Origin of the sequence: Anaerocolumna jejuensis DSM 15929 (assembly GCF_900142215.1) — a bacterium.
In the GTDB taxonomy this organism is placed as follows: Bacteria; Bacillota; Clostridia; order Lachnospirales; family Lachnospiraceae; genus Anaerocolumna; species Anaerocolumna jejuensis.
In genome coordinates, this window is record NZ_FRAC01000007.1 from 115,344 (window position 1) to 214,671 (window position 99,328).

The 99,328-nt window shown below is 40.3% G+C and carries 93 protein-coding genes, 1 tRNA gene and 1 other annotated feature (1 of these 95 running past the window's edge); of the genes, 75 read left to right on the forward strand and 19 right to left on the reverse strand.

Annotation, left to right across the window (positions count from 1 at the left end):
- The 3 genes from BUB77_RS03975 to BUB77_RS29760 form a co-directional block, all read left to right on the forward strand.
- Nucleotides 1–468, forward strand: the end of a protein-coding gene (locus tag BUB77_RS03975) for a X2-like carbohydrate binding domain-containing protein (RefSeq protein WP_170866573.1). 1,437 nt of this gene lie to the left of the window's left edge; only the last 468 of its 1,905 coding nucleotides appear in the window; its start codon lies off the left edge, out of view; its stop codon occupies nucleotides 466–468.
- Between the two features lie 324 nt (nucleotides 469–792).
- A complete protein-coding gene (locus BUB77_RS03985; RefSeq protein ID WP_084123907.1) occupies nucleotides 793–2,316 on the forward strand; it encodes a methyl-accepting chemotaxis protein in 1,524 nt (507 codons plus the stop codon).
- A 255-nt stretch (nucleotides 2,317–2,571) separates the two neighbouring features.
- Nucleotides 2,572–2,730 carry a CPC_1213 family protein gene (locus BUB77_RS29760; RefSeq protein ID WP_170866574.1) on the forward strand — a complete coding sequence of 53 codons (159 nt, stop codon included), beginning with the start codon at nucleotides 2,572–2,574 and terminating at the stop codon, nucleotides 2,728–2,730.
- A gap of 142 nt (nucleotides 2,731–2,872) precedes the next feature.
- Here BUB77_RS29760 and BUB77_RS03990 read toward each other — a convergent pair whose 3' ends face one another.
- Nucleotides 2,873–5,035 (reverse strand): helix-turn-helix domain-containing protein, encoded by a 2,163-nt coding sequence (locus BUB77_RS03990; RefSeq protein ID WP_073273190.1) that lies wholly within the window; start codon nucleotides 5,033–5,035, stop codon nucleotides 2,873–2,875.
- A gap of 234 nt (nucleotides 5,036–5,269) precedes the next feature.
- Here BUB77_RS03990 and BUB77_RS03995 point away from each other — a divergent pair, with 234 nt between their 5' ends.
- The 20 genes from BUB77_RS03995 to BUB77_RS04090 all read left to right on the forward strand — a co-directional run bounded on the left by BUB77_RS03995 (nucleotide 5,270) and on the right by BUB77_RS04090 (nucleotide 23,420).
- Nucleotides 5,270–6,481, forward strand: a complete 1,212-nt coding sequence (locus tag BUB77_RS03995; RefSeq protein ID WP_073273191.1) for an EAL and HDOD domain-containing protein — start codon at nucleotides 5,270–5,272, stop codon at nucleotides 6,479–6,481.
- Nucleotides 6,482–6,494: 13 nt separating this feature from the next.
- Nucleotides 6,495–7,472, forward strand: coding sequence for a GGDEF domain-containing protein (locus tag BUB77_RS04000; RefSeq protein ID WP_073273192.1), 978 nt, complete (start codon nucleotides 6,495–6,497; stop codon nucleotides 7,470–7,472).
- 597 nt (nucleotides 7,473–8,069) lie between these two features.
- Nucleotides 8,070–8,486, forward strand: a complete 417-nt coding sequence (locus BUB77_RS04005; protein ID WP_073273194.1) for a hypothetical protein — start codon at nucleotides 8,070–8,072, stop codon at nucleotides 8,484–8,486.
- Nucleotides 8,487–8,581: 95 nt separating this feature from the next.
- A tRNA-Gly gene (locus BUB77_RS04010) sits at nucleotides 8,582–8,653 on the forward strand.
- 144 nt (nucleotides 8,654–8,797) lie between these two features.
- Nucleotides 8,798–9,589, forward strand: coding sequence for a hypothetical protein (locus BUB77_RS04015; RefSeq protein WP_073273196.1), 792 nt, complete (start codon nucleotides 8,798–8,800; stop codon nucleotides 9,587–9,589).
- A 464-nt stretch (nucleotides 9,590–10,053) separates the two neighbouring features.
- On the forward strand, nucleotides 10,054–10,647 hold the full coding sequence (locus tag BUB77_RS04020) for a class I SAM-dependent methyltransferase (RefSeq protein WP_073273198.1): 594 nt from the start codon (nucleotides 10,054–10,056) through the stop codon (nucleotides 10,645–10,647).
- Between the two features lie 100 nt (nucleotides 10,648–10,747).
- Entirely contained in the window at nucleotides 10,748–11,326 is a 579-nt protein-coding gene (locus tag BUB77_RS04025; protein WP_073273200.1) for a GNAT family N-acetyltransferase, read from the forward strand.
- A gap of 89 nt (nucleotides 11,327–11,415) precedes the next feature.
- The gene (locus tag BUB77_RS04030) at nucleotides 11,416–11,973 is read left to right on the forward strand and encodes a flavodoxin family protein (protein ID WP_073273202.1); all 558 of its coding nucleotides are present in this window, start codon (nucleotides 11,416–11,418) and stop codon (nucleotides 11,971–11,973) included.
- A gap of 145 nt (nucleotides 11,974–12,118) precedes the next feature.
- Complete coding sequence (locus BUB77_RS04035) at nucleotides 12,119–13,096, forward strand: GNAT family N-acetyltransferase (protein ID WP_073273204.1); 978 nt, start codon at nucleotides 12,119–12,121, stop codon at nucleotides 13,094–13,096.
- Nucleotides 13,097–13,356: 260 nt separating this feature from the next.
- Nucleotides 13,357–14,016, forward strand: coding sequence for a DUF4241 domain-containing protein (locus tag BUB77_RS04040; protein WP_073273206.1), 660 nt, complete (start codon nucleotides 13,357–13,359; stop codon nucleotides 14,014–14,016).
- Nucleotides 14,013–14,498 (forward strand): GNAT family N-acetyltransferase, encoded by a 486-nt coding sequence (locus tag BUB77_RS04045; RefSeq protein WP_073273207.1) that lies wholly within the window; start codon nucleotides 14,013–14,015, stop codon nucleotides 14,496–14,498. The genes BUB77_RS04040 and BUB77_RS04045 overlap by 4 nt, the downstream gene beginning before the upstream one ends.
- Nucleotides 14,499–14,521: 23 nt before the next feature.
- The gene (locus tag BUB77_RS30255; RefSeq protein WP_073273209.1) at nucleotides 14,522–14,701 is read left to right on the forward strand and encodes a hypothetical protein; all 180 of its coding nucleotides are present in this window, start codon (nucleotides 14,522–14,524) and stop codon (nucleotides 14,699–14,701) included.
- An 84-nt stretch (nucleotides 14,702–14,785) separates the two neighbouring features.
- Entirely contained in the window at nucleotides 14,786–15,856 is a 1,071-nt protein-coding gene (locus BUB77_RS04055) for a helix-turn-helix domain-containing protein (protein WP_073273211.1), read from the forward strand.
- A gap of 138 nt (nucleotides 15,857–15,994) precedes the next feature.
- Nucleotides 15,995–16,417, forward strand: coding sequence for a histidine phosphatase family protein (locus BUB77_RS04060; RefSeq protein WP_242962367.1), 423 nt, complete (start codon nucleotides 15,995–15,997; stop codon nucleotides 16,415–16,417).
- A gap of 173 nt (nucleotides 16,418–16,590) precedes the next feature.
- Nucleotides 16,591–18,189 carry a hypothetical protein gene (locus BUB77_RS04065; RefSeq protein ID WP_073273213.1) on the forward strand — a complete coding sequence of 533 codons (1,599 nt, stop codon included), beginning with the start codon at nucleotides 16,591–16,593 and terminating at the stop codon, nucleotides 18,187–18,189.
- Between the two features lie 419 nt (nucleotides 18,190–18,608).
- On the forward strand, nucleotides 18,609–19,307 hold the full coding sequence (locus BUB77_RS04070) for a response regulator transcription factor (RefSeq protein ID WP_073273215.1): 699 nt from the start codon (nucleotides 18,609–18,611) through the stop codon (nucleotides 19,305–19,307).
- Between the two features lie 4 nt (nucleotides 19,308–19,311).
- Nucleotides 19,312–20,238 (forward strand): sensor histidine kinase, encoded by a 927-nt coding sequence (locus BUB77_RS04075; protein WP_073273217.1) that lies wholly within the window; start codon nucleotides 19,312–19,314, stop codon nucleotides 20,236–20,238.
- Nucleotides 20,239–20,422: 184 nt separating this feature from the next.
- Nucleotides 20,423–21,337 carry an ABC transporter ATP-binding protein gene (locus BUB77_RS04080; protein ID WP_073273219.1) on the forward strand — a complete coding sequence of 305 codons (915 nt, stop codon included), beginning with the start codon at nucleotides 20,423–20,425 and terminating at the stop codon, nucleotides 21,335–21,337.
- Complete coding sequence (locus tag BUB77_RS04085) at nucleotides 21,338–22,045, forward strand: ABC transporter permease subunit (RefSeq protein WP_073273221.1); 708 nt, start codon at nucleotides 21,338–21,340, stop codon at nucleotides 22,043–22,045.
- A 157-nt stretch (nucleotides 22,046–22,202) separates the two neighbouring features.
- Nucleotides 22,203–23,420: a CD3324 family protein gene (locus BUB77_RS04090; protein WP_073273222.1), complete on the forward strand. Its 1,218-nt coding sequence runs from the start codon at nucleotides 22,203–22,205 to the stop codon at nucleotides 23,418–23,420.
- Nucleotides 23,421–23,999: 579 nt separating this feature from the next.
- Here BUB77_RS04090 and BUB77_RS04095 read toward each other — a convergent pair.
- Nucleotides 24,000–26,048 carry an oxidoreductase gene (locus BUB77_RS04095; protein WP_073273224.1) on the reverse strand — a complete coding sequence of 683 codons (2,049 nt, stop codon included), beginning with the start codon at nucleotides 26,046–26,048 and terminating at the stop codon, nucleotides 24,000–24,002.
- Nucleotides 26,049–26,267: 219 nt separating this feature from the next.
- Here BUB77_RS04095 and BUB77_RS04100 point away from each other — a divergent pair, with 219 nt between their 5' ends.
- Genes BUB77_RS04100 through BUB77_RS04115 form a run of 4 tightly spaced genes read left to right on the forward strand, consistent with a single transcriptional unit; the run spans nucleotide 26,268 to nucleotide 28,446 of the window.
- Nucleotides 26,268–26,879 carry a TetR/AcrR family transcriptional regulator gene (locus tag BUB77_RS04100; RefSeq protein WP_073273226.1) on the forward strand — a complete coding sequence of 204 codons (612 nt, stop codon included), beginning with the start codon at nucleotides 26,268–26,270 and terminating at the stop codon, nucleotides 26,877–26,879.
- A 40-nt stretch (nucleotides 26,880–26,919) separates the two neighbouring features.
- Nucleotides 26,920–27,354: a hypothetical protein gene (locus BUB77_RS04105; protein ID WP_139241105.1), complete on the forward strand. Its 435-nt coding sequence runs from the start codon at nucleotides 26,920–26,922 to the stop codon at nucleotides 27,352–27,354.
- A 48-nt stretch (nucleotides 27,355–27,402) separates the two neighbouring features.
- The gene (locus BUB77_RS04110; protein WP_073273230.1) at nucleotides 27,403–27,798 is read left to right on the forward strand and encodes a DUF6483 family protein; all 396 of its coding nucleotides are present in this window, start codon (nucleotides 27,403–27,405) and stop codon (nucleotides 27,796–27,798) included.
- 39 nt (nucleotides 27,799–27,837) lie between these two features.
- Nucleotides 27,838–28,446 (forward strand): HD domain-containing protein, encoded by a 609-nt coding sequence (locus BUB77_RS04115; protein ID WP_073273232.1) that lies wholly within the window; start codon nucleotides 27,838–27,840, stop codon nucleotides 28,444–28,446.
- A 445-nt stretch (nucleotides 28,447–28,891) separates the two neighbouring features.
- Here BUB77_RS04115 and BUB77_RS04120 read toward each other — a convergent pair whose 3' ends face one another.
- The 3 genes from BUB77_RS04120 to BUB77_RS04130 all read right to left on the reverse strand — a co-directional run bounded on the left by BUB77_RS04120 (nucleotide 28,892) and on the right by BUB77_RS04130 (nucleotide 33,270).
- Entirely contained in the window at nucleotides 28,892–30,181 is a 1,290-nt protein-coding gene (locus BUB77_RS04120; protein WP_073273234.1) for an esterase/lipase family protein, read from the reverse strand.
- A gap of 368 nt (nucleotides 30,182–30,549) precedes the next feature.
- On the reverse strand, nucleotides 30,550–32,346 hold the full coding sequence (locus BUB77_RS04125) for a glycosyltransferase family 2 protein (RefSeq protein ID WP_073273235.1): 1,797 nt from the start codon (nucleotides 32,344–32,346) through the stop codon (nucleotides 30,550–30,552).
- 78 nt (nucleotides 32,347–32,424) lie between these two features.
- Nucleotides 32,425–33,270 (reverse strand): helix-turn-helix domain-containing protein, encoded by an 846-nt coding sequence (locus BUB77_RS04130; RefSeq protein WP_073273237.1) that lies wholly within the window; start codon nucleotides 33,268–33,270, stop codon nucleotides 32,425–32,427.
- Between the two features lie 157 nt (nucleotides 33,271–33,427).
- Between BUB77_RS04130 and BUB77_RS04135 the strand changes: the two genes are divergently transcribed.
- The gene (locus tag BUB77_RS04135) at nucleotides 33,428–34,186 is read left to right on the forward strand and encodes a sugar phosphate isomerase/epimerase family protein (protein ID WP_073273239.1); all 759 of its coding nucleotides are present in this window, start codon (nucleotides 33,428–33,430) and stop codon (nucleotides 34,184–34,186) included.
- A 169-nt stretch (nucleotides 34,187–34,355) separates the two neighbouring features.
- Here the strand turns inward: BUB77_RS04135 and BUB77_RS04140 are convergent, their stop codons facing one another.
- Nucleotides 34,356–34,559, reverse strand: coding sequence for a cold-shock protein (locus BUB77_RS04140; protein WP_073273241.1), 204 nt, complete (start codon nucleotides 34,557–34,559; stop codon nucleotides 34,356–34,358).
- 368 nt (nucleotides 34,560–34,927) lie between these two features.
- Here BUB77_RS04140 and BUB77_RS04145 point away from each other — a divergent pair, with 368 nt between their 5' ends.
- The 4 genes from BUB77_RS04145 to BUB77_RS04160 are packed head-to-tail and all read left to right on the forward strand — an operon-like array spanning nucleotide 34,928 to nucleotide 38,838.
- Nucleotides 34,928–36,103, forward strand: coding sequence for a Gfo/Idh/MocA family protein (locus BUB77_RS04145; RefSeq protein WP_073273243.1), 1,176 nt, complete (start codon nucleotides 34,928–34,930; stop codon nucleotides 36,101–36,103).
- Nucleotides 36,063–37,151 carry a Gfo/Idh/MocA family protein gene (locus BUB77_RS04150; protein ID WP_242962368.1) on the forward strand — a complete coding sequence of 363 codons (1,089 nt, stop codon included), beginning with the start codon at nucleotides 36,063–36,065 and terminating at the stop codon, nucleotides 37,149–37,151. The genes BUB77_RS04145 and BUB77_RS04150 overlap by 41 nt, the downstream gene beginning before the upstream one ends.
- 2 nt (nucleotides 37,152–37,153) lie before the next feature.
- Entirely contained in the window at nucleotides 37,154–38,119 is a 966-nt protein-coding gene (locus BUB77_RS04155; RefSeq protein WP_242962370.1) for a sugar phosphate isomerase/epimerase family protein, read from the forward strand.
- Between the two features lie 38 nt (nucleotides 38,120–38,157).
- Entirely contained in the window at nucleotides 38,158–38,838 is a 681-nt protein-coding gene (locus tag BUB77_RS04160) for a DUF3298 and DUF4163 domain-containing protein (protein ID WP_084123909.1), read from the forward strand.
- A 963-nt stretch (nucleotides 38,839–39,801) separates the two neighbouring features.
- Here the strand turns inward: BUB77_RS04160 and BUB77_RS04170 are convergent.
- Nucleotides 39,802–40,002, reverse strand: a complete 201-nt coding sequence (locus BUB77_RS04170) for a hypothetical protein (protein WP_073273248.1) — start codon at nucleotides 40,000–40,002, stop codon at nucleotides 39,802–39,804.
- Between the two features lie 264 nt (nucleotides 40,003–40,266).
- Here BUB77_RS04170 and BUB77_RS04175 point away from each other — a divergent pair, with 264 nt between their 5' ends.
- The 4 genes from BUB77_RS04175 to BUB77_RS04190 all read left to right on the forward strand — a co-directional run bounded on the left by BUB77_RS04175 (nucleotide 40,267) and on the right by BUB77_RS04190 (nucleotide 44,067).
- Nucleotides 40,267–40,662, forward strand: coding sequence for an NUDIX domain-containing protein (locus BUB77_RS04175; protein ID WP_073273250.1), 396 nt, complete (start codon nucleotides 40,267–40,269; stop codon nucleotides 40,660–40,662).
- A gap of 200 nt (nucleotides 40,663–40,862) precedes the next feature.
- The gene (locus BUB77_RS04180) at nucleotides 40,863–42,137 is read left to right on the forward strand and encodes a dihydroorotase (RefSeq protein ID WP_073273251.1); all 1,275 of its coding nucleotides are present in this window, start codon (nucleotides 40,863–40,865) and stop codon (nucleotides 42,135–42,137) included.
- A gap of 48 nt (nucleotides 42,138–42,185) precedes the next feature.
- Entirely contained in the window at nucleotides 42,186–43,121 is a 936-nt protein-coding gene (gene pyrF / locus BUB77_RS04185) for an orotidine-5'-phosphate decarboxylase (RefSeq protein ID WP_073273252.1), read from the forward strand.
- Between the two features lie 406 nt (nucleotides 43,122–43,527).
- Nucleotides 43,528–44,067 (forward strand): ankyrin repeat domain-containing protein, encoded by a 540-nt coding sequence (locus tag BUB77_RS04190; protein WP_073273254.1) that lies wholly within the window; start codon nucleotides 43,528–43,530, stop codon nucleotides 44,065–44,067.
- Between the two features lie 324 nt (nucleotides 44,068–44,391).
- Here the strand turns inward: BUB77_RS04190 and BUB77_RS04195 are convergent, their stop codons facing one another.
- Together BUB77_RS04195 and BUB77_RS04200 are read right to left on the reverse strand one after the other, a co-directional pair.
- The gene (locus BUB77_RS04195; RefSeq protein WP_073273256.1) at nucleotides 44,392–45,570 is read right to left on the reverse strand and encodes a MalY/PatB family protein; all 1,179 of its coding nucleotides are present in this window, start codon (nucleotides 45,568–45,570) and stop codon (nucleotides 44,392–44,394) included.
- A 285-nt stretch (nucleotides 45,571–45,855) separates the two neighbouring features.
- Nucleotides 45,856–46,989: a trans-sulfuration enzyme family protein gene (locus BUB77_RS04200; protein WP_073273258.1), complete on the reverse strand. Its 1,134-nt coding sequence runs from the start codon at nucleotides 46,987–46,989 to the stop codon at nucleotides 45,856–45,858.
- Between the two features lie 157 nt (nucleotides 46,990–47,146).
- Nucleotides 47,147–47,403 (reverse strand) — a binding site (T-box leader).
- Between the two features lie 275 nt (nucleotides 47,404–47,678).
- On the opposite strand from BUB77_RS04200, the gene BUB77_RS04205 reads away from it, so the two are divergent.
- On the forward strand, nucleotides 47,679–48,284 hold the full coding sequence (locus BUB77_RS04205) for a hypothetical protein (protein ID WP_073273260.1): 606 nt from the start codon (nucleotides 47,679–47,681) through the stop codon (nucleotides 48,282–48,284).
- Between the two features lie 34 nt (nucleotides 48,285–48,318).
- Nucleotides 48,319–49,107: a hypothetical protein gene (locus BUB77_RS04210; RefSeq protein WP_073273262.1), complete on the forward strand. Its 789-nt coding sequence runs from the start codon at nucleotides 48,319–48,321 to the stop codon at nucleotides 49,105–49,107.
- A 38-nt stretch (nucleotides 49,108–49,145) separates the two neighbouring features.
- Here BUB77_RS04210 and BUB77_RS04215 read toward each other — a convergent pair whose 3' ends face one another.
- On the reverse strand, nucleotides 49,146–49,901 hold the full coding sequence (locus BUB77_RS04215) for an IclR family transcriptional regulator (protein ID WP_073273263.1): 756 nt from the start codon (nucleotides 49,899–49,901) through the stop codon (nucleotides 49,146–49,148).
- 329 nt (nucleotides 49,902–50,230) lie between these two features.
- Between BUB77_RS04215 and BUB77_RS04220 the strand changes: the two genes are divergently transcribed.
- The 5 genes from BUB77_RS04220 (at nucleotide 50,231) to BUB77_RS04240 (ending at nucleotide 56,308) form a co-directional block, all read left to right on the forward strand.
- Nucleotides 50,231–51,148, forward strand: coding sequence for a dihydrodipicolinate synthase family protein (locus tag BUB77_RS04220; RefSeq protein ID WP_073273265.1), 918 nt, complete (start codon nucleotides 50,231–50,233; stop codon nucleotides 51,146–51,148).
- A 35-nt stretch (nucleotides 51,149–51,183) separates the two neighbouring features.
- A complete protein-coding gene (locus BUB77_RS04225; RefSeq protein ID WP_073273267.1) occupies nucleotides 51,184–52,833 on the forward strand; it encodes a type 2 periplasmic-binding domain-containing protein in 1,650 nt (549 codons plus the stop codon).
- Nucleotides 52,834–52,986: 153 nt separating this feature from the next.
- Nucleotides 52,987–53,940, forward strand: coding sequence for an ABC transporter permease (locus BUB77_RS04230; RefSeq protein ID WP_073273269.1), 954 nt, complete (start codon nucleotides 52,987–52,989; stop codon nucleotides 53,938–53,940).
- 11 nt (nucleotides 53,941–53,951) lie between these two features.
- Entirely contained in the window at nucleotides 53,952–54,854 is a 903-nt protein-coding gene (locus tag BUB77_RS04235; protein WP_207650828.1) for a carbohydrate ABC transporter permease, read from the forward strand.
- Between the two features lie 47 nt (nucleotides 54,855–54,901).
- Nucleotides 54,902–56,308, forward strand: a complete 1,407-nt coding sequence (locus BUB77_RS04240; RefSeq protein ID WP_073273273.1) for a sialidase family protein — start codon at nucleotides 54,902–54,904, stop codon at nucleotides 56,306–56,308.
- Nucleotides 56,309–56,315: 7 nt separating this feature from the next.
- On the opposite strand, the gene BUB77_RS30785 is transcribed toward BUB77_RS04240, so the two are convergent.
- Nucleotides 56,316–56,444 (reverse strand): hypothetical protein, encoded by a 129-nt coding sequence (locus BUB77_RS30785; protein WP_330392487.1) that lies wholly within the window; start codon nucleotides 56,442–56,444, stop codon nucleotides 56,316–56,318.
- A gap of 81 nt (nucleotides 56,445–56,525) precedes the next feature.
- Nucleotides 56,526–56,816 (reverse strand): nitroreductase family protein, encoded by a 291-nt coding sequence (locus BUB77_RS30790; protein ID WP_330392488.1) that lies wholly within the window; start codon nucleotides 56,814–56,816, stop codon nucleotides 56,526–56,528.
- Nucleotides 56,817–56,925: 109 nt separating this feature from the next.
- On the opposite strand from BUB77_RS30790, the gene BUB77_RS04250 reads away from it, so the two are divergent.
- Both BUB77_RS04250 and BUB77_RS04255 read left to right on the forward strand, forming a co-directional pair.
- Nucleotides 56,926–57,258: a winged helix-turn-helix transcriptional regulator gene (locus BUB77_RS04250; protein WP_073273275.1), complete on the forward strand. Its 333-nt coding sequence runs from the start codon at nucleotides 56,926–56,928 to the stop codon at nucleotides 57,256–57,258.
- Nucleotides 57,259–57,307: 49 nt separating this feature from the next.
- Nucleotides 57,308–58,144, forward strand: coding sequence for a sugar phosphate isomerase/epimerase family protein (locus BUB77_RS04255; RefSeq protein ID WP_073273277.1), 837 nt, complete (start codon nucleotides 57,308–57,310; stop codon nucleotides 58,142–58,144).
- 87 nt (nucleotides 58,145–58,231) lie between these two features.
- Here BUB77_RS04255 and BUB77_RS04260 read toward each other — a convergent pair whose 3' ends face one another.
- Together BUB77_RS04260 and BUB77_RS04265 are read right to left on the reverse strand one after the other, a co-directional pair.
- A complete protein-coding gene (locus BUB77_RS04260; RefSeq protein WP_073273279.1) occupies nucleotides 58,232–60,025 on the reverse strand; it encodes an aminopeptidase P family protein in 1,794 nt (597 codons plus the stop codon).
- Nucleotides 60,026–60,042: 17 nt separating this feature from the next.
- The gene (locus BUB77_RS04265) at nucleotides 60,043–60,567 is read right to left on the reverse strand and encodes a peptidylprolyl isomerase (protein ID WP_073273280.1); all 525 of its coding nucleotides are present in this window, start codon (nucleotides 60,565–60,567) and stop codon (nucleotides 60,043–60,045) included.
- A gap of 311 nt (nucleotides 60,568–60,878) precedes the next feature.
- Between BUB77_RS04265 and BUB77_RS04275 the strand changes: the two genes are divergently transcribed.
- The 14 genes from BUB77_RS04275 to BUB77_RS04335 all read left to right on the forward strand — a co-directional run bounded on the left by BUB77_RS04275 (nucleotide 60,879) and on the right by BUB77_RS04335 (nucleotide 74,312).
- Complete coding sequence (locus BUB77_RS04275) at nucleotides 60,879–61,640, forward strand: dihydroorotate dehydrogenase electron transfer subunit (protein WP_073273284.1); 762 nt, start codon at nucleotides 60,879–60,881, stop codon at nucleotides 61,638–61,640.
- 59 nt (nucleotides 61,641–61,699) lie between these two features.
- Nucleotides 61,700–62,605 carry a dihydroorotate dehydrogenase gene (locus BUB77_RS04280; protein ID WP_170866594.1) on the forward strand — a complete coding sequence of 302 codons (906 nt, stop codon included), beginning with the start codon at nucleotides 61,700–61,702 and terminating at the stop codon, nucleotides 62,603–62,605.
- A gap of 66 nt (nucleotides 62,606–62,671) precedes the next feature.
- Nucleotides 62,672–63,349: an orotate phosphoribosyltransferase gene (gene pyrE, locus BUB77_RS04285; protein ID WP_073273286.1), complete on the forward strand. Its 678-nt coding sequence runs from the start codon at nucleotides 62,672–62,674 to the stop codon at nucleotides 63,347–63,349.
- 59 nt (nucleotides 63,350–63,408) lie between these two features.
- Nucleotides 63,409–63,561 (forward strand): hypothetical protein, encoded by a 153-nt coding sequence (locus tag BUB77_RS29765; protein ID WP_170866575.1) that lies wholly within the window; start codon nucleotides 63,409–63,411, stop codon nucleotides 63,559–63,561.
- A 329-nt stretch (nucleotides 63,562–63,890) separates the two neighbouring features.
- Nucleotides 63,891–64,811, forward strand: a complete 921-nt coding sequence (locus BUB77_RS04290) for a hypothetical protein (RefSeq protein WP_073273288.1) — start codon at nucleotides 63,891–63,893, stop codon at nucleotides 64,809–64,811.
- Nucleotides 64,804–65,838, forward strand: coding sequence for an SAF domain-containing protein (locus BUB77_RS04295; protein ID WP_073273289.1), 1,035 nt, complete (start codon nucleotides 64,804–64,806; stop codon nucleotides 65,836–65,838). Before BUB77_RS04290 ends, BUB77_RS04295 begins: the two co-directional genes overlap by 8 nt.
- Nucleotides 65,828–66,676 (forward strand): hypothetical protein, encoded by an 849-nt coding sequence (locus BUB77_RS04300; RefSeq protein ID WP_073273290.1) that lies wholly within the window; start codon nucleotides 65,828–65,830, stop codon nucleotides 66,674–66,676. The genes BUB77_RS04295 and BUB77_RS04300 overlap by 11 nt, the downstream gene beginning before the upstream one ends.
- Before the next feature lies 1 nt (nucleotide 66,677).
- Nucleotides 66,678–67,499 carry a hypothetical protein gene (locus tag BUB77_RS04305; protein WP_073273291.1) on the forward strand — a complete coding sequence of 274 codons (822 nt, stop codon included), beginning with the start codon at nucleotides 66,678–66,680 and terminating at the stop codon, nucleotides 67,497–67,499.
- Nucleotides 67,489–69,315, forward strand: a complete 1,827-nt coding sequence (locus BUB77_RS04310; protein WP_084123910.1) for an ATPase, T2SS/T4P/T4SS family — start codon at nucleotides 67,489–67,491, stop codon at nucleotides 69,313–69,315. The genes BUB77_RS04305 and BUB77_RS04310 overlap by 11 nt, the downstream gene beginning before the upstream one ends.
- Nucleotides 69,308–71,332 carry a hypothetical protein gene (locus tag BUB77_RS04315; protein WP_073273293.1) on the forward strand — a complete coding sequence of 675 codons (2,025 nt, stop codon included), beginning with the start codon at nucleotides 69,308–69,310 and terminating at the stop codon, nucleotides 71,330–71,332. Before BUB77_RS04310 ends, BUB77_RS04315 begins: the two co-directional genes overlap by 8 nt.
- Before the next feature lie 465 nt (nucleotides 71,333–71,797).
- Complete coding sequence (locus tag BUB77_RS04320; RefSeq protein WP_073273295.1) at nucleotides 71,798–72,247, forward strand: hypothetical protein; 450 nt, start codon at nucleotides 71,798–71,800, stop codon at nucleotides 72,245–72,247.
- A 191-nt stretch (nucleotides 72,248–72,438) separates the two neighbouring features.
- Nucleotides 72,439–72,831, forward strand: coding sequence for a hypothetical protein (locus BUB77_RS04325; RefSeq protein WP_139241106.1), 393 nt, complete (start codon nucleotides 72,439–72,441; stop codon nucleotides 72,829–72,831).
- A 22-nt stretch (nucleotides 72,832–72,853) separates the two neighbouring features.
- Nucleotides 72,854–73,369, forward strand: coding sequence for a hypothetical protein (locus BUB77_RS04330; RefSeq protein WP_073273298.1), 516 nt, complete (start codon nucleotides 72,854–72,856; stop codon nucleotides 73,367–73,369).
- A complete protein-coding gene (locus tag BUB77_RS04335; RefSeq protein WP_073273300.1) occupies nucleotides 73,356–74,312 on the forward strand; it encodes a hypothetical protein in 957 nt (318 codons plus the stop codon). Before BUB77_RS04330 ends, BUB77_RS04335 begins: the two co-directional genes overlap by 14 nt.
- A gap of 12 nt (nucleotides 74,313–74,324) precedes the next feature.
- On the opposite strand, the gene BUB77_RS04340 is transcribed toward BUB77_RS04335, so the two are convergent.
- Nucleotides 74,325–75,725 (reverse strand): hemolysin family protein, encoded by a 1,401-nt coding sequence (locus BUB77_RS04340; protein ID WP_084123911.1) that lies wholly within the window; start codon nucleotides 75,723–75,725, stop codon nucleotides 74,325–74,327.
- A gap of 999 nt (nucleotides 75,726–76,724) precedes the next feature.
- Here BUB77_RS04340 and BUB77_RS04345 point away from each other — a divergent pair.
- Nucleotides 76,725–77,321: a zinc dependent phospholipase C family protein gene (locus BUB77_RS04345; protein ID WP_073273303.1), complete on the forward strand. Its 597-nt coding sequence runs from the start codon at nucleotides 76,725–76,727 to the stop codon at nucleotides 77,319–77,321.
- Between the two features lie 102 nt (nucleotides 77,322–77,423).
- Here BUB77_RS04345 and BUB77_RS04350 read toward each other — a convergent pair whose 3' ends face one another.
- Entirely contained in the window at nucleotides 77,424–78,542 is a 1,119-nt protein-coding gene (locus tag BUB77_RS04350; RefSeq protein WP_073273305.1) for a PucR family transcriptional regulator, read from the reverse strand.
- A 100-nt stretch (nucleotides 78,543–78,642) separates the two neighbouring features.
- Here BUB77_RS04350 and BUB77_RS30965 point away from each other — a divergent pair, with 100 nt between their 5' ends.
- The 9 genes from BUB77_RS30965 (at nucleotide 78,643) to BUB77_RS04395 (ending at nucleotide 87,896) form a co-directional block, all read left to right on the forward strand.
- Nucleotides 78,643–78,939 carry a GNAT family N-acetyltransferase gene (locus BUB77_RS30965; RefSeq protein ID WP_408606379.1) on the forward strand — a complete coding sequence of 99 codons (297 nt, stop codon included), beginning with the start codon at nucleotides 78,643–78,645 and terminating at the stop codon, nucleotides 78,937–78,939.
- Between the two features lie 410 nt (nucleotides 78,940–79,349).
- Nucleotides 79,350–79,958 (forward strand): cytidylate kinase-like family protein, encoded by a 609-nt coding sequence (locus BUB77_RS04360; RefSeq protein ID WP_073273307.1) that lies wholly within the window; start codon nucleotides 79,350–79,352, stop codon nucleotides 79,956–79,958.
- A 328-nt stretch (nucleotides 79,959–80,286) separates the two neighbouring features.
- On the forward strand, nucleotides 80,287–81,009 hold the full coding sequence (locus BUB77_RS04365; protein WP_073273901.1) for an amino acid ABC transporter ATP-binding protein: 723 nt from the start codon (nucleotides 80,287–80,289) through the stop codon (nucleotides 81,007–81,009).
- Between the two features lie 16 nt (nucleotides 81,010–81,025).
- Nucleotides 81,026–81,718 (forward strand): amino acid ABC transporter permease, encoded by a 693-nt coding sequence (locus tag BUB77_RS04370; RefSeq protein WP_073273309.1) that lies wholly within the window; start codon nucleotides 81,026–81,028, stop codon nucleotides 81,716–81,718.
- Between the two features lie 51 nt (nucleotides 81,719–81,769).
- A complete protein-coding gene (locus tag BUB77_RS04375) occupies nucleotides 81,770–82,807 on the forward strand; it encodes a substrate-binding periplasmic protein (protein ID WP_242962372.1) in 1,038 nt (345 codons plus the stop codon).
- A 194-nt stretch (nucleotides 82,808–83,001) separates the two neighbouring features.
- Entirely contained in the window at nucleotides 83,002–84,132 is a 1,131-nt protein-coding gene (locus BUB77_RS04380; protein WP_073273311.1) for an iron-containing alcohol dehydrogenase, read from the forward strand.
- A 191-nt stretch (nucleotides 84,133–84,323) separates the two neighbouring features.
- Nucleotides 84,324–85,673, forward strand: coding sequence for an aspartate aminotransferase family protein (locus BUB77_RS04385; protein WP_073273313.1), 1,350 nt, complete (start codon nucleotides 84,324–84,326; stop codon nucleotides 85,671–85,673).
- A 263-nt stretch (nucleotides 85,674–85,936) separates the two neighbouring features.
- Nucleotides 85,937–86,629: a response regulator transcription factor gene (locus tag BUB77_RS04390; protein WP_073273315.1), complete on the forward strand. Its 693-nt coding sequence runs from the start codon at nucleotides 85,937–85,939 to the stop codon at nucleotides 86,627–86,629.
- Nucleotides 86,630–86,636: 7 nt separating this feature from the next.
- A complete protein-coding gene (locus BUB77_RS04395; protein WP_073273316.1) occupies nucleotides 86,637–87,896 on the forward strand; it encodes a HAMP domain-containing sensor histidine kinase in 1,260 nt (419 codons plus the stop codon).
- A 239-nt stretch (nucleotides 87,897–88,135) separates the two neighbouring features.
- On the opposite strand, the gene BUB77_RS04400 is transcribed toward BUB77_RS04395, so the two are convergent.
- From BUB77_RS04400 to BUB77_RS04410, 3 genes are read right to left on the reverse strand one after another with little or no spacing between them, the layout of a single operon-like run.
- Nucleotides 88,136–90,103, reverse strand: coding sequence for a serine hydrolase domain-containing protein (locus BUB77_RS04400; protein ID WP_073273318.1), 1,968 nt, complete (start codon nucleotides 90,101–90,103; stop codon nucleotides 88,136–88,138).
- Nucleotides 90,104–90,119: 16 nt separating this feature from the next.
- Complete coding sequence (locus BUB77_RS04405; RefSeq protein ID WP_073273320.1) at nucleotides 90,120–92,627, reverse strand: FtsX-like permease family protein; 2,508 nt, start codon at nucleotides 92,625–92,627, stop codon at nucleotides 90,120–90,122.
- 12 nt (nucleotides 92,628–92,639) lie between these two features.
- Nucleotides 92,640–93,401, reverse strand: coding sequence for an ABC transporter ATP-binding protein (locus tag BUB77_RS04410; protein ID WP_073273322.1), 762 nt, complete (start codon nucleotides 93,399–93,401; stop codon nucleotides 92,640–92,642).
- Nucleotides 93,402–93,648: 247 nt separating this feature from the next.
- Here BUB77_RS04410 and BUB77_RS04415 point away from each other — a divergent pair, with 247 nt between their 5' ends.
- The 6 genes from BUB77_RS04415 to phnE (BUB77_RS04440) all read left to right on the forward strand — a co-directional run bounded on the left by BUB77_RS04415 (nucleotide 93,649) and on the right by phnE (BUB77_RS04440) (nucleotide 99,197).
- The gene (locus BUB77_RS04415; RefSeq protein WP_073273324.1) at nucleotides 93,649–94,623 is read left to right on the forward strand and encodes a LacI family DNA-binding transcriptional regulator; all 975 of its coding nucleotides are present in this window, start codon (nucleotides 93,649–93,651) and stop codon (nucleotides 94,621–94,623) included.
- A 52-nt stretch (nucleotides 94,624–94,675) separates the two neighbouring features.
- Nucleotides 94,676–95,488: a metallophosphoesterase family protein gene (locus tag BUB77_RS04420; protein ID WP_073273326.1), complete on the forward strand. Its 813-nt coding sequence runs from the start codon at nucleotides 94,676–94,678 to the stop codon at nucleotides 95,486–95,488.
- Nucleotides 95,489–95,504: 16 nt separating this feature from the next.
- Nucleotides 95,505–96,569, forward strand: a complete 1,065-nt coding sequence (locus tag BUB77_RS04425; protein ID WP_073273328.1) for a phosphate/phosphite/phosphonate ABC transporter substrate-binding protein — start codon at nucleotides 95,505–95,507, stop codon at nucleotides 96,567–96,569.
- A 152-nt stretch (nucleotides 96,570–96,721) separates the two neighbouring features.
- Complete coding sequence (gene phnC, locus BUB77_RS04430; RefSeq protein WP_073273905.1) at nucleotides 96,722–97,474, forward strand: phosphonate ABC transporter ATP-binding protein; 753 nt, start codon at nucleotides 96,722–96,724, stop codon at nucleotides 97,472–97,474.
- Nucleotides 97,471–98,265 carry a phosphonate ABC transporter, permease protein PhnE gene (phnE, locus tag BUB77_RS04435; RefSeq protein ID WP_073273329.1) on the forward strand — a complete coding sequence of 265 codons (795 nt, stop codon included), beginning with the start codon at nucleotides 97,471–97,473 and terminating at the stop codon, nucleotides 98,263–98,265. Before phnC ends, phnE (BUB77_RS04435) begins: the two co-directional genes overlap by 4 nt.
- A gap of 179 nt (nucleotides 98,266–98,444) precedes the next feature.
- Nucleotides 98,445–99,197: a phosphonate ABC transporter, permease protein PhnE gene (gene phnE, locus BUB77_RS04440; protein ID WP_408606380.1), complete on the forward strand. Its 753-nt coding sequence runs from the start codon at nucleotides 98,445–98,447 to the stop codon at nucleotides 99,195–99,197.
- Nucleotides 99,198–99,328: the final 131 nt, after the last annotated feature.

Genomic DNA, 99,328 nt, shown 5'->3' on the forward strand with positions numbered 1-99,328 from the left:
TCTATTACCATAACAGTTGTAGATTCCGGCGCATTAAGTGCTGAAATAAATCCGAAGGAAGCAGGCTTTGATAAAAAAGCTGCAAAGCAAAAGGATATTACTGTAACAATGAATCTTAACGGAAATACTTTCCTTGGTATTAAAAATGGCTCTGCAGCCCTGGTAAACGGTGCGGATTATGAGGTCGTAAATAACACAGCCATCATAAAAAAGAGTTACCTGGCAGCACAAGGTATTGGGACCCTGAACCTGACATTTGATTTCAGCCAGGGCAATGACCCGGTATTAAAGGTTACCATTGTGGATACAACCACACCTGCATACCCGGAATGGGATATTAACAAGCAGTATGTGGGGGGAGAAATCGTTACACATAACGGTAAGCTATGGAAGGCAGAATGGTGGACAAACCGTGAAGAGCCTGGAACAACTGGTGAATGGGGTGTCTGGAGAGAATACAAAGGCTGAGAAAGCTAAGTTACTGTCTGTCTAAGATGGGGTATGATAAAAGGGTGTGATTGCAGAACAGCTTCATTGGCTGCCTTTATAGATTACCTTCACATCTGTTATTAAGAATATTTCATAAAATGCGCTTTCAAAGAATTTTAATATCATCTTTTAAAGCGCATTTTCTTATGCTTTTCCATATTAAAATGCATGATTCCTGTTATATGAATGAATAAAAAACGAAAAAATGTTTTATTCTTTCTTAAACTGTATAATATTGACTTAATTCGACAATAGTGGTATTCTTCTAAATAATACCGGTCAATCATACGGGAAAAGGAGACGATGAGAAAAGATATGGATATTATCAATCAGGGGTTAAATGTCAGGAAGTTTAATGAGAAAGCAGAAAGAAACAAAGTAATCAATAAGTTCCTATTTATTGGAACCACCATATTATATGCATTGTACATAGGAGTTCTGATTCAAAACTATTTGTCCAAGGACATTTCTTCTGTCATAGCGATTGTAATTATTGCTGCCTGCTTTCTTGCAATAGGTACCAATCTGTCCGTTTATATTAAAAAGGCAGCCAGTGATATTTTAGGATGGGGAAGCTTAGTCAGCTTTATGATAATTTACTCTTTTTTTCTATTGAGTGACGGGAGCGATTTTGTCAGATTTAGTGCGATACCTGTTTTGTGTGCGGCAATTTTGTTTTACGATACGAAACTGGTAAAAATCTTCTGTGTATGGAATGGAGTTATCAATATCATCTATTCAATTCTATTAGTTCTGTCAAAATCCGATAATATGTCCCAGAATATCCTGGAGTTGATCATTATCCTGCTGACTCTTAATACCATATACAAATGTACGGATATCGGACAGCGGTTTTCCTATGATTCCCTGCATACTGTAAAAGACCAGCAGGGGATGCAGGAGAAGATGTTAAGTGATATCCTGGAAATTGCAAAGGTTGTTAAAAATGGTACGTCCAAAAGCAGTCAGATAGTGAAGAGCTTAGGTGAATCCACTGAAATCGTTCATTCTGCCATTGGAGAGGTTTCTGTCAGTACCCAGGCCACTGCTAATAACATCCAGGAGCAAACCGTTATGACCCAGACAATCCAGCAATCCATTAAACAAACGGTGGAACATTCTGAAAAAATGGTAATGATTGCTGAAAATGCCTCCGATTCCATTAAAAACGGGCTGCAGGTAATGGGCAATTTAAAGGAGCAGTCGGCCTATATCGCATCGGCTAATGCTGCGGTAGCAGATTCCATGGAAAAGCTGCAGGATAAGATGAATGAGGTACATAATATAGCAAATATCATATTCAGTATTTCCAGCCAGACCAATTTACTGGCATTAAATGCTTCCATTGAGAGTGCAAGGGCAGGTGAAGCCGGAAAGGGGTTTGCAGTTGTAGCGGAGGAAATCAGGCATCTGTCAGAGCAGACCAGAAATTCTACGGAGAATATAGCAAAAATAATTGAGGAATTAAGTCAGAATGCAGCTGAAGCTACTGTCAATGTAAAGGACTCCATCCTGTCTGCTGAGAATCAGGGCGGCTTTATTACATCAGCGTCCCAGAGCTTTGAAAAAATAGAGGAGGATGTAAGCACATTATCCGGGCATATTGTTCAAATTGATACTATGCTGTCAGAACTGGCAGAGGCAAATAATCAAATCGTAGAAAACATCAGTCAGCTGTCTGCCGCAACGGAAGAAATCACAGCCAGCTCCGAAGAGGTATCGGCAATCAGCGAAAAAAATCTTCAAAATGCTGAAAATACAAAAGAATACCTGGAAGAAGTGCTTCAAACAACGAAACGGTTTGATAAATATTTGGAGGGGAATTAATTTTTTAGTAAAAAATATGATTCATGTTATTGTTTCGGTGTTTCGGAGCTTACAGGTGTTCTTATGGAAAATTAATTGAATTAATTCTTGTTCCTATTAGAAAAAGTATAATTGGGCATAATGATATTACGAAATAATGTAAGAATATCTGGAGGATGAATAAGTCCGGCAAGATACGAAAATTAAAAAGCAGGTTTTAAGCAGGTTTTACTTTCTGTCAAGGCAGTTTCGTAAGCAAACACGAAAGGAGTTAATATGAAAAGTACAAAAAATAAGAAAAAGGAAGATGGAAAATTCCACTCAAAGCATATCAAGCATGATCCACAGGCGGAGAGTGCCCGTGCGGTATTTGGACTACAGGATGACAGTCTTCACAGCAGGGAGAATGATACCGTGACGAACCATACTCACTAACTGTTAATTTTATTTTACCATATTAAAACACCCCTTGAAGTCTTTATGTTCAATTATATGAGCATGAAAGCAGCAAGGGGTATTTTAATTTTTTTGGGAAATAAAAAATTTATTGAAAGCAATCGATACAGTTGAGGGGTAATCAAGTATCAGATTGTGCTTTCGCGTATAATTTGGCAATTAATAAATAGAGCATTTCACCAGTTTCCAAAGGCTCCTGGTTAAGGCTCTGTTCTGCCGTATGTACGGATATATCCTTATATCCGAGAGTATTTAACCTTTCAGAAAGTTTATTCTGTATGGTATGTGATATATCAATAATCTGTTCCTCGGTGCTATTATGAAGCACAAACAGAAGTATATTGCCGGCATAATGCCCGATCCAGTCATCGGGAGAAGTCAGGCAGGTATCCAGGCAAGCCTTCAGGGAGGCCTCCAGACATACCTGATTGGAATCCGCTATCAGGGAGGCTGCTTCATAAGTATCGGCAGTTTTTTCCGGTAAAGTGATAACAGCAGCAATAAGTGACAGCTGAGTTTGCTCTATCTTGGATTTTCGAATCTCTTCCGGCAGGTGTTTGTCAATATAATATCTGGTATAAAAGCCGGTCTGCGCATCCTTAAAGCTATCCGCAGTATTGATGGCGGAGTTTTGACCGCCGGGACTGATATTGATTATGGACTGGTTGGAAATATCCTTGATTATTTCCGTAATATAGGTTGACTTTCCTATGCCTTCCGGGAAAGCAAGAACCAGATAGGTCTGTCCGTTTTTTTGCTCCAGCTTAAAGAAGGTATCATTTTGCACATAGGCACGCATGGATACACAATTCTGACAGGATTCATTTTTATTCCAGAAATTATAGCAGTTCAATTCTGGCTGGGGCGTATCATTTTCATATATAAACCAGGAAGTGTGTTCAACCGGATCAACGATACGTGCTGTATCATAAAGCCCATTAAAAATGGCAAGCTTTGATTTAGCCTGCTGAGTAGCCTGGGAAATGATTTCACCGATTGGCATATCAAGCTGGGGATAATTACCGGAAAGGCTTATGCCATGGGCATTCCGGTAGTCGGAAGGAGTGATTCCGCTGTATTTTTTAAATACGGCCGCAAAGTGATTCTGATAACGGAAACCCACGCTTTGGGCAACCTCCAGTATACTTGCATTTTTCTCCAGCAACATTTTCTGGCTTTGCTCAATGCGTATTTTATTAATATTGTCATTTAAGGACAGGCCTGTTTCTGTCTTTATTAAATTTGATATATAATAGGTGCTTAATCTTGTAATATTGGATAGGTCCTCCAGGGTTATCTTTTCGCTGTAATGGCTGTAGAGATAGTCCAGGATTTTTCTTACCGGCTGGGAATAAATGCTTTTTTTACTATCGGAAACGGCTCTTGTAAGTTCAATTAAAGTATTTTTCATCATCTCATAGAGCTCCGTAATATTGTCTGTGAGCTCCATTTTAAGTATCATATCATCTGACATATCCAAGGTCTGAACATAGGGTGCGCCGGCATCAATGGCAGTGTAACAGACCATGGAACAGAGCTTGATAAAGCTGTTCTTAATACTCCTTATATGGTCCGTATTATGGAGCTGGTACATAGGAGCATTGGAGGCACTCTGCTGATTAATGATATGTATAATTTTCTTGGTGTCTCCCTCCTGAATAGCTCGCTTAATGCTAAGATAGGTGGAGGAAGGAATATGCCGTTCGATACCTTTTACATTCCAGACCGGTCCATCATCAACAGGTAAGCTGGCTGTTTTTTTAGTGGTATTCGGATAGCTTTTCAGTATCTGGAGACCTGCATTTTCCTTAAAAAGACTGGTACAGAGAGAATATAATACGGTTCCGTAGGTCATTGCCTTGTCATAGGCAACAATTTTCTTTTTTAGCAGTATTTTATGAAGATCTGTGTAAGTCAGATTAGGAATGCGGTTTTGGGAGGCTAAGGCATTCAATTCAGCATCCGTGAGTGATTTTACTAATATGGGCTCTGTTACGATAGCCCCGATATAATTATTGTTGTCTGTCAGGAAAACCACATGACAGACAATATTATTATGCAGGAAATAAGCATAATATTTATTGTCACTAACAGTACTAGAAAAGGTTTCTGCAAGGAAGGACAATAATTTGTTGAACCCTAAGCAGGTAAATTCATGCAAGGGGATTAATTCAGGGTGTGATAAAACAGGGTTTAAACGGGTATCAAAACAGAAGGAACCGGTTTCAGTAACTTTGTAATAGGTATCCATAATCCTTTTTAAATAAATAGTACCATCCTGCAAGTTAACGCCTCCTTTCATTAAAATATAATGCAAAATATTACAAAAGGCAACAATGTTAAAAAATTTTCCCGTTTATTTTTCTAATTTCGCAACTTTTTATCCACAATATTCTGCAATTGGTATATAATTACTATAACATCATTGTTGAAAAAATATAGTTGTTCATATAAGGTTATAAATTTTTGCACTAGTGGTTGAAATACAGAGGATGTGTTATGTACGACAGGAGGACATATGGATGTATATATTGCCAGACAGCCGATTTTTAACCGAAAAATGAAAGTATATGGATATGAACTCCTTTACAGGCAGAGTGTCAATAATTATTTTGAAGGAGCAGATGATGACCAGGCTACAACTGCTTTGATCAATAATTCCTTTATGGTGTTCGGATTTCAGGAGCTTACGGAACAGACCAGGGGTTTTATAAATTTCTCTCAGAACCTCATATTAAACGAATTGCCTTATATGCTGCCGAAAGACAAGGTAGTGATAGAAATTCTGGAGAGAGTTGAGCCCAATGAGAGAGTGATAGAAGCCTGCAGGAAGCTTAAGGAAAGAGGCTACAAGCTGGCTTTGGACGATTTTGTTCTGGAGCAGTATTCACAGGATTATTTACCGCTAATCGAGCTGGCAGACATCATAAAAGTGGAATTCCCTGCTATTAAGGGAGATGGCATACAAAAGATGATTGATAAATTTGGCAGAAGGATAATTTTCCTAGCTGAAAAGGTTGAGACCAGAGAAGAGCACCAACGTGCCATGGATATGGGATTTAAGCTTTTCCAGGGATATTATTTCAGTAAGCCGGTCATGGAGAATCTAAAAGATATCGGAGCACTGAATGTCAATCTTGTCCGTATTGTAAATGCCCTGAATATTGAACCAATCAACTATGGTAAAATTGCAGAAATCATTCAACAGGATGTTGGGCTTTCTTATAAGTTCTTAAAAATGTCGAATTCCGTATACTATGGGGCGATACACCGCATAAAAAACATCAGGCAGGGTCTTATGTTTATCGGTACAGACGAAATTAAGCACTGGATATATCTGATGATGCTAAGAGGGGTGCAGTGTACAGATAATGCAGAGCTTGTTAAAAATTCCATAATCAGAGGCAAAATGCTTTCTCTTCTGGCTTTGGAATTGCAAATAGAGAATAATTCAGATTATTTTATTGGTGGGATGTTTTCCTCTGTTGATGTGCTTATGAATACCAGCATGGATAAGGCTTTAATCGGGCTTCCTTTGTCACTGGATGTAAGAGAAGCACTGCTCGGAAAGAAAAACCGGCTTAGATGGTATCTGGATTCAGTTCTTGCCCTGGAACAGGCAAAATGGGAGCAGCTATCGAAAATTGCTGATTATCCCCAACTGCCGGCAGACAGGTATATGACATTATATCTGGAAGCCATAAGGTGGCAAAGGACATTAACAGATTAAGGAGTTGATAGGGGTGGAGACTTACGGAGTTATAATAATTGTATCGCTTCTCCTGATAATCAGCTGTCTGCTTTGGAATCGGTTAGATACGAGCAGGGAGAAAAAGATACAGACCTTGTTCTTTGATATTTCCATATTATTCATGGACACAAAAGGTAAAAGGCAAAATGAAAACTGCATAAAGCTGATTGAGGTCCTTGGCAGATTTATCAAGGCAGAGCATATTATATTAAGGCTTGATAAGGAAACAGACAAGAATTCCTCCAACATCTATTTATGGAATAAGAAAGAAAGTAATGCCCCGGAGGAGAGTGAGCCGGAGCTTCTGATAGAGCTTAAGGATAAGGAAGAGGTCATTGGTGCCATTACGATAAAAGGCAGAAAAGCATTAAATTTACTTCGAAAACAAAAAAGTAATTTTGCTCTATTTATAGCGAAACTTATAAACCGGTTTTCGAATGACGATAAGTTATATATTATGGCCTATTATGATCAGCTTACAAAATTGCCGAACAGGGATTATTTATTAAAAATGGCGGATGAGGCCAATGAAGATGCCAGAAAAAAGAATGAAATGGTCGCCTATCTGTTTTTTGACCTGGATGCCTTTAAGACTGTTAATGATACAATGGGACATGAAAGCGGAGATGAACTTCTGAAAGAAGTGGCGGACAGACTGAGCCAGACGGAGAATAAATTCAGCATGGCTGCACGTTACGGCGGAGACGAATATCTTATTATGCTTCAGCATGTAACGGAGCTGGGTCAGGTGATAGGAGCCGCTGAAACACTGATGAGGCTTTTTAAGGAACCCTTTATCCTATCGGGTAAAGATGTCAGCATAACAGCCAGTGTAGGTATTTCCTTATATCCCTGTCATGGGAACAGTATGAATGAATTGCTGATAAAAGCTGACAAGGCCATGTATCAATCCAAAGCAAGAGGAAAAAACCAGTATGATATCATATCCACCGAAAGGGTATGCTTATAATATTTCTTCAAAGGAAATCAGGAATTTAAAACACCTCTTGAAAGTATTGCAGCAAACAAGCGTTTATTCAAGAGGTGTTTTAAATTTATTGAGGGGAAACAAAATGTTTTTTATTGAAAGCAATCGATACAAGTGAGGGGTACATGTATCAGATTGTACTTTCCAATGGAATTAGTGAATAGCGTAGGGCTTTTACAGCCCCGGTATTGATAGATTTTTATCAAAAAGATAAAGTAGCAACATGCTATTTCGATATTATTTATCTTTTAATATTAATATAATACAAAATTCTACAGGAAGCAACAGGATAAAGAAAAAATTTTAAGATTATTTTAATTTTGCTGTAATTTTCATTTATATTTTCGTAAATTTCGTTAGAAAGAAGTCAGTGTTTAGGCATATTTAGCCATGAAAAGCTCTGTTTAGGCAAGTACTTTTATCAATTTATCCGGTTATAAAATAAAGTGTCAATTTTAAGGAAGCAGCCGTTTACATTAGGAGGCTTATATGCTAAGATAGTACGGAGGATATGCAGAATATACCAATGATAATGCATAATACTTCCGCGGACAGATAAAAGGTTAGGGGGATCGTCGCATGGAGAAGAACGGCGGATTACAAAGCTGCTTAAGATGCGGAAATATGTTTTTATATTCAGGTGTAGGAAAATGCATCTGCGAGAATTGCAAAAAGGAAGATGAAGAAGAATTCCAGTCAGTCAAGAATTATATCTATGATCATCCTCTTGCCACAATCATGGAAATCTCCAAAGAAACTGGAGTCAGAGTAACCAGAATCAAGAGCTATCTGAGAGATGGACGGTTAATTATATCAGATGATTCTCCTATTTTTATTAATTGTGAAATCTGCGGAGAGAGCATAAAGTACGGAAGGCTCTGCCGTAACTGCGCCGATACCATGAGCAATGAAATGAGAAATGCCCTGAAAGTCGAAGAGTATCAGGTGGGAGAGAAGCCTAATCCTGCATCAAGGACAAGATTTCTTGAACATTAGTAAAAAGTTGTTGACATAAAGTAATGCTTGTACTATAATATTGTTTGTGTTCGCCAGACGGTATAAAAAATGCCAGACGGCAAGATTACAAACATGCGCGAGTGGCTCAGTGGTGGAGTATCGCCTTGCCAAGGCGAGGGTCGCGGGTTCGAATCCCGTCTCGCGCTTCTCATGAAATGATCGGGAAGTCTTGAGTTTTCAAGACTTCCCGTTTTTTTATATGTCAATAGCCTGTATACACTTTCAATATGCTATACTGGTTATGGCGTCTCATAAACGTCTAATATAAATAAAAAATTGGAGGCTATAAAATGAATAGCAAAACACGTTTTCATAAAATTAAAAAAGTAAATTTATTTATTTTAATTGTAGTATTATTAAGTTCAGCTATATTTTATTGTAATAAAGTTAGCGCTGAAACAAGTATTCAGTATTGGGATAAAAACACAAATAAAATAGTGACTACTACTGAAAAGAAGTTTTTACAAAAGTATGGGTTTTACAAGAAAAAGACCTTTTATAAAGGTTATGATGATAAAGGCAAATTAGCCGTTGAATTTTACTTTGATGAAAAAACAAAAAAAGGTTGTGGAATTTCATATTACTATAGCAATCCATTTGGATTTGAAATAGATTCTTATCAAACTCAAAAAAAATTTACTTATGAAAAGTATTCATTAATGCCCATTATGAATGATACTAAATTTAACCCATATACAGAAGATATTTTAAACTATAAAGAAGAAAAAACTTACAAATTTATTAATAAAAAGCAAAGACTTATAAACTATACATCAACAGGTATAATTAGTGGTGACGAAACAGAAAAAATTGTAGCAATGGATTTTAGTTATGGTAAAAATGGAAAATTAATTTCTAAAAATATTACCGTCAATTCTAATATTTCGGGAAGTTACAGAAGTTCATCAGCTATCTACTATGATAAATTAGAGCGGCCATATTACAGCAAATCATATGTAACTCATGGCAGCCTCCTTGATTTTTATATATATAATGGAAATAGTAAAATTCCTAGTTATATACTTACACTGGACGATAATCTTGGGGTGATAAATCCTGTATTAACTAAAATAACCAAATAGTAATATCAGTTGTAGACAGTCTTTAGACACTTGATAGACAGTGTGTGTTCCTCCTTATTTTAATAAGTTTGCGGAGAGTGGTAAAATTTGAATCCCGTCTTGCGCTTAAATTAATTCGTCAGAAGTCTTTTATTTAAGAGGCTTCTGGCGTTTTTCTTTTCTGGAGTTTTGAGTAACATGAGTATGTTAAGATTATTCATTTCTTAAAAAGAAGATAAAATGTTATGTGTATCCATTACTGATGAAACTGAGGTGGTATAACGTTTCTTTCTTCCATTCTTAGGATTGCTATCTTACTATACTCAATATCAGAAAATTTAAGTGCTGTGCCCTTTCCAATTCAAATTCTGTGCTGAAACATTCGCTGAATGTATAATGATTCTATAATTTATTTAGTTTACTTAATATGGTATTATAGGTATTACTAATTGATAAACAGAAGCTATGAAAGGAGGGTAATTATAATGAACGAAGTAATAGATCACTATGATAAACTTATTGAGGAAAATAATGACCCATTTTATGACCCAAAACCTTTACGAGAGTATATGGACAAGTGGGACGGAATTGATTTTATAAAAGAAATGCAACTAGCAGCTGACAAAAAAGTGCTTGAAATAGGTATTGGTACTGGCCGAATAGCTAATAGAGTAGCTCCATTGTGTAAAGCTCTTGTTGGAATTGATATGTCCCCAAAAACTATTGAAAAGGCAACTGAAAATCTTATAAGATATAATAATATCATTTTATATTGTGCAGATTTTATGAAATACGATTTTGATTGCTTGTTTGATGTGATTTATTCTTCTTTAACTTTTATGCACATCAAAGAAAAGCAGATGGCTATCAGTAAAGTTGCCAAGTTGATGAAGAGCAATGCACGGTTGGTGCTGTCAATTGATAAAAATCAATCGGAATATATTCAGATGGATAACCGAAAAATAAAAATATATCCTGATAATCGAGATGAAATTTGCAGCTATATAGAAAGAGCGGATTTACAACTTAAAAAACAGTATGAAACAGAATTTGCATATATATTTGTTGCTATAAAATGATATTGTAATCCTGCCAGTAACAGAGCAGCTGTACTTATTTCAGACTGGTATATGCATGCATAAAAGAGTATAGTTAGATAGGATGAAGGAGGAGATAAGGATGAAGGATGAAAAAATATTTAAGAGTTTTCCAATAATTCAAAATGATGATATTTTGATGAAACAAATTGTGAAACAAGACTTGAATGATTATGCAGAAATAAATATGAATGAAGAGCTGTATCGCTTTAAACCTGGTGAACCAAGAAAAACCATTGCTGCTGTTGAAAATATTATTGGACACCATGAAAGAGATTTTTACAAAAAGATAATTATTAATCTGGGGATATATTTAAAGGAAGAAAATTATAAAATGGTTGGCGTAGCGGAACTTTTTGATTTTGATAAAAAGATCAATGCAGCTACTATTGGATATACATTAAATAAAAATTATTGGGGAAAAGGTATAGCAACAAAGACGACCGCATTGCTGCTTAATTACCTTTTCTATGAAATAGAGGTAAATCGGATTCAGGCTTTTGTAATGCCCCAAAATGAAAAGTCTAAGAACGTACTTTTACGAAATAAATTTATGAAAGAGGGCACGATTAGACAAGGTTATTATTGGAGGGGCAGAGGCATCGTAGATTTAGAATTATATTCTATATTAAAATCAGAATACATAGCTCAATATGTTTAAGTAAGATAAAAATATGTATACAAAACTTAGATTTTATAAACAGGCGTTTGTAGTAGATTTATCTTTATTTTACGAACAGGGAGTAATAAATGAAAACATTGATTATTAATGGTTCACCTAAGGAAAATGGAGATACAGTGGCGTTGATTGATGAGTTTACACAATACCTGAATGGAGAAGTGAAAACTATATCATGCTTTAATAATATTTCCCCATGTAACGATTGTAGATATTGCTGGAGTTATAATGGCTGCTGTATTGATGATGAAATGCAGGAAGTATACCCATTCTTGGATGAGTGCGATAATGTAGTGCTTGCATCACCGATATGGTTTTCTTCTTTAAGTGGCCCACTTCTTAATATAGCCAGTCGAATACAAACTTTTTTTGCAGCTGAATACTTTCGTAAAGAGCATAAAAGCATGAAACAGAAAAACGGAATTATACTTATTGTAGGAGCTGAAAATGGTACGGAATTAATACCTACTCAAAACGCACTGACCATTATGAAGTTTCTGAATGTACGCCGTCCATGTGTTGCAACTATTTATTCGCTTGACACGAACAATGTCCCAGCTGGGAAAGATGAGATTGCACTAAAGAACACTCGTGAAGCAGCCCTTCTACTGAACTGCTTGTGCCAGTAACTGCCTTTCCAAATGAGTAGAAAATATGTGAACTATTATGTTCATATAAAATGGTAGAATAATAACTATAAAATGTATACAAATAAAATAAAGCACTGAGCTAAATACCGCCTAAAATTAAAAATTGTGAGAGTTGAGGATACATATGCCTTATGAATTTAGCTTTTATAAAGATGCCGATTTTGATGAAATAGAACAAATAGTTCTTGCATCATATCAATGGGAATACCCAATCTGGGGGTTGAGCAGACATGAATTTGCAAGAGGGTTGCATCCGGCTTTTACCGGACATTATCATGCATGGCACCATACTGTTGGGGTCTACAGGGAAAATGGAAAAGTAGCCGCCTGTGTCATCAATGAAGGTAATTACAACGGAGAAGTGTTTTTCTTGTTTGATTCGAAAGAACGAGGGGAAGACACGGAACTTCTCAGGGACATGCTAAAATTTGCAAAGACACACGCTGCTGCTGTTAAAGAAGACAGGAGAACCAGGGGTTTAAACTTATATGTACCTGCTTGGAATACCGTACTAAAGGAAATGGCTATGCACTCCGGATTTCATGAATTGGAATGGGGTGAAGAATTATATATATTACCTTTTGGAAAAGAGCCCTTCGATGTAAAACTCCCTGATGGTTATACCTTTGCAGACGGCAATACAATTCCGGACTTTTACCTTTCCAATACTCATCGTTTCTCTTTTGGTTATGGCGGAGATGACCATGCCTGTGAACACGGAGAACAGGCTTTCCACAATTTGCGAAAGATGAAGCATTATAGAAAGAATCTGGACTTGTGTGTTCTTGATGAGCAAAAGAGGCCGATAGCCATGGCCATCATATGGTATGATGAAAATATGCCCTATTGTGAGCTTGAACCCTTAGGTGTCGTTTGGTGGGAAAGAAGGAAAGGGATTGCAACGGCAGTTTTGCAGGAAGCTGCTAATAGAGTTCAACAAATGTTCCCGAAATGTATTGGAATGTTAGGCGGAAATCAGCCCTTTTATCAGAGAATTGGGTTTGAAAAGAAAACATTTATTCCAACATATCATTGGGAATTGGAAATATTCATTTCCTGGGAAAAGGAATCCTATGATAAAGACTATGCAAAAGAAGTATAGGTAATTCCGTTCCATGCTTAACCTAATTCGTCAGAAGTCCTTGCTTTATGAGGCTTCTGGCGTTCTTTTATTTCAGGGGTTATGAGTACCCTTTGCTGCTTCCATTCATTCCGGAAATTTGATATGATAGTATTGTATTGGAAATTTATAGCTAGAAGAATATGAAGAAGCTCTGCAAGTCTTTTCTTCAATATCATCAGATGAGAAAATGCACATAAATTTGAGGGAGGTACCTCTCGGTACAGGAAAGGAATGACCATATGGGAATGGACAAACAAATAAGTAAGCTTAAAATATTGCGCGCAGGAGAAAGCGAAAAGTTCTTTATAAATAGTAAATTTCATGAAAAAATTGAGGAACAGCCTCTTGGCCTGCTCAATCTTCCTACCGGTAAAATTGTAGCTAATGACCCGCTGTGTTTTTATGAAACAGAGCCATTTGAAAAAACTGTCAAGCCCGGCCGGTACCCGGTCATTCTCTACGTACAGCATATCGAAGATGACCGCCGGGTCGCCTTTGCGGAAATACGCTTTACAGAAAAGCTCCCTGTTGGCTTTGAACTTGCACTCATAAAAGGACAGGATTCCGAAAAACTGAGTGAAGATGAATATTACGGCTATGGAGTAGACAGCGGAACAGGCGGTTTTATGGACGAGTTGACTTGTAATGAGTTTGTGACACTCATTGAGCCGACGGATGACGGTATGCTGCCGGAACTTGAAAAAGCGTTGAGCGACAGCTATGTATACACCTATTCTACAGCAAACTACACGCTTCCCGGAACAGACAATAATCTTACCGTATTTTCCAGCGGATATGGCGATGGCTGTTATCCTTCTTATTGGGGCTATGATGAAAATGGCGGGCTTTGCTGCCTGATTACAGATTTCGAAACCATTGACGAAGAGGATATTTCATGATAAAGCAGGCTGAGGAAAAGGATATTCCTACAATTGAGGGGATACTCTTAAATGCGGTAATTTGGATGAAAAAAAATGAATTACAGAATCAATGGAATGTGGATAGCATAAAGTGGAGCTCATTATCGAAAGAGTATCATATTAATGATTTTTATATTAATTATCAGAATGGGGTTCCAGCAGCATGTATGGCTATAACTGATTCAGACCAGAAGTATTGGCCGGAAATCCCAAAAGGAAATTCACTGTATATACATAAGTTAACTGTTAAAAGAGAGTTTGCAGGTAAGGGAATCTCAAAAGAACTAATCGACTTTGCAAAAAAACTATCATTAAAAAATGATATTGATTCACTAAGATTAGATTGTAATTTTCAAAGAAATAAACTGAGAAAGATATATGAAAACGAAGGTTTTATATACTCAGGCAAAAAGAAGTTAGAGAATCATTATGATATGGCACTATATGTATGGCATAGGTAAAATAATGTGCAGAGAATATTGAAATGCTGTTTGATAAGGAAGGCAGAACTATCAGGCTGATTGAGCTGCTTCCGGAATATCCAAGATATAAAGGAAGTAAATTTCAATTTTTCAATAAAATCGCCAGAAGTCCTTTAGTGAAAAAGTATCAGGCAGCTTTTTACCCCAATAATAACTTGTGGTTAAGTTATTATGCCATATAGTTAACCGCGTATCCATTGTAAATAGTCATGCCGGCGGCTATACTTTATGTTATCATAAAATTAGCAAAGGGGGTTACTGCAGATATGAAATTAGGAGCACATATTGCGGCACTTCGTAAATCAAAGGGTATGACACAGGAACAATTAGCGGCTGCGGTGGGCATTTCAGCCCCTGCTGTCAGTAAATGGGAAACGGACACCTCCTGCCCGGATATTTCCCTGCTTTGTCCCATTGCCCGTGCACTTGGTACGAATGTAGATAAATTATTGCAGTTTGAAGAAATGTTATCAAAAGACGAACTGACAAAAAGAAACAATGAAATAGTGGAAACAGCAATAAAGGGAAATCTTGAAAAGGCAGAAAGTATGCTGAATAACCTGCTGCATACCTATCCATCGGACTATGAACTTAAATATAATGCTTCTTTAACGCTTGATATGTTTGCAATGCTGTTCCCGCTGGAAACTTCTGAAAAATTGAACAAATGGAAGGAATTAAAGAAACAGCTGCTGGAAGAAATTCGGATGGCAGGAGTATCCTCTTACTGGCAAAGTACGGTATCTAAGCTGGCTGGTCTGGCCATTCAGAATGGGGAACTGGAACAGGCAGAGCAAATGCTGAAAGAATTGCCGGAGCATACAAGTGACTCTTCCATGCTATGGGCACAGCTTTATTTGAAAAGGAATGAACCTGAAAAAGCGGTAGAAGTAACACAAAAACGTTTATATGTACTGGTGCGGAAATTACAGCTGTGCCTTATTTCTCAGATGAATAAGGAAATGATACCAGGCGCGGAACAGACTCTTGAAATTTGCAAAGTATATCGTCAGGTGGAAGAAATATTCAAGATTGGCGGGGAAACCAGTGAGGGCCTTTTTATAGAAGCCTATCTGCGGATGGGAAACTATGAAGAGGCGAAGAATAGTGCGGTTAAACTGATTAATGATATAATGGGAACGGTACAGCAGCCAAACCCTTTACTGTTTTATCCCGCAATCAAAATAGAGGATGGACAGCCAATAGCAACAAGAGAAATGAAGAAAATGATGCTGGAGGGAATAATGAAAGAAGAGTTTTTTGAAGTCTACCGGCAGGACATAGAATTCCAGAGAGCTATTGAAAAATTACAGCAGGATATACAGAATAGTAATTAATATGGTATTATAATATTGATTAGGTGTCATAAGTTAATCTCAATAAACATGGCATTGGCCTATGATACATGAATCAATATTTAAAATTAAAAATATTGCTTGAATGAATTCTAAATGAAATAATTTGGAGAAATAAATATGACAACCATTTATTTTATCAGGCATGCTGAGCCTGATTATACAAACCATAATGACAGGGAACGGCCACTGACGCAAAAAGGAAAAGAAGACAGTAAATCAGTGACACAATATTTAAGTAATAAAAATATCGATATGGTTTTGTCAAGCCCATATACGAGGGCTGTTGAAACAATTAAAGACTTTGCAGATTCATTTGGATATCCAATTCTTATAGTGGAAGCTTTTCGTGAAAGAAAAGTCTACAGCATTTGGATAGAAGATTTTAATAAGTTCACTGAGATGCAGTGGAATGATTTTGATTACAAACTTTCGGATGGTGAGTGTTTGCGGGAAGTTCAAAGCCGCAATATTGAAGCATTAATGCAGGTCTTGCGAGTGTACGAAAATAAAAACATTGTTATCGGCAGCCATGGATTGTAAAGCTGTCTTTTCAAGGAGACAAATTGATACATATGGAGAAAATTGAAGGTTTAACATAAGAAGCATCCGGTAACCTGCAGAAGCCATATGTGCCGCGCCGGAACATGCAATTTTACTGATACAATGATACAAAAGATAAAAATCTGCAATGTATATAGGGGGAGGAAAAGCATATGTTCCGCAAAAAAGAGAATATGCTAATAAATCATATATTCCGAAGAAAGAAGAGTAAGATAACAAATCAGAAGAGTAAGATAACAAATCAGAACAGCGATACTGGTAAGGAAGCTATCTATAATCGTATATGCAGGGCTTTTCAGGAAGACCATACATTGCCGGCAGATTTTAAACTTGAAGAAATTAATACCCAGGAAACGATACGGTTTGCACCTGGTGCTTTAGAGGGAATCTTTGGACACCATACCTCCGGAAATAGTGGGAATAATGAGGCGTTATATGATTTTTTAGTGAAAAGAATAAGCCAATTACCTAAGCTGGTCATAAATGAATTGGAGAAATCCGGTCTGCTTTCAAATGAAATGATAATATCCGACGGAATAATAAAACAAATATATGAAAATAAAGAGGGGATACCAGCTGACAGCTTATTGAACCTGGCATGTTTTTTTATTACTGACGGAACGGAAGAATATACGGTAAAACTTGGGTTGAAGCTATTGTGCTTATTTAATATCGATGATAATACCGAGCTAAAAAATATTTTATTGGATTTGGCTGTATGGGAAGGTTTTACGGAATATGTTGTTTTAAACATGTCAGATTGGACCGATAAAAATAATGCTTATTTCCAATTAGCAAAGAGGCTGAAGGGATGGGGAAAGATTGATGCTGTTGAACAGTTAGAGCCTGAAACCGAAGAAATGAAGGAATGGATTTTATGTGAGGGCTGCAGGAACAGTATAATGTATTCCTATTTGGCATTGGTATGTGCGGAAAAATGTGACTTATATCATGTTTTGAAAACCCGTAAACTGAATGAACGTGAATTCAGCGGTACAAAAGATATGATCGAAGGATTACTGGATGAAGGGCCTTGTGATGGGATATCTGTAATAGAAAATGCCAACGAGCTTCTGTTTATGTTTGTAACACAATATGAGGAAATCAGACTGAACATTGAAGATATAACTTTGCTTGATTCCATCCTTGATTATGTGAATACATATGATGGTGAGGATAAAACATGGATTAAAAAGGTGGAAGAAAGTATTGACCGGTATTTTTCTCAAACGGACTTTAAATTATCCATATTAAATTCACTGCAGGAAAAAAAGCAATGGTATGCAATCAATGTGGCCAGGAAGCATAATATTGATATTGCAGCAGAATATTTAGAGCAGTTAAAGAATAATTTTGAAGCAAATGTAAATTACATTTCTTATCTATTTGAGGTAAATCAGTATGTGGAAGAAGCTGTAAAGGTATCCGAGGATAATCTTGTGTATGAAAAAGTTGCAAAGGGAATGGGCAAGCTATTAGGCTTAGGAAAAGCAGAACATTGGAATGTTGATATGGTGGTTCAGAATCTTGGGAATTATCCCTATCTTGGTGAGCTTCTTATCAAAGCATCCATTCATTCTCCTATAACGAGATACCGCAACATGGCCGCAATGGCTTTGGAAGGATGGAAGCAGAAATTAAATAAGCCCATATGTGATATTTCAAATGAGCTCTATCATGATATTGTTAAAGTTTCTGCTATTGAAGAGGACGAGCAATTAAAAGAGAGATGGAAATTACTCCTTCAGTAGATTTATCAGGTTAAATGGGTCAGTATGGGAAGCATTTCCCTGACCGCCTTTTTTGTTTTATGTTATATGCCTTTCACAGTAATCTGTGAGAAACTAATCAATGAGATAGAAGTATCAAATACTGAATTATATTTTCAACCATCGTCAGAAATTCATTACTTAAAAGTTTCTGGCGATGTTTTGCGTCTGGAAATATTATTAAAATATAATGGGAATTATTCTACTTATTGGCAATGCAATGCATAACTGTTATTGGTATATGTTTCATAACTGTTACTGGTATATGTTGGATTGAGTACAAAACAATGATATAATAATGTTAACTGCTGTGAGAAGCAGGAATTTAAAGAATGACATTTACTTAAAATATGATGGACTGAACTGTGATTTCTTATAATTGATGAAAAGGAAAATAAAAAATGCGCTTATTATTAATAGAAGATGATATAGAAATCAGTGATATGCTAAGAGATTATCTGCTATCAGAAGGCTTTGAAGTTGTTACGGCATACGATGGACAAGAAGGCTGTGACTTCTTTTTAAAACAACCTTTTGATTTGGTGCTGTTGGATATTATGATACCAAAATTAAATGGAATAGAGGTAATGAAAAAAATCCGGGCTCAAAGCATTGTACCTATTATTATTATGTCGGCGAAAGATACGGATTCCGATAAATCCTTGGGGCTTGGACTTGGAGCGGATGACTACATTACAAAACCATTTTCCGTGACAGAAGTTTTAGCCAGAATTAAGGCTAATATCAGACGGTCTACCCAGTACATTCCAAACCCAGTGAAGGAAGAAGTGAAATTGCTGTCCGCCGGAAAAGTAACCATTAATCCTGAAACATATATGGTTGTAAAAAATGAAACAGAAGTTGAACTGACATCAAAGGAATTTGCAATTCTTAAGCTGCTGCTGGAAAATCCCAGGAAAGTGTTTACAAAAGCCCAGCTATACTCGATGGTATGGGAAGACGATTATCTGGGGGATGAAAATGCAGTAAACGTGCATATCAGCCGCCTTAGGAACAAGATAGAGGATAATCCCAGAGAGCCGGAATATATACTGACGGTATGGGGAATCGGATATAAACTAGGAAATCCGAAGGAGTAAAGCTATGTGGATTTATATATTGGGGACAAGTTTGATTTTATTAGTGGCAATAATAGTCTTATTACTGTTTGAAAGAGGGAAAATACGTAAGCAGATTCAGAATATTTCATCTGAGCTTGATCGAATTCTAACGGAGGGGACAGACGAAAAAATCATGCTGTTTACTAACGAAAGAGAAGTAGCTGCTTTAATTGAACAGATGAACAGGGCTCTGGAAAGCCGTCAAAAGGTAAAAACCGATTACAGGGTGTCCGAACTGAAAGCAAAGCGCATGCTGTCCAATGTGTCCCACGACATAAAAACCCCACTTACTGTAATACTTGGGTATCTGGAAATTATGCGGCTGGATAGCAGATATCATACTAAAATGCTTGAAAAGGTGGAAATAAAAGCAGATGAGGTAATGGATTTAATCAATAAATTTTTTACATTGGCTAAGATCGAAGCGGGGGATATTGATTTAACAATGACTAGAATTCATGTTGGTGAATTCTGCAAAGAAATCATAGTGGATTTTTATGAAATATTAACGGAAAAAGATTTTCACGTAGATATTCAGATTCCGGAAACAGAATTATATGTATATTCCAACCAGGATGCTCTGAAACGTATCATATTAAATTTGATATCCAATGCCATACGCTATGGCAGCGACGGAAAATATTTCGGGTTATTTATACGCTATGATGAAGCCAAGGTAAGTATTGATATCATTGATAAAGGAAAGGGAATTGGGAAAACAGAGAAGGCACATGTGTTTGACCGGCTGTATACGACGGAGGATTCAAGAAACAGGGAGATACAGGGTAATGGGCTTGGACTTGCCATTGCAAAGGAATTGGCTGAAAAGCTGGGAGGGAATATTGTTCTGGACAGTGTGCCAAAGGTGAGAACCGTCTTTACGTTGGAACTTCATCGGATGGAATTTTGATTCGGGCTTCGCTGCATTTTTATACCCCAAATAAACATTGACGAAAGCTTAGATTGACGTATGACACCCGAATTAATATTAATATCTCAAAATCGTGCACGAAAGAAATTTGTAAGATTTATTCAAGAGTTTTGAAAATCCGATATGTTAGACTTATGGATGAAAATACAAAAGGAGAGAATGTATGCAGTATATAGTAACTACGAATAATCTTACAAAAAGAGTAAAGGAAAAAGAGATTGTTTCCAATTTAAATATGCATATTTCCCAAGGCCAGATTTATGGATTCCTGGGACCAAATGGAGCCGGTAAGACTACAACCATGAAAATGCTGACAAATCTTTGGAAACCAACTTCGGGAGAAATCAATTTATTCGGACAAAAATTAATGCCGGATTCCTATCAGGTGTTGAAGCGAATGGGAAGTATTATTGAATTCCCGACCTTTTACGAAAATATGAGTGCAGCAGAAAACCTGAAGCTTCATTGTGAATATATGGGCTATTATAGTCCTAATTGTGTGGAGCAGGCATTGGATATGCTCTATCTTTCCGATGCAAAGGATAAAAAGGCAAAGGAATTTTCCTTAGGAATGAGGCAGCGCTTAGGGATTGCAAGAGCTGTACTTACAAAACCGGAGTTATTGATTTTGGATGAGCCGGCCAATGGTCTTGACCCGGCCGGTATGAAACAGATTCGTGATTTATTGACGATGCTGTGCAAGGAGTATGGAATTACAATACTTATTTCCAGTCATTTATTATCAGAAATTGAAAGTATTGCGCAAACAATTGGCATCATACATCACGGAAAAATGTTGCAGGAAATATCGATGAAAGAAATATCGGATATGGGACTGGAGTATATTGAGATTACAACTCCCAATATAAAGCAGGCGGCATATACCATTGCAGAGAAAATGAATTTGCAGAATTTTAAAATTATGGAAGATAACCGCATCCGGGTCTATGATAATAAAGTTTCCTCCCAAGAGCTTTCAGGTGTATTTGCAGACAATCATATTGCAATTCAGGCACTGAATGTAAAAACAGAATCGCTGGAAGATTACTTTTTAAAGCTGACAGAGGGGGTAAAATAAATGTGGAAATTAATAAAGCTGGAGTGGGGAAAAAATAACACTGCAAGATATTTTCTGGGGGCTGCTGTTTTAATTGCCTTAGTGGGGCTGTTTATGTATGCACAATGTTATCTTGGCATTGCCAACGATGAGTCAACGGGAGTGCCGGATTCAGCGCCTGGCATGGAAACAATGGCAGTTCAGATAGAGTTATTTACAAATTTATGCTTTTTGGTATTTACTGCTGTTATGATGTCTTCTTTCATTATAACGCCATATAAGAATAAAACCATGAATCTGATGTTCAGCTATCCAATAAAACGTCAAAAAATTGTGGTTTCACAAATGCTGTCGGTATGGCTGTTTTGCTTTGCGGCATTAATGATAGGAAAGTTGTTTATTTATGGAATTCTTGCAGCAGCCGGGGGAAGTGCCAAGGCATCTTTTCCCCTGGGATATAATATGGCGGAAATAAGTTTTTATATACAGATTACCTTAAAATCTGCTGTAACGATAACCCTTGGGTTTATTGCCCTCTTTATAGGACGGTTAATGAATTCATCGAAAGCAGCAATCATTACTGCCTTTCTGCTGTTTAGTGTAATGAATGGAACGGTTGGAAATTTTACAGTAAGGGATAATGCGATTGTTCCGTTGACATTGGTAATTATTTCTCTTGTCTGTGCTTATTTATCGGTATACAAAGTTGAAGTAAAAGATCTAAAATAATATTTAAAAGCAAGTTAGCCGCACAACCCTGAAAGATTGATATCTTTCGGGGTTTTTGCGTTCTGTATTATAATGACTCAGGCAATAATAAGGGTTACGATATATTTGCTCAATATTCTGACAGAAATGAGTTTGGGAATGTAAGTGTATTCCGGATATGATAAAATTAACAGGAATTGAGGTGATAGGATTGAAGTATATTAATGGGCAGGAAGTCTTGCCTGAGGATTTATTAAAGGAAATCAGAAAATATGCAGAAGGGGTATACGTCTATATCCCAAAAAGTGATTGGAAGAAGAATAAGTGGGGCGAAAAGACGAATTACCATCGTGAAATGGAATTAAGGAACCGGCATATTTATGATAAATATCTGGAGGGTGTTGAAATAGCAGCAATATCGGAATGTTATCATTTATCTGCCAATAGTGTAAGAAGAATTATTTTATCACAAAAAAGAAAAATGGAGCCAGTGATAATTATGATGAAAGAACTAATAAAAGAATGGAACCTGGAAGGTGAGCCGGTCCAAATATATCATTCGGCCTGGAATATCAACAATACCTATGTATTGAAAGAATATGATGATCCGAATGCTCTGCAGAGAAACCTCATGATGATGAGGACACTTTATGAAGCAGGAATTCCGGTTCCGAAGATTATTCAGCTGCCGGATCAGCAGGATTATTTGGAGCGGAATAATAAGTTGTATGTGCTTACCGCAAAACTGAAGGGAAGAAATATTGTAAAGCTCCAGGAATGTGACAGCAGATGGTTCTTTGAATTTGGTATACTATTAGCGAAGCTTCATATTGCCTTTCAGGAATGTGAAAAGAAAATAAGCTTTTGGAACAACAGTATGCTTGAGGAAATGAACGGCTGGGTGAATAGGGATTTACATAAATTTAACCCGGATTATTTGAAGCAGGATGATATAAAAGCTTCAATTGACGAGCTGGCACAAATTTATGATGAACTGCCGAAGCAGCTAATACACAGAGATGTCCACCTGGGTAATTTTCTATTTGATAATGGAGTATTTTCAGGATATATCGATTTTGATTTAAGCCAGAGAAATATCCGTATATTTGATTTATGCTATTTTCTGTTAGGAATTCTTTTGGAAGAAGATAATAACCGTGTGGAAAAGCAGAAGTGGTATGAAATTATCCGGCAGGTAATAGGAGGATATGATTCCATTGCAGCGTTAAGCACTCTTGAAAAGAAGGCTGTTACCTGCGTGATGAAGAATATCGAAATATTATTTACAGCGTATTTTTTAGGCATTGGGGATGAAAAGCTGGCAAAGGATTCAGCAGATATATATACATTTGTTAAGCTCAATGAAGAGAAAATACAAAAGGCAGTCCTGGTATGACTGGGTTTGGGTTTCAGGATACGAAGTATAAATTAGATGGATAATACTGTTTTTACAAGAAAAATTGATAAGGCGGCAGAAGAGTTAAGATTAGTGACATTTCAGTCGAGACCGTTTCAAATTCAGTGTTTTGGAAATTTTGAGTCTTAATTATTATATAAAATCCATGAACCGCAGTAGAGGCTGAAACCCTTGCCTTGACTGCATTTCGTATATTTCTGTGTATTTTCATTAAGCTCAAAATGGAGTATTCTGTAAAACAAGTTTACACGAAATATTAAACGGAGCCTTTCAGCCGAAAATTAGGCATATGATTTTAATACAAATAGCCGGAAATTTTTCGTAATCAGGAACAGCAGTTTATTTACCCAATAACTGCCCCGATATGACAGAATCTGTATATCATAGGATAGAGTCTTTTTATCATATAACAGACACTGTATATTATAGGATAGAGTCTTTTTATCATATAACAGACACTGTATATCATATGATAAAGTCTAAATATCATATAACAGAGACCGTATATCGGGGCTGATGTAAGTACATTTATAATATATTGTTAATAACAATAGCAGATCAGATATTCATAGCCGTTTCATAGGCAGCCCAGATGGCGTCCATTACATTGGTGGGCTGCTTTGCATCCCCGATCAGATGAACATGGTCACCCTTGATTTCCTCATATAAAGAGTTATTAGGGATATAGCCTATGGACACTACGATATGGTCGGCAGGAATTTCATGCTTCTTTTGCATTCCCTTGGGACCCAGGGCATACATAAGCCTTGCACGGTTTGCAGTATTGGGATAGTTCTTTTCCGTTTCTATGATAACAGCTTTTCCATCCTCGTAGCTTTCCACAACAGCATTTTTAATGACATTGACCTTATAGTAGTCTAGGAGTTCCATCAGCATGTTATAGTTGGCAGCAGACAAGCCGAAGGCATTTAAAATGGTTTCGCTCATTTCCACAAGGGTAACCTTCTTACCCTCACAGCCCAGCATATAAGCAATTTCACAGCCGGTCAGACCTCCGCCTACAATAACGACATTATCACCCTTTATCTTCGTATTACATAGGGTGTCAAAAGCATAGGTTACATTGGGCTTATCAAATCCGGGGGTGTTCAATTTGCGCTCTTTTGCGCCTGTAGCCACAAATATCTCATCGTATCCGGTAATCATGTCGGAGGTTACTTCCGTATTCATGTGAATATGGATGGGAAGGCTTTGTACCTGTCTCTTATACCAGGCCAGTAAATGCTTGTCGTCGTCTTTGAAATCAGGTGCGGCAGCAGCTACAAAAACACCGCCAAGCTCACCAGTTTTTTCATATAAATCCACTTCGTGGCCCCGGAGTGCGCTGACTCTTGCTGCTTCCATTCCGCCAAGGCCGCCGCCGATAACCAGAACCTTCTTTTTGGTTTCAGCTGGCTGAATTTGATAGCTTTTTTCCCGTCCGCAGGCAGGATTTACGGCACAGCTGATATCCTTGCCCTGAAAAATACGGCCAAGGCAGCCCTGGTGACAGGAAATACAGGGACGGACATCCTCCAGCTGATCTGCATAAAATTTATTGCCAAGCTCGGCATCTGCCAGAAGAGGACGGCCCATGCCCATAATATCGATCATTCCTTCGGCAATGGCATTTTCCGCAACATCAGGCTCATCAAAACGGCCGGCACAGACAACAGGGATGCTGACAGCTTTCTTCACCTCTGCCACATCTTTCAGGTTGCAGGCCTTGGGCATGTACATAGGCGGATGAGGCCAGAACCAGGAATCATAGCTTCCGTTATCACAGTTTAGCATATCATAGCCGTATTCCTCTAATTTTTTGGCGACAAGAATGCCTTCTTCCAAATCACGTCCCTTTTCAACGAATTCTTCTCCCGGCAGGGCACCTCTGTTAAAATCCTTGATATAGCTGCGGACGCTGTAACGGATGGACACGGGGAAATCACTTCCGCATTTTGCTTTAATGGCTTCTACAATTTCCCTGGCAAAACGCAGACGGTTATCAAGTGAGCCGCCGTATTCATCGGTGCGGTTATTAAAAAATGCAATGGCAAACTGGTCCAGCAGGTACCCTTCATGGACAGCATGAATTTCCACGCCGTCGCCGCCGGCCTGCTTCACTAAAGAGGCAGCTTCAGCAAAATTCTTTATGTACTGCTGGATTTCCTCAACGGTTATTCCTCTGTTTTTAATTTCAGGGTCCCATACATTCTGAATGGGTGCCGGAGCAGGAAGCAGCTTCCAGGAGGCTTCATCCTCCAGCTTTGCCGCACGGCCATTCATAGCTGTAAGCTGGATAAATATTTTGGAATTGTATTGGTGGATACCATCCATCAAATATTTCATTTCAGATACATAAGCTTCCGGATTATTTACCGGATTCAGATAGGGCATGGGGATGATGGGTACTAAGCCGGTGATGATGAGGCCGGTTCCTCCCTTTGCACGTTCAATATAATAATCCGCACCCTCCTTTGTGTAGGCACCGGTCTTCGGATTCATTAAACGGGGAGAAAAAACACCCATTGGCATCATGGCAATGCGGTTGCGCACTTCCACCTTGCCGATTTTTACAGGTGAAAATAAATGAGTAAATTTAACAGACATACGTTGCTCCTTTCTTTTCTCAGATTCCATTATAAAGCCAGCGTTTATGCCACCGCTTAACTTTGACAAAAGTATAACATTCTTATTTTGAGACTGTCAATAGTAACAGAATACAATTCGGCGAATTATATTTTGTTAAAAATGACGGCTGGTGAACAGTTTTTGACAAACAGGTTATTCCATGATATGATTTCATATATTTACTAAAGGAGATAAGTTATGAAGCCTCAGACCAAGCGCAAACAACAGGCCATTGAAACGAAAGAAAGAATATTCAAATGTGCCGTGGCACTATTTGGCCAATATTCATATGAAAACGTGACAGTCAATGATATTTGCCAGGCAGCTCAGGTGTCAATCGGCGCTTTCTACCATCATTTTAAAAATAAAGAATGTATACTGAATGAAGGGTATCGTCTGTTTGATGACCAATTAGAAGCAGCTTGGGATGACGGACATCCGGACAATGACTTGGAGGCCATTCGCTTTTTGGTAGCCGGACAAATGCAATCCATGCAGCAGATGGGTGCCCTGGCTGCTTCCCAATATTTCAAGAACCAATTGACCTATGAAGAAAAATATATTTTAAATAAGGATAGATTCTTTTACAGGACCATTTATGAGGCAGTACAGGGGGAGTTGACTTCTGAGAACCTCTTTGGAGAAGCACAGACCATAACAGAAGATATATTAAGCAACTGCAGAGGGATTATCTATGACTGGTGTTTACATGAAGGCAGTTACGATTTAATGCTGAAGGGGGAACGGGTCCTGGAAATGGTGTTATACTATTACAGCAAAAGCATAGACAAGGGTGCAGGTGCTGAATGAGAGGCACTTCGGCATTATTGGGTTACTATGTGATTGATTTGTGCAGAGCGGCAAAGCCGGAATTTATGAAGGGTATTTGATTGATATATCAGCAATTTTTTCTTATCTTACAAAGGCAGGTGAGTACATGAATGGAAGAATCTTATCTAAAAAGGTATTGTTCAGAGCTTTTATACTGCTCTTTATGGTAGATATTTCGGTTAGTGTACTGTCTGACGGAATTGCCCTCAGCTATGGATTGTTCGGAGAACTGAAAGCCTTTTCTGCCGTTGAGAGGCAGGAGAGCAGTATTCTTGCAAAGCCTTTCAGAATTAATCCAGGGAAAGTGCTTAAGCTTATTGAAAAGAAAGCAGAACAAATAGCCCGGTATTCCTGGCTTCTGCTGATAGTAATAATTCTTTCCGTTTACTGTTTGCGGTATTTTTATCCGGGTTTTATAACACCGGTTGCCCTAAAAGTGCGCATGAATAATTGAAGCCTTTTCCAAATGTTTGATAATGTATAGTCTGGAAAGGAGAAGCTTATGTTTGAGCAGGATTATATTATGCGCCTGATACATGAGATGGTCAGGGCTTTCTTAAAATTAATCTTTCGTATAGATTCGGATAACAAAGAAGAACTTATTTTTGACGAAAAGGAAAAGGAAGAGGAAGAAAAATACACAAAGCTTTTAAATCTCATTGATGAAGGAGAAATCAATGAAGCGGAGAATAAACTATTAAATGATTTGAATCCCAAGGATATTCAATATTTTAAAACTGCCCTTATGTTTTATTCCTATTTGAACGGTAAAGATACCGATTTTCTGGAAGAACACGATTTTTCAAGAAAGGAAATAATGGAGGGGTTAAAACATGTTGCGGCAGTCTATGGTTATGAAAGTATGGCGGAGGTTCTTCTTAGCATGATGTCAGAATAGAGCTGCGGGAAACTATTAAGAATACAGAGGAAAAAACACATGATATTAACACCCAAAGAAGCAGAAAAAGAGCTTAAAATAGCAGAAGAGATGAATCCCGGAGCATGGATTGGACACAGTGAATCTGTTGGTAAAAATGCAGGGCTAATAGCGGAAAGGATTGAGCATATGGACAGGGATGTTGCCTATGCCATGGGCTTACTGCATGATATAGGCAGGCGGGAGGGCTTCAAATCGATTCTGCATACCTTGGACGGATACAATTATATGACAAGTCTGGGGCAAAAGGAAATTGCAAGAATTTGCCTGACACACTCCTTTCCCCAAAAGGATATAAATACCTTTCTGGGAAAATTTGACTGTACCATGGAAGAAAAAGCTTTTATTGCAGATTACTTACAAAAAGCAGAATATGACGATTATGACCGTTTAATACAGCTTTGTGATGCCATCTCTTTGCCTGAGGGTGCCTGTATTATGGAAAAGAGGCTCCTGGATGTTGCAATGCGGCATGGGGTGCCGGATTTTACAATTAACAAGTGGAAGGCTTTTTTGAATCTGAAAAAGTATTTTGATGGCTTGTGTGGATGCAATATTTATGATTTACTGCCTAATGTTGTTGAGAATTCTTTTCGGGATTTGGTTTAAATGGATTGTATGGTAAAGGGCAGGGGTTCACAAGGGGACGGCAGTTTGTACAAAATAGAAAGCATGAATGCTTCGATTACAATGTATAAGAAGTCCGGGACTTCTAATACATTTCCATAGGCGCATTCATGCTTTCTATTTTGTGCAAACTGCCTGTGCTATGTTGAAACGGGGCATTTGTCGGGTTAATCTTTAAAATGATTTTTGGGGAAGAATGTTATGCCTATTGAAGCAAAAAGCAATTTTTACTTTTTGCTTGGGCAGTTTCGCAAGTAAACTTACGAAATGAATGGGGATTAAAATATACTCAACGTTCGAATATGGATAGTAAAAGCTGTATAGCAAAAGTTGTATAGCAAAAACGGTATAACAAAAGTTGGATAGCTGCTAAGAAAATTAGGAGCTATCCAGCCTAAAATTATTTTTTAGTTAGTTTAATTCTTAATTAATTCATAGCAATTTTTGAAAGTGTATCTACCAGATTATAATACATTTGTTCAATTCCGGCCCGGTCGTATTTCATTAAGCAGACCTCAACATGATCGGTATTATCTATTTCGCCAAGGTAATTCCAAACACCCTTTACAGCTGTTCCGTTGTAATTGATGGTTTGGTCCGTTGAACCTACCTTGGGGCTGATGGCTGATATAACACTTACAACGCCGTCATTTCTCCACCAGCTGCTATCAATTGGAACGTCTCCCTCTTTATTATTGGTGTACATGCCCATGAATGCCGAACTTTTTATAAGAACCGGATTCATATTTGTATTGGGTACATAAAAATGGGTCAGCTTGCTTTCGTGGGTGTCGGCACATGCAATTGAATAATAATAGATATCCGGTTGGGCCTTTACATAGGAATTTAATTCTCTGGCACCTTCCGGTGTTAAATCCCAGAGGCTTAAATCTTTGTTATCCTTCCAGATGTTACTGTTAATTACTCTGTTGTAATAGTCTGAGTAGGATTCTCCAGGCTGTCTGCTTAATCCCCATTGGCCTAATTTAAAATCATATTCTGAACTATCAAAATCGAAACCACTGCCTTTTAATGCTGCAATTGCTGCATAAAATTGATGGGTAAGCGGCTCAATGGTACTCTGACGGTGTGCTTCCTGGCTTCCGTCGTGAGGAGTGGCAATCGTAGCTATGCCGGCTATCCATGATTTTCCTCCGGTAAAAAGAGGACTGAGGCTTCCGTCCGTGGTAGCGGCTGTTTCATTGGCATCCCCATTCTCCAATAGCTGTGCTAACATACGGATTGTCTGACCACCCATACTGTGGCCGATTAAATTGATTTTCCGGACATTGCCGGAAGAGTCCAAGGTTCCAATCTCTTTGTAGACACCAGGGTAGGTTGTTCCATACCTGGCATGTCCATACTTGTTGGAATGTGCTTCCCCATAATCAACGGTTCCGCCTGCTATGTACGCATAGAGCTCACATGCCCTGTCCCAGTTACTGGAAACAGGTCCGATAGAAGGAGAATATACGGTATATCCCTTTGCAATAAGCTTTTGTGTAAGACTTTGTTCACCTCCCCAGTAATACATTCCGTTTGCTTCATTGCCTCCCCAGCCAAAACAACCATGGACCATAATAATGGGATAATTGTTTCCGGTGACGGCAGCATCACTATTATCTGCAGCTTTTACAGCAGGAGCTGCCAGCAGGTAAAAAACAGTACAGATAATAAGAACAGATGCCATGATTCTTTTTAAATAAGATGCTTTCATAAATAAAACCCCTTTCTTTTAATTTCCCTCATGCACTTTTTGGAGTGAATTTGGTGACTACGTTATAACATACTGGAATATTGCAGTCAAACTTATAAAATGGTATTATTTGGCATCAAATTTTGATTTAGAATCATGAAACATCCATTTATTGGAAATTACATTATTTTACTATTCCTTTCTGCTTTATTTGCCAGTTGACAAAAAAAGATTAGGTAGAAGTGTAGTGTTTGCTGTCATTTTATGAAAATAAGGGCATTAAATAACCTGTGGCAAAAGCAGGAAAAGAGATGAAATAAGAGATATAAAGTGCTCTCTGGGGCCATCTAAAATAACAAACGGCAGCAGAAATATATGTTATATTCAGGTTACAAACATGAGCTTAGCCACCAGGCGCTGTCCTTGTCGATGTAGTTATACTCCTTTACCGATTGCAGAATAGAAGCTGCTGCTTCCACGGGATAGCCCTGACGGGCATATATTTCACCAAGCTTTGTATAGGAATCCAGAATAAAAAGCTTTGGAATAGCAGGCAGAAGCCTGTCAGCAGTATCTTTTTGCCCTGACTTTAGTAAGATCTCAAATAGCATAAAGAAGAAAGGATAGTCAAATACGGAGGTGCTTTCTTCCGGGAAGGCATCGGGCAGAAGCAGGCCGGCAGTAAGCAGGCAGGTGTTTTTTCTCCCGGCTGTCAGGGTGTCAATAAAGCTGGTTAGCTTATCGGAGTAAAGTAAATCGTTTAGGATAAGGGATAGAAAATAGTAGGAGGGTGCTTCGTCTTTATAGCAGGACAGGACGGATAGAGAGAGTTTATCTTCATAAAGTGCGGAAAAGGCAGAAATTGCTTTCTTGTAATCATGGAGGTAAAAGGAAAGCTTTCCGGACAGAAACAGATAATCCTCCTTCCATTTTTGAATCAAATTGCTCTGTTCCAATATGGACTCTGCCGTTTGGCCAAGTTTTGTTTCGATAAGGATATTGATGGCATGAAGCTGCTTTTCATCATGATCCCCATAGGGGAGCTTTAAGATTAGCTGGTCAAAAAGCTGATGGCCGTCGGCATACAGATGGGACAGGGCTCTTCCCAGGGAGAGTGTGCAGCCCGGAGCCTCCCTGTATTCCAGGGCATTGACATAGCAGTTCACCGCATTGGAATAGACTTCTTCCTCCTCATAAATATCCCCAAGGGATATACAGGCCTTATAAGTACCGCAGCCCCCGGTAAATTTGAGCCTGTTTGGTGCCTCTCCCATGGTGAGGCAGCGTTTAAAGGAGGCAATAGCCAGCAGATGCCGGTGGCTTTTTTGATAAATGCAGCCCCTTAAGTATTCGAAGTCGGTACACTCGGGATAATAAGCCAAACCCTCAGTCACAAAGGAAAGAGCATTTCCGTAATCCTTTAAGGTCATATAGCAGAGGACGATCCGGTAGAAGATATGGGGAAAATATGCCTGTGAAACAGCCTTCTTTTCATAGGATTTCAGGTAAACCTCCAGTGCTTTATTGATATCCCCCTGTGCCATATATTCATTGGCAATATTAAAGAGAAAGTAGGGGTCAGCCGGATTATCTTCCAGCTGTTTTTTTAGGAGAGGCATGTTTCTTGCATGCTTTTGCTTCCTTTCAATGGCCTTTTCCGTATAGCCGTAGTGGAACAAAGTGACATCGGCAAGGGTAAAGCGGGAGCCGTCCAGAGGACTGCCCTTTTTATTTATCTGTTCGTGGATTCTGCCTTGATAGTAATACTCTCCGGTGTTTCTTAGCAAACGGAAAGCGTAATGAACGGAATATTCCTTTGTGTTCTCTTCATCAAAATAGTTCAGAAGGGTAAAATGATATCCGTCATACTTTTCATTGTCAAGAAGCTGCAAAAAAGCTTCCGTATCCCTTTTGTCAAAGATTTCATCCGCATCCAGCAGCAGAATCCAGTCACCGGCAGCTTTCTTTAAGGTCATATTCCTTGCCCTGGAAAAATCATCCTCCCAGGGAATGTCAAATACCTGAGCCTTATATTTAGCAGCAATTTCCTTTGAATTATCGGTAGAGCCCGTATCGCCGATTATAATTTCGTCTACAATACCTGTAACACTGTCAAGGCAGCGGTCCAGTATCCAATCCTCATCCTTTACGATCATACATAAGCTTACGGTTTTCTTATTCATCATGGCAGATTCGTGTCCCTTTAAAGCGGATGTTTTCACAATTAAGGTATTCTAAAAATCTCTAAATGATACTTTTATTTACTAATGGAAAAGGGAAGGCAGAGCACCACGGTCCTTTATAGGGCTGTTTCCTGTGATTTTGCGGTAAGCTCTGTAAAAGGCAGAGTAATCGGAAAAGCCGGACATCCGGGAAGCTTCTTCGGCGCTGTGGCCTCCCATCAGCAGCTGCTTGGCATAGATAACCCGTTTATAGGACAGGTAATCCCAGAGGGTGGTACCGGTAGCCTTACGAAATACCTTATTCAGGTGGTGCTTGCTAAGGCAGAACTTTGCGGCTACCAGGTCAAGTGTTATCTGGCTGGTAAACTGCTCATTCAGGTAGGCAATAACCTGATTGATGGTCTCGGAACTGCCCTCCTTACTGTCCGGTGGATTACTGCTGCCGCCGCATACCCTGATGCGGGACAGGAGTGCTTCCAGATAGACGGGCACCATGGCACTTTGCAGGTCAGCGGGAAGCTCTGCACATTCAATCAATGCTTCCAGAAAAGGATAGAATTTTTCCTTTGCCATGCCCTCATAATAAATCTCCTTGCTGTCATCCTTTGCAGTACCGGGAAATACCGACAGCAGCAGGGCTCTTCGTTCCAGGGACAGAAGCTCCGGATAGAAATGCAGGGCTACCCGCCGGTAAGTGTTCTCATTGTTGACCCGGACGCCATGAAACACATTGGGAGCCAGGAGCAGGAGGCTGTGGGGAACAGGTTTGTAGTGCGTTCCCTCCACCAGATAGTCTATATCTCCCTCCAGAAAGTAGTAGATTTCAAAAAAGTTGTGACAATGAAGCTGGTAGTCTTTATTGGGCTCATTGGAATAACTGTAGCCAAACATAATGTGCTCTGTTGTAATTTCTGCCAGTGCAGCCATGGTATCTCCTTTTTTGATTGCTTTTTCTTAACTATAAAGCAAAACCGCTATATTTGCAATATAATTGTCCGGATATGCAATGGTATATCCAGGGAAAATACAGTAGAATCATAGTAGGACAGATAAAAGAAAAAATAAGGGAAAGAGGCATAAACTTATGGAATTGGGAGCACAGTTGTATACGGTAAGAAATTATATACAGACTGAAGAAGACTTTGAGAGAACGATAAATAAGATTGCAGATATCGGGTACCGATACATTCAGATATCAGGAGTCGGAAAGGGAATCGCCCCGGAAAGGCTTCGGGAAATCTGTGACAGTCATGGGGTAAAGACAGTCCTGACCCACAGCGATATCAACCGTATTCTGTATGATACGGAGAACCTGATTAGAGAGCATGACATCCTGGGAAGCTCTTATATCGGCCTTGGTGCTATGCCGGAGAAATACAGGGGGACGGACTGGCTGTCTTATTTCTATGAGGATTTTAAGGAGCCGGTAAAGAAGATAGCTGCCAGCGGAAAGCTTTTTATGTACCACAACCATAATTTTGAATTCGAAAAGGAAAATGGAGTAACCCTGCTGGAGAGGTTATTGGAGCTCTTTACACCACAGGAGATGGGTATTACCCTGGATACTTACTGGGTACAGGCAGCAGGTGCAGATGTTATCAGCTGGATTGGGAAATTAAAAGACCGGCTGCCCTGCGTACATCTTAAGGATATGGCTGTGGTGAGCGGCAGTGGGGTAATGGCACCTGTGGGAGAAGGAAACCTTAATTTTCCCGGAATATTGGAGGCTTTAAAAGAAACCAATTGTGAGTACCTGTTAGTGGAACAGGATACCTGCCAGACCAGCCCCTTTCACTGTTTAAGACAGAGCTATGAGAATCTGAAAAAACTGGGCTACGAGTAGTTTAATTAAAATTGCCGGATATTCCTTGACAACTGAATATTGATAGTCGGGAAAGCTGTTTGAATATGAATAGAGGGAATTTGTTGGTAGTTATTTATTGCATCAAACTAAAATTTAGTGAAATAAAAAAGGATCACTATAAAAGCAATCCTTTTCATCAATGTTTTACTTATGCAAGTTGTACATTGACTGCCTGCATTCCGCGAGCACCCTTTGTCACTTCAAACGTTACAGCCTGACCTTCATCTATAGATTTGAAACCATCCATAGCAAGTCCGGAGAAATGTACGAATACATCTTCGCCGCCCTCATCGTTAGTGATGAAGCCGAAACCTTTTTGTGCGTTAAACCATTTTACAGTACCTTTATTCATGAAAGATACCTCCTTAAATATTTATTATATTTATAAACAAAAAAACACATATCCTGGTAAATCAAAAAAATAATGACTTACAAAAATATGTGAGATCAAATCTTTATTTAAAATACTTCGTAAGTATAACATGTAAAATTCAGTAAGTCAAGAGAAATAAAATACGAAAGTTAGAATAACAGAAACTTTTTTGCTTTACCTTCAGATTCTTTCTTGATTATGAATAGGTATACATCTGGCTTATTAATAAAGTTGAATCTATTCAGTTTCATTATTTATGCGGGAGCGAATCCCAACTTGCCAAATTGAATTAATGATAATGAGTGAAGGTTAACACTTTAAATTTATTTACATAGAAAGGATGAAAGATGAAAGAGGTTAGAATCGGAATTATCGGAATCGGAAATATGGGCAGTGCCCATGCACAAAGCATAAAAAAAGGTGAAATTCCAGGCCTTAGGCTGACAGCGGTGGCGGACAGAAAGGAAAGCCGGAGAGAATGGGCAGGGACAGAGCTTGGTGAAGAGGTGGAGATATTTTCAGAAGGTGAGGAGCTTATTGCTTCCGGCCTTTGTGATGCCGTACTGGTGGCAACACCACATTACCAGCATCCGGTACTTGTAATAAGCGCCCTTCGCCATGGACTTCATGCCCTTTGCGAAAAGCCTGCGGGAGTTTATACCAAGCAGGTCAGGGAGATGAATGAGGAAGCAGAAAAGCATAATCTGGTATTTGCCATGATGTTTAACCAGAGAACCAATCCGATTTATAAAAAAATGCAGGAGCTGGTGGCCGGTAAAAGCCTTGGGGAAATAAAGCGGGTCAACTGGATTATTACGGATTGGTACCGCACCCAGGCCTACTATGATTCCGGGGACTGGAGAGCCACCTGGGACGGCGAGGGAGGAGGGGTCCTTTTAAACCAGTGCCCTCATAATCTGGATTTGCTGCAATGGATATGCGGAATGCCCAAAGAGGTGCAGGCCTTCTGCCATAACGGGAAATGGCACAACATTGAAGTAGAGGATGATGTAACGGCATATTTTACATTAGAAAACGGTGCTACCGGCGTCTTTATTACCTCCACAGGCGATGCACCGGGAACAAACCGTTTTGAAATTACCCTGGAAAAAGGGAAGCTGGTAAGTGAAGAGGATAAGCTTACCCTGTATGAGCTTGCTGAAAATGAAAGGGAGTACTGCTTTAAGGCGACGGAAGGCTTTAAGAGGCCGGAGGGCGCTTACCGGGAATTGGAGCTTACAGGAGAAAACAGCCAGCATAAAGGAGTCTTGAAAGCTTTTGCAGGCAGAATTCTTCATGGAACCCCCTTAATAGCCGACGGAAGGGAAGGTATCAGAGGCCTGATGCTCTCAAATGCCATGCATTTATCTTCCTGGCTGAAGCAGCCGGTAACCCTTCCTGTGGACGAAGAATTGTTTTTAGATGAGCTTAATAAGAGAAGAAAGGCTTCGGGCCTTAAGGAAAATGTAAAGGAAATTACCTTTGACACGAAAGGCAGTTACGGTAGCGGAAATGGAAACTGATAATGGAAACAAGGGAGTTTTAAGGGCAGCAATTGCAGGATGCGGCAGTATTGCACAGGTACATGCCGCCTGCCTTGACAGGCAAAAGGGTGTAAAGCTCGCCGCTGTCTGTGATATCCGGGAGGAACGGGCACAGGGTCTTGGAGAACAGTACGGCGCGAAAGTATATACCTCCTTTGAGAAGATGCTGCAGGAGGAGGATTTCCAGGTGCTTCACATCTGTACGCCTCATTATCTTCACGTTCCGATGGCGGAAACTGCCCTGGCAAAGGGACTGCATGTATTTATGGAGAAGCCTCCGGCTATGACCTATGGGGAATATGCCAGGTTAAAGGAAGCAGAGGACAGGGCAGAGGGTCAGCTGGGACTGTGCTTTCAGAACCGTTATAATCCGGGAACCCTGCAGGCTAAGAAGCTTATGGAACAGGGCATACCCGGAAAGGTCAAAGGGGGAAGAGCCCTTGTAAGCTGGAGCAGGAATAAGGAGTATTATACGGAAAGCGGCTGGAGGGGTTCTCTTAAAACAGAGGGAGGCGGAGTCTTAATTAACCAGGCAGTACACTCTCTGGATTTACTTACCCTGTTTCTGGGGAAGCCGGTAAAGGCAGACGCTGTGATGGCAAACCATCATCTGAAGGATATCGTTGAGGTGGAAGATATGATGGAAGCCTTTATCCGGTATGAAAATGGCGTAGAGGGCTGCTTTTATGCGACAACAGCCTACTGCACCAATATGCCTCCTATCATAGAACTTCACTGTGAGAACATGAATCTGCGTATTGAAGAAATGAGAGCTGCCTGTTTTGACTTTGAAGGCAGGGAATTAACCGGGGAGAACTTCCCCACGACCCGGACAGAGCAGAAGGAAGGCATGGGCAAGAGCTATTGGGGTGCGGGACACCTGGATTGCATCACTGACTACTACAGGGCATTAAAGGAAGGAAAGAAGATTCCCTTAGGTATCCCTCAGGTAAAAAATACGATTGACTTAATGCTGGCGGTTTATGAATCTGCCAGAACAGGAAATGAGATTGAACTAGCTCATTAAAAGTGAAGAATAAAGTAGATAAAGAAAATAAGGAAGATAAAGTAGATAAAGAAGATAAGGAAGATAAGGAAGATAAAGTAGATAAAGAAATGAAAGAATTTAAGGAGGATGGTATGCTTAAATTATCGAAAATAACGGGCTTTGCAGATGAAATCAGTGAAGACCTTACTGTACAGGTAAGGCTTTTAAAGGACCTTGGAATGGAATATCTGGAATTCCGCAGTGCTGGAGGAAGAAATGTAGCGGATTTTGCCCCGGGAGAAGTAAACGAGTTAAAGTCATACTTAGACAGCGAAGGAATCAAGGTATCTGCCATTGGCTCCCCCATCGGCAAGATATCAATAAACGATGGATTTCAGGAACACCTTGACAGCTTTAAAAGAATTGTGGAAACAGCACATACCCTTGATACCTCCAACATCAGGATATTCAGCTTTTATATCCCGGAAAAGGAAGAGGCGGGGAAGTACAAAAATGAGGTAATAGAGCGCCTTGGAAGGCTTAAGGATTATGCCAGGGCTCATGAGACAGTACTGCTGCATGAAAATGAAAAGGGTATTTACGGGGATACGGCTCCCCGCTGCAAGGATATTTTGGAGAGTCTTTATGATGCTAATTTTAAAGCAGTATTTGATTTTGCGAACTTCGTCCAATGTAAGGAGGATACCTTAACAGCCTATGAACTTCTAAAGCCCTATATTGCCTATATCCATATTAAGGATGCGGTGAAAGAAACCGGTGAGGTCAGAAAAGCGGGAGCGGGAGACGGACGGATCAAGGAAATACTGGAGGACCTTGATAAAAACGGGTACCGGGGATTTTTAAGCCTTGAGCCCCATCTTGCTGACTTTGCAGGCTTTAAGCAGCTGGAAAAGGAAGGGGGAAAGCTTTCCCTGTCAAACAGCGAGCAGACCTTTACTATGGCTTATGAGGCTTTGGCGAATATCTTGAACCAGCAGGGCTCTTAAAGCATATACTAACACAAAGATTATTGTGGTGAAGCAGCTTGGCTATAAATAATGTAAATGTAAAAGCAAATCAGCTAAAAGGAGATATGGAGTATAAGGGACAGAAGCTTTTGACCTATACTATCAACTATCCTCAATTTTCTTCCGAGCGGTTCCGGAATTTTGCAAATAAGCTCAGTGCATATTATAAGGCAGAGGCAGTCCTTTATAAGAAATACCATGTTGCAAAGCTTTTTCAAATGTCCATTGATGATTATGAATATGCTATCAGCAACAACTTCCCGGTAAGGCCGTATGAAGTGCTGACGGTATATACAATTACCCATAATAATAACTGCGTGTTAAGCCTGTATTTCGACCGTTATGAATATACAGGCGGTGCCCATGGAATGACCACCAGAAGTGCGGATACCTGGAACCTAAAGAGCGGAAGAAGAATGGATCTATCGGAATTCTTTCCGGGAAAAAAGGATTACACGTCCTATATTATTGCTGAAATCAACAAGCAGACAGCCAAAGATATAGCGGATAACAATAACATATATTTTGAGGATGTAAACGATCTGGTAAAAGAGAATTTTAATGAGAAGAATTTTTATGTAGTGCCGGAAGGGGTAGTAATCTTCTTCCAGCATTACGAGATTGCTCCCTACTCCAGCGGGATACGGACCTTCCTCATACCCTTTCAGGAGGGAGGGGCAGTACCTGTGGGGTGTTAGCATATGTGTTAATGGTACGGGAAAATTCCTTACGAAAAACAACGAAAAATTACTCTTAATCTTTCTTAGTTATACTATCTATTTTATCAAGTATTAGAATTGTACAGAATATAATTATAAATATTAGACCAATTAATAGGGTATAAGTTGTTAAATGATAGGAAGCTTCAACTGTAGAAAAGTTAAAAGCATAAACTAATAATTTACCAATTACAAAATATGAGATTAATACTGCTAAAAAAGTAAAGCATAAGGCCTTCATTATAGTTTTAAATAGATTAGTATTCATATTCACTCCCAGGTTAATTTATGTATTTTCTAGTGGATAGGCAGCTTTATTATTTACTAATAGAGCAGACATGATTATTGTATGTGATAGCAGATGTTACGGTAGTAAGACCATGTGCTGAAATATATAAATGATATAAATTGTGCAATCCAATTTGTATTTTATGGATAATAACTCTCCGCCGGATATTAAATAGACTTGAGCACCGTTTATAGCATTCTGATTTTACAATATCCACAAATGGAATCATATGACAAATGGAAGCTAAAGTCAACTGCTGAAATGGTCATACTGCATTAGTTAAAAAAATATGATTCAAGCATAAAAGTCCCGTTTCAATACATTAACAGGCAATTTGTACAAAGCAGAAAGAACGAATGCGACTATGGAAAGGTATTAGAAGTCCTTTTCTCTGAAGATTTTGTGCTATATTATCAAACAGATTGTTTGAGCGTAGCGAGTTATCTGTTTGATAATATGTCCAGCACAAAATATTCAGAGAATTAGGACTTCTTATACCTTGGAATTGGAGCATGAGTCTTTCTGCTTTGTGCAAATTGCCGTCCCCTTGTGAGAAACTGACCTTTTTCCGTTTATCATAAAAAAATACATTTAATAAGCTGCTGCAAATTTCATTCCGTAAGAGAAGAAATTATTACAGCAGCTTATTGCAGTTATTGAAAATTATCTTCATCGTGATGATACAAAAATCTCTCCAGCTCTTCCTTTGACTGAAATTCCTTGGAATATTCCATGAATTCGCCCCGTCTTTCGTCATCCATATCATAGAATTTATCTCTTGCCACTAAATCATTGGTGAGATAAAGAGCCAGAGCAGGGGGGAGCAGGTTATTAAAGCCGCCGAAATTATCCATAAAAGCATCCTTTCTTTTTCACCTCTTGCAGATTTTGCATAGCTTCAGGTGAAACATGTAAATTGCATTCTTTTCATACTGCCTTTTTTGTTTGTTACAGGATTAGGGTTTACAGGAAATGATTAAATATGCAATCCTTTTTTTGGATGAAAGGAAAGGTTGTATTTACGGAAGGCTTACGTTATAATAAAAGCAGACAGGTGGAAGAAAATAACTATAGCTGTCGAGCCGTAGAAAGAAAAAGGGAAAGCGGGAGGTTATTTTATGGAAAAATACAGAATACTTGTAAAAGGTATAGTCCAATATGAAGATAAATATTTACTGGCAGAGAAATGGTATGATGACAGGATTATGGATCCGTATCAGTGGGAATTCGTAGATGGAAAGCTGGAATTCGGAGAAACTCCGGAGAAGGGAGTGCTTCGCATTGTTTATGAGAATACAGGACTTACCGGCCATATCAACAGGATTTTATATACCTGGTCCTTTATGATAGGTGATGTCTGCACCATAGGAATCTGCTTCCATTTATTAAGCATGAGTGATGAAGTTGTTCTTTCAGAAGATTTAAATGATTTTAAATGGGTTACGAAAGAGGAAATCGGGAAATATGTAAGTAATAAGGCAATGCTTGAGGATATTGCAAAGGCTGAATTATAATATAAACAAAGGAATCAGAGGTCCTATTTTTAGAGCTTGTGCCAGTTAGCTTCGGTACAAGCTTATTATACGAAAAGATATATGTTGCTTTAAGTTTTTTGACCTCTTCCAGGTATAAAAATGCAATATGTCCCAGCTTTAGAACTGAAGAATAAACTAAAATTCAAATAATCTTGAAAGGAATAGAAAGGGAGGAAAACGTGTCAGTATTAATTAAGAATGGCCATGTACTGGATCCTTCCACGGGAACGGATGGGATACGGGATATCTATGTAAAAGACGGAGTCATAGCGGCAGTAGGTGAGAAGCTTGACCTTGCTGCGGATGAGGTCATTGAAGCACAGGGACTATACGTAATGCCCGGATTTATCGATCTCCATGTGCATTTAAGGGAACCTGGTTTTGAGTATAAGGAAACCATTAAAACCGGTTCCGAGGCGGCAGCAAGAGGAGGCTTTACAACCATTTGCCCCATGCCGAATACCAGGCCGGCAATTGACAGCAGGGAAATGGTGGAATGGCTGAAAGAAAAGGAAAAGAAGGATTCTCTTGTTCATATTCTCCCCATCGGTGCCGTAACCAGAGGACAGGCTGGAGAGGAACTGGCGGACATTGGAGGGATGGCAGAAGCAGGAGCGGCAGCCATCAGTGAGGATGGAAAATCCGTTATGAGCACTTCCCTTTACAGAGAGGGGATGCTCAAGGCAAAAGCAGCGGGCATACCAGTGTTTGCCCATTGCGAGGACAAGGACCTGGTTGGAAATGGAGTCATTAACAAAGGAAAAAAGGCGGAAGAACTTCAGCTACCCGGGATTTCCAATGCAGTTGAAGATATTATTGCCATCAGAGACATCCTGCTGGCAAAGGAGACAGGAGTCAGGCTTCACCTATGCCATTGCTCTACAAAGGACAGCGTGGATTTTCTGGCATGGGCGAAGAAGGAAGGACTTCCCGTAACCGGAGAAGCATGCCCCCACCACTTTACCCTGGCGGATGAGGATATTCCCTGTGATGACAGCAATTATAAAATGAATCCTCCCTTAAGAAGCAAGGAGGATGTGGAGGCACTAAAGGAAGGGCTTAAAAACGGGATACTGGATGTAATAGCCACGGACCATGCCCCCCACAGCAAAAAAGATAAGGAGAAATCTTTCCTTCAGGCTCCTTTTGGCATAGTTGGACTGGAGACAGCCTTTGCCCTCTCCTATACCGAGCTGGTGGAAACAGGGATACTTTCTCCCCTGGAGCTGGCAGCCAAGCTCAGCTGTAATCCTGCCGGTATACTGGGGATAGAGAAGGGAAGTTTAAAAGAAGGAAGGGCAGCGGATATCGTAATTGCCGATACCAGGGAGTGGTACCGGATTGATAAAGAGGCCTTTGCTTCCCTGGGGAAGAATACACCTTTTCATGGCAGAGAGGTAAAGGGAAAGATAAAATACACCCTGGTCAACGGACAGGTGGTTTTTCAGGATTAACGGCAGTTATAAGCCATTCATGCAGATAATAATAAAACGGAGGCAATCATGATTCAGAAATTAATTGATGCAATTCAGAAAACAAAGGCACCCATTGTTGTAGGACTTGACCCCATGCTTGATTATATTCCGGAACACATCAGGGAAAAGGCTTATCAGGAAAAAGGGGAGACTCTGGCAGGAGCGGCAGAGGCTATCTGGCAATTCAACAAGGGAATCGTCGATGCAGTTTATGACCTGATACCGGCTGTAAAGCCCCAGATTGCCATGTATGAGCAATTTGGCATCGAAGGTCTGATAGCATATAAGAAGACCATAGAATACTGCAAGGAAAAAGGGCTTGTAGTAATCGGTGATATCAAAAGAGGGGATATCGGCTCTACTTCAACGGCTTATGCCGTAGGACATCTGGGAAAGGTTACGGTTGGACAGAATACCTATTATGGCTTTGATGAGGATTTTGCCACCGTAAATCCATATCTGGGCTCCGATGGTGTCAAGCCCTTTATTGATGTTTGCAAGGAAGAAAATAAAGGCCTTTTTATTCTGGTTAAGACCTCCAATCCCTCCAGCGGCGAATTTCAGGACAGGCTGATTGACGGAAAGCCGCTCTATGAGCTGGTAGGAGAGAAGGTAGCCCAATGGGGAATGGAGCATATGGGAGACAGCTACAGCTATATCGGAGCAGTGGTGGGTGCCACTTATCCCGAAATGGGAAAGATACTCAGAAAGCTTATGCCAAAGACTTACATTCTGGTTCCCGGCTACGGTGCACAGGGCGGAAAGGCTGAAGATTTAGTGCATTACTTTAACAAGGATGGACTGGGAGCTATCGTGAATTCCTCCAGAGGTATCATTGCTGCCTATAAGGCTAAGAATTATGAAAAATTTGGACCAAGTGCCTACGCAGACGCTTCCAGGCAGGCGGTAATTGACATGAGAGAGGATATTAACGGAGCACTGGCAAAGGGCGGAAGCAGGTAATAAGTTAATAAAAAAAATGAGGCCCTGAACCTTAATCTAATTAAACCAGAATCAACCAAAGCATTCTATTAGAACGAACAGATACAGAGATGTAGCATAGTGCTAATTTTTATCATTGTGCAAATTGTAAAAAAAAGTTCTATATGCCAAATAAATTAACAAATTATCTAAAATTACTTAACAAGACAATAAGTATATTTTTTACCTATTCAGGGTTGGAAATATGTTGTTTTTGTGCCAGATTCATTTTTTCAGGGACTTTGTGAACACCTCGAAGTTGGCACACAGGATAAAAAAGAAGATTTTTCTAAGCTCTCAGAAATGTGGTAAAATGAAAGAAACGAAACGACAAATTAGAATTGTTAAACAAAAACATAGCACGATAGATGAGAGGTAATGTGATAAAATGATTAAGGATGATATTGCCAAATTATTAAGAAAAAGTAATGCTATGAATAGCCCTAAAAGAAATTTACAGATTCTTGAATCAATAATTATTTCAGAGGGCTGGAGTAAAGTACCTATCAACAGTATCTATGGGACTTCCGATAGAACGATGTTGCATTTAGCGGTACAGGCAGATGTAGAGGGTAATTTTATTGATGTTATTAAATTTTTGATTGAGAATGGTATCAATGTCAATGCTAAAGACAGTCGTGGAAATACGGTTTTGCACTATCTTTCATCGGGGAATACTGGTTGTACGGATTCTCAATATGAAATTGCAAAAGTAATTTTAGATAATGGCGGCGATTTAAGCATAAAAAATGACAATGGTATGCCAGCTTTACAGTCAACTATAAAACATTCAAAAGATGATTATCGGCTTATGCGACTGTTTTTGATGTATGAAATAAGTAATGATGTATTAAACGATTTGGAAAAAACTGCAAGAGTAACAGGAAATACCCAAGTCATTGAATTAATAGAGCATAATGATAATTAATACATACTCTTTATTAACATAAGCCACTATGCCCTTATCAAGTTGGCGAGGTTCTGCGGTGTGACCGCCGACTGCCTGCTGGGGCTGACAGAAACAAAAAGCCACTCATCGTGTGCCAAGGGGCAAGCCCCTTGGGAATCCCCGACAACAAAACAGGCTGCATGTTCCCTCTGCGTGAGCATGTAGCCCTTTTGCTGTCAGCAGCCCATTTCACGGTCTGTGTGTAGTTCCTTGCAAACTGACCTAATATTCTGTTGTAATACCATGCTGTTATCTGCTACTCTGCTGCAAGGAAATCCTGCTGTTATACCATTTTGAAAAGGTTTAGCTTAATGAAGCAACGGCAGCCTTTAACTGGTCTAATGCTTTTAACAGGGTCGCTTTCGGGCAGGCAACATTAAACCGCTGGAAGCCTTTTCCCTCAGGTCCGAACATAGTGCCTCCGTCCAGCCATAATCCGGCTTTTTCCGTGATAAAGTTCTCCAGTGCCTCTGTCTCCATCCCCAGGGCGTTAAAGTCGACCCAAAGAAGGTATGTGCCCTGGGTATCGACAACTTTTAATACGGGAATCTCGGCTTCAATAAATTGCTTTGCAGTTCTGATATTTTCATAAATGTAAGCTTCCAGTTCCTTTAGCCATTCATCACCATATTCATAGGCAGCCTGGCAGGCAATCAGCCCCATGGTATTTAGCTGGCTGTATCCGGATTTGGTTATTTCTTCTTTGAATTTCGTTTTCAAAGCGGGATTTGGTATCAGCACATTGGAGGCCTGCAGGCCGGCCAGATTAAAGGTCTTACTGGGTGCGGTGCAGGTTATGGTCCTTTTGGCATATTCTTCTTTAATAGAAGCAAAAACAAGGTGTGCGTGCCCGGGATGTATAAAGTCAGCATGGATTTCATCGGACACCACCAGTACATCATGCTTCACACAGATATCACCAAGGCGTGTAAGCTCCTCTCTCGTATAGACTCTGCCTACGGGATTGTGAGGGTTGCATAGAATAAAGAGCTTCACCTGATTATCAATAATCTTTTGCTCAAAATCTCCAAAATCAATGCGGTAAGAGCCATTTTCATAAATAAGCGGATTATTGATAAGCTTTCGGTTATTGTTTAAAACTGCTTCCGAAAAAGGGTAGTATACCGGACGCTGTATCAGTATACTGTCCCCCTCTCTGGTAAAAGCACGAACTGACATGGCTATTGCAAATACTACACCGGGAGTCTTTACAAGCCATTTTCTATCGATATTCCAGTGGTAGTGGGAAAGAAACCATTTATGCAGAATTGTAAAATAGTTCTCTTTTACCTCCGAATAGCCAAAGACACCATGTTCTGCAGCCTTTACAAGGGCTTTCGTGACATCGGGGAGGGTAGCAAAATCCATATCGGCAACCCACATGGGTATTAAAGTCTCTTTTTTGCCCCGTTCTGCGGCAAAATCATATTTCAGGGAATTTGTATTTTTTCTGTCAATTAGTTCATCAAAATTATAGGGCATCTGCAGTTTCTCCTTTTCTTTTGCTGGGTTTTATTATGCTGGGCGGTATTTAATGGTAGTAAGAAGGCAGGCTGTATCCTGCCGATTTTTACAAGTACTTAATATGATATCACAAGCTTGCTTACAACACTGTATAAGGAAAGAGTTTAGTGTGAAAATTAAAATACAATTTTCACACACAAGATTGTGCCTGCGAAATCTCGGCCCAATCTTGCGGCGTGTTGGGAACTTACTGCCATCATTATAATACATCCATAACGAAAAAGTCTTGTTAAGTTTTAAAGTTTAGGAAAGTGCCTGCTTTAAGTCCTCAATTAAGTCATCAGCATCCTCAAGTCCTACGGACATACGCAGGAGGCGTTCATTAATACCTCTTTGGAGCCGCTCATTTATGGGAACATCTGCATGAGTCTGTATCATGGGATAGGTAATTAAAGTCTCCGTTCCACCAAGGCTTTCTGCAAAAAGAATCAGGGAAACCCTTTCCAGGACCTGCTTTGCGGTATCTTCCGTATCCACCTCAAAGGATATCATGGAGCCAAAGCCCGTAGCCTGTTTTTTCGATATATCAATGCCCGGGTGGTCGGGTAAGCCGATAAAATATACCTTCCGGACCTTTTCCTGGGAGGAGAGAAAGGCAGCGATTTTCTTTGCATTCTCTTCCTGGCGTTCCATTCTGACCGCAAGGGTCTTAATACCCCGGATTAACAGCCAGCAGTCAAAGGGAGCAAGACAGGCTCCGGTAGTCTTGTAGATGAAACGAAGTTTTTCCGATAAATCAGCTTTGTTTGTCACTAAGAATCCGGCAAGGGTATCATTATGTCCGCTTAAATATTTGGTACCGCTGTGAATGACAATGTCGGCACCCAGGGTAAGGGGACGCTGAAAATATGGGGTAAGGAAGGTGTTATCCACTATGACCAACAGGTTGTGCTCCCTTGCAATGGCTGCCACTTCCCGAATGTCAGTGACCTGCATCATAGGATTGGTGGGAGTCTCTATATAAATTGCCTTTGTTTCCTTGCGGATTAAGGAGCGCAGCTTCGGTAAATCTGAGGTATCAAGGTAATCAAAGACAATGCCGTTCTTCTTATTGATGTTATCAAAGAGACGGACAGTACCACCGTAAAGGTCTTCCGAGGCAATAATATGGTCGCCGATAGAAAAGAGCTCCATCAGAGCAGTAATGGCTGCCATTCCGGTGCTAAAAGCCAAGGCATCCACACCCTCCTCAAGATTAGCAATTACTTTTTCTAAGTGTTCTCTGGTTGGATTTTGTAAGCGGGAATAATCATAGCCGGTACTTTGACCAATTCCGGGATGGGCGAAGGTAGCAGATTGGTAGATAGGAACGCTGACAGCTCCTGTGTTATGTGTGTTGTTAGCTGCTCCATGAATACATCGAGTCGTAAAATCCATATGTTAACCTCATTTCTGCACTGCTGTAATGTTGTGTTTTGTGTCCGCAGTGCCGGACCATAATCTTCATGAAAAAAGCTTCTTGTACTGTGTTTAATGGGAATAAGGTATACAGGAGACGGCAGGTAGATAAAATAAAAAACACCCGTCTTCTTATACAGAAGACGAGTGTTACCCGTGTTACCACTTCAATTTATCCCTACCTCACGGCAGAGGAACTTATTAAGTACGTTACCCTTTCAGATAGTTATACTTTCATGCTATAACAGGCAGACCTGTTGCGGCCTAAGCGTTCTTAACGGTTTGGCGCACCGCTCCTGAGCCATCTTCCGTAAATATTCTTTGCTTTTTTTCCACCAGCCAAAAGCTCTCTGTTAAAGTTTATTTACATACTCTCTCATTCCTAGCGTTTTACTATGAATTTTATCTGAGTATAGCAGATAGAAAGGTATTTGTCAATGTGAAATCTCTTCCTCTTTTTCGGATACTATCTATTTGTTATCCTGTCTTCCTTGTATTGAAATTATACACATAATATGATAACATGAAAATAGAAATATGTGGAATTTCTAGGATTGTAGAGTAGTGGTGATGAGAATTATTAAATGGTATAGCTGTAAGAAGTGGAATTAAGAATGTTATCTAATCTTTGGTTTTAGTGCCTGAAACTTACAAAATGGAGGATTACAATGAAAAAAATTGCAGTAGTTTTCATAAATTTCCTGTTGTTCCTGTTTGTTTGGAGTGTAAATTACCGGGATATGGATTCTTTACCTTCGGATTCCGATAAAGTCTCCTTGAATCAACTGCCGGAGAATTACAGCCTTGAAGATGCAAAATCAGATAATTGCGTTGCTTTTGAGGATAGTGATATCACATATGGACAATCAGCGTGGAATACTTTCGTTTCCAAAGCAAAAAAAGGAAAGCCGGCTGCCGTTAGGTTAGGTTATTATTATACCCTGGGCGACCCTTCCCGCTACTCAAAGGAGTATTACGAGTCCATAAAGGATGATTACCCTATTTTGTATATCAGGGATTTAAAATATGATGGATATAAATATACGGTAGAAGACTTAGAGGATGGAAGTGTTCTTTCAAAAGATTATAAGTATATGATGAAATATGAAGGAAAGCCAAGAAGTGCCACTGCGTTGTTCTCCAAATATAGCCGTTATGTATTGATCAATGATACCACTGTAAGCTGGGATGAGATTGAAAATAGCATGCTCAGTTCACAGTCGGGCGCTTATATAGACCATACCGAGGTGTATACGGATTTGGAATGGAAGTAATACATGAGTTGCTGACAGCAAAGGAAGTGTGAACATGTTGGAAAAGATACCTGCAATCTGCGTAAAAATATCGGACTTAGCCTTTAATATCGATTATATAGCGGGAAGTCTCAATCAGGGGTTCTTGGAAGAAAATAAAAGTCTGCCCTTTCAGGAAAGAATATTTCGGGCATTTCCCGAATTGGCGGACAGAATTCATCCTGGGATGGGAGTCTATGATATACATTATGCCGTGAAAGGGTTATTCGAAACTAAGTACAGGATTGAATATCCGCTTATGTCTGAAAAGGTAAAGGAAGTTCAGGATAAGTTGAATAAGGTGATCGTTCCGGCTTTACTGGTGCTGTTCCGTGAATTTGATTTATCCTATGGGAAAGATTTCGGTGACATAACCTGTTACCTTGGTCTTTATAGCGTCTTTCCAAGGAAGGTCCTAAACAAAGAGTTCTGGTTACATTATCTTACGAGAGATGAAAATATTTTTAAAGCAGCCATGCATGAAATCAATCACTTCGTATTATTTGAGAAGTGGAAATCAATGCATGGTTGCAAAGAACAAAGGGAGCCAGAGCACCCGGAACCCTTATGGTTCCTGGAGGAACTGATTGTTGATCCAACGCTAAATACGAAGGAACTTCAGGCATTTGTGCCATATCCCCAAAGGGCATATGAGCAGTTTTATACTGCCGTGGTAAATGGCAGAACACCGCAGGAATTTGTGCAAAGCTGTTATAGGAATAGTAATACAATAGAAGAATTTCTGGAGAAAACTTACCGCTATATAGAGGATAACCTGCAGGAATTGATTGAAAAATGTGGATAGATATCCTACCGGCTAAAATATGGGTGCTTTGTTGTATTTTACAGCCACTTGCTGATTTCCCTGCTGCAAGCCTTGAGCTTATCGGCATATAGTTCAACAATGTCATTGGTAATACGGGGAGAAGGACCGGAAATACTAACAGCACCTATCAGGCTTCCATCACGCTTGTATACGGGAACACCAATGCAGCGGATACCGATTTCATGCTCCATATTATCCAGACTATATCCCCGTTCTTTTACAGAAATCAGTTCCTCCGTCAATTGCTGTCGTGTTTGAATGGTGCTGGAAGTGTAAGAGGTCATACTTTGTGCGGTAATTGCTTCCTCCTGCTGTTTGGGAGGAAGAAAAGCCAGAATGGCTTTTCCAAGAGAAGTGCAGTACATTTCTGCTGTTTCACCTACCATAGAGCGTGCACTGTAGGAGGAGGTCGGATAGGTTCCCTCAAGATACAATATCCTGCCTTCTTTCGGAATAGCAAAGTAGACTATTTCATTAATTTCATTGGAAAGGGCGCTCATAAAAGGATGAATGATCTTATGAATGCCCATGCTTGTATTAATTACATAGGAAAGTTCTAAAATCTTCATGCCCAGATGATATTTATTATTGTCAGGGTTTTTTTCAATATATCCGCATTGCTCAAAGGTTTGGATGATATTATGGACATTGCTCTTATATAGGTCCAATTGGGTACTGATTTCGGTTACACCCAATTCTGGTGTTTTTGCAGTAAAACAATCTAAAATGTCCAGTGCTTTTTTTAATGATTTTACTTTAATTTCTTCGTTCATTGAAACCCCTCTCTTGATTGTTTCTTTGATAGTAAAAATGTTGCAGATATTGGGTCATTATCTATAGGTTTCCACAATACAGAACATAGTTTTATTATAGTAAACATTTAGATTGTTGTAAAGTGTAAATTTGCACTAGGTTATTAGGCTATAAAACTATACAAAATGCATGAAAAAGAATTATTATTAATTAATATATTGTTGACAATGATAATATACGATGGTAATATGATTCATATAACCGTATATTAGAACGATGTTCTTTTATACGGAACATATTTGGATTAAATAAAGAACTATGTTCTATAATTTAGAACGAAGGAGGAATCATGGAAAGTATAAAAAGCGGTGTCTGGCCAACTATGGTTACACCGTATACCAATTGTAATGAAATTGACTACAGCGGGATGGAAAAGCTGCTGCAATTTTATCACCAAAAAGGAGTAAACGGGGTATTTGCAATATGCCAGTCAAGTGAGATGTTTTTCTTAACCAGGGAAGAAAAAAGAAGATTAATCCGGTTTATTGTCGGGAACATTCCGGAGAATATGCAGGTTGTAGTATCCGGTCATACTGGTGAAACTTTGGAAGAACAGTTAAGAGATGCCTATGAAATTATGTGCGATGGAGTTGAGGCCTATGTGATACTTCCCAATCGTTTTGCAGAGGAGGAAGAAGATGATGACATTCTGATAGAAAGAATGGAGCGTTTTTTGGATGCTTTTCCGGAAATTCCCTTAGGAATATATGAATGTCCATATCCTTATAAAAGAATTTTAACGCCTAAAGTGCTTACCTGGTGTATTGGTACCGGAAGGTTTCGCTTTATTAAGGATACCTGCTGTAATTTGGTGCAGATACAGGAAAAGCTTAATCTGATTAAAGATACCGGCATTAAGTTATTCAATGCTAACAGTGCTACCTTGCTGGAAAGCCTTAGAATGGGAGCTGACGGCTATAGCGGGGTTATGGCTAATTTCCAGCCGGAATTTTATGTATGGCTTTACAGAAACTTCTTGAAATTCCCGGAGAAGGCGGAATTAGTACAACAGTTTATCGGTATCTGCTCCATGGCCGAATACCAGTACTATCCTGTTAACGGTAAGTATAGCCTGTCCCTTCAGGGAGTTCCCATTGATATTAGAAGCAGGGTTTTGGATAAAGGGGGATTTACCAGACGCTACCAAATGGAGATCGAGCAAATGAATCAATTGTCCTTATGGGCCGGAAAGAAATTTTCCATTTAAGGCCTTTAAGAAATATAATGTATGGAGGTTAATTTATGAAAAGAAACAGTAGTGTAATTCTTGCAGTAATTATGGCAGTTACCCTTGCTTTTTCAGGTTGTGGGAAAAATTCTGCTGACAAAGCTGCAAACACAGGAGCAGAAAACCCAGGTACGGAACAGAGCAGCTCTTCCGGCTTGGATGAGGGAGGGGTGACAAACAAAGAAGGTTATCCCATTACCTCGGAGCCGGTTACTATTAAGGCAGCTGTGTCATACAATTCCATACGTCCCGATATGGGGGACTCTAATATATGGAAGTATGTTGCGGACAAGACAAACATTAACTTTGAAATTGAGACAATTAAGGATTCTGACAAGGTGGATTTGATGTTTGCCAGTGATGACTTACCGGATTTACTTATGGGAGTAAATATTACGGCAAATCAGATGACAGGTGCGGCTGAAGGCGGCAGCTTTGTAGAGATGGAACCCCTTCTAAAGGATTATGCACCTACCTGGTATAAATTTATGCAGGATAACAGACTGGTGTATAATGCCTCTCTTGCTACGGACGGAAAGTTATATGGTCTGCCATATATTGATTTTTCACCTTTTGACAGAAATCTGCGTGACCAATGGATTATCATGAAAAATTGGCTGGATGAACTCAATCTGTCAGTTCCAAAAACTACGAAAGAATTTGAAAATGTATTGCAGGCTATTAAGGACAATGCCGGGAAAGGTTCTATTCCTCAGGATGTGATACCTTACTATTTCTTATTCGACAGCTATGTCGGAGGACAGTTTGATATTTATGGAAGCTATGGTGTATATGTTACCTCGGATGATTATGTATATGTAGACAAGGGTGTGGTAAAGGACCAGTCCACTAATCCGGCCATTAAGGAACCGTTGAAATTTCTGAAAGAACTCTATTCCAAAGGACTTATTCCACCGGAAGTATTTACTGATGACTGGAATACATATGTATCAAAAATAAGCTCTAATCCGGCAATTGTAGGCTCCTATACCTCCTATGCTAACAGGCAGATGGACCAGGCAGCTCCCATGGGACCTTTAGATACTGAAAATGGAAGTACGCCGTTAATGCGAAGCCAGGCATTTACACCGGGGCCTGCAAATGTGGCCATAATTACGAAAAATAATAAGTATCCCGCCGCCACTGCAAGATTCCTTGAGGCACTTGCCTCCGATACAGAGATGATGCTGACGGTGAGCAGGGGAACAAAAGGAATTGTATGGGATAATGACAGTGATGGAAAAGCTTATCCAATCTTCTGGGAGGAGGCACCGGATAAGATGCAGGAGAACTCCAAGGACTTAGGAATGAATAACTCCTTTGCGGCCTTAAAGGATAGCAATTTCTATGACAAGGTATGGAAGGAGACAAGCTATGATCAGTTGAATTCCAGGGCCTGGGCTTATGAAAATGTTTATAAGAATTCTGTAATGCCCAATGATATGGTATATGTGTCAGGAACACTTGGGACAGACGATACCAATGCATTGAATATCTATAAAACGGATTTGGCCAATTACCGTAAATCAATGTTTGCTGATTTTATAACCGGTAAAAGAGATATTGATAAAGAATGGGATAGTTATGTAAAAGAAATGAACAAATTGGGGCTGGAAGAGTTTATTAAACTGAAGCAGAAAGGCTATGACTTAATGGTGAAGTAAAAAGTCATAGAGAAAGTACTGTATGAACAAGAGAGTGCCTCAAAAAATCAGGAACTTTGAGACACTCTCATTGGTTATGGTTACAGTATAATAATCCGGCATTGAGCGGCCTAATGGCCACATGTTCGCTAGCGTGAAAGGAATGTAGGTTAAATGAAAATAAAAGAAGAAAAAAATCTTCCGGTCTCTAACAGAAGTACACCTATAAGAAAAAGAATGCTACAAAGCTATGAACTATATTTATTTCTTTTGCCTGCCATTTTGTTGTTAATAATATTCAATTACTTACCAATGTATGGAATTCTGATAGCCTTTAAAGATTTTAAACCATCTCTTGGAATTCTGGATAGTCCCTGGGTCGGTTTTAAATATTTTGAACGTTTTTTTTCGATGTCAATGTTTCATGTGATTTTAAAAAATACGCTGGTAATAAGTTTTTATACTCTGATAGCAGGTTTTCCACTGCCAATCCTGCTGGCACTTACACTAAACAGTTCTCCTGCGGGACGGTTAAAGAAAATAGTACAGACCATTACCTATGCGCCGCATTTTATATCCATCGTTATTGTTGTGGGCATGATAAATGTCTTTTTCGCTCCGTCTACGGGGATTGTACGAAATATACTCCACTCCACCGGACTTCTGAATGGGAATCTGGAGATTCTTATGAATGCACACAGCTTCCCTCATCTGTATGTTTGGAGCGGTGTCTGGCAAAATATTGGATGGGACAGTATTATTTATCTAAGTGCACTGGCAGGGGTGGACCCCTCCTATCATGAAGCTGCCGTTATGGATGGAGCCACCAAGTTTCAAAGGGTCAGACATATAGATTTTCCTTCTATTTTGCCAACGATTGTAATTTTGCTGATATTAAATTCAGGTTCTATTATGAATGTAGGCTTTGAAAAGGTGTTTTTGCTCCAGAATTCTTTTAATTTAAGTACCAGTGAGGTAATTAACACCTATGTTTATAAGATTGGTATAAAGCAGGCTCAATACAGCCTTTCCGCTGCCATCGGCCTGTTTAATTCCGTCATAAACTTTTTTATGATATTGATGGTAAATAAGATAAGCAGCAAGCTGGGACAGGATTCTCTCTGGTAATGGAGGACATTATGAATAAATTTAGAAATCTTTCGGCAAGTGATAAGAGTTTTGATATAATAAATACGGTAATTTTAATTTTTCTTTTGCTGGTGGCTGCTTATCCTCTTTATTTTGTCATTATAGCATCTATCAGTGACCCAAAGCTGGTGACCAGCGGAAAAGTATTGTTATTTCCAAAGAGCTTCAATTTAAAGGGATACAAAGAGGTGCTTAAATATGCTCCTATCTGGAGAGGATATGCCAATACCATAGTTTATACGGTTTTGTTTACGGTGGTTTCTGTTATGGTATGTCTTCTCTCAGGCTATTCTCTGGCTCAGAAAAAACTTCCGGGTAAAAAGGTCATAACGGCATTTTTTATTTTTACCATGTTTTTTAATGGAGGTCTGATACCGACCTACTTAATTATGAAACAAATAGGTCTATATGGAAAAACCATTATTATCATTCTGATGGGTGCGGTCAGTGTAACCAATATTATCATAAGCCGCACTTTTATAAAAAATACGATACCCTATGAACTTTTTGAAGCAGCCAGTGTGGATGGATGCAGCCATACAGCTTTTTTCTTCCGGATTGTCATGCCCATATCCAAGGCTCTTATTGCTGTATTGGTGTTGTTTGCGGCAGTGGGGCAGTGGAATTCCTGGTTCAATGCTATGATCTATTTAAGAGAGGAAAATCAGATGCCGTTACAAATGGTATTAAGGGATTTGATTGTTAACCAATCAGCCATGAGTATGGCAAGTGATACCGCCGGGATGGGGGGAGATGCGGCAGCGCAGGTGTATCTGGTAGAAGCCATGAGGTATGCGGTTATTATTGTATCTACACTTCCCATTATGTGTATTTACCCCTTTGTTCAGAAGTACTTTGTAAAAGGCATTATGATTGGCTCGGTAAAGGGATAAATAAGGCTAAATAAAATATGTTAATACAGCGGAAAGGATAGCAGAATATGAAAGGACAAAATAAGTGGGGGTACCAGCCCTACACACCTGTTAATGTGGCATATAAGAGAATGCTGCCCCATATATGCAGGCTAGCCCCCGGAGAGGATTATGCAGAATTTGAATGGTTGGATAAGGGGGGAGAAGGAAAGCATTTTGTTTTCTGGAAGCCTGTAACTTCCACAGAAAATTACAGCTGCCGTGAATTGGAGGGACAGAAGGCTAAGCTTACGGGATTGACTGCAGAATGTAACTATGAATTTTTTATTACGAGAGAAAAGCAGGAGAAGAAAAGTGATACCAGAATTTTCAGAACAGGGCGGGCAATCGGCATGGTAGTAAATTATCTGCACCCGGAGGATACTGCTTTTGCCTGTTCAGGAAGATATTTATGCAGTCCGTCTCTGGTAAAGCTTCCTTCCGGTGTACTTTTAGCCTCTATGGATGTCTTCGTTTCCCATGGGCCGCAGAACCTTACTTTTCTTTTTCGTTCGGAGGATGATGGAGTCACATGGGAATATGTAACGGATCTTTTTCCCTGCTTTTGGGGAAAGCTTTTTTATCATAAGGATGCTTTATATATGCTTGCCACTTCTACGGAATATGGAAGCCTTTTCATAGGAAAATCCCTGGATGAAGGGTATACCTGGTCGGAACCGGTCACCATATTGCCGGGGGCCGGACTTGGGACGGAGGGCGGACCACATAAGGGCCCTATGCCTGTGGTGTGCCATGAAGGAAGATTGTATACGGCTGTGGATTACGGCTCCTGGGAAACCGGCGGGCATGGGAACGGATTGCTCTCCATTGATGAGGAGGCGGACCTTTTGGTTCCGGAGAACTGGAGCTGTACGGATTTTCTCACCTTTGACAGTACCTGGGAGGGTGCGGCAAAGGGAAGAAGCGGCGGCGGGCTTGAAGGGAATGCCGTAGCCGGACCCGATGGTGAGATATATAATGTACTTCGGTATCAGATGGCAGGCTGTGAGCCTGCTTACGGAAAGGCTCTGGTATTAAAAGGAAATAAGAGAAATGCAGAGGAGCCGCTGACTTTTGCCTGGTTTGCGGACTTTAACGGAGGAAGCAATTCCAAGTTTGATTTATTGTACGATGAAAAATCCAGTGCCTATTGGGCAATTGTAAGCGAAGTAGTGGAAGAGCAGAAGCCTACCCAGCGAAATGTGCTGTCGCTGGCAGTATCCAAGGATTTAAGAAAGTTCCGTATCGTTAACAGAATGCTGGATTACCGTTTGGAGGACCCTGCTATGGTGGGATTTCAATATGTAAGCTTTTTGATAGATGGAGATGATATTTTGTTTTTATGCCGCTCAGCCTTTAATAATGCCCATAACATGCATGATTCCAATTATATTACCTTTCATAGAATTGAAGGCTTCCGAAAGTATTTGCTCTAAGACCATTTTACTGAGGATAAGAGCCGTAAAGGACCTTATTCGGCTGGTAGCGGTCTATAAATTCATTCTTTTGACCGTCAGGATAACCGATGGCAATCAGGGAAAAGGGCTTCACCTGATCGGGAAAATGAAACATACTGCGCAGAAAATCTGCCTGAGACTCTGCACCGACCCAGACAGCACCAAGCTCCAGATATACAGCTTCCGGAAGGATGTTTTAAGCGGCGGCACCTAATTCCTGTTGCCAGGTGCCTTGAAATTTCAGGCAATCAGAATTGCATAGCAATACCAGTGTTATACCGGAAGAAGCAACCGGACCGGAATAGGGAGACATCTTTGACAAAGCCTCCAAAGCTTGGTGGTCTTCTACCACAATAAACTCCCACGGCTGCTGGTTACCTGCAGACGGTGCCTGCATTCCTGCCCGTAATAAACGCTCCACCTTTTCCTTTTCGACAGATCGGTTTTGAAACCTTCTGATACTCCTGCGGTTAAAAATTATATCCATAATAAAGACCTCCCTATGATAAGTTATACCGGAAATCCGGTTATTACAATAAGTATAGGATATCAAAAAAGGAATGGCAAGTACGCACATATTTGTGCCTTGAAAGGGAATGCTATGGATAGTTTATCAAGAAAAATCTGCTGCCATCTACGCAATAGAAGTCATTAGCGGAAAATGGCGCCTGCCAATTATGCTGGAACTATCTGTCCATGAAAGTATGTGGTATAATGAGTTTAAGCATCACCTGGATGGCATTTCCAATATAATGCTGACCCGTGCCCTACAGGATTTGGAAACAAATGGCCTTATACAACGAAAAGAATTAGCGCAGCTGCCGCGTCATGTAGAATATTCACTGACAGCCGGCTGCCAGCAGCTTCTTGGGGTGCTGGATATGATTAACGAATGGGAAGGATTCATTATAAGGCTGTACCATCCTTAAAAAGAAAAAAGATATTGAATGAAGCAGATGAAAAAATAGGAGGTAACCTATGAGGATAGGCGGAGGAGTTCAAAGAAGCTATCATAATCCGGATGAATGGATAAAGGAAGTGCTTGACTTAAAGTACAGTGCGGTTTTAGCACCTGTAAATTGTGAAGCTTCCGGTGAAGAGATACGTGATTATATTAAATATATTAAAAAATATAATTTGATTCTCGGTGAGGTGGGAGTCTGGAAAAATCCGATTGCGGTGGATGAAAAAGAAAGAAAAGAAGCTTTGGAATTTTGTAAAAGGCAATTGGCGCTGGCGGATGAAATGGCAGCAAACTGCTGTGTTAATATCGTTGGCTCGCGGGGTGAGATATGGGATGGACTATATGCCGATAATTACTCAGAGTCAACTTATTGTCTGGTTGTTGACTCTATATGCGACATTATAGACAGTGTAAAACCGGTGAACACTTTTTATACGATTGAAACGATGCCCTGGATGGTTCCAGATTCGGCAGAGGCTTATCTAAAGCTGCTAAAGGATGTTAACCGTTCGGCTTTTGCGGCACATCTGGATTATGCCAACCTTATTAATACCCCCCAAAAATATGCTTTTAGCACGCAGTTGATTGAGGAATGTTTTCAGAAGCTTGGCCCCTATATAAAAAGTATCCATGCGAAGGATGTTATACAAAGACAGGGATTGCCCTGTCTGATAGAGGAAGTAATGCCGGGTAAAGGAACGATAGATTTTATCAAGGTACTTCATTTATGTGAGAAACAGGGAAGGGATACTACCGTTTTTGTAGAGCATCTTAATACCCATGAGGAATATAAAGAGGCGGTTGCCTATATTAGAAAAAAAGCCGGAGAAGAGGGAATAATCGTACTTTGAGGGAAAGGGGAAATAAATACCCTGCTATGGTCTGAGAATACTTTATGACACCTGGCAGGGTATTTATTTTAATATAGAAATACTTTGTTATCCGATAACTCTGGTTGCTTCTTTCAGCCAGAGTTTTTCTTCTTCATTCAGATAAGGAGAAATCTTTTCATATACCTCACTGTGATAGCGGTTCAGACTGTCGATTTCTTTCTTTGTCATATAAGAAGTATCTACTGCGTCAAGGTCGATGGGAGCAAAGGTAAGATGTTCAAAGTACATGAACTGTCCATACTCATTCTTTGCGCCTTTGTGGCAGATTAATTCATTTTCGGTACGGATGCCGTGGCTGCCTTCTATATAAACGCCGGGCTCATCGGTAGTTACCATACCTTCTTCCAGTATGCAGCCGTCATCTCTTTCGGGAACCTTCTTCCAACGGAAACCATTGGGAGCTTCGTGAACATTCAAAAGATAGCCGACACCGTGGCCGGTACCGCATTTGTAATCCAAATCCATATCCCAGATAGGACCTCTGGCAAGGATATCCAGGTTCTGACCGATACAGCCGTAAAGGAATCTGGCATCGGCAAGATTTAACATACTTTTAAGTACAGCAGTAAAATGCTTCTTGATTTCATTGCTTACTTCTCCCAGTATGATGGTTCTGGTAATGTCCGTAGTGCCTTCGTAATACTGACCGCCGGAATCTACCAGTAAAAGGCCTTCGGGCTTTAATACCGCATGGCTTTCTTCGGATGCAGAATAGTGCATCATGGCTGCATTTGCATTGTAGGCACTGATGGTGTTAAAGCTCAGATCTATAAAGCCATCCTGCTCTTTTCGGCAGTTTTCCAGATAATCACTGGCAGTGACCTCTGTTATTTCTGTCTTTCCAATGTTTTTCTTAAGCCAATGGATGAATTTTGTGACGGCAACGCCATCCTTGATATGAGCCTTGCGGAGATTCTCAAGCTCGACGGAATTTTTAACAGCTTTAAGAAGCACCGTAGGATTAGGGGCATCAATAACAGAAGCGCCGCTGCCAAGGTTTTGATAGATTGCGTAATTGACTTTGGCGGTATCAAACAGTATTTTTTCATTTTTGGGAAGTGCTTTAACAAATTCATATATTTCGAAATATCCTCTGATTTCCACACCAAATTTTCCAAGGGTTGCTTTGATTTCTTCTGAAAGCTTCTTTTCATCGAGGAAAAGAATTGCTTTTTCCTGGGTAATCACTGCATAGGAGAGAATTACCGGATTATATGCGATATCTCCGCCGCGGATGTTAAAAAGCCATGCAATGTCATCAAGGGAAGTAATGATATGATAAGCAGCGTCCTTTTTTTGCATCTCGCTTCTTACGGCTTCCAGTTTTAAAGCGGTAGTCTTGCCGGAGTATTTATCCTCCAGAAGGAAAGCAGGTGCGGTAGGAAGTTCCGGACGGTCTGTCCAGATTTCATCTACAAGGTCCTTATCATATTGAATGGAAACCTTCTTCTGGGATAATTTTTCCCTTAAGCGAAGGCCTAACTTTGCCTTGACAACTCTTCCGTCAAAGCCGAGAACTTCGCCTTCTTTTAATTTGTCAGAAAGGAATTCCTCCAGTGTCGGAACACCTTCTTCCCCCATTTTATAAAGGGTAATACCGGAACCGGCCAGTTCTCTGGCAGCCTGGATAAAATATCTTCCGTCTGTCCAAAGTCCTGCTTCCTCCTGGGTGACTACTACACTGCCTGCAGAGCCGGTAAAGCCGGATATATATTTTCTGGATTTAAAGTAATTCCCCACATATTCGGATTCATGAAAGTCCGAGGTGGGCAAGAGATAAGCCTGAATGCCGTTTTTTGCCATTAAGGCTCTTAAATGCTGTAATCTTTCTGTTACCATAGAATAGCCTCCTGTCATCACATTTTTTCAGGTTCGCCGTATTCTTCTCCATTTAAATTGGCGGTTACTTTTTTCATAACCTGTGGGGTAAGCGGTTTATCGGAATAGTCTGTTTTTTCATCTGCAATTACATTTACAACATCCATTCCTTCGATTACTTTACCGAAAGCAGCGTAGGAGCCGTCAAGGTGAGGGCTGTCCTTGTGCATGATAAAGAATTGGGAACCTGCTGAGTTGGGCATCTGGGATCTTGCCATAGATATGACACCGGCAGTATGCTTTAAATTATTTTCGAAGTGGTTATATGAAAATTCTCCTTTAATGGAATAGCCTGGGCCGCCCATGCCGGTACCTTCCGGGTCTCCGCCCTGAAGCATAAAACCGCGGATTACTCTGTGAAAAATAAGTCCGTCATAGAAGTTTTTCTGAACCAAAGAAACAAAATTCTTTACTGTATTGGGAGCAATGTCAGGATACAGTTCCAGCTTGATAAGGCTGCCATTTTCCATTTCAATTGTTACAATAGGATTTTTTTCTGCCATTTTATATACCCTTTCTGTAATCTAATATTTACAAAAGGTAATTATAACATAGTTTAAATTGGGTGTCTAATGAAAAACATACGAATACATGGAAAAGGTTCGCAAAGCGGCAGAAAATGTATCTGGAATTACAGATAAGTTACAAATAGGTGTCTGCTGGGCTTTTATTAGTTTGGGGATTTTCATGGTATCTGGTTTAAATGGGAGTATATGCATAAAAAGTACCGGAAAGGCTAAAAAGGTACTTGTACTAGCATTTATTATCGTTTATAATGTATGGGATTAAAAAATGGCACAGATGGGAGAAGACCATGGCAGTTCAAAAGAAAGCCCAAATAATATCACAGGTACAGTTAGCACCGGGGATTTTCAGTATGTGGTTAAAGGATTTGGAGATTGCCGGACAGGCAAAACCCGGACAATTTTTATCCCTGTACTGTTACAGTGAGGACAGATTGCTTCCAAGACCCATAAGCATCTGCGAAATTAAGGAAGACGGTACTTCTTTGCGGCTTGTATACAGGGTGGCCGGCAAAGGAACGGAAGAATTCTCAAGGCTTAAGGAAGGGGATACGATTCAGGTAATGGGTCCCCTTGGTAACGGATTCCCTGAAACCGGAGCAAAGGCAATCCTTATCGGAGGGGGTATCGGGATTCCCCCCATGCTTGAACTGGCAAAAAGTCTGGATTGTGAAAAAAGCATTGTCCTGGGATACCGTGACATTACCTTTCTTGAGAAGGAGTTCCAGCCTTACGGACAGGTTTATCTGTCAACGGAGGACGGAAGTGCCGGTGTAAAGGGAAATGTAATTGATGCCATCCGGCAAAATGCCGTGGAGGGCGAAGTGATTTATGCCTGCGGCCCCACCCCCATGCTGCGGGGAGTAAAGGCTTATGCTGCAGAGCATGGAATTACTGCCTGGCTGTCCCTGGAGGAGCGCATGGCCTGCGGTATCGGAGCCTGTTTAGCCTGTGTCTGTAAGACCAGAAATAAGGACCACCATACCAATGTGAATAACACAAGGATTTGTAAGGAAGGGCCTGTATTTAAAGCAGAAGAGGTTGAACTCTAGGAAATAGGAGCGAAGGGATATCCAAGGGATGACCGGACAATCAGAAAGAGGTTAGCATGATAAATACGAAAGTGACCATAGCCGGGGTAGAATGGAAGAACCCTGTAACAACAGCATCCGGAACCTTTGGGTCAGGGATGGAATTTGCCGATTTTGTGGATTTGAACAGGCTGGGAGCCGTAACCACCAAGGGAGTATCCTATGAGCCCTGGACAGGTAACCCGGTTCCAAGAATAGCAGAGACCGGCAGCGGGATGTTAAATGCCATAGGGCTGCAAAATCCGGGCGTGGAGGTTTTTGTAAACAGGGACCTTCCCTTTTTAAAGCAGTACGACACCAGAGTAATAGTCAATGTCTGCGGAAAGACTACCGAAGACTACCTTAAGGTAGTGGAGCGGTTAAGCGATTGTGCTGTTGATATGCTGGAAATCAATATTTCCTGTCCCAATGTGAAAGAAGGCGGAATAGCCTTCGGACAAAGCACCTGTTCCGTAGAGGATATCACCAGGCAGGTGAAAAAATATGCCAGACAGCCTGTTATTATGAAATTAAGCCCAAATGTTACCGATATCAGAGAGATGGCAAAGGCAGCAGAGGCAGGAGGAGCAGATGCCCTGTCCTTAATTAATACCTTGACCGGAACGAAGATTGATATTTACAAGAGAAAGTTCGTATTGGCCAATGAAACAGGAGGCCTGTCAGGACCGGCAGTAAAGCCTGTGGCTCTGCGGATGGTCAACCAGGTGGCAAGAACCGTTAAGATACCGGTAATTGGTATGGGCGGAATTGCGACAGGGGAAGATGCCATTGAATTTTTAATGGCGGGAGCAACAGCAGTTGCAGTAGGTACTGCAAATTTCAGAAATCCTCTGGCAACGGTGGAAGTAATTGACGGCATCCAGGATTTTCTCGCAAAGGAAGGCATCGCGGATATACAGGATATCATAGGCTGCATTAACCGATAGAATTATTAAATCACAGAAGCTGGAAGGCGGCAGCAGTTGATTGCTTAAAGAAAGGAACGTGAAAAAATGGAAAAATACAAACAGGAATTTATTGAATTTATGGTGGATTGCGGTGTATTAAAATTCGGAGACTTTACAACAAAAAGCGGACGTAAAACACCTTTCTTTATTAATGCGGGTTATTATCGTACCGGTTCCCAGCTAAGAAAGCTTGGGGAGTATTATGCAAGAGCCATCAAGTCAGCCTTTGGGCTGGATTTTGATGTACTGTTTGGACCTGCCTATAAGGGAATCCCCTTAAGTGTTGCGGCTTCCATGGCCATCAGTGAATTCCATGACAGGGATATCCGTTACTGCTCCAACAGAAAGGAAGTAAAAGATCACGGAGATAAGGGAATTCTTCTTGGCGGTCCTATTTATGACAAGGATAAAATCGTGATTATTGAAGACGTTACCACAGCGGGAACCTCAATCGGAGAGACCATGCCCATTTTGAATGCCCAAGGTGAAGTTTCCGTCCTGGGGCTGGTAGTGTCCGTTGACCGTATGGAAAGAGGCCAGGGAGAGAAGAGTGCGCTGGCAGAAATTGAAGAAGTATACGGCATCCGTACAACTTCTATTGTAACAATGGAAGAAGTAGTTGAACATTTATACAATAAGCCTTATAATGGAAATATCATAATAGATGACACTCTGAAAAGTGCAATAGATTCCTATTACATGCAATATGGAGCGACCTATTAAGGATTAATTGGTTGAAACTATACGAAAGGGCTGCAACAGGCAGCGGGCAGGAGTTGGATATGAGTGAGAAAATCTATACTACCATGAAGTCTGTCGGAGTAGGCAATCTTGTTATTGGGATTCTGCTTATTATCACAGGTATAGCCAGCGGTGTCCTAGTGATTGTAAACGGTAGCAGGTTACTAAGGAAAAAATCAGAAATTCTATTTTAGAAATTTTTTTAAAAGACCTCCCAGGGTAGAAATTGCCGGATGTGGGGTCTTTTTTCAAAATTTCTAAAAAATTACTTTACTTTTACAATATTTTCATATATATTATAAATACATCTAAAATTGATTCGGGTGTTATGGTTCAGTATCAATGATATGACATTTCTAATTATCCGAATCAAAATTCTTAATCAATGAAATTTCATTTCAGTTAATTCTTTTTTTCAAATGTATTTCCCATATAAGTGAGGTGTTACGGCAGATGAAATAATTTATACGTGAGTTTATCATTGGGTAAATATCTATTTTTTCAGTATAATGAGGGGAAAATTATGAAAGTTGCTTTTTGGAGCAGCGTCAGAGGGAGCATTGGCGTAACCAGCAATTTAGCCTGTGTCAGCATTGCTATGGCTTTTGAGCAATCCTGCAAAACAGTACTGCTGGAAAATCACTGCCAGAAGAACCCTCTGGAGAATATGCTCTTTCAAAGACGGGAGAAGAGGCCTGATAGAAATGCTCTTAATGTCAGCAGATACACAGGTCTCGAACACATTATGAATCAGTTGTCAAAAGGAGGGGCAAGGGGCAGCAGAGGCTGCAATGTAATACAGGATAAGAAAGCATATGAAGAAATCTGGATGTTAAAGGATTCACATTATAAGGATACCAAGCTTATCTGCATGGAAAATGAAAAACTTATAAAAGAAGCTTCTTTTGAAATTCTTCTTAATTCTTTATATTATGTTCCCATTGGGAATCAAGTCAATCAATTTATCTTTGATTATACCCTGAATGACAATATTATAAAAATCTTATGGGCAAGTGAAATTTTTGCCTCGTATACCTTTATCGATACTTCAAATGAAAATAATCTGAGCTCAAAAATCATACTGGCGGAAGCGGATTTGGTAGTTGTTACTCTAGTACAGGATCAGGAGGTCATTGAGCACTTCTTTGATAACTATTCTTCTTTACTATCCAAATGCATTATTCTGTTATATGAATCGAAAAGCATAGCATCAGGAATTCCGGCAATTTCCAGAAAATATTCTTTCCATAAGTCAAAAATCATTCCAATCCCATATAACATTGAATACAGCCAGGCGATAAGACAAGGTACCATTGTAGAATTTATGACACGTAATTACAGATGCGAAAGGGGAAGCCCCAATTATCCCTTTATAGCAGGAGTGCGTCATGCAGTATTTGCCATACAAAGTGAACAAAACAGAAAGGAAGGATGGAATGCGTAAAAGGTTAAAGCGGCCGCTTTCAAAAAAACAGATAGTAAAAAGGATATTAACGGTAAGCCTATGTTTTTTTTTACCAGTTGTAATATACGCAGGATATGTAAGGGTCAGAAGCTTTTATGAAGAAAAAATGGAAGCTATGACAGAGGAGATGGCAGAGTACACAGTAACAACATACGAAGCGGTTAGAGATATCAAGGCAGGAGAAGTTATTAAGAATAAGGTGGTGGCAAATAAAAAGACGCTTTCGGGACAGAACAGAGAAAGCTTTATGAGTGAGGATGATATCGGAAGTCAGGCCTTAGTGGATATACCAAAGGGTACGCAGCTTCTTAAAAATATGTTTCAAAAAAATATCATTAATAGCAGCCTAAGGGAACTGGAATTTTCTTTAAATATAGCGGGAGAAAATATAAAGGCGGGAGATTATACGGATATCCGCCTGCGCTATCCTAACGGCGAAGACTATATTGTATTGAGCAAGACATACATAAGCTGTATTGACTGGGAAAAAGGTTTTTTATATATCAACCTGTCCCCGGAGGAAATTCATCTGATTTCCTCGGCAATGGTGGACTGTTACCTGAAAACCGGTTCCTATCTGTATACGGCCAGATATATAGCTCCTTCCTGTCAGGAATCTTCTTTTGTAACCTATATTCCCAACAAAGATGTTCTGAAATTAATAAAGAAAGACCCCAATGTTGTGGAGAAAGCCAGGGATTATCTGAATGAGGCCGGCAGAAAGGAGCTGGAGGAAAGACTTAAGACATATTATGAGCAGAATAGCAGCCCCGAGGATTCCTTCTCAGGGGAAGCAAGCACTTCTGAGGATGCCGGCAGTAATCACCTTTATTATGTCACTGGCAAAGCAGGTGACTTAAAGAAAGGGAGGGATTCCAAACAGAGCATGGATACATCCGGTATTCCAGAAGGGGCTCCTGCTAGCAACGGGAAAAAAGAAGGAGAAGAAACGCTCCAAGGGGTTACTGCCAGTGATGAGAATATGGAGGTGGAATATGCCGAATAAAGCTGCAAGTATTGGATTTGCCGGGACAGAAAGCTATGATCTGATACTGTATCTGGCAGTCATGTTAACAGCCTTGGACAAAAAGGTGCTGCTTGTGGATAATTCCTGTCATAAGGCATTATCCTGCTGTATCCCTGTATCTGATATAACCGGCAGGGAGAAAGTTGTTCATTATAAAGGGCTGGATATCCGAAGGGAGAAAGAAGTCCGATATGAAGGGGTGGATTTACTAAGGGAGAAAGAAGTCTGTTGTGAAGGGGTGGATTTACTAAAGGAGAAAGAAGTCTGTTGTGAAGGGGTGGATTTACTAAGAAAAAAAGACGTCCGCTATGAAGAGCTGGACATCCGAAGGGAGAAAGAAATCTGTTATATGGGGGTGGATATCTCAAAGGATACTCCGTTAGTTACATTGGAGGGAGAGTATGATTTCATCCTGATGGATTTTGGGCAGAACATTAGCCATAAAGACATAAAGGCCTGTGATTCCCTTTGCTTGGTAACGGATACCGGATTGCATAATATAGCAGTAATAGAACCTCTTAAGGCGGCGGTGGAAGATGTATACCTGCTTATAAGGGAGATTCCAAACAGATTGGATGAAAATTACATTCTAAAGCTGATAAATGAAAAAGGAATATTGGGAAAGAAAAGCTTTTATTTCTATTTTGATGAGGCTGACAAAGAAGCAATGACTGCCTTGCAGTATTACAATAGTGTTTCTTACAAAAGACTCTCACCAGCCATTAAATACTTTCTAAAGGAACTCTCACGGGAGGCCTTTGGAATGAATGAAAGGCAAGTAAAACTGGCAGAAAAAAAGCTGGGAAGGAGGAGATAGGATGCAGGTGGTCTTTTGGAGCCCCACAGCAGGCCAGACGGGGACGACCTCGTCCCTGGCGGCAGCAGCTCTTATGGCAGCTTACCGGTATGACAGAAAGGTTCTTCTGATGCAGACCCATTATCAGAACAGGGATTTGGAGGAAATTCTTCTTGGAAGCGGGCAGAAGGAAGAGATTTACCGGGATATTGGATTAGATGCAATTCTTAGGTTAATAAGAACCGGTAATCTGTCAGAAAGCAGCAATATTCAAATTCTCATAAAGGATTTTATTTTAAGTCTTGGCAGGGGAGGTATCAATCTGCTCCCCGGAACCTCTAAAGGATACGGTAAGTCATTGGAGGAGGATATGATAACATATCTGCCATTTATATATAGGAGCTTAAAAGACAGCTATGATATTATCTTTACAGATGCCGTATGCGGTGATAATCCGGTTTCCAGGATGCTTTGGAGGGAAGCTGATATCCTGATAGTAAGCATTAATCAAAATAAGAGAGTATTAAAAGAATGTTTATTACAATACCAGTTTCCTCTTGAAAAAACAGTTTTTCTTATAGGCTCCTACCAAAATGCCTCTGTCAATAATATGAAAAATCTTGAAAAAACCTATGAGGAATTAAAAGGGAGGCTGTATGCCATTCCTCAGCATACAGCTTATATGGATGCCGTGTCAGAAAGAAGATGCCAGGAGTTCTTTCTAAAAGGTATGGCCTTTAAAAACAGAGGAAATCTATCGGATTTTTTCCATCATGTCTCAAAACTGACAGAAATGCTTATAGACAAGGCATTGGATAAGGGAGGGCTGGGACTTGATTCTTAATTTTCTGCTCATTCTATTACTATGCACCGGCTTGATTCTCATAGCCATTTATCAATTCAGAAATGAAAACACAATAATAGAGCATGCCGGCGAGCTTACCATAGACAGCCTGATTACAGCGGTGGATGAGGTTTTTGAAGATATCCTGAGCAAAGATTTCAGAGACTTGAATCTAAACCAGACGGAAACGGATAAAAGAGAAAATATAAGGAAGCTTATCCGCAGAAATTTAAAGGAATGTACTGTAGGTGATGAGAATGCCAAGGAATATATCAAAGATTACATGGAAGAAATTATAAGGGCAATAGAAGGGCTTAATGAGAATACCATAAATAATATAATTCCCTTTGATATACCGTCCCGGCTAAAGCCGCAGGATAAATTTGAAATCCTTTTATATATCTATAAGGAAAGGTACGGGAAGGAGGGCTTCCATAAACTTACCCAAAACTATAACCTGGATGTCCTGAAAGAAAATGGGGAGGAAAGCTATTATGCCATAACCCGGGAGGAGGTTGAAAGAGTATATTATGAAGAAGGCATTTATTTATCCTCTGAAGACAAGATAAAGATTCTGACGCAAAGAGTGTATCAGCAATACCGGGGCTTTGGTGTAATAGATGCAATCAGGGAAATGAAAATAGACGGTATTTCAGGGGGAGTATCCTCCGGTATCTTATCTGAAAAGGCAGAGAATTCCTTGGATGGTTTTTATGAAGCTACATACTTCACCGGAGACAAGAATATTCCGGCAGATAAGAGCCTGCTGGATATATGGGTTTTTTATCAGGGCAGAACTATCCGGCTGGAATTTTTACGGTTTCCTTCCGAAAAGGAATTAATCAGGGTATGCAGAAATATATACCGCAACAATAATCCGGGCCTCTTAAGTGAAACCAGGGGCTATATGGTAAATGATATGAAGGACGGCTCCAGAGTAGTTGTTTTCAGGCCTCCGGTAGCCGCCGGCTGGGCATTTTTTGTCAGAAAGCATGATGTAATAACCAGCATGGATATCAAGGGGATAATAACAGAAGAAGGCGGTGACATGGTTATCAGCCTGTTACGGTGGATGGTAAAGGGTTGCCTGTCTCTTGTTATTACAGGAGAAATGGGAAGCGGTAAGACAACCCTATTAAAGATTCTGGTCCAGTATATCGAAGAAATCTATCCAATACGTGTCTATGAGCAGGTTTATGAATTGAATCTGAATAAAGCCTACCCTCAAAGAAATATTCTCTCCTTAAGGGAAAGTCCGGCAGTTTCCGGCCAGGAAATCTTAAATACCATGAAGAAAACCGATGGAACAGTACTGATACTGGGAGAGGTTGCATCCCATGATGCCGCTAACTACCTTGTAGAAATATCCCAGATATCCAAGATGACTCTTTGCTCCCACCATGCGGAGACAACGGAGGATTTTGTAGCATATTTAAAGATTGCCCAGCTTAGAGCAGGCGGTTTCCATAACGAAGGACTGGCAGAATACCAGGCTGCCGGTGCGGTAAGCATTGATATTCATATGGAGAACCGGAACGGGCACCGCTATATATCAAGAATTACCGAAATCGTGCCTTATTACAGGAGGGAGCTGCCGCAGAGCCTGGTAGAGGCTACAAGAGAATATTACCGGAGAAGGACAAGTCCGGTAACCTATGAAACTAGGGAAATCATTGCTTATCAGGATGGGAAATATGTATATCATCAGGGCTTTTCACCAAATACGGCAAAGCATATTGGTGACAATCTGACAGGAAAAGACCGGGAAGAGTTCTTATACTTTTTAAAGCAGAAAAAAGAGGTGCATCATGAATAATATAGCAATGATACGTCTTGTTTTTGTACTTCTGTGTGTTTCTGTTACAGGATTTGCAGTTCTTTGGTATGCTTTGAAAAAGCGGCTTTTGTTCCGGGAATATTACAGCATCTACCGGACGGATAACAGAAAGCCAGGTGTTGATTACTGGTGCCTGCTGTATGATTTTTTCATCCATCTTTTTCTGACAAGAGGTTTTTTAAGGGCTATTACCGGCAAATATGAAATCCTTTATCCGGGAGAAGATATAAGGATTGAGAAAAAAGCCATACGGTTGGCTGTAAAGATATGGGGGGCAGGGGCATTTATCCTGATTATTTTTTTCTCCTTCAATAATAGCTGGTATGATATCCTCCTTGCAGTTTTTTACCTGTATGTTGCAGGTAATGGGTTGATACTATTTGAAGAACAGAAAGAGAATAAGAAGCTGCTGCTCCAATTTGATGGATTTCTGTCAGAGGTCAGGCAGTATTATCAGATGCATGGAATGATAGATGAAGCTGTTTATGAGGCCATGGAGCTTTGTAAAAATCCCATAAAACTCCATGCCAAATGCATTTACGGGATTCTTACAGAGGTGGAGGAGGATAAAAAGAGGGAGGAATATAACCGGCATATACCGGACAGGTTTTTGAAAACCTTTCTGAATCTCTGCCTTATAATACAGAAGTTTGGGGACCCGGAAGTAAATGGTCAATCACTTTTTTTAACGAATATACGGTATTTAAGGCAGGAAATACATATAGAAATCTTAAAAAGGGATAAGTTAAGGCATTTATTTTCCGGGCTTACCCTGGTAGCAGTATTTCCTGTAATGTTTTTAAAGCACATTGAGGACTGGGCTGTTAACAGCCTTCCTCAGCTTGATAATTTTTACAGTGGAACACCCGGAATACTGCTAACCTTTTTTATATTTCTCCTTACCTTCTTTTCCTATCAGCTGTTAATAACCATGAGGGAGGAGAGGAGAGCTTATCAGAAGGACAATACCATATTGCAGGCTTTCAGTAAAAGAAAGGGTATCAGCCGTTTACTGGATATTATCTTGGAAAAGAATTATGGCAGGGCAAAGAAGAAGGAGGAATTTCTACGCCTGACCGGTGAAAATCTCACAGTCAGGCAATTTACCTTAAAGAGTCTCCTATATGGAATTTCTGGCTTTATAATCTGTATTCTATTAATCTTTTTTATCCATGGAGCAAACAAGGAGTTAAAGCTTAAATCAGGGGACCTGCCCTATGCGACCAGTGCCTTATCGGAAGAAAAAGCCCAGGCTTTATCAGAGCATATCATTTCCTATACAAGACAATTCCTGAAAGAAAAAGCAACTCTTGATAAGATAGAGAAAACCATTGAGAAAGAAGGAAGAATAAGAGAAAAGTACCTTCAGAAAATTGCCGCAGAGGATATCTATACAAGGGTAATGCGTATTAAGGCAGAATATTTTAAATGGTATGAGCTGATAGCTGCCTTCATGGTTTCCCTGGGGTTTTACTATATACCTTCTGCAATTCTTATGCTGCTAAAAAAAGTACGGCAGAGGGAGATGGAGGATGAGGTATTTTCCTTTCAATCGGTTATTCTCATTTTAATGCATATGAAAAGAGCAGATATTCCGATAATCCTTGAATGGATCGAGGAATTCTCCCATATCTTCCGGGATTCCCTTAGAGTCTGCAATACAGAGCTGCCCAAGGGGGAATGGGAAGCCTTGGAAAGCTTAAAAGAGAAGGAGCCCTTTAAGCCCTTTGCCAAATTAATTGAGGAGCTGCAAAACAGCGATCAGATTGGATTAAAGCGGGCTTTTGATGATGTAGAGCAGGAGAGGGCCAACTATCTTGAGAAAAGGTCACTGGACAATGAAATCAGCATACAGGAAAAAGCCATATTGGGGAAGAACATAGCCTTTATTCCCTTTGCTCTTACGGTGGGACTCTACATTATCCTTCCCTTTGTACTGGAGGGTCTGGGGATGTACAAGGTTTATATAGACCAAATAAATGGGGCAGGAGGTTAAGGAAGAGAGTAGGAGAGGAGAGGCGAGATGCAAAAGAAGCTTAATGGTATAGGGAAAAAATTAAAAGGTATGTAAAATACCAGGAAGAGAAACATAAAGTAAGAGTTAAGAATGTAAGAATTGAAGTGTAAGAATTGAAGGGTGAGAATTGAAGTGTAAGAATTGAAAATGTAGAATGTAAAAATTCTATGTTATTAAACTAAAATATATAAAGATACAAAAACAGATAGTCATAAAACTAAATACTTTAAAGTTAATATTAAAATAAAAAGATATATAAGTAGCAGTTATAAAAGTAAGTTACAAACAAGTAAGTTACAAACAAGCAAGTTACAAACAAGCAAGTTACAAACAAGCAGTTATAAACAAGCAAGTAGTAAAATAAGTAGCTCTAAAAGTAATAAGTTAAATAAAACAAGCAGAAAAACAAGCAGGAAAACAAGTAGGAAAAGGAGATAATAAAAAATGGAAAATGCATTAAAAGGTCTAATACTGGCGGCTGGCGTTATCATAACCTGTTTGGTTGTAGGATTGGGATTTTACATAAGCCGTGAGGCAAATGCAGCAGCTACGAACGGTACAGGGCAGATAAGCCGTATGAACAAAGAATTTGCGGAATCCGACAAAGTTATGTATGACGGCCTTGATGTAACTGGCAGTGAGGTTATCAATGCAATCAATAAATTTAAGAATGAAGATATTGCAGTTAAGGTATCTACCAGGAAATCTGTCGTTTATTATAACAGAATGCTAACTGATACCGATACGAAAATTGGAGATATCAGCGCCGCCTCAGTGAAGGACACCCAGACAATAACCAGTAATTTTTATATTAACCAGAAGGCTCAGTTTACAGGAGCCATATTACGGGATGTCAACTCTACGATAATTGGAATATCCTTTACACAGAAGTAAAATTTGCATCGGCACTGCAGCCTTATATTTGAAAGACAATATAAAAGCGCAGAAACATAACGAGAGTGTTATGTCTGGAGCAAAATAAATAATAGCAAATGAGGTTAAGTTTGAAAAATGCGTTGCATTTTACAAACTTTTCTATTAAAGCAGTATCGCAGACAAGTCTGCGATATGCATGGGGTATAAATATGGAACAGGTTAATAAACTGTTAGAGCAGGCGGCATACGTGTTATTATTCTGCCTGGGTGTCAGCTTTTTATTGATAAGCTGCAAAAATATGGGAAACAGTATAGAGCTTCTGAAACATTCCCTATTCAGGCAGAATGTGCTTAGACAGCAGGAGCTTTTAGAATATAAGGCAAAGGAGCATATATTAACAGCCACCAGGGCAGAGGTCATAGGATATCTTACCGGTTCTCCGGAAGCGGATATTAAGATTGACGGCATAGGTTATTCAAAGGAGTCCTTTGGCACTGACGGCTTTGACTATACCATCCTGCGTGAAGGTACTTATAACAAAGAATATGTATTGGATAAGAAAAACTCAATTACGGAGATTGCCTTTACTCACAGAGAGTAAAGGCACACGGGAGGCTTAGGGAATGGATGCCTTTGGGAAAATCATAGCGGTCTTTGCAGGAATCATATTATTATTTATTGCTCCCCTGCTTTATATGGCGCAGAAACAGGATGCCATAAACCAGCTGTATGTGACGCAGGAAACAATAAAGCTGGTGGATAGCATCAGAGCCGGAGGAGAACTGAATAGAAACATGTACTATGATTATATTAACAGAATCGATAAGACCGGGAATCTGTATGATATTGAGATTACGCATGCCCACAGCAGAGTGGCACCGGATTATGATGAAGTAACGGATACGGTTGGGGATACAATCAGTAGCTATTATTATAATACCTATGAGGATGAAATCTTTGAGACCTTTGACCAGGGAAGGGAATATCAATTTTCACAGGGGGATTATATAACTGTTAAGGTTATGAACCGAAATAAAACTATGGCACAAAGGATGCTTATTTACCGCGGAAGAGAAGGAAAGGAGGAGGTCTCCATTCTAATTACCTATGGAGGATTAATAAGGGATGAAACTGACTGATTTAGCCCTGATATTTCTTATATTTGAAATACTTCTCTTTAGCATGCTGGATATCAGGTTTAACCAGCTGGAGGCAGTGACCGAAAAATCAAATGCTTATAATACAGCCCTTGACAATGCTGTTGATGACGGCTGCTATTTTCTTGTGGAAGAGGACAGCAGCCGTAGCCTGCACACCAATAAGGAAAAAGCGGCAGAGCAGTTCTTAACAGCTCTTTATTCTAACTTTGGTGTAATTGGGCAGCCTGCCCTGGAAGAGAAACTAAAAAGATACATACCGGTTATTCTGGTTACAGACAGGGATGGCTTTTACGTGAATTATTCCGAGGTTATGGTCAGGGGAGGGGAGAAGCTTCTTGTGAAGAGGTGGAGTGAGAAGATACCTTATGCCTATGAGGATGATAAGGTAATCTGCTCCTTTACCCTTGATAATTATGTGAGGGTATTTGATAAGGCAAGCAATACATCTGTGGAGGGGGATTACAGGGATGTAAAGGATATGATTTCCTGCTCCTTTTTCCAGGAGGAAGAGCAGTTTAATGAGGTTCGCAGGAATACTGTAATTAATGAGATAGAAAAGAACATGGAAAACTATATTAATTACTATAATGAAATAGCAGGACAATTCGGAATAACCTATAAATTCTGGCTTCCGCTGGTTGACAGGACGGACTGGGACAGGACAATAGACGATGTAAGTCTTTTTGTGGTATTTCAGGGGTATCCCTATAATGCCGCTTCTCTTGATACCTATAACCGGTATGCTTTTGGGGGCGCCAGAATCAGAAAGTCCAGAGCCTTTTATATAACAGAATCAGGAAACAAAAGATATTATCACAGGGAAAACTGTACCCGTTTGACAGAGACTTTAGGCAATCCCTATTATAGCAAAAAGGAATGCGCGAAGGATGGGGCATTCCCCTGTCCTAAGTGCATTCCTTAAGAATAACATGATTTAATCTATGGGTAAATTTTCTGCAAAGCTATTATCCTTAGCAGCCGTATTATCTGTGTTATGGAAGGTAATATCATCAGAAGCTGTATTATCAGGGTCTGTATATCTGGGAGTATTGTCTGTTTTATTATCTTTAGATTCATTAACCTCAGGTAAAAGTACTATATGTACTTTATCAATACGGTTTTTCATAACAGAATCAACGGTATAGACAACATTGTCATCCGTTATGCTCTCGCCTATCTCAGGCAGATGGTCGAGAAGGTAAATCATATGACCTGCGATTGAATCGTAATCATCGGATTCCAAATCCAGACCGATTATCTCATTCACTTCATCCAGCTTTGTATTACCATCCGCAATATATTCCGTATCGGAAATCTTACGGATACTGTCTTCTTCGTCGGCGTCGTACTCGTCTCTGATTTCTCCGACGATTTCCTCCAGTAAATCCTCCAGGGTTATAAGACCTGTGGTAGTACCGTATTCATCTAAAACAATGGCAAGAGACACATAATTCTTACGCATTTCCTTTAACAGCTCGGTAGTCTTCTTATATTCGTAAGTAAAATAAGGCTCTCTCATAACATCCTTAATCTGAAAGTTTTCTTTACTTCCTTGATAAAAGAAGATGTCCTTTAAATTGACAATACCAAGAACATTATCTCTGGATTCACTGTAAACAGGCATTCTGGTATATTTATCTTTTGAAAACAGCTCCACTAATTCATCATAGGAGAGGGAAATTTCCGCAAAAACCATATCTACCCTGGGTACCATAACATCCTTTGCCATGGAATCCCCAAAGTCTACAACATTGGTGATCATTTGCTTCTCATCCATTTCGATTACCCCTTCTTCATGGCTTACTTCGACGATGGAGCGCAGCTCATCCTCGGTAATGACAGAGGCCTTTTCCAGGTTATTTGCATGAAAAAGCATAAGAAACAGGGAGGAAATCTTCATTATGAAAAAAGTTAGAGGGGTCATGATTCTAATAATAAATAGAAGGAGCCCTGCATACTTTAGTGTGAACCTTTCAGAATTAATCTCTGCCAGGGTATTCGGAATCATTCTGGCAAAAACCAGCATGAAAAAAATAAGAAGAACTATAGTTACTACAATTCCCACAGGCTTAAAATGATCAATGGCAAGAGAGGCAGTTAGTGATGATATGGCTATATTAAGAATAAGATTGCCGATTAATAGAGTGTTTTGCATTTTTGCCGGGCCTTCCAGCAAATTATTCACCAGTTTTGCTCTTTTGTTTTCTTCTTCTGCAAGGCTGCGGATACGCAGCTTATTAACAGTACTAAAGGCTGTTTTAGCTGATGAAAAAAAGATGGATAGTAACAATAAAACACCTATTAATATCATACGCGTGACTTCGCTCGAGTCCAAATAATCATCTCCTGTTCTGTGATAGAGCCATAAATATAATCAAGTTCTTTAAGGCATAAAATAATAGTGACAAAAAGTATAAACAAGGTAAATTCTACATGAAAATAAAGGAAATGTCAATAACCCAATACTCCCATCCATGATAAACGCATGGTGGAGGTTTATGGAAGCGGACGATGACCAAGGGGGTTGTTTTGGCATTTTGTTACGCGAGAACCCTTATTCCACTAAAACGGCAGGAAACGTGACTGGCAGGTAAACCAATGCCAAACTCGCTGTGACAAATATGGCTGTGTTAGTTAGCGAGCTCAAACAGTGGCATTGCTTTACCTAGTCACGTTTCCTGCCGCTTAAGTGTCATAAGGAACCTCTTGAGACAAAATGCCAAAACAACCCCCTTGGTCATCTGTGCATATTCATTATTTGGTCTTATGCGTTAGCCATGCCCAAAACACTATAAGACCAAAACAACATAACAACTGTCCAAGGGTTTATAGCCAACCCCCAGATGATTTTGGCTTACCTTTCGTAATTTTCTATTGAGGAGTTCCCTAATGACACTTAAATGGCAGCAGCTGTTCCTAGGTAAAATTATACCACTGTCTGAGCTCACAACACCACACAAAAACAACCTTCCAGCGAGTTTGGTATAATTTCACCTGCCAGGAACAGCTGCTGGCATTTTAGTGGAATTCGGAACCCCGAACGAGAAAATTACGAAAGGTAAGCCAAAATCATCGTCCGTTCCCAATACCCTTACTACAATCCCCCTTCTTGAAAGGAATAATTACCCCTTTAGTAATGTCAATAAAATATCTGTCAAATAAAACTATTTTTTCTGATAGCGTTAAGAATTTGTTAAATGTCATTATTTCTATTGTATAAAGTGTATTTCGGGTGTACAATCACTTATGTTGGTAAATGAGGAGAGTACCGGTTAGAGAAACGAATCTCCCGGAGCCATAGAGCTATTTGTCGATCATAAAACAGGAGACATGAATGAGAAAAAAATCACATATTTCTTTAGCAGGTTATTTACTGGACAGCATGGAGAATGATGGACTTACCCATCATAAAAAAGCTTTTTACATCGGCAGTATTCTGCCGGATTGTCTTCCATCCTTTATCACAAGAAGACATACGATTGACGAGACCTTTGATATACTGAAAAAGGAAATATTAAAAGTAACAGATAATTATGAAGCAGATAGAGGAATAGACAGGTATTTCAGCAGGCACTTAGGAGTTATCACTCATTATTTGGCAGATTACTTTACCTATCCTCATAACAATATCTTTCAAGGAAATATCAAGGAACATTGTGGATATGAAAAGAAACTGATAACAGCTTTAAGAAGCTATGTTAAAAGTGAAGAGGCAGTAAAGAACCGTGAACAGAATCTTATTTTTGCCACAGTGGACGAGATACTTAAATTTATTAAGAAAATGCATGAAGAGTATTTAAAGGTAGCTAAGAAAATAAAAGTTGACTGTGATTATATTGTTGAACTTTGCCATAAAGTAGTAGACGGTATCCTGCAGATTTTTGAAAGGAATTATCGTATTGCCATGTCATTACAGGCTAATATGGCATAATATATGCCAGGGTAAGGCTGTCCCAGTAAAAAATGGGGCAGCTTTATTTATGTTCAAAGGCAGGTATTGCTGAAAAAGTACTGTTCATAGCAATGGAAAATCCTATATTGAAAAATACTCCTTTATGTAATAGGCCATAAGCAGATCAAATTTTATTTTTGAATTATCCAGTTCCGTATGAAGCAGTTCTTTTATTTTCTTAATGCGGTATATAATTGTATTCCGGTGGGTATGCATTCTTTGGGCAGTATCCAGCAGGTTACAATCAGACAGAAGGAAGGTCCTTAAAGTCTCCGTGTAATCCGAATCATGGGCAGTGTCAAATTCTTCAAGAGTTCCAAGGCTTCGTTTGTAGATGTTCTTTAACATATCGGGATCTGATGTACAAAAAAGTACCTGAAAGAGTCCTAAATCATCAAAATTAACATAGGTGCTGCTCCAAAAAACAGCGGCTGCCAGTGAGAAACGCGCCCTTTTATAGCAGAGGCTAAGTTCTGTCAGGGATGGAATGACATTGCTGATTCCAAGCTTTATGCTGTCACAGAACAGTAAAATATCAAGTATTTCATTCAGGGAGGGCTGCAGGTTCGATACCAGGTATACCAGTATCTGGTGGTTCTCGTGCTCGAAAAGATGGTATTTTATCTTAAGACGGTTTAGTGAGAAGGTAATCCGTGTGGTGTTTTTTAAATTCTGTATGACAACAATCCTGTAATCTGCCAAGGATGGAAAGCCATATTGATTCAAGGTCAGGAGTATATTCTCATGAACAGGTGCCTGGTAGAGGGCTCCCTGAAAGGCTGCATTTAAATGGTCCGTGCTCTGGATATTGTTGAGCAGAACACGGCAATAATCCTGCATAATATCTACCAGATGGATTTTCCAGGGCATGGTGAATATAGGAAATTTGCTGATGTCGCAGAATTCTGTGATTTCTGAGGTGATGTCTTTCGTATCCAGATATTTTCCTACATTCAGAAGGATACCACTGCAATTGTGGGTAACAAGTGCTCTGATAAAATCATAAAGGTTTACACCGCCCTGGGTAAAAAGGCCGGTTGTGATTATCAGTTCCCCTCCTTTTAAAAAGGGCATATTCTGAAAGTCTTCTGCAAGATATACCCAGGATACGGAATTAGTAAGACCGCTTTCTCCGCCGTGGAGCGCAAGGCTGTATTTTTCTTTTGCACATTCAAAAAGGTCTGTAATTTGTGTACCCATTTTCCGGTCCTCCATTTTCAATGATGGCTTAGTATAACATACTTTGTACTTTAAATACAATAACATTCATGACTGAACAAGCACGCTGGATTTATTATTTATTGATGAGGAACCGGTTGGATTTATATATTATCAGATTGATACCTCTCAAAGTAACTGGTGTGAACGAGAGGATTGGGGCTTTATCAGAGAGATTTATATTGAACCTGATTTTAGAAAATCCGGATTAGGAACTAAGTTGATTTTACATGCCGAAGAGAGCCTTTATTCAAATGGTACCAGGGACCTTTATCTTACTTCGGATAATAATGATGCATTTTGGAAGTCACTTGGTTATAATAAAACGGATAAACTAAGCACAATTAATCATGATCCGATATATGAAAAGATAAATTAAAATTTATATAATTCCACTACCAACTATCAATATCAGTTGGTAGTTTTTTTTGTACTCCCAATTGAAGGAGCAGATAAAAAAGGCAACTTCCCTTCAGGCGGTTGCTTTTTATTGCTGAAAACTGGAAATCCAAATTCAGTAAAATCAATCATTGAAAAGACAGAACAAAGGTTCATATGTACTTAAAGTACAATAACGGCGTAAAAAATTAGAATTAACGGATATTGTAACCTCTCATCCGGAGGCATATAATGAACCCAAGACAAGAGAAGCTTATGGAATAGAATATCTATAAGAAATACTTTTTATTAACAAATACCCTTTTATAAAAATACCCTTTATAAGAAATACCCTTTATAAGAAATAACCCTTTGTAAGAAATAACCCTTTGTAAGAAAGAGGTGGTCGTTATGAATGAGAAATTTGTTGTGACAATCGCAAGGCAATTCGGCAGTTTGGGAAGACCTATTGCGCGTCTGGTCAGTGAAAAACTGGGGATTGAATATTACGACAGAGACATTGTAGAGATGGCAGCTAAGAATTTAAACCTTCCCGTTTCAACTATCAGTGATGTGGAGGAAAGTGCAAAGTCGGCGTTTTTCAATATGAATTATCCTCTGGGAATGGGAACTACCGCTATTCAGGATTCTATCTTTTCCGTACAAAGGAAGATTATAGTGGATTTGGCTGAAAGAGAGTCCTGTATTATTGTTGGGCGGTGTGCGGACCACATATTAAAGGATTATAAAAATATCATTAATGTATTTATTTACGCCCCCTATGAGGCAAGGCTTGCAAACTGTGTGGAAAGGCTTGATATGCGGCCGGATGAAGCAAAAAAGATGATCGCTTCCGTGGATAAGGCCAGGGAATCCTACCACAGGCATTATTGTGGCTATTCCATGTCGGATAAGGATAATAAGCATGTCATGCTGGACTCAAGTCTTTTGGGAGTGGAAGGAACCTGCGAGGTGGTTGTAGATATTATCCGGCGGAAATTCCAGCTTCCTGTAAAATAGTCAGATTAGGTGAAGGATGGATTAATTCAGAATTATAGTTAATTGAAATTTCTTGTTAATGATAAAGGCAATGGTGCTAAAAAAGCTCATTGTCTTTTTTTGTGATATAGGAAGTAATAAGGCATTAAAAGAATTTCAAAGCATGAAGAATTCAAAGCAGGAAGAAATCAAGAAACAGGAAGTATCGCAGTAGCAGGAAGAAATATGGGAACAGGAAGAAATGCAGAAACAGGAAGAAATATAGTAATAGAAAAAAATGAAGCAGCAGGAAGAAATGCAGGAAAGGATGATTATAAGTGATTTTATGGAAGAGGGTGAACACATGTCAATGCTGGAAATAAAAAAATTGTCCAAATGCTTTGAGGATTTGGAGGTACTGAGGGATGTCAATATCTCAGTGGAAAAAGGAGAGGTGGTAGTAATTATTGGGCCCTCCGGTTCGGGGAAAAGTACCCTTTTACGTTGTATCAATCTTCTGGAGCAGCCTACTGGCGGAGAGATTTTATACATGGGAGAGGATATTACCAAACTTGGCAAGAAGGTTACCAATTACAGGAAGCATGTGGGAATGGTGTTTCAGAGGTTTAATCTGTTTTCATTAAAAACTGCGGTGGAAAATGTAATGTATGCGCCGCTGAAGCTGAATAAAATCCCCCATAAGGAAGCGAGAGAACAGGCAATGGAGCTTCTTGGAAAGGTGGGCCTGGAAAAGAAGGCGGATATTTATCCCCTTGCCCTTTCAGGAGGTCAGCAGCAGAGGGTCGCTATAGCCAGGGCCCTGGCTATGGAGCCGGAAATCCTGCTCTTTGATGAACCAACCTCCGCCCTTGACCCGGAGCTGGTGGGGGATGTACTGGAGGTTATGAAAAAGCTGGCGAAGGAGGGAATGACAATGATAGTAGTAACTCATGAAATGGGCTTTGCAAAAGATGTGGCAGACAGGGTTATTTTTATGGATGGAGGCTATGTGGTAGAAGAGGGCTCTCCGTCAGAAATCTTTACCAGGCCTAAGAATGAAAGAACCAAGTCATTTCTTGCAAGAGTACTGTAAAGGAAGGTGAAACAGAATGGAGTTGCATTTTAAAAGAGCTTTTGATACCCTTGGACCCAGTCTTTTAAACGGAATTGGAATTGTAGTATTTATTACTCTGGTGGGTTTTACCTGTGCCCTTATTGTGGCTTTGCTGGTTGCTATCGGCAGGCTTTCCAGGAGAAAAATGCTTGTAAGAATTCTTGGATTTATGATAGAAATCGTAAGGGGAACGCCCCTGCTGGTCCAGTTCTTCTATATCTATTATGTAGTGCCTACCTTGATAAATGCGCTGATGGCTTTGCTGGGCTATGATACCAATTTTCAGCTGGAGGCATCTACCTGCGGTATTATAGGCTTTGCCATTAATTATGGCTGCTACATGTCAGAGGTTATACGCTCTGCCATCCTTGCCATTGACTCCGGTCAGCGGGAAGCGGGGCTGGCCCTTGGTTTTAGTGAAAGCCAGGTGCTCTTTCATTTTATTATACCGCCGGCTTTGAGAAATTCCGTACCGGTCTTTGGGAATTACCTGGTTATGCTGATTAAGGATACCTCTCTGCTGGCCATGATTTCGGTTCAGGAGCTGTTGCTTCGGACGAAAACCTTTGCTTCCCAGACCTTTCTGACTGTGGAAGCTTATACCATTCTGGCACTGGTATATCTGGTGCTTAGTATCCCACTCTCTCAGTTAAGCAGAATTGTAGAAAGAAAGTTAAAGAGAGTGTAAACAATTGGAATCATTGCAACTATGCTCAACGAGCAGGAAAGAAGGTAAATTATGAAAGAAAAGCACTTTCACACTCCATTATTTATGGCAGTACCGCAGAACTGTCTGCGGTATGCAATGGGAGCAAGTATGAAAAGAGTAAATGTTAAAAAGAGCATTGTTTTAATGCTGGCACTTATTATGGTCCTTGTAATGGCAACAGGCTGCGGTACAAAGAGCACTTCTGGCAGTAATGCTTCTGCTAATGGGGGAGAGGCTACCAAGGCTGCCGATGGAGGAGAGACTACGGAGGCTGCAAAGGATGATTCCCAGGTTTCCGGCAGTGAATCCAAACTATTGCAGAAAATCAAGGAAAAAGGCTATATCCAGATTGGCTCATCCAATGATGCACCCTTTTCTTATACGGACGTGGATTCCGGCGAGCTGAAAGGGGTTGATATTGAAATCCTCCGTGAAATATGCAAGAGACTTGGAATACCTGACATTAAAATGAAGGTTATCGATTTTTCCAATCTTTTGGTGGAGCTGAACAATAATAATATTGATATGGTAGTAGACGCCATGTATGTAAAGGATGACAGGCTCAAGATTGCCGCATTTACGGATAAGTGGTACCAGGAAGGGGAAGCGGTTGTAATACCTGCTGATTCCACCATAGCCAGTAAGGAGGATTTAAAGGGCAAAAAGATAGGGGCACAGCCTGGGACCACCTTTTATGAAACCGCCCAGAAATGGCTGGATGACGGCAAAATAGGGAAACTGGAGGCCTATGATAACCAGGCAACCCTCATGACAGCCGTTAATATGGGAAAGGTAGATGCAGTCGTGACAGACGGTATTGTAGCAGGCTATACACTGGCATCGGACAGCGCCCTGAAGCTGAAGCTGTTATCTCCCTATGAAGCAGAAGCAAGCGGACAGATTGGCGCTGCCTTGCGCTTTGAGGATAAGGATTTTTTGACGGAAGTCAATACAACCTTAAATGCAATGAAGGATGACGGAACCCTTTTAACCATCCTGAAAAATTATGGTTTGACAGAAGATTACTTTGTTGGAACAGAGGATGGAAAAACAACGAACATTAAATAAATAATACGAAATATAAAGAGTGAAAGCCACATCTAATAATAAGGCTGTTATAAAGTGTGAAAAAAGGTAAATCAAAATAGTAATATGAAGACGGTAATATAAAATAAGATGCGGTGTTATGGAACAGATATACGAAAACAGAAAGATTAACAGAAATGCAAAACAAAAATCAGACGCTTGGAAAGAGAGTAACTATGGAATTTCAATATTACCTGCCGGTCAATCTGGTATTTGGCCGGGGAAAATCGGATATTATCGGTGAAAAAGCGAAAGAGCTGGGAAAGAAGGCATTAATCGTTACAGGAGGGAAAAGCACAAAAAGCTCCGGCTTGCTTGCTAAAGCAGAGGAGCAGCTTAAAAGCAACGGGGTTACTTCCACGGTCTTTGACAGGGTAACACCGAACCCGCTGACGACTACTGTCTATGAAGGGGCACAGTTAGCTTTAGAGGAGGGCTGCGATCTTATAGTAGCCCTTGGAGGAGGCAGCAGTATTGACACGGCAAAGGGAATTGCCTTTCAGGCAATGAACGGAGGCGATATCAATGACTACATTTATGGCAGGAAGATAAGCAATAAAGCCCTTCCCATCCTGGCTGTACCCACTACCTGCGGTACCGGAAGTGAAGGAAACGGCTTTGCCGTTATGACAAATCCCGAAACATTGGATAAAAAATCCCTGCGCTGCAGTGCTATTGTACCGGCTTGCTCCATTATTGACCCGCTGCTGATGAAGACCATGCCAAGAGAAACTCTGGCCTGCGTAGGCTTTGATGCCCTGTGCCATAACATGGATGCCTATATATCCTCTATTGCTCAGCCTTTGACAGATATCATGGCCCTTGAGGGAGCAAGGCTTGCAATAGAAAGCCTTCCGAAACTTTATGCGGATGCAGAGGAGCTTCCTGGCTGGGACAGCTTATGCCTTGCCAGTACCCTGGGAGGGATGGTTATTAATACGGCAGGAGTTACGGCACTTCATGGCATGGAACATCCGGTCAGCGGTCTGAAGGATGTTGTGCACGGCAAAGGGCTGGCAGCACTGGCACCCCATGTCTACGGAGCTTCCATAGAGGGAGCAAGGTCCAAATTTGCCACACTCTCAAGGTACCTTGGCGGAAGGGATGAAAATGATTTCACAGATAAAATCCAGGAGCTTTTAGAAGGAATTAACTTAAGAGTAACCTTGGGTGAGATGGGAGTTGAAGAAAAGGATGTGGATTGGCTGGCAGACAATTGTCTTAAGGTATCCGCGCCCAGCATTGCAAACCATCCGGTGGTTTTCTCTATGGATGAAATGAAAGAGATCTATAAAAAAGCTTTATAATTATTTTTTATAAAACAGAGTTGCTTTTATTGGGCTTTCCGCTGTCATATAAGCTGAATTATTAATAAGTTGAATTTTAACTTAAAATTTAAATCAACTTATACAAAATCAGCAGAATGAGAGAAATGTTTGTGTCAGCGCTGCCCACATGAACGAACATAGGAAAAAGCGGCGCAGAAACGAGGAGAAATATGTTAAGAGATTCTTTACCCAAAATAATTACCCCCCTGCCGGGGCCGAAAGCCAGTGCTATTTTAGAAAGAAGGAAGGAAGCAATACCGGGAGCCATTAAATCCGTTTATCCCTGTGTTATAAGCAGGGGAGAGGGAGCGATGCTTGAGGATGTAGACGGAAATATTTTTCTGGATTGGGTCGGAGGAGTAGGGGTGCTTAACATCGGCTACAGCCACCCGGAGCTGGTTGAGGCGGTAAAAGCCCAGTCAGAGAAGTATTTCCACGCAATGATGAATATTGTCACCCATGAAGGCTATATCGAGCTTGCGGAAAAGATGAACCAAATTGTTCCGGTAAAAGAAAGCAGAAAAAAGACCATGTTTGCCAATTCCGGAGCGGAGGCAGTGGAGAATGCCGTGAAGATTGCCAAGTCCTACACCGGAAGGCCAAATATTATCGTATTTTCCGGGGCTTTCCACGGAAGGACCCTTCTGACCTCCACCATGACCTCCAAGAAAGCCTATTCTGCCGGCTTAGGGCCTTTCCCCGACGGTATTTACCGCGGAGAGTTTCCCTATCTGTACAGGGGACCGGAAGGCCTTAGTGAGGAAAAAGCCATAGAATACTATACAGAAAAGCTGGAAAGGGTATTTGAGGAAGCATCCCCGGCTGAATTTGTAGCGGCTATTGTAATGGAGCCTGTCCAGGGAGAAGGAGGTTTTATCCCTGCTCCCATCGAATGGGTAAAGGCAGTGAGAAAAATCTGTGACGAAAAAGGCATTCTGCTCATAGCGGATGAAGTACAGACCGGCTTTGCACGTTCAGGTAAGATGTTTGTGTCTAATTACTGGGCAGAAGCAGGCTGCGCCCCGGATATTCTTGCTACGGCCAAATCGATTGCAGGTGGAGTTCCTTTAAGTGCCATAACGGCAGGAGCCACCATAATAGATGGGGTTAAAAACGGCATCATAGGAGGGACCTACGGCGGTAATGCCCTTGCCTGTGCCTCTGCCCTGAAGGTGATTGAAATAATCGAAAGAGATGATTTGTGCGGACGTTCCCTTGAGATTGCAGCAAAGTGCCGAATGGAATTTAACAGCTGGAAAGATACCTATGAGGAGGTCGGAGATGTAAGGGGCATCGGCTGCATGATGGGAATCGAATTTATAACGGATAAAATGAATAAAACCCCCAATGGAAAGCTGGTGTCCGATATCCTGGATTACTGCTCTCAACATGGACTGATTGTTGAAAGTGCGGGAACCTATTCCAATGTTATCCGCTTTTTATGTCCCCTGGTCGTAACCGACGGACAGCTTGACAGCGGCCTTAGTATCTTAAAGTCCGCAATAGAAACCTGCCGATGAAATGTTTGCCGGAGCCTGTCGAATTTGTAGAAGGCTCCGGTAAACATTTTTTTAATATTCTTCATATTACTTTGGTATCCAATATTTTAATATCCTTCTGTTATCGCTTTGGTCCCAATTATTGAATATTTCCCCAGGCCCTGTTTTTATTGCGCTTATTTATAAAGAAAAGCATTTATACAGTATTTACTCCGTATCTGGAATGGGATATGATGGATTCAGGTAGAAAAAAATTGAAAAAGCCATTAAGAGGATAGGTGTATATGAAATATGATTGCTTAGTTATAGATGATGAGTTAGATATTGCCAAAACTACGGCGGAATACTTTGATATGTTCGGTATTAAGACGGCTTATGCTACAGAATATGAGGAAGGAATGAAAGTATTTAATGAGAATGAAGTGTCATTACTTATTCTGGATATTAATCTGAAGGAGCACTCCGGGTTTAAATTCTGTAAAAGCATACGTGAGGAGTCGGATATTCCAATATTGTTTATTAGTGCAAGGGATAGTGAAGGAGACATATTAACAGGATTTAATATTGGAGGAGATGATTACATTGTAAAACCATTTACCTTAAATATTTTACTGGCTAAGGCTAGGACCATGCTGAAACGTTATCAAACCTATATAAGGAAGGAAGAACCTGTAGTATCGCCTGTTCCCGGACACATTACAATTGATTATAACTACCGCCAGGTTAGTGTTGTCGGAGAAATAGTGAAATTGAAGAATCAGGAATTTCGGCTGCTGGCATATTTGGTTGAGAATTGTAACCGTGTCATTTCAAAAGAGGAATTGTTTGAGAAGGTGTGGGAGGATGCTTATGTGAGCGATGTTACTTTAAATGTCCATATAAGGCGTATCCGTGAAAAAATCGAGCAGGACCCCAAGAATCCAAGGTACATAAAGACAATCTGGGGTGTAGGTTATGTTTTCGAAGTAAAGGTATAATGCTGAGATGAAAAAGGTAAAACATATTTTTATAAGTATGGCAGCTGTGACGATAATTGCTATTGCGGGTATCATAATTTTAAATGAACGGCAGCTGGAATACAGCAATGATATCGTAGCCCTTAACCGTATAACAATCGAGGCGGGCGAGAACTTTGAGCATTTGGAAGATATGAAGCTGCAGGCAGATATAGGGGCTTTTGCCATATATGATTTAAAGGGGAAGCTGGTTTACAGTCACGGCTATAATGCCAGTACGATAGTAGAAGCAATGAAAGAAGCCAATGCCATGCAAAATATTATCCTGGATAATGTAATCCTTGGTACTGTAGTGCTGGCACCGGCCTATATGGAGGCCGTACACCATTTTCGAACAGAGATAGTAATTATTTTAGGCTGTGTTCTGGCTGCAATGTGGGGAATTGCGGCAGCAGCGGCTTTTTATATCAATCGCTCAATCATAAGACCATTTGAAGAAATGAAGGCATTTGCCAAGGAAATAGCAATAGGAAACCTGGAAATGGATCTTAAGATGGATAAGAAAAATGTCTTTGGTGTATTTACCGAAAGCTTCGATATCATGCGGACGGAGTTAAAGCATGCAAGGGAAAAGGCAGAAAAGACAGAAAAGAGCAAAAGGGAACTGGTTGCATCCATCAGCCATGATATTAAGACACCGATTACCTCTATCATGGTTATCTGTGAATTCCTAAATGTAGTTATAAAGGACGAGGACCAGCTGGCTAAGATTTTATCCATATCCTCGAAGGCAGAGCAGATCAATCTGATGACGGCTGATTTGCTAAACAGTCAGCTTGGGGAATTGGGAGAGTTAAAAGTAACAATCACTTCTATCCTTAGCAGCGATATCCGTAAGATGTTCCAGGTTGCGGACAGCCAGAAAAAAATAGTGGAGTGTAAGCTGGAGCATTGTATTGTTAAGGCTGATAAAATGCGTTTACAGCAGGTAATTAATAACCTAATTGATAATTCCTATAAGTATGCGGATACCTCAATCCGGATTGAAAGTATAATCACAGGCAGCCGTTTGTTGATTAGTATTAAAGATATGGGCAAAGGAGTAGCAGAAGAAGAGATACATAAGATAAAAGAGAAATATTATCGTGGGAAGGGTACGGAAAATAAACATGGCAGCGGTCTGGGCCTTTATATAGTGAATGATCTTATGAATAAAATGGAAGGCAGCATATCCTTTCGGAATAAAGAGGATGGATTTGTTGTTGAACTGGAATTAGAATTGGCTTGATGAATATCGGGTGCTTAAAGGGCTTAGGAAGCTTAGAGGGCTTATGAGCTAATGGAATTTAGGGAGTTTAGCGAACAGCAAAAAAAGGAACAAATACCGGATGTTGTATAATTTCGATGGATTTATGCGCATTATCTGGCATGAGTTTCTTTTTTTTTGCAATAACCTTTTGCAATAGCTCCCTATAATTATTAGAGTGGGGGCGGACAAAAACTTGGACTCCCCACTCAATTATTAAGCTAATTCATTCTGAATTCAGTTCCCTGTTTTCCGGCAAAAGCAATATAGCCATCTTTTATCAGATACGAAGTCCGGGTGGCATTTTCAAACAGAGAGGAATCAATTAAGGCGCCGTATTGATTGTATATAAAATAATGGCCTTCTCCTGAGATATCAATGGAGGTATAGGTTCCGGCATCAGTGTCAGTAATACGGCACCATCTGGTAAAGCCATCTGCTCCAATGGTATAGGTCCGTTTTTTATCAAGGCTGGATAAATATTCTTCTCCTGCGTATTGAAATCCGTTGGTGGCTGACAGATATTCTGTATTATCTTTTTTGGTTATGCTGATATCCACGATATCGCGTTTTTTCCCGACATTCGAAAGAGAATTATCACCGGTCACTGCATAGAGGGAGCCGTTCATCAGAAAATAATTATCGTTGTAACTGGATATTTCACCCCATATATATGGCTGTGACATATAACCTGCACTGGCATACTGTTCGTCCAGAAGAAAGTACTTTTTATTATTTCTTTTATTCCATGCTGTTTTGGAGCTTTCAGAAGCCTGAAAGTCATCAAGCCTGGCAGCCAGAGTCATACGGGAAAAGTTCGTTGATACCCCGAAGTATTTTGAATAATATTCTGCCTCCACCGCATACTCATCAGGATTTTTAATCAGGCGGAAACCTTCGGTTATATAGCATTGTGTAACCGGCAGAAGGGTTTTTAGTATGTTACCGTCTTTACAGACAAAATATCCGGAATCCAGATATGTCAGTTCAAAGGTTTTTTTCATTTTATTGGGTGATGAGGTTGGTGTGGAAAATAGGGTTAAATACATTTTATTATTTTTAAAAGCAAGGGAAAAGGAAGCGGCACCATTGTATAAACCGGCAAATTCCAGGTATTCATCAGGAATGGCGGCCGGCTTACCTGTAAATGAGGTCTGCGGAGTTGTTTCCTGGAGGCCGGTTGTTAAATTTAAGGCACTTAACAGTAATTCATTTGATAAAAGGGAAGCATAAGTACTGCTGCCTTTTGAGGACACAACAGCAGCGGACATATTGTAATCAGGAAGGACTGTAAGCGCTGCATGGTAACTCTCCGTATCTCCGCCCTTTTCAATGGCCTGAATGTTATACCTGTTAAAAGGATATGCATTTACATCATCCCATCCTAAACCATAATTACCATCGTATATATGAGCTCCGGCAGACTGTTCTTTTTTTGATTCGGCTACACTGGCACTGCTGAGTACGGAAGGGTGGTCCTTCATAAATATCGTTGAGAAGGCACATAAGTCCGAGACAGTTGAAAGAATACCTCCATCCCCAAGTGTAGTTGTAAAATCAGTTGGCATCAGCCGGTTATTCTTATAGGTATCCGCTATATCGGAACTGTCAAAATCAGAAAGCATGGTTATGGTATCCCCAGCCCCCAATGGCTTCATGATATTTCTGGTAATATATTCGGTATAAGAAAGTCCGCTTACTGCTTCAATAATCAGCTCTGCCAATTCAAAAGAGTCATTACTGTATACCGAATAGGCACCGGGCTCTGCTTTTAAACGCTGGGTGCTCAGGTGCTTCAGAATACGGTCATGATTTGAATTGTCAATACAGCCATACAGGTCAGAATTTGAGTACAGGGAGCCAAGAAGACCGGAGGAATGATTGAGCAGCATGTGGACGGTGATTTTTTTATAACGTTCATCTGCCATGGTAAATGCCGGAAGGTAGTCGGATACAGGGGAGTCTAAATCAATAAGCCCCTGGTCTGCCAGCTTTAAAATTGCTGTGGCAGTAACTGTTTTACTGACAGAACCTATGCCATACAGCTTGTTTTCTGCTGTAAGGTGGGAATCCTGCTGCACTGCTGCATTACTGTCTGTGTTATTTTTAGCGGGAGCCTGAACAGGCAGCAGCGTTACGCCCATAAGGAGAGAGAGGCTGAGGAATGTCTTAAAATATAGCTTTTTCACGGATAAATCCTCCTTTCTAATTTTCTATCAGCTCATAAATAGAGATTCCTTTGATTTTTGCAGTAAGTAAGTAGGAGACAGTATAAGTAAATATGGTCACAATCAGGGCGGCGGCTATCAGTGTAAGGATGGAAGGTAATTCATATTGGAAGCTGAACCAGCCTGCGAGGGAAAATAGCTTCCTTACAAAAGGAAGGGCTGCTCCATAAGCAATCACGGAACCTAAAAAGGCACCAACTGCAACGGATGGCATCAGACTGAAGATAAGCTGCTTTCTTAAATCTCTGGTAGTAAATCCCAATGACTTAAGGATGCCAAATTCCAGTTTTTTGTTGTTGACAGTTTGTTTCACCATAATAGAAAGTACGACGGCAATAATAATTAATGTAATGATCAGGATGAAAACCGCCAGAAGGCCAAAGGCCAGTTTAAAAATAGCAAGATAACCTGACAGCATGGAGGCGTTTGAAGACACTTCTTTAATGGGATAGGCAGAAGTACCGCCGCTTAAGACTGTGTTACCATCAATATTTAAAGCATATTCCATGCTGTCAATGTTATAATTTTGTTTTAATTTAATCATTTTAGTGTCAATGATATGTTTTATTACAGAATAGTTATCATAGGTATTCCAGGAGGTATTTCCGGATAACAGTTCACTCTGGGTATATCCGAACTTGCTAAATATAAAATCGGCAAATTCCTCATAGGTATAGTCTTTATCAAGATAAGCGTATATGGTGAGAGGGGTATAGGCCGCATATATGCGTTTATAGCCCTCTTCGCTAAAATAAGTATTGTAAGACATAGTTGAAGTAGTAATACCTGTAATGATATAGTCTGCTTTAATACCTATTGAATTTACGGTTATAACATCGCCGATGCTTTTGTGCAATAAACTTGCAACATGAGCAGTAACAGCAATTTCATTGTCGTTGACAGGAAAACTCCCTTTTGCTATTTTAATTGTTTCCAGATTCTGAAAATTATCAATAATACGTGCGTTATAGGAGGTATTATTAATCGTTACGCCTTCCAATCCGGTTCTTATAATTTTTCGTACATGCTCATTCCTGCTGATAATGTCAGAAACGTATTTCATATCCCCATGGGAATCCAAGGTAACATTGGCATCTGTTAACTCGCTGTCAAGTATATTTTTAACAAAGGAGTCCTTGATACCAAAGTATTCAAAGAGTATGAATCCAAAGCAAAGTGTAAAGCTTATGATAGTAATGATCAGGCAGGTAGATATATTCTGTCTTTTAAACATCAGCAAATGCTTGAACGAGAGGATATGGTTGATAGAACCTTTAGCGTGTTCCAGCTCCACTTCATTTCTTTTAATATTGTGGGATAGAAGTCCTCCCCGGAGGATAACAGCAACAGGCAGTTTTTTTACTCTTGAGGTGGAAAGATAAGCTGCCAGAGCGATTATAAATGTTGTAATTAAGATTATAATAATGTCCAGGCTTATGTGAACAGTGGTATTAATCCGCACACCGGTGGTCAATATGAGCATCTTATGATAGAAGGGGGTACCGGCATAGGAAAGGATGGTGCCTGCTATACTGCTGATAAAGCTGATGCTGATGTATTCGAAGACGTAGCTTAAGGCAATTTGCCTGCTTGTATATCCCAGGGATTTCAAAGTGCCGATTGCAGTAAGGTTTTCATCAATACCGGACTTGATTCTATAAATTGCCATAATAAGAGCAACCATAAAAATTATTCCCGAAAAAGCAGCAATAATGCTTGAAATAATGGAAGCAAATAAGGTAAAAACAGCAGAAAAATCCGTACGGGAAGCTGCCTGTTCAATACATTGGGTGCTGCTGTTATAAGCGGAAGTATAGTCTGTGAATTGCGACTCGATGTAAGGCAGGGCATCCTTGTCATCCACGGTGAAATTTAACAATGTATTAGTCCCGAAATTAGAGGCTAAATCCTGAAAAACATCAGCTGTGGCAGCAATTCTTATCTGAGAGAGGTTACTGACTGCTCCAAACTCCGATACATTACAGAAACCTAATATTTCATAAGTGTATTCCTGTTCAGTGGAGTCCCTTAGTATAAAGGACGAGCCAGTCGTATAACCTAATTCCTGAAAAGCAACGGGTAAATAAATACCGCTTTTATTCTCCTGCGGCTTCATAATATCAATTTTGGAAATGGAACGCTCAGTATTTATATTCTGAATGAACATGTAGGTGGTGCTTGGATTAGTGCCGGGTGAGTAGTATTCACCGTTAAATTTGATGATATCCTCTGCGTTAACACCGGTAACATGTTCTTTTGCTTCCAGGAAAGCTGAAAACTCTTCATGATACATGTTTGGCGAAAACAGGAGATAGTAATCGGTTCCGTTTAATTTTTTGCCTTGGGATTCAAAGGCTGATTTAACTTCTCCGGTAGATATAATCATATTAAAGAAGCATACGGCAATCATCACAATAATAGCAAATGATAAGGCACCACTATGCTTGCGTTTTAAATTTGTAAGTGCCAAATGAAGTGAAATCATGAAATGCCTCCTTTACCAATTATTTTCCCGCAGAAAGTCCCGGACCTTTTTCGTGCGGTGCTCCACATCTGCTTCTGTATATTTCTCCAGAAGAATCTCTCCGCATACCTTGCCGTCCATTAAGTAAATGATACGGTCAGCTCTGACGGCGGCTTTTATATCATGAGTAACCATAATAATGCTCTGCCCCCTATGGTTTATGTCCGTAAGAATGTCCAGAACATTTTTGCCCGAAGAGGAATTAAGTGCTCCCGTAGGCTCATCTGCAAATAGGATGTCAGGTCTGTTTATTAAGGAACGAATAAGAGCAGCGCGTTGTTTCTCGCCTCCGGATAGCTGGCTGGGAAATTTGCGCCATATTTCTTCTCTCAATCCAACCTGCAGAAAAAGCTCTTTGGCACGTTTGATTATTTCAGACTTGTTATTGTTTACAAGATATCCGGCGGTCAATACATTATCCAGAATACTCATATTTTCCAGAAGGTAAATGCTCTGAAATACAAAGCCGCAATGTTTTTTTCGGAAGGCAGCCAGCGCATCGCTGTTAAGGTCCTGAAGCTGAGTGCCTCGAAAGATGATCTTGCCAAGGGTCGGCGTATCCATTCCGGACAATGCATACAAAAGAGTAGTTTTACCTGATCCGGAGCTGCCCATAATAATGGTAAAATCCCCTTCATAAATATCAATATCTAAATTAGTAAGGACATGCTGCTGCTGTCCGTCTGATGAAAAGGTCTTACATAATTGCTTTGTTTGTAAAATCGGTTTATTCATATCCTCTTCCTTTCCCGTTCTCTGATATCAATATAACACAGGAAGCCGTAATAATCTTTTCCGGCCATTAAACAAATCCTTGTCAAATCCTTAATTATTATATAATTTTTAAAAGGTATTTCAGGCAAAATATTTAATAAAAGTAAGTAAATCAAAGTATAGTAAAGTTTTAGTAAAACTTTACTAACTGCTATTGAAGTCCATTTTGGGTTATGCTATATTCGATTTATCAACAGGAGGTATTAAGATGGCAACACTTAAAGAAATTTCTGAAAGGGCAAAAGTGTCCATGGCAACGGTGTCCAGGGTATTGAATCTGGATGATACCATGGCTGTCAGCCCGGAAACCAGGCGTTTGATTTTAGAAATAGCACATCAGATGGGGTATGTGCCGCCAAAGCAGAGAAAGGCAAATGCAAGGAAGACCATCACAATTGGGGTAGCTGACTGGAAGATTATTCAGGAGGGATGGCCGAACTTCCGCCTGTCCTCTCTGGGATATCTGGTACAGGGGATTACACAGGAACAGGAGGTCCGTTTTGTAAGGCTGAACAGCCATTATATTGATAAAGTGGACGGTATCATAGCCTTTGGTGCTTTTAATACGGAGGAAATTGACAATCTTCACCGCCTTTCCTACCATATTGTATTTGTAAATTCCGAGAGGGAAGGCTATCAGCATGATCAGATTGTCATTGATTTTAGTCTGGGAATGCAGCAGATGGTAGATTTCCTTATAAAGGAAAAGAAATATCAGAAGATAGGCTACATTGGCGGGCTTTATGAGAAGGACCAGGTGAAAATCGGGTATCACAGGCTGGAAGCCCTGACCAGGTACCTGAAGGAATATGGAAGCTATCAGGAAGAATTAATACTGACAGGTGATTTATCCTATGAGAGCGGATACCGCCTTCTAAAACAGGCTCTGGAGGCAGAAGACCTGCCGGATGCCCTGCTCCTTGGAAGTGATGCCATAGCGGAAGGTGCGCTGGCAGCAATGGAAGAAGCGGGACTTAGCATACCGGAGGACATCGCTGTCGTAATCTACAATGATATTGAAACACTAAAGCCTAAGTATCCGGATTATACATCAATTAAGATGTACCCTGATTTTGTATGGCAGACAGCCATTGAATTATTAATAGAACGCATTCTGAACAGGCGTACCCAGACCATGAAAGTCATAATACCCACCAGACTGTCACTGGGGAAGAGCACCTGAGCAAATGCTCCAAATTTATAAAGTTTCATAAAATTTCTTAAAGGAGATTCCGATGGGTACCATACGATTTTTACATATGTCAGATCTTCATTACCGGGAGCAGTATGCTGATAACGGTTTTGAAGCTCTGATTGCCGCCAGGCAGCATCCAAAAGACAATATTATAAAATGCATCAGAGAAGAACGGGAGGACGGCTTTGATTTTCTCTTACTCACCGGTGATTTGACCCATGAGGGAGAGGAAAGTGACTGCCTTGCCCTGGATGACTTATTAAAAAAAGAGTTGGGGAATATTCCATATATAGCATTGCCCGGCAACCATGATATCAGAGAGGCCTTTTCCCCCGTCTTTAACAGGAATGGCAGGTTTGAAGGAAATAATGGAGTATACAAAATCAAAGGCCTTCGGATTATAGTTCTGGATACGGGAAGGTCGGTTAACGGCCTGATTGAAAAGGAACAAATCACATGGTTAAAGGAGGCTTTAAAAGAGCCTTCACCGGAGGGTTCCCTTTTAGCTCTCCATCATCCGCTGATTGACAACCAGGATGGCCTGCCCTGTGCCCAATACGACGGGGAATTAAAGAAAGTAATAGCAGGCAGTGATATTCTTGGTATTTTCTGCGGGCACACCCACCATAACTATATGGCACAGTTTGCCGGAAAGCCTTATTTTACGGCGGATTCCATGGCTTTTTCCATGGTTACCCATAAGGAGGTGCTTACCTTTAAAAACCATGCCGCCTATACCGTTATGGAGCTTAGAGGCAAGATACTTTCAGCTCAAGTAAAGCAGACAGTACCGGAAATTTCCGTTACTGCAAGCTTTTCTTCAGATAAATTATCACAACTTTTTAGCCAATGAAAGAGAGGAAAGAAGAATGAGAAAAAGAAGTTTTATGAAGCGTTTAACAGCATTTATGCTTGCCGGACTGATGGTAGTTGGCACTACGGCCTGCTCTTCAGGCAAGACCCAGCAGACGGACGGCTCGGGAGAAAAAAAGATAGACAAGCTTACTGTCTATTTTGTACCCTCCAGGGAGCCTGATGAAATCGTTACGGCAACGGACCCGTTAAAGGCATTACTAAAGGATGAGCTTGCCAAGGAAGGCTATGAAGTCGGTGAAGTGGATATTTCCGTAGGAACAAGCTATGAAGCTGTTGGAGAGGCACTTTCAGCAGGAACAGCGGATATCGGTTTTATTCCGGGAGGAACTTATGTATTATACGATGACGGTGCTGATGTAATTCTGACAGCCACCAGAGCAGGTCTTAGCAAGGATTCCGCTAATCCCAAGGACTGGAATGACGGAAAGGCTACCGAAGCAACGGACAAACAGGTTAATTACTACAGAAGCTTAATTATAGCAGGACCCAGTGAAAAGGGAAAAGAGCTGGCGGACAAGGTGAATTCCGGACAGGAGCTGACCTTTGATGACCTTTCAGGTGCTAATTTCAGCGTAATGTCTTCTTCTTCCTCCGCCGGCTATATCTATCCTTCCCTTTGGCTGCAGGATAAATTCAGCAAGAAGCTTACGGATTTGCCCAACCTTGTACAGGCTGATTCCTATGGCAGCTCCTTTGCCCGTCTGGCCTCAGGAGAAGCAGATGTGCTTTTAGCTTATGCAGACGCCAGACGTGATTATGCTGATAAATGGACCTCGGAGTATAACAGGAGTGCTTCTATCTGGGAAGAGACCAACGTAATCGGAGTGACGGAGCCGATTTACAATGATACCATCAGTGTCAGCAAGAATTCCAAGATTATGACAGATGATTTTAAGACCGCCCTTCAAACTGCTTTTATTAATATCGCAGGTACTGACGAAGGAAAGAAGGTTATTTCAATCTACAGCCATGAAGGCTATGTAGCGGCAAAATCCTCCGATTATGATAAGGAACGCGCTGCTCAGGAGTTAATTCAGAAATTAAATTCAGGCAAGTAATTTTACATATGACAACAGGCACTTATGTATGAATTTTAGGGCCGCACCTGCAAGGGAGCGGCCTGTAAAAGATACATAAGCCGGCGTATAGCAGTGTTCTGACAGAAGCTGCTATGGGAGCAAATGTAAAAGAAAAGGCAAAGGGTGTAAAGGTGATATTATTTGAGCAGGTAAATAAAATATACGACAATGGATTTCATGCGCTGAAGGATATTAACCTCTCTATCGGTCAGGGAGAATTCATTGCCATAATCGGGCTTTCCGGTGCCGGAAAGTCTACTTTAATTCGTACCATTAACCGGATGCATAATATAACGGACGGCAGACTTTTTGTAAATGATGTGGATGTAAATTCTCTGAAGGGAAAAAAACTTAGAAGCTTTCGAAGAGGTATCGGGATGATATTCCAGTCCTTTAACCTGGTTACCAGGACCACTGTACTAAAGAATGTACTTACAGCCAAGGTGCCGGACCTGCCTGTCTGGAGAACGGTATTGGGGATTTTTCCGAAAAAGGACTACATTGATGCACTGGAGGCTCTGGAAAAGGTAGGGATATTGGATAAGGCATATTCCCGGGTTGACCAGCTTTCCGGAGGACAGCAGCAAAGGGTTGCTCTGGCCAGAACGCTGGCACAGAATCCACGGATTATTTTGGCCGATGAGCCAGTTGCTTCCCTGGACCCGGTGACAGCAAAGCAGGTTATGCAGGACTTTAAGAAAATAAACAAGGAAATGAACATTACGGTTTTAATTAATATTCATCATGTGGAGCTTGCCCTGCAGTATGCGGACAGGGTAATCGGTATCAAAAACGGAAGCATTGTATTTGACGGAAGTTCCTCGGAGGTCTCAACAGAGGTATTAAATGACATTTACGGAGGAAGGCTGGAGGAGGCAGTATGAAAAAGTATGAACTCCAAAGCGGAAAGGTCGTTTTAAGACCCCGTTCCAAAGCTCTGCCTGCTTTTATACTGACAGCGGTATTCTTTTATATTTCCGTTAAGGTAACCGGTTTTGACATGGGCTTGTTGAAAGAAAGAGGGATTCAGTTCTTTGTAATATTAGGACAGATGTTTCCGCCGAAGGTATCCTATACGGGCAGCATATGGACACCGCTGATTGATACGGTGAAGATGTCCTTGCTGGGCTCGATTATCGGTTCCGTAGCGGCCATGCCTGTAGCGGTCCTGGCTTCTACCAATATTGTGAAAAACCGTGGAGTGGTTGGCTTTATAAGGTTTATTCTGAGTATTATCCGAACGCTTCCCACACTGGTAACAGCCTTAATAGCAACCTATGTATTCGGGCTGGGAACCCTGGCGGGGACTACAGCCATAGCTGTTTTTACGTTTGCCTATGTGGGAAAAATGCTCTATGAGCAGATTGAAACTGTGGATATGGGGGCCTTTGAAGCTATGGAAGCCATGGGATGCAGCCGTTTCCAGGCTTTTTTGGGAGCTGTTTTACCACAGGTAACATCCTCTTATCTCTCTGTCTGTCTTTTTTGCTTTGAAGGAAATGTAAGGTATGCTTCCATACTTGGATATGTAGGTGCCGGAGGTCTTGGGCTGATACTCAGTGAGAAGGTAGGCTGGAGAGAGTATGACTGTGTAGGCATGATATTGATTATGCTGTTTTTGACCGTATTAATAATAGAAGCTGTCAGCCACTTTATCAGAGTCAGATTGTCCTAGAAATATTTTCGGAAAGAGTCCGAAACAGGATTGCTTCCATCCTATTTGTGATGCTAAAAAGCGGTATCATGTTGGAAAGAGAGAAAGAAAATATCATTTTTGAAAGGATTGCAATGGATGAAAATATGGACTTGATAGAAAAGCAGTATAAAAACCGTCCGAGGCTCTGGCTGTATCAGATGATTACCCTTATTTTGATACTTGCATTGATTGCCTGGTCCGGAAGTGCGGTGGAATTCAATGCAGGCAGATCCAAGGGACTGCAGGTGGCTAAAAATATTATTCTTGGGATTTTGCATCCGGATACGGCGTTTTTGTTTAACCTCACAACCAAGGGTGTTCCCTATCTCTTGTTTGAAACCGTATGCATTGCCTTCCTTGGAACAATTGTAGGAGCAGTACTTGCCATTCCTTTTTCTTTTTTAGCTGCTTCCAATATTGTGCCCAAGCCTGTTGCCCTTCTTGGAAGATTATTTATTATGGCAGTCCGCACCATACCGCCCTTTGTTTACGGCCTGATGTTCATCAGGGTAACGGGACCGGGACCTTTTACCGGGCTCCTGACCATGTCCTTATGCTCCATAGGCATGCTGACCAAGATGAATATAGAGACCATAGAAGATCTGGACGTCAGGATTCTGGAGTCTTTGGATGCTGCCGGCTGTAATACCTTTGAAAAAATCCGTTACGGAATTATGCCCCAGCTGATTCCCAATTTCCTCTCTACTGCAATTTACCGCTTTGACATGAATCTTAGAGATGCGGCAGTTCTGGGCTTTGTGGGAGCAGGAGGTATCGGAGCTCCCCTTATGTTCGCCATGAGCTCCTACCGCTGGAATCAGGTAGGTGCTATTCTGGCCGGACTCATTGTTCTGATACTGCTGATGGAAGTGTTTTCGACCAGAGTACGCGTGAAGCTTATCAGAGGGTAGTGTGAATTATTGAGAAGCATAATTCACACACAAGATTGAGCCTGCGAAATCCTCGGCTCAATCTTGCGGCGCGTTGGGAGGGCGTGAGTGGTAGTGTGAAAATTAGAAAGCAATTTTCACACAAGAATGAG

Coding starts and splice junctions, on each gene's coding strand:
- BUB77_RS30785 (WP_330392487.1), bottom strand. CDS start 56,444: ATGTTTCATTTTCCCGATCAGGTGAAGCCCTTTTCCCTGATTGCCATC.
- BUB77_RS04065 (WP_073273213.1), top strand. CDS start 16,591: ATGTTCCGCAAAAAAGAGAATATGCTAATAAATCATATATTCCGAAGA.
- BUB77_RS04260 (WP_073273279.1), bottom strand. CDS start 60,025: ATGGTAACAGAAAGATTACAGCATTTAAGAGCCTTAATGGCAAAAAAC.
- BUB77_RS04205 (WP_073273260.1), top strand. CDS start 47,679: ATGAAAAAAATTGCAGTAGTTTTCATAAATTTCCTGTTGTTCCTGTTT.
- pyrF (WP_073273252.1), top strand. CDS start 42,186: ATGATTCAGAAATTAATTGATGCAATTCAGAAAACAAAGGCACCCATT.
- BUB77_RS04350 (WP_073273305.1), bottom strand. CDS start 78,542: ATGGGTACACAAATTACAGACCTTTTTGAATGTGCAAAAGAAAAATAC.
- BUB77_RS04115 (WP_073273232.1), top strand. CDS start 27,838: ATGATATTAACACCCAAAGAAGCAGAAAAAGAGCTTAAAATAGCAGAA.
- BUB77_RS04200 (WP_073273258.1), bottom strand. CDS start 46,989: ATGGATTTTACGACTCGATGTATTCATGGAGCAGCTAACAACACACAT.
- BUB77_RS04250 (WP_073273275.1), top strand. CDS start 56,926: ATGCTATGGATAGTTTATCAAGAAAAATCTGCTGCCATCTACGCAATA.
- BUB77_RS04090 (WP_073273222.1), top strand. CDS start 22,203: ATGATAAAATTAACAGGAATTGAGGTGATAGGATTGAAGTATATTAAT.
- BUB77_RS03985 (WP_084123907.1), top strand. CDS start 793: ATGAGAAAAGATATGGATATTATCAATCAGGGGTTAAATGTCAGGAAG.
- BUB77_RS04265 (WP_073273280.1), bottom strand. CDS start 60,567: ATGGCAGAAAAAAATCCTATTGTAACAATTGAAATGGAAAATGGCAGC.
- BUB77_RS04335 (WP_073273300.1), top strand. CDS start 73,356: ATGAAACTGACTGATTTAGCCCTGATATTTCTTATATTTGAAATACTT.
- pyrE (WP_073273286.1), top strand. CDS start 62,672: ATGGAAAAATACAAACAGGAATTTATTGAATTTATGGTGGATTGCGGT.
- BUB77_RS04305 (WP_073273291.1), top strand. CDS start 66,678: ATGCAGGTGGTCTTTTGGAGCCCCACAGCAGGCCAGACGGGGACGACC.
- BUB77_RS04190 (WP_073273254.1), top strand. CDS start 43,528: ATGATTAAGGATGATATTGCCAAATTATTAAGAAAAAGTAATGCTATG.
- BUB77_RS04215 (WP_073273263.1), bottom strand. CDS start 49,901: ATGAACGAAGAAATTAAAGTAAAATCATTAAAAAAAGCACTGGACATT.
- BUB77_RS04085 (WP_073273221.1), top strand. CDS start 21,338: ATGTGGAAATTAATAAAGCTGGAGTGGGGAAAAAATAACACTGCAAGA.
- BUB77_RS04345 (WP_073273303.1), top strand. CDS start 76,725: ATGAGAAAAAAATCACATATTTCTTTAGCAGGTTATTTACTGGACAGC.
- BUB77_RS04375 (WP_242962372.1), top strand. CDS start 81,770: ATGAAAGAAAAGCACTTTCACACTCCATTATTTATGGCAGTACCGCAG.
- BUB77_RS29765 (WP_170866575.1), top strand. CDS start 63,409: ATGAGTGAGAAAATCTATACTACCATGAAGTCTGTCGGAGTAGGCAAT.
- BUB77_RS04210 (WP_073273262.1), top strand. CDS start 48,319: ATGTTGGAAAAGATACCTGCAATCTGCGTAAAAATATCGGACTTAGCC.
- BUB77_RS04405 (WP_073273320.1), bottom strand. CDS start 92,627: ATGATTTCACTTCATTTGGCACTTACAAATTTAAAACGCAAGCATAGT.
- BUB77_RS04125 (WP_073273235.1), bottom strand. CDS start 32,346: ATGATGAATAAGAAAACCGTAAGCTTATGTATGATCGTAAAGGATGAG.
- BUB77_RS04420 (WP_073273326.1), top strand. CDS start 94,676: ATGGGTACCATACGATTTTTACATATGTCAGATCTTCATTACCGGGAG.
- BUB77_RS29760 (WP_170866574.1), top strand. CDS start 2,572: ATGAAAAGTACAAAAAATAAGAAAAAGGAAGATGGAAAATTCCACTCA.
- BUB77_RS04410 (WP_073273322.1), bottom strand. CDS start 93,401: ATGAATAAACCGATTTTACAAACAAAGCAATTATGTAAGACCTTTTCA.
- BUB77_RS04385 (WP_073273313.1), top strand. CDS start 84,324: ATGTTAAGAGATTCTTTACCCAAAATAATTACCCCCCTGCCGGGGCCG.
- BUB77_RS04415 (WP_073273324.1), top strand. CDS start 93,649: ATGGCAACACTTAAAGAAATTTCTGAAAGGGCAAAAGTGTCCATGGCA.
- BUB77_RS04365 (WP_073273901.1), top strand. CDS start 80,287: ATGCTGGAAATAAAAAAATTGTCCAAATGCTTTGAGGATTTGGAGGTA.
- BUB77_RS04120 (WP_073273234.1), bottom strand. CDS start 30,181: ATGAAAGCATCTTATTTAAAAAGAATCATGGCATCTGTTCTTATTATC.
- BUB77_RS04315 (WP_073273293.1), top strand. CDS start 69,308: ATGAATAATATAGCAATGATACGTCTTGTTTTTGTACTTCTGTGTGTT.
- BUB77_RS04070 (WP_073273215.1), top strand. CDS start 18,609: ATGCGCTTATTATTAATAGAAGATGATATAGAAATCAGTGATATGCTA.
- BUB77_RS04095 (WP_073273224.1), bottom strand. CDS start 26,048: ATGTCTGTTAAATTTACTCATTTATTTTCACCTGTAAAAATCGGCAAG.
- BUB77_RS04390 (WP_073273315.1), top strand. CDS start 85,937: ATGAAATATGATTGCTTAGTTATAGATGATGAGTTAGATATTGCCAAA.
- BUB77_RS04145 (WP_073273243.1), top strand. CDS start 34,928: ATGAAAGAGGTTAGAATCGGAATTATCGGAATCGGAAATATGGGCAGT.
- BUB77_RS04045 (WP_073273207.1), top strand. CDS start 14,013: ATGATAAAGCAGGCTGAGGAAAAGGATATTCCTACAATTGAGGGGATA.
- BUB77_RS04130 (WP_073273237.1), bottom strand. CDS start 33,270: ATGGCTGCACTGGCAGAAATTACAACAGAGCACATTATGTTTGGCTAC.
- BUB77_RS04395 (WP_073273316.1), top strand. CDS start 86,637: ATGAAAAAGGTAAAACATATTTTTATAAGTATGGCAGCTGTGACGATA.
- BUB77_RS04360 (WP_073273307.1), top strand. CDS start 79,350: ATGAATGAGAAATTTGTTGTGACAATCGCAAGGCAATTCGGCAGTTTG.
- BUB77_RS04025 (WP_073273200.1), top strand. CDS start 10,748: ATGAAGGATGAAAAAATATTTAAGAGTTTTCCAATAATTCAAAATGAT.
- phnE (WP_073273329.1), top strand. CDS start 97,471: ATGAAAAAGTATGAACTCCAAAGCGGAAAGGTCGTTTTAAGACCCCGT.
- BUB77_RS04330 (WP_073273298.1), top strand. CDS start 72,854: ATGGATGCCTTTGGGAAAATCATAGCGGTCTTTGCAGGAATCATATTA.
- BUB77_RS04075 (WP_073273217.1), top strand. CDS start 19,312: ATGTGGATTTATATATTGGGGACAAGTTTGATTTTATTAGTGGCAATA.
- BUB77_RS04425 (WP_073273328.1), top strand. CDS start 95,505: ATGAGAAAAAGAAGTTTTATGAAGCGTTTAACAGCATTTATGCTTGCC.
- BUB77_RS04060 (WP_242962367.1), top strand. CDS start 15,995: ATGACAACCATTTATTTTATCAGGCATGCTGAGCCTGATTATACAAAC.
- BUB77_RS04230 (WP_073273269.1), top strand. CDS start 52,987: ATGAAAATAAAAGAAGAAAAAAATCTTCCGGTCTCTAACAGAAGTACA.
- BUB77_RS04020 (WP_073273198.1), top strand. CDS start 10,054: ATGAACGAAGTAATAGATCACTATGATAAACTTATTGAGGAAAATAAT.
- BUB77_RS04170 (WP_073273248.1), bottom strand. CDS start 40,002: ATGGATAATTTCGGCGGCTTTAATAACCTGCTCCCCCCTGCTCTGGCT.
- BUB77_RS04030 (WP_073273202.1), top strand. CDS start 11,416: ATGAAAACATTGATTATTAATGGTTCACCTAAGGAAAATGGAGATACA.
- BUB77_RS04175 (WP_073273250.1), top strand. CDS start 40,267: ATGGAAAAATACAGAATACTTGTAAAAGGTATAGTCCAATATGAAGAT.
- BUB77_RS04220 (WP_073273265.1), top strand. CDS start 50,231: ATGGAAAGTATAAAAAGCGGTGTCTGGCCAACTATGGTTACACCGTAT.
- BUB77_RS04370 (WP_073273309.1), top strand. CDS start 81,026: ATGGAGTTGCATTTTAAAAGAGCTTTTGATACCCTTGGACCCAGTCTT.
- BUB77_RS30790 (WP_330392488.1), bottom strand. CDS start 56,816: ATGGATATAATTTTTAACCGCAGGAGTATCAGAAGGTTTCAAAACCGA.
- BUB77_RS04100 (WP_073273226.1), top strand. CDS start 26,268: ATGAAGCCTCAGACCAAGCGCAAACAACAGGCCATTGAAACGAAAGAA.
- BUB77_RS04255 (WP_073273277.1), top strand. CDS start 57,308: ATGAGGATAGGCGGAGGAGTTCAAAGAAGCTATCATAATCCGGATGAA.
- BUB77_RS04380 (WP_073273311.1), top strand. CDS start 83,002: ATGGAATTTCAATATTACCTGCCGGTCAATCTGGTATTTGGCCGGGGA.
- BUB77_RS04295 (WP_073273289.1), top strand. CDS start 64,804: ATGCGTAAAAGGTTAAAGCGGCCGCTTTCAAAAAAACAGATAGTAAAA.
- BUB77_RS04040 (WP_073273206.1), top strand. CDS start 13,357: ATGGGAATGGACAAACAAATAAGTAAGCTTAAAATATTGCGCGCAGGA.
- BUB77_RS04240 (WP_073273273.1), top strand. CDS start 54,902: ATGAAAGGACAAAATAAGTGGGGGTACCAGCCCTACACACCTGTTAAT.
- BUB77_RS04135 (WP_073273239.1), top strand. CDS start 33,428: ATGGAATTGGGAGCACAGTTGTATACGGTAAGAAATTATATACAGACT.
- BUB77_RS04055 (WP_073273211.1), top strand. CDS start 14,786: ATGAAATTAGGAGCACATATTGCGGCACTTCGTAAATCAAAGGGTATG.
- BUB77_RS03995 (WP_073273191.1), top strand. CDS start 5,270: ATGGATGTATATATTGCCAGACAGCCGATTTTTAACCGAAAAATGAAA.
- BUB77_RS30255 (WP_073273209.1), top strand. CDS start 14,522: ATGCTGTTTGATAAGGAAGGCAGAACTATCAGGCTGATTGAGCTGCTT.
- BUB77_RS04300 (WP_073273290.1), top strand. CDS start 65,828: ATGCCGAATAAAGCTGCAAGTATTGGATTTGCCGGGACAGAAAGCTAT.
- BUB77_RS04140 (WP_073273241.1), bottom strand. CDS start 34,559: ATGAATAAAGGTACTGTAAAATGGTTTAACGCACAAAAAGGTTTCGGC.
- BUB77_RS04235 (WP_207650828.1), top strand. CDS start 53,952: ATGAATAAATTTAGAAATCTTTCGGCAAGTGATAAGAGTTTTGATATA.
- BUB77_RS04080 (WP_073273219.1), top strand. CDS start 20,423: ATGCAGTATATAGTAACTACGAATAATCTTACAAAAAGAGTAAAGGAA.
- BUB77_RS04005 (WP_073273194.1), top strand. CDS start 8,070: ATGGAGAAGAACGGCGGATTACAAAGCTGCTTAAGATGCGGAAATATG.
- BUB77_RS04195 (WP_073273256.1), bottom strand. CDS start 45,570: ATGCCCTATAATTTTGATGAACTAATTGACAGAAAAAATACAAATTCC.
- BUB77_RS04225 (WP_073273267.1), top strand. CDS start 51,184: ATGAAAAGAAACAGTAGTGTAATTCTTGCAGTAATTATGGCAGTTACC.
- BUB77_RS04110 (WP_073273230.1), top strand. CDS start 27,403: ATGTTTGAGCAGGATTATATTATGCGCCTGATACATGAGATGGTCAGG.
- BUB77_RS04275 (WP_073273284.1), top strand. CDS start 60,879: ATGGCAGTTCAAAAGAAAGCCCAAATAATATCACAGGTACAGTTAGCA.
- phnE (WP_408606380.1), top strand. CDS start 98,445: ATGATTACCCTTATTTTGATACTTGCATTGATTGCCTGGTCCGGAAGT.
- BUB77_RS04320 (WP_073273295.1), top strand. CDS start 71,798: ATGGAAAATGCATTAAAAGGTCTAATACTGGCGGCTGGCGTTATCATA.
- BUB77_RS04325 (WP_139241106.1), top strand. CDS start 72,439: ATGGAACAGGTTAATAAACTGTTAGAGCAGGCGGCATACGTGTTATTA.
- BUB77_RS04035 (WP_073273204.1), top strand. CDS start 12,119: ATGCCTTATGAATTTAGCTTTTATAAAGATGCCGATTTTGATGAAATA.
- BUB77_RS04015 (WP_073273196.1), top strand. CDS start 8,798: ATGAATAGCAAAACACGTTTTCATAAAATTAAAAAAGTAAATTTATTT.
- BUB77_RS04290 (WP_073273288.1), top strand. CDS start 63,891: ATGAAAGTTGCTTTTTGGAGCAGCGTCAGAGGGAGCATTGGCGTAACC.